Here is a 115,343-nt window from a genome sequence, read left to right as displayed (position 1 = left end):
CTGTTATGGGATTGTTGATACGGATTGTGGGCTCCACAAAATCGTCCACGTAATCCTCACCAATACAACTTAAGAAGGGCAAAGCAAGAATAACACAAAAAGAAGTAAGCTTAAAATCCATAAAGGACATTTTTCAATTATTGAATGAATGCCCTTTATTAGTGAGTGCTATTTTGGAAAGCTTACAAAACTTTTCCAAAAAGATTAATTTATGTTTCGACTACTACTTTTTAAGGAACTTAACCCTCCATATATTTAATCCATGGAAGATGCACGATAAAATACATCTTGCAGTGCTGTCCGAATATTTAGACGATATATTTGGCCATGTTCCCTTGAGGGATAAACCCTGTTCGAAAGAAAAATATAAACCAGCTTGTTTTCTGGATCTGCCCAAACAAAAGTTCCAGTAAATCCAGAGTGACCAAAACTCTCTGGACTTGCCAAGGGAGAAGGATAGGCATCTTCCAAAGCAAGCTCGGAATTGTTAAGTAAGGGTTTGTCGAAACCAAGTCCTCTTCGGTTATCGTTATCAGGATATTGGACCCTGCCAAACTCTTTTACAATTTCCTTGGAGATAATTTGTTTATCCCCTACTGCACCATAGTTTTCATAAAACATCATAATCTTGGCCAAGTCGTCTGCAGTGCCAAACAATCCCGCATTTCCGGATACCCCACCTTTTAACGAAGCGTTTTCGTCATGGACCCAACCTTTTACGAAAGTCTTCCTGAATACACTATCATTTTCGGTGGGTACAATGGCATTGACATAATTCTTTTTACTTGGATTGTAACCCAAAGTATAACAGCCTAGAAGTTGATAGAAGTTCTGGTCCAAATAGGTTTCGTAATCGGTGCCCGTAAGTTGTTCTATTAACCTTGGATAGATGAGAAAGGTAAGTCCTGAATACTTGTATTTTTTTTCATCGGAAACCTTGGACCTGTCGATCATACGGTTCATTTTTGCTTCAAAGCGATCACTGATGAATAGGTTCTCATACACTTGTTGCTGAAATTTTTTACTGGGGGTATCCCTTACAAAGCGACGTTTTACCTTCCCATTCTTTTTCATCACTTTCTCCAAGAAGACAATGTAGGGCACCAATCCGGCCTGGTGACTCAAAATTTCACGTAGGGTCAGATCTTTTTTATCCTTATGTTTTTTCCATGAAGGCCAGTAGTTGCTAAATGGGACATCCAAATCAAGTTTGCCTTCGTCCACCAATTTCATCAAAGCAGGCAATGGCCCCAAGATTTTAGTAACGGATGCCAAATCATAAAGGTCGTTCAGGGCAACGGGCTGCACGCTATCATAGGTGTGGTATCCGTATGCTTTGTGGAAGATTACCGTATCGTTTTTGGCTACCAATACTTGGGCGCCTGGGAAGGCTTGGTTTTTTATGCCAAGCTCCATGATAGAATCCACTTTTTGATCGATGTAGGCTTTATCCAATCCCAATTTTGAGGGAAGAGCATGAATTAGATTTTGTTGGGCAAGAAGGTTGATTGAAACGAAAAGAAAACAGAAACAGAATACAAAGAGGTTTTTCATGAATTAGTTAGTATGGTTGGTTGTACGTATTTTTTGAATCATCCCAAGGTACGGATAAAGTCTTTAGCAAAATAACTGGCAATGATGCTTGCCCCCGCCCGTTTAATGGCGGTCAATTGTTCGAGCATCACGGCATCATGGTCCAGCCACCCTTTTTCCGCGGCAGCTTTGAGCATGGCATATTCCCCGGATACTTGATAAACGGCAATGGGTACATCCACTTCATTTTTAATGTCCCGCACAATGTCCAAATAGGGAAGACCCGGTTTTACCATCACAATATCGGCACCTTCATCAATGTCCATTTGGGTTTCATGGATGGCTTCCAATCTATTGGCAAAATCCATTTGATACGTCTTTTTGTCCTTGGGCACGTTGGCAATATCAACAGGAGCTGAATCCAGGGCATCCCGGAACGGACCGTAATAGGCACTGGCATATTTGGCAGAATAGCTCATGATTCCCGTATTTTGGAACCCTTCATCTTCCAAGGCTTCCCTAATGGTGAGGATGCGTCCATCCATCATATCGCTGGGGGCCACAAAGTCGGCTCCGGCCTGTGCATGGGAGACACTCATTTCGGCCAATACCTCGGCCGTTTCATCATTGAGGATCTGCCCTTCGGACACAATTCCATCATGGCCATAGGATGAAAATGGGTCCAAGGCCACATCGGTCATCACCAACATCTGTGGGCAGGCATTTTTGACGGTCTTTATCGCCCTTTGCATCAATCCATTCGGGTTGATGGCCTCCGTGCCTTTATTGTCCTTCAGCTTTTCATCGACCTTAACAAAAAGCAATACCGAGCAAAGTCCCATTTTCCAAAGTTCTTTTACCTCTTTCTCCAGATTGTCCAAACTCAACCTAAAGTAATTGGGCATGGAAGCAATTTCTTCTTTGATTCCTTTGCCTTCCACCACAAAAAGGGGCACTAGAAAGTCGTCTGGGGTCACAAGGGTTTCCCGAACCAATCTTCGGATGGATTCGGAGGCGCGTAGTCTTCTATTTCTGATCAATGGATACATACTTATACTTAAATTTTAATTTCACCGGATAGGTAGGGAGCTGCTTTGCCGGAAATTTTTACCCGGTCTCCCAAATATTCACAGATTAAGTCCCCTCCTCTTTTGGAGAGTTGTTTGGCGGTCATTTTGCTTTTGCCCAACACTTCGTACCAATACGGGGTTAGCGAAGTATGTGCCGAGCCGGTCACGGGATCTTCGGGAATGCCACATTGCGGGGCGAAGAATCGGGAGATGAAATCCACCTCTTGGCCCGGTGCCGTAACAATGACGCCTCTACAATCCAACTGGTTCAATAGATGCAGGTTGGGGGTAATGGCCTCCACTTCTTGTTGGGAGCTGTAGACCATCATAAAATCCGTTTTTCCCTTAAAGGTTTTGATTGGGGTCAGCCCAATGGCGTTGTCCAATTCCCTATTGTTCCGAATGGCCACTATGGGGTCGGAGGGAAAATCCAAGGTCATCCAACCGTTAGCCGTTTTTTCTACGGTCAATTCCCCGCTTCTGGGAGAATAAAACCGAATGGTTTTTTCATTATGGTCGTAATAGTTGAACAGCACATATGCTGTGGCCAAGGTGGCATGGCCACACAAATCGACCTCAGTTTCTGGAGTGAACCAACGTAGCTCATACCCCTCACCTTTACGAACAGCAAATGCAGTTTCGGCCAGATTGTTTTCTTCCGCGATACTTTGCATAAGAGTGGTATCAAGCCACGCATCCAAAATGCAAACTGCTGCAGGATTACCACCGAAAGGACAATCGGTAAAAGCGTCGACTTGATATATTTTCTGTTTCATGGGTTTGGTTTCAAACAAAGCTACACATTAAACCCAATTTTTTGGATGTTGCAGCACCTCAATTAATTGCTCTTCTGGACTTCCTTTTTCTGGGTGATGGTCATACCTCCATTGCACATGGGGAGGGAGGCTCATCAAAATACTTTCAATACGGCCATTGGTGCGGAGACCGAAGAGCGTACCTTTATCATGAACCAGGTTAAATTCCACATACCTTCCGCGTCTAATTTCCTGCCAATCCCTCTGTTCTTGAGAGTAAGGCAGCTCTTTTCTTTTTATAACGATTGGTACATAAGCATCCAAAAAACTATCCCCAACTTCGGTGACATAGTTGTACCAATCTTCCATATTCATGGTTTCCGTTGCTTTGCAATAGTCAAAAAAGAGACCGCCTACACCCCTAGCTTCATTGCGATGGGCATTCCAGAAATAGTCGTCACATTTCTTTTTATAAGCGGGATAAAACTCTGGGTTGTGGGCGTCACAGGCATTTTTGCAGGTTTGATGAAAATGTTGGGCATCTTCCTCAAACAGATAATAGGGTGTTAGGTCCTGACCGCCACCAAACCATTGGTCAACGATGTCCCCATTTTTATCGTACATCTCAAAATAGCGCCAGTTGGCATGTACGGTGGGTACCATGGGACTCTTGGGATGGATGACCAAACTGAGTCCACAGGCAAAAAAATCTGCATCTTCCACGCCAAAATACTGCTGCATACTTTTGGGAAGTTCACCATATACCTTGGAAATATTCACTCCACCTTTTTCAAATACATTTCCGTTTTCAATGACACGGGTCCTTCCACCACCGCCTTCAGGGCGTTTCCAAATATCCTGTTGAAATTTGGACTTTCCATCCACCTCTTCAAGTTTTGTGGTGATGGTATCTTGTAGTTTTTGGATATAATCGTAGAATTTGTCCTTCATTGATCGAGTATATGTATGAGTTGTGTTTTTAAGCTTTCAAAATCGGTATTGGAATTAATCTTGACCGAAACCAAGGTCATGGATTTCAATAGTTCAATGACTTCACTTTCCGTTTTTTCAGGATTTTCCTGAAATACCAACCTTCCCACGGCATTGTTATGAAAATCCATAGTTTTGGCCAATTCTGTATTTGGAAAAGCGTGTTCATGCCAATCCGTAATTTTTTTGGCCCACTCCAGAACAGAATCCCGGTTGTGACGTATTCGAAAACATCTTTTGGCAATCAAATAATTCCAAAGCGCATGTCTAAACGCATTGGCCGGACCATTTTTATGATGCAATCGGCCGTAGTTTTCTGTGGATATGCGAACGCAATCCTTGGTGGCACGAATCGTAGGTACAATGAAAAGCGGGTGACTCATCCCAATAAATATAACTTTCAGTATATTTTTAAGGTCAACCCGTTTCAGTACCGCTATTGGGTTCACGACTTATATTCTTTTACGGCATCTATGAATGCTTTTGCATTTTCCAATGGTATATTGGGAAGAATGCCATGCCCTAGGTTCACAATATATTTGTCCTTTCCAAATTCTCGGATCATTTGGGTTACCCTCTTTTTGATTTCCGATGGGGGTGAAAGCAATCGTGCAGGATCAAAATTTCCTTGCAGGGTTATATTTCCCCCGGTAAGGTAGCGTGCATTTTGGGCCGAGCATGTCCAATCCACGCCGACGGCAGAAGCTCCCGATTGCGCCATTTCCTTCAATGCGAACCAACACCCTTTGCCAAAAACAATGACCGGGGCCAAATCTTTCAATGCATCAACAATCTGTTGAATGTATGGCCAGGAGAATTCTTGGTAATCAGTAGGAGAAAGCATGCCGCCCCATGAATCAAAAACTTGGACAGCATTCACACCTGCCTCTACTTTGGCCTTAAGGTAGGCAATCGTGGTGTCTGTTATCTTTTGAAGCAGTTGATGGGCCACTTCCGGTTGGGAAAAGCAGAGTCCCCGGGCCTTATCGAAACTTTTGCTTCCTTGACCTTCCACACAATAGCAGAGAATGGTCCAAGGAGAACCGGCAAAACCGATAAGAGGAATTTCATCATTCAACTTTTCCTTGGTCATGGTAATGGCCTCCATCACATAACCCAAGGTGTCTTGAATATTAGGGACGATAACCCTTTCCAAATCTTCTTTGGAGCGAATGGGATTGGGCAAATAGGGACCAAAGTTCGGTTTCATCTCCACTTCAATATCCATAGCTTGTGGAATCACCAAGATATCACTGAAAAGGATGGCCGCGTCCATTCCATATCGCCGGATGGGCTGTACGGTAATTTCAGAAGCCAACTCGGGAGTCTGGCATCTGGTAAAGAAATCGTATTTATGTTTGAGTTCCATAAACTCCGGGAGGTAACGGCCAGCTTGGCGCATCATCCATACGGGTGGTCGCTCAACGGTTTCACCCTTCAAGGCTCTTAGGAACAAATCGTTTTTAATCATGTCTTGTAAAATGGTTTATGGCCTGTACCAACACGTTTTCCACGGTCGGTTTATTGGCTATTACAATATCGTCTGAATGTTTTTTGGCCTCATCGGCCGTAGTAGTACCAATACAGAACAGGGTGCTGCTGCCAACGGAGTTCTCCAAAAGATAACTTCTGATGCCACTTGGGCTAAAGAATAGGATGCCGTCAAAATCCCGTTGAAACGCCTTTGGCGTTAGACGGGTCTTGTAAACCATCACCTCTTTATACCGAATGTTATTTTCAGTAAGTGCCTTTGGTAAGGTGTCCCTTCTTAGGTTTCCGCATAAAAACAGAAAAGTTTCATTGGGATGTTTTTCTACAATGAATTGGGCCAATTCCGAGGCATATTCGGTCATTTTTACCACCCTTAGTCCATTATCCTCCAAAAGGGCTTTGGTTTTTTCACCAACACAAAAGACCTTGAAATGTGAGGTGTCCCGGTTTTCAATTTTTTTAATGAAGGCCTTGACAGAATTTTTACTGGTAAGGATATAGTGGGTAAATTCCAAAGGAATATTTACATCCAAAAATTCAATTTGAAGTGCATCATACTCCACCAATCCCAACCCTGAATTGAGGAACAATTCCTTTTGCGGTGAGCTTAGCTTTTTAGTGGAGAGCACTGTTCTCATTTCTAATTTCCTGCATCAATTTATCCCCATCTTGTTGTAAGACCTCTTTGGCACATTGCTCTCCCAGTCCATTGGCTTGGTTCAAGGGAACACTTTTGTTGACGGTGATTTTTTGTTTTCCATCCAAGGAAAAAAGAACCCCTTCAAAATGTACCGTTTGTTCTTTTATTTGTGCCAAAGCACCGATGGGGGCGGTGCAACCACCTTCCAATGTCCGTAAAAATTGACGTTCAATGGTCGTTGCTATTTCAGATTCCTTATGATTTAACTTGGCGAGCGCTTCTTTTGAAAAGGTGTCCTCATCCTTGGCCACGACCACCATGGCACCTTGTGCCGGGGCAGGAATCATCCAATCCAATTGCAGGGCATCTTTGGGTAACAATTTAATACGTTCCAGTCCAGCCTGGGCGAAAATGGCACCGTTCCAGTCGTTCTCAATCAGTTTCAACAATCGGGTATTTACGTTTCCCCGTAAATCCACCACGGTATGTTTAGGGTATTTGTTCAGCCATTGGGCTTTTCTACGCAAACTGCCGGTAGCAATAGTAGCAGGGGCATCGGATTCCAAAAAGTTCAATCCCTTGTGCACCAAAATATCGTGGGTAATGGCACGCTCCAATACGGCAACTTGTACAATGTCTTTTGGCAATTGGGTGGGAACATCCTTCATAGAGTGGACGGCAATATCTATTTGCCCCTTCAAGAGGGCAATATCCAAAGTCTTGGTAAAAATGCCGGTGATTCCCAGTTCGTACAGGGGTTTGTCCAGTATTTCATCCCCTGTGGACTTTATAGGGACCAATGAGGTGTCGTACCCCAATTCCTCGAGTTTTTGCTGTACAGTAGTGGCTTGCCACAGTGCCAATTCACTGTCGCGGGTCCCAATTCGTATGATCTTGCTCATTTTGAATCGATTTCTAGCTGAAAGACTTTCTGGATAAGCTCCAGGCTGTCCTCGGTATCCACTTCGGAACTTTTCAGATGGTTGGCAAACTGTTTGGTGATTTTTTGGATGATCCTGTCCGATATGATTTCGGCCTGATCTTGATTGAAGTCATCCATTTTTTTGGAATGAAAGTCAATTTCCTCGGCCTTCATGGTTTTTAGCTTTTCCTTGAGCGCATTTATGACCGGGGCAAACTTTCGGGTTTCCAACCACTTTAAAAAGTCTTTTTTGACCTGTTCGATGATTGCTTCCGCCTTGGGGACATATTCCTTCCTTTTGGCTAAAGCATCATCCGTAATTTGGGAAAGTTGGTCTAAATGTACCAAGGAAACATTGTCCAACTCCAAAACGTCATCCGCCACATTTTTGGGTACGGACAGGTCCAGAATCAAAAGTGGTTTCTTGGGGTAGATCAATGCTTTGGAAACGGTGGGCAACTGTGCACCAGTGGCCACCACAAGGATGTCCGCTTTTCGTATTTCGGTCTGGAGATCGCCATAGTCCTTTACGGTCAAATGGAACTTTCCAGCAATATCTTCTGCTTTCGCCCTAGTCCGGTTGATCAAGGTGATATGGTGGTTGTTGGAATGTTTGATAAGGTTCTCACAGGTATTCCTTCCGATTTTTCCCGTTCCAAAAAGAAGAATGTTCTTTTCCGAAATATCGGGAACATTGTCCAGAATATACTTTACCGAAGCAAAAGCAACGGATGTGGCCCCAGAAGAAAGCTCCGTTTCGTTTTTTATACGCTTGCTGGCCTGGATCACGGCATTGCAGAGCCGTTCCAAAAAAGGATTGGCCATATCTTGTTTTTTGGCGCGATAAAAACCTTGTTTGATTTGACTTATGATTTCAAAATCACCCAAAATCTGGCTGTCCAATCCTGTGCCTACCTTGAACATATGGGAAATGGCCTCATGATTTTTGTAGACATAGGCTACTTCTTGAAACTCTTCCACAGTGCCCTGTGTTTGGTCGCAAAGCAATTTTATAAGTTGATAGGGATGTTGGGCAAAACCATATAGCTCGGTCCTATTACAGGTTGAAATAGCCAATAGGCCATCTATACCAAGCTCCTTGGCCTTTGCCAGAATATGGTCTATGGCCGGAACATCCAGACTAAACTTTCCCCGCACCTCAGCATCTGCCTTCTTGTAGCTCAGCCCAATGGCGTAGAAGGAATTATGTTTCGAAATATTGTAATTCCTCATAAAGGATAAAAATCGCAGCACAAAAATAACGGTGCTGTGTTTTAAAAAATAACGCTAGAGGTACTATAAATAACCCGTGAGATATTTTTTATGTCAAAATTTTCAAAAAACCATGAAAAACATTGATTTTATTGACTAATTTGGTGTTTTGAAATGTAATTTAGAGTCATTCTAAATTGATAAAAAGCAAAGACTAAATCCGATTCGGTCATGAAAAATATCGCCAAAGGTTCCTATGATGAAATTCTAGTGGAAGACGGGTTTTATATCCTTAAGATTCAGAATGATACACAAGAATTGCAAACTATGGAACGGGAAATCGACAGCTCGTTTATCCAGTTCCATTTTTGTCTGAAAGGCAAAACCCGTTTCAATTTTAATGAAGGAAATTATCATCTGGAGGTAACGGAAGAAAATTCCCTCTTGCTGTACAACACGCAAAAAGATTTGCCCTTGAATCTCATAGTTTCTCCCCACTCTTGGTTGCTGTCTGTGGTAATGACCATACGAAAGTTCCATTCCCTTTTTTCCAATGAGGCCGAGTACATCCCTTTTTTGAGTGGTGAGAACAAGGAGAAAAAGTACTATTCACAAGAAATGGTGTCTCCGGCCATTGCAGTTGTGCTCAGTCAGTTGATGAATTACAATCTCCACCCCTCCATCAAAAAATTGTATATCAAAGGAAAGGTATATGAGCTGATATCCCTTTATTTTAATAAAACCGAGGATGCCGACTTGGAACAATGTCCCTTTTTGGCCGATGAGGACAATGTGCGGCGTATTAGAATTGCCAAGGAAATCATGATTTCACGAATGGCCGAGCCACCTACCTTGGCCGAACTTTCCCAAGAAATTGGTTTGAGTTTGAAAAAACTGAAAGAAGGGTTCAAGCAGATTTATGGGGATTCGGTTTATGGATTTTTGTTCGACTACAAAATGGAGTATGCCCGAAAAATGCTGGAAACCGGAAAGCACAATGTCAATGAAGTGGGTTTGAAAGTGGGATATAGCACCGCCAGTCACTTTATCGCTTCTTTCAAAAAGAAGTATGGCACCACCCCCAAAAAATACTTAACTTCAAACGCATAAAAATCAAAAAATGAAAACTCTTGTACTGTCCCTTTTTGCCATAGGCTTTGCGTTGCAGATTTCCGCACAAGATGCCCCAAGTTCAGAAGAAGCCCAAAATGTCAAAATGCCCGAACTAGTCTTGGTCTTCACCAAAACCACAGGATATAGGCATGCTTCCATTGAAAAGGGGGTGCAGACCTTGCGCGAGTTGGGTAGAAAGAATGGCTTTGTTGCCCTGCAAACTGATTCAGGGGCAGACTTTAACCCTCAAAATCTGGGGAACTACAAATTGGTGGTCTTTCTGAGCACCACCGAAGAGGTTTTGGATGATACCCAACAGAAGGCTTTTGAAGGGTACATTAAAAATGGAGGCAGTTATTTGGGAATCCATGCCGCAGCGGATACCGAGTACGACTGGCCTTGGTATGGAAAGTTAGTAGGAGGTTATTTTGAGAGTCATCCGGAACAACAGGAAGCCAAAATTGATATAGTTGATACATCCCATCCGTCCACAACCCACCTGAACAATGTTTGGATGCATTTTGATGAATGGTACAATTTTAAGGAATTGAATCCTAGCGTTTCGGTTTTGATGAAACTTGATGAAACCAGTTATGAAGGCGGAAAGAATGGGGCTAACCATCCTATAGCCTGGTGCCACGAATATGATGGGGGTCGTGCTTTTTATACAGGCTTGGGACATACTGATTCCGCTTATGATGACCCCGATTTTAGTCAACACCTTTTGGGTGCTATTGAATGGTGTCTAAAACGAAAGTAAGGTAGGTCTTGCCACAATAATCCCAATATTGCTTTTGATGTTCTTCAGGTAATCCACCAAGGGTTCTTGAGTGATTTCTACCTTTCCATTTTTGCTTGAAGCATGTAGTAAATGTAACCGCCCATCAGGTTGATGTATGGCTATGCCGGTATGGGTAACGTCCAACCCTTTTATTGAAGTTGCCAATGCAATGATGTCCCCGGATTGTATTTGTTGTTCCTTGTTTTCAATCTGGTCTTGGGGCAAGTAGCACAGATTTTCCTTAGCCAATTCTTTTTCCGCTTGTTGTATGATAGCAAAATTGGTGTCATCGCTCAAAAACGGATACAATGACCGGTGGGTTCCCATAAAATTGATGGGTTTATTGAGCTCAATTCCCCCTAAATCCGATGTAATGTCTTTGACCAAACCCTTCTTCTCATTGTTTCGAATCCACTCCGTAAAATAATGTAAACGTGATGGATAACCATTCATTTCCCCATTTCGATACCGAATGGTTTCTAAAGTTTCGGTAAAGTCTTCAAATAAACTTTGTTTGGATTTGAGCATGATTCCAAAGGCGAGTACATTTTCCACAAAAGTGGTGCAGTCCAACCCCTGTAGGTTCACCACCAAGGTTTCGGTTTCACCCACTTCAAGGGTTTTTTCCACGTAAGGCGTGTCCAAAAAAGATTTCCCGACCGCTACAATGGTATCGCCCAAAAAGGAAGCTTGGGTATTCTGCAAGGCTGCGATTTTGTCCTCAAAAAGGGATTTGTCCTTTGGGGAACAAGTAATTTGCTGGGCGGATGCCATCAACCCTAAAAATAGAAAGGGCAAGAGGGTTTTATATTTCATCACCATATAATGTGTTTTATTCAATCCAAACAAATGCCCCATCAAAAGCATTTTCAACAAAAATAAAGCAGAAAAGAATAAAGGTTGGGGATATCGAATGAAATATAGATTGAATTTAGTTATGGGCCATAGAAAAGTAATTGGGTTCTGAAAAGAACAAGTCCGTGCCAAGTTGTATTTTTGGGGACCTAAAACAAAAAGCTGTGCCAAAAGGAGTTTTATTGGTCAATTTGGGTTCGCCGGACAGCCCTACCGCAAAGGATGTTAAACCATATTTGGATGAGTTTCTTATGGACGAGCGTGTCATAGACGTGAATCCCGTTCTGCGAAATATCATTGTACGGGGAATTATCCTCAACACGCGTCCAAAGCGTTCGGCGGAAGCCTATTCCAAGATTTGGTGGGAGGAAGGCTCTCCTTTGATTATCATCTCGGAACGTTTTATGGAAAAGGTGAGCCAACAGACCAGCTTGCCCATTGCCTTGGGTATGCGGTATGGTTCCATGACCATTAAGAACGCTTTACAGGAATTAAAGGATAAAGGAGTGGATGAGGTGTTGCTGGTGCCCCTGTATCCCCATTATGCCATGTCATCATACGAAACGGTAGTGGTGAAGGCCATGGAAGTGCAGCAAGAGTATTTCCCTAGTATGCAGTTGACCACATTGCCTGCCTTTTATAGCAATCCGGATTACATCAAAATATTGTCCAATAGTATTGCAGAAGGTCTAAAGGGTTTTGATTACGACCATGTCCTTTTCTCCTATCATGGGATTCCCGAGAGGCACATTAAAAAATCGGACCCCACAAAGTTCCACTGCCAACTGAATGGAGCTTGTTGCAAGGCCAATTCGGTGGCACACCATACCTGTTACAGGCATCAATGCTACGATACCACCGAGTTGGTGATAGAGCAATTGGGGCTGCCCAGGGATAAAGTGAGTACTTCGTTCCAATCCCGATTGGGAAGCGACCCATGGTTACAGCCCTTCACCGACCATGAGTTTGAGCGTTTGGGCAAGGAGGGTATTGAGCGTTTGGCGGTAATCACCCCTGCGTTTGTAAGTGATTGTCTGGAGACTTTGGAAGAAATCGCTATGGAAGGCAAGGAACAATTTGTTGAAGCAGGGGGTAAAGACTACATCCATGTCCCATGTTTGAACGATAGGGATGATTGGGCAGGCCTTATGGCACAGTGGATCAATACTTGGTCAACAGATCAAACCCTGCCGGAATATAACATCCAATAATTTTTGGAGTACCGAAAAGCAAGTGTATGAGCATTGAAAATTTGGAGCAGAGTCTCAAAGAAGTACGGGAACAACTTAAGAACCATGAGCTTTACGCACAGCTGGATTCTGTTGAGGACATCAGGACCTTTATGGAAAGCCATGTGTATGCCGTTTGGGATTTTATGTCGCTATTAAAGGCCCTTCAACGTGAGCTTACCTGTACCGAACTTCCTTGGAAGCCTGCTTCGGATACCACAGTGGCAAGGTTCATCAATGAGATTGTCTTGGAGGAGGAAAGCGATTTCAATGAGGAAGGAGTGGCCAAAAGTCATTTTGAAATGTACCTAGACGCCATGGGGGAGGTCAATGCCAACACCTCCAAGGTGAAGGAGGTCATTGGAAGCTTTGGGAATCTTGAAGCGATAGCAGGGCAAATCAAAAATGCGGATTTAAACCTGGCCGAAAAGAACTTTTTAAGCTTCACTTTTGAGGTCATCAATACCCAAAAACCACATATCATTGCTGCGGCCTTTACCTTTGGAAGGGAAGAACTGATTCCGGATATGTTCTTGGGCATCATAGAACAATCTGGGGAAAAAGGACCGGAACAGTACACCAAACTTTCCTATTACCTAAAACGGCACATTGAATTGGATGGGGACGAACACGGACCCATGGCCGTAAAAATGATGAAGATGCTCTGTGGTCAGGATGAACAAAAATGGACCGATGTCGCTGAGTATAGCCAAAAGGCTTTGGATTATAGAGTGGCTTTATGGGACAGCATCACCAAAAAACTAAGGGAGAACAAAGGTAATTTAATCGAGGCGTTGTAGATTTGGCTCAGATTTACCACACACAAAGCCTTACACCCAAAGAACAACCATTGGCATGGCCAAAGTAACTTCTGACGCACTCGGGAAAGAACCCATTGGAAAATTATTGATTAAACAGGCCGTACCTGCATCCATAGGCATTCTGGTGATGTCCTTGAACGTGTTGGTCGATTCCATCTTTGTGGGCAATTGGATAGGTTCCATTGCCATTGCCGCCATTAATGTGGTGTTGCCCGTTTCCTTCTTCATTGCAGCTTTGGGAATGGCCATTGGTATTGGCGGTTCCAGTATTGTGTCGCGTGCCTTGGGGGCCAATAACAAGGAAAAGGCCCTTAAGACTTTTGGAAACCAGATTACGCTGACCCTTTTGGTTACGGTAGTCATGGTGGCTCTTGGACTTTATTTTGTGGACACTTTGATACCGGCCTTTGGAGGCAAGGGTTCCATTTTTGCCCCGGCCAAAATTTACTATACCATTATCCTGTACGGGGTCCCATTTTTGGCACTTTGCATGATGGGAAATACCGTGATCAGGGCCGAAGGGAAACCCAAATTTGCCATGGTGGCCATGATCATCCCTTCGGTGGGGAACCTGCTCATGGACTACATTTTTATCTATGTGTTCGATTGGGGCATGCACGGAGCTGCTTGGGCCACTACCGCGGGGTATTTAATGTGTTTTGGGTATATTCTCTACTTTTTTCTATCAAAAAATTCCGAGTTAAAGATTAGTCTTTCCCATTTTGGGTTGGACAGATCCATTCTTCAAGAAATTGGCTCCCTAGGATTTGTGACCTTGGCACGTCAGGCCGTGACCAGTATCACCTATTTGCTCATGAACAACATCCTCTTTAATTTGGGAGGGGAGGCCATGGTGGCGGTCTATGCCATTATCGGCCGGATGCTCATGTTCGCCCTTTTTCCTGTTTTTGGGGTCACCCAAGGGTTTCTGCCCATTGCAGGTTTCAATTTTGGGGCAGCACGGTATGACCGGGTCAAGGAATCCATTTATACGGCCATAAAATATGCCGCTTTGGTGGCAACCTTGGTCTTTGTGGTCCTGATGGTTTTTCCGGCTGAGATTGCATCACTTTTCCTGAGCAACAAGCCCCATTTGCCGGCAGAGGAATTGGCCACCAACGCATTTGTGTTGCAGCATTCCCCTTTGGCCATGCGGTTGGTCTTTGTGGCTACTCCGATTATTGCCTTACAATTGATAGGTGCTGCATATTTTCAAGCGGTGGGCAAGGCCATTCCGGCATTATTGCTCACACTTACCAGACAGGGCTTCTTTTTTATACCGCTTATTTTGTTGTTGCCCCAATTTATGGGGGAGATGGGGGTATGGCTGTCCTTCCCCATTGCTGATGTACTTGCCACTGTAGTAACCGCCTTCTTTCTAAAAAAAGAAATAGATCAAAACCTTCAAGAACAGACCGGTTCCCGTCAAGACTAATTTTCAGCAGGTAGGAGGGTGGCTGCCTTGCTTATGATTTTCCATTGACCCGAAAGTTTTTTTAATAGAAATAAGTCAATGAATGTCATATTTCGTGATTCAATACGTATTTCCGCTTTGGCCGTAGCAATATTGTGGTTTATATCTATAGTTAAAATGGTAGATTCCCTGCCATTGAATTCTCCTTTGGGACGATTTTCAAAAAGTTGAGCATATTCTTTTGGGGTGAGAACCCATAATTCCTGATCTGTTTTGGACAAAAACAAATCGGCATTCTCATAAAAAGCCTGACGAATCATTCCTTGATCGTTATAAGACGACCCTTTCAAGTACATGTCCAAAGTTTTTCGGACGTGCGCCTCTTCAGATTGTGAAAAACAACTGTAGCTTATAATTAGGCATAGCGCAAAATAGATAGATTTCATAATTGTGTGGTTTTATTATGGGATTATTTGAATGATTTTTCCATTTTCTTCATCGGTAAGCAGGTACAAGTTGCCTTTTGGACTTTGGGCTATTTTTCTTGACCGGACCCTGTCATCCAGAAATAGTTCTTCTGCACTTTTGATGGTATCTCCAACAATGTGAAACCGCCAAAGACTACCTCTCGAAAGCCCAGGCACAAAAAGATTGTTTCGCCACTGGGGGAACTCTTTACCTGTATAAAAACAAAGGCCTGTTGGGGCAACCGTATGTTGCCAAAACCAAATTGGAGAAGTAAAGTTGGTCTGTTCCAATTCAGGTGGAGTGTAATTTTTGCTACGCAGCTTACCGGAAGTAACATTGGGCCAACCATAATTGGCACCTTTCTTTAAAATATTGATTTCATCACCTTCAATCGTGCCGTGTTCCGTAAACCATAGCGTGCCCGTCTTGGGCTGTAACGCAATGCCTTGGGTATTGCGAATGCCTGTGGCATAAATGCTAGGAATGGCATCTTGCCCCAATTTTGGATTGTCGTTAGGGATGGTTCCATCCAGATTAAAGCGATGGATTTTTCCTCTCGGGTCTGTTGCATCTTGGGCGATGGGCAGCGAGGGCTCATTGTGTTCCCAAAAAAGACGTTCTCCCACGGTAAGGTACAATTTATGGTCAGCACCTATGGCCATTCCACCACCGTAATGATAGTTGATCTGGGTATACGGTTCGGCTACTAGAATGGTTTTTATATTGGACAAGGAATCTTTGTCCAAGTGGGCCAGAACAAATTTTATGGTTTTACCAATGTTCTCTTTTTTGGCCGCATATGAAAAATATAGCTTTCTGTTTTCCTTAAAATTTGGGTGAAGCAAAACTTCAAAAATACCAGAGTTATCACCAATGTGGACGGCACCAATGCTATCGGTAAGGTCACGTGGAAAACCCTTGATCTGAGTTTTAGTCCGACTTTGGAGATTTACTTTCACCAAATTGCCATTCTTTTCTGTGACCAAGGCTTCGTCTTCATTCAGGAAGGCGATGCTCCAAGGGCGGTTCAATCCCTCAAAAACCACCTTTTTCTTTGGTAGGGTAACAATTTTCTTATTCTCTTGATGATGGTTGTTCTTGCATCCCGCCAAAATCAGGAACATTATAAACGCAAAGTTTCGCATTGGGTGAATTTTTCCCCAAATAAACCCGTATTAGCTACCAATGGCTTTAAAGATCATGATCTTTAAAACGTTTTTAGGTCAGGAAGAGCCGTTTTGTTCTTTGTATTGCGAAGGAGTTTGGTTGGTGAAGGACTTAAAAGCCAAATTAAAAGAGGTCACATTTCCAAAGCCAGAGTCATATGCAATGGAAACTATTTTTTCATCCTTTTCCTTGGGTGAAACCAAAAGCTTTTTGGCTTTCTCTATGCGATGAAAATTCACGAACTCGGAAAAGTTCATTCCCTTATTTTCGTTTATTACTTGGGATAGGATTCTTGGGGAAGTATGCAAAGTTTGGGCAACTTCATTCAAGGTGAGCTTTGGGTTCAAATAAATTTCCTTTGTTTCAAATAAGCCAGTAACGGATTTCATCATATCTCTGGAAGTACTCTTGTCTATTGGTGAGGCGGAGTATTTTTCCAGTGAAAAGGTATGGTTCCGCATCAGCAGAAAAGAAAACATATACACTAAAAGAGTGAAAAAAATTGCCCCTCCAATATAAAAGGGAATCAACCCCGCGATGTTTCCAATATAAAACACCCAAATCAATCCTACACCAATGCCAAGATTGCGATACCATTTAAAGATTTTGGGTTGGACGCTTTGCACATTTTTTACCAATAATCTTGAGGCCACGATCAAATACACCAAAAGATGAGCAAAAACCGTATAATAAATAAAATGCGATATGGCATCCGGGCGATTGGGAATTACCCAACATAGAAGGGAGAACAGTAGGTAGGGCAAAAAATGAAGGTAAAGGGTCCAATGCAGCTCTTTCCTTTTTTTCAGCAATACCTCACCATATAGCCAGAAACTGGGGCCCACCAATAATATTCCTGCAATGCCCATGTTACGTTGCCACGGCTCTAAATCCAGATACACATTTAAAATAGATTTTCCAATGCGAAGAATCAATCCCAAAATAACCAACACCAAGAATCGGTGTGCCAAGCGATTCCCTTTTTTAAGTGTTAATAGGTAAAAACAGAGAAAAGTACCTTGGGCAACGCCCAAGCTACAGAGTATCAGAATTACAATGCCATTTTTCACACATTAAAGATAAAAAGTTGAAGTCATTGTGCTACTTTCACTACCTTAGAAAACTAACAAACCATAAAAAATGACGAAATTAATACCGGTATTATTAGGTGCAATATTGATTGTTGCCTGTAACAAAAAATCAGAAGAGAAAACCACCCACACCCTTTTTGTTGGAACGTATACCAATGGGGATAGTGAGGGGATTTACAAATACACCTTGGATACCGCAACGGGTGCGCTTGGTACCCAAGAATTGGCTGCCAAATTGAAAAATCCTTCGTATTTGAAGATTTCCGAGGACAAAAACAATCTATATGCCATACAGGAGACCGGCGATTTTGATAGTCTTGGGGGCGGTGTTACTGCATTCCGCTTGAATGAAGGTGTTTTGGAAGTCCAGAATAGCAAAGGGACCCACGGAAATGGCCCTTGCCATGTTTCCTTGTCAGGGGACGGTTATTTGGCCGCGGCCAATTATGGTGGGGGCAATGTAGCCCTGTATCAATTGAATGAGGATGGATCGCTTGCCGGAGAACCCCAGGTAATCGACCATAAGATTTTGGATACCACCAAAACCTCCCGTGCACACATGGCAAAGTTTACCAAAGACGGACTTTTTGTAGCGGATTTGGGATTGGATGCCGTAAAGCGTTACAAAAGGGAAGGGGGCCAATACGTAGTTGGTAACCAAGCCTCAATCGATTTGGCCGCTGGAGCTGGCCCCAGACATTTTACCTTTGGTAGAAATGGGGATATCCTATATGTGATCAACGAGCTGAACAGCACGGTTTCCGTTTTTCAAAAAGATAATGATGGGGCTTATCATGAGATCCAAACACAGTCTACGTTGGCTGAAGGTTATACTGAAAAAAGCTATTGTGCGGATATACACCTATCCCCTGATGGTAAGTTTTTGTATGGCTCCAACCGTGGGGAGAACACCATCGTAATCTTTGCCGTAGATCAAGAATCCGGAAAGCTGATCTTGGTGGGCAGGGAGTCGGTTCGTGGTGACTGGCCCCGTAATTTCTCATTGGACCCTACAGGTGAATTTTTATTGGTGGCCAATCAAAGGAGCGATAACATCATCGTTTTCAAAAGAGATGCCGAGAAAGGCACCTTGCAGTTCTTGAGTGAGACCAGTTTGGCCAGTCCTGTTTGTATTGCCTTTTTGGATTAGTTCTTTAGGCTATTCACAACGATACGTTTTGCCTTTTTCATCAAAGGTAGGAGATGTGTTGGGGCGAAGTGAGCCGTGCCAAGAATCCCGGTACCATTGATCAAGATCATCATCACTGCGATAATCCGCTGTAAAAAAGTTGAAGTCATCCGTAAAAGTGATGATGATATCCCCTTTTCCATCAGCATCATGCCATCTACCGGTCATCACGTTATTCTTTAATCGGCCCCAAACCCCACCAAGTGCGTTTTTGTGTATTAGATAGTAGGCTCCGGCGACTTCATCGCTGTCGATAAGGAGATCAAACCGACCTATTTCAGTACAATAGTTTTTGGAAATGATAGTGTCTTTCGCTTTAGTTTGAGCATAGAAGAATTGGCATATCAAACTACAAAAAAGACAGTAAATGGAAGTTCTATTGATCATAGTGGCATCAAATTTTAAGGCGAATTAATCTGTAGTTCTGCAATTGATCGGGTTGGATAATGGTATTGTTTTCCTGATCAAAGTTGTCCAATTGGGAATCTGAAACAAAATACATATACTCATCATGGATGGCAAATGTCGTTGGAATGTCGGATGGATTGAAAAATGACATGATTCTCTTTTCGGACAGGATTTTGGTGCTCTCTGGATTCAGTTCAAATTGAAAGACCCCATTTTGGGACAGGTCTCTTTTCCCATTTACTATGGCGATAAGGGTATTCTTATGGAATTTCATTCCATCGATTCCCTTAAACTGATTGGGTGGGTTCAACAACTTCTTTGAGGCGATGTCCAAAATCCGGATGCCAGAAGTGTAGGTGGCCAAATAAAGGTATTTACCATCATCGGATGCTGCGATGCCATTGGAATGTTTGATCTCTTCATGGGTAAAGAAGACCTCCAAGGCCTTTTTGGCCCCGGTAAGGGCATAGAGGGTATCACTTTCCGAATCGGTGATATAAGCGTCCCCATTGAGCGTTATGGCAATATCATTCAGGTAGATTACCTCCTCCGAGTTTAGGGTATACGACGCGATGAATTCCCCTGAAGTAGGGTTCATCAAAAGAAGAACGGACGAATTGTTGCTTTTGGGCAAGCTGTTCCCCAAGGCGAAGAGGGTGTCTCCTTGAATGGTCATCCCAAAACCGGAGAGGTATCCATATTCCTTGCTTCCAATAAAATCCTCGGCATGGGTGCCATCCAAATCAGAACGCACAATTTTATCCTTCTTCAAGCTGTTGAGGTATACTTTTTTGGAGGAAGGATCAATAGCGATGCCTTCGGGAATCAAATCTTTTTTGAATTTGAGCGGAACGGAATAGGTTTCTTGCGCGCCGGCAAGGGTACAGACCAACAGCAAAAGCCCCACAAGCATTTTCATTGGACGAGGATTTTTAGGGAAAATACTAAAATATAGGCCAGTTTAGGGGTACATTATCAGAACTTTAAGGTTTAGGGTATCTGCTTGATGCCGGATACATGGGAAGCGATTGCCTTCCATTGCCCTTCCCTTTTTATTAAGACATTGCTGGACTGATATATGGTTTTGATGGAGTCATTGAAGATATGCCCAGTACCACAGATCATGGCCGTGCCGTTGGGTAGGATGTCCAAGCGTTTTATTTCATAAAAAAAGGAATCGTGGGTGCTGGCATGTGCCTTGATCCAGGCGAGTTCTCCTTTTTTATCGGACCAGTTTCCTTGGTCGTCGATCATTTGAAAATCGTCCCCCAAGATGGAATCGAGTAAGAGAGTGTCCTGTTCCCGATAGGCTTTGGGCCATTTTACCTCTTTCAATCGGGTCAGAAGTTGGCGGTCTTGCCCTGTGCTATGGTTTTGTCCTGTTTCGGTTTCCGTTTTGGAGGTACAGGACCATAGGATAAAACATCCGATAGCGACACTTAGAAAAGTCTTCATTTGTTGAGTTTTCCCAAATGTAGCAGGAGTGATGCAAAACATATAACAACACTGGGTAAGTTGCGGAAAAATAAGGGTAGGTCGATGCCGTTAAACCTCCACTAGGTTCTTTCGGTAGGTCCTACTGAATTTAATTTTATCTCCATTCTTTAAATGGAGTATCCCATCTCCGCTACTGTTTTTCTGATGGCAATCCATAAAATCCACGTTCACCAAATAGGAACGATGCACCCGTTTAAAGGTTTTTGAACCGAGCATTTTCTCTACTGACCTAAGGCTTTGGTATTTTACAAAAACCCCTCTTTCCGTATGGAGCACAATGCAGTTGTTGCTGGTTTCAATATAGATGATTTCTTCAGGAATCAGTAAAAAATGGGAGCCGTTCCTGGACACTTCAATTTGAATTTTCCTTCCTAAAAAGGGTGCGATTGGAGTGTCAATTTTTAGGCTACGTTCCTTGTTTACAAAGTAAAACAGGAGCGCAAAATAGCAGAATAGGTTAACAGCGATATTGTTGGTAAGCCCGGCATGCAATAGATTGAAATTGGGAGAGGCGCAACGAAATACCACGGTCATCATAAAAACTACCAAAACCTGTCCGATAAGAATGTTCATTGCTGTGGCGGTAATGCCCAACCCTCCTTGAAGGGCCAAGGTTTTTCCGAAAGGTTTTTGCTCCCAGTTTTGGGCCCAAACTTTTATGTATTGGGCAGAGAAAATCCAAAAAACAAAGCTGGTCACGGCCAAAATGGTCAATTCGGAAAAGCAGGTTGCTCCTAAACTTACTTGGAACATACGGCCAATACCCATATTGAGCAGCACAAAAATTGATATCAGTGAAATGGGCTTGGACATATTTAAAGATACGGATTTTGGAATGGTGAAGCCAAGCAAGGAAAATTACTTTGCAAAGTACACCAGCAGAGCAATGATAATCAATCCAAATAGTACTGCTAAAAAGATTTTCCAAGCACTGTACGGCCGGGTACCGGAAATCTGTCCATTTTCACCATTGATAAAGAAATTGTACTCCTTGCCCTTATAGCGATAAGCACTTACATAAACGGGCAACAAAATATGTTTAAAGGTTTCCTCGGACAGCTCCATATCCATGTGGGTCACCCGTTGGGTATCCCCACCAATATCCTGTCGGCACCAGCGCATGGCAATGTCTCGGGCCACATCTTTGGAATGGAGGTGCCCATCTTTCAACGGGATGGTATATTTTTCGGTAACAAACCCAGAGAGAAAGCCACTATTGAATGGTTGCAGTTTTTGGAGGTTCCATTGGGCGATTTTTTGGGGGATCCTTCCCGATTTTTGTTGGGACGCCTTGATGAGGGTGTCGTCCACAAAACCAGAAATCTCCCCAGAAGCAGGATACCATCGGGTTTTGCGAACCTGTTGGGTCACCATTTTTCCGTTGGAGTTTCTGACCCTTCGGGTTTCGTAATAATATTCCCCCCGTTGCCCCGTATAGCTTGCTGCAAGTTGGGCATCAAAAGTCCAATACGGTAAATAGAGCCCTTTGGTAAATTGAGGGTCCAAAGCGGCCTTCTTCAGTTTGTTGGGGGCAAACCACAACCGGTTTACCCAATTTTTGAAAATGATAAAGGATTTCTTTTGATCAATCTGAAAGGGGAGCACCGCGCCAGGTAAGATCCAATCTTCCTTATAGGCATCTTCAATCACCAGAGGCATGCCGCAGTATACACAGTGGAGCGACTTATAGTTTTCTTCCACATGTTGATTGGCGCCACAATTTTTGCAGTGCAACATGGAGATTTCCTCACTGTGTTTCTGTGAGCCCATTTCTTTAAGGTAGGGATACAGCTCCAGTTCCTGAAAACCATTTTCGTTTATAGCAATTGATTCCTCATGACCACAATATTCACAATTTATGCTGGTGGTCCCAGGCTTGTATTTTAGCTCGGCACCACAGTTGGTGCAGGCTTTTTTGAGCTCGGTTTTTTGGATTTTTTGTTCTTCCATAGTTTCATTTCCGTGTAGGCGGAAATCCATATCAAAATTGATAGGCTGTCATTTCGAAGGAGCTAGCGACTGAGAAAGCTCAATGTGTAATTACTTAGATTTCTCAATCGTTGCTTTGCAACTCATTTCGAAATGACAAAAATTATTGTCCTGGTAACGGCGGCGGTGTGTTGCCTCCCAAGAACGATTTCAATTCTTCCACCTCTTTTAAGGAAGCCCATGCGGCCATGCCCTGCTTCCATACCAAACTATCACGATTGATGGCCCGGGATGCAAAAAGAGATTGCATTTGCTCATAGGTCACTGGTCCATGTTGTACCCCGTTGGATGCATAATAATATAAGGTTTGTGTTGGCATAGGAGGTGGAACAGCTCCTCCAACGGGTTGGGCGGCTTGTTGTGGTGATGCTTGCGTATTGCCCATCATACCACCCATTTGTTGGGCCAAAACAAATCCCATACCCATGCCCATTCCAGCTCCGGCGGTTCCCCCTTCGTTTTGGGCAGCGGCCTCAATGGCCTTGGCAGTTTTGAATTTGGTCAATTTGTCCAAATCAAGCTTGTCAATACGACTATACTCGAAGATTTCCTTTTTAAGATCTTCGGGCATGGAGACATTTTCAATGTAGAATTTTTCCAAGGAAATGCCCACACTTTCAAACTCAGGGGACATGACTTCGCGGCAGGTATCTGAAAGTTCGGTGGTATTGGCGGCATACAATTCAATGGGCAAATTGGCTTGGCCCACGGTATTCGTGAATCTTGTTGCAATTAAACTTTTGAGGTGCTCGTTGATCTCAAAATTGGTAAAGTTGCTATCCGTACCAACTATGTCTTTGATGAATTTGCCAGCATCCGAAATTTTAAAGGCATAGGTTCCAAAAGCGCGAATTTCAACCAAACCAAATCGGTCGTCACTTAAAGTGATGGGACTCTTGGTGCCCCATTTCTCGTCAGTGAACAAGTGGGTGTTCACAAAATACACTTCGGCCTTGAATGGGGAATTGAACCCGTATTTCCATCCTTTTAAAGTAGCCAAAATCGGTAGGTTTTGTGTGGTAAGGTCATAAGTGCCCGGTTCAAAGACATCGGCCAATTGACCTTCGTTGATGAAAACGGCGGTTTGCCCTTCGCGAACAATCAGCTTTGCGCCGTTCTTTATTTCATTTTGATAACGCTCAAACCGATAGGCAATGGTGTCGTCGGTATAGTCGAGCCATTCAATAATGTCAATAAACTCGTTGGTGAGTTTTTCCTTGATCTTTCCAAAAATATCCATGGTAGTGTTTTTTAGGTATTATGCTTTTAAAACTATAAAAAAACTATAGAGTTTCTATTAGGTTAGTGTAAAATTCAAGTGGAATGTTACGCAACGCGCGAAGAAAAAAGGATGGAATGAAGTGTTAGTCCATTTTATGAGCCGCTTGGAGCATTTTAAGCACCTCTTTCTTTGGGAGGGTCTCAATGGTATGGCCATTACGACCGGTCATGGTTTCAGCAGTGAAAAGAGAATTAAGGATGGCCTCCTCAGTAGCTTCTATGGTAGCCAAAAAAAGTGGGCTCATGGCCTCATTGCGTAAGGTTGGTACAGTTTGAATGGGATTTTCACTTTCATACGGGATTCTACATTCCTCTGCCGTGGAAACGGCAATCACATAATCCCCACTACCGTTACTCGCAATCCCTCCGGTTTTGCCCAAGCCCAACATGGCCCGTTTGGCCAATCGCTCCAAATTGCGGGCATCCAATGGGGCATCGGTCAGAACCACCATCATACAGGAGCCATCAGCAGAATATTTAAGTGTTTCAGAATAACGGTCGAGCTGCTTGTCCACATCCACACCCGCTATTTGCAAAACACCTCCAAAATTGGTCTGTACCAATACACCTATTGTGTATCCTCCCAGTTTTTTGGGAAGTATACGGGAAGAGGTTCCTATCCCTCCCTTGAATCCAAAACAAATGGTGCCTGTTCCCGCACCAACATTGCCTTCAGGAACTGCTCCAGTTTTTGCTTTTGAAATGGCTTGTAGTACATCCGTTTCGCTTACATGGCGTCCTCGAATGTCGTTTAAATACCCATCATTGGTTTCGCCCACTACGGCATTTACGGAACGGACCGTTTCGTTGCCCTCTTGATGTAAAGTGTATCCTATAACGGCATTTACGGCCGTGGGCACGCTCAACGTATTGGTCAGGATGATAGGGGTTTCCAAATTGCCCAGTTCCTTCACTTGGGTGCTGCCGGCCAGTTTTCCAAAACCGTTGCCCACATGTATGGCGGCCGGAACTTTTTCTTGGAAGAGATTCCCGGAATGGGGAAGAATCGCCGTGACCCCGGTACGGATGCTGTCGCCTTTTATCAAGGTGACATGTCCCAACCGCACCCCAGGCACGTCGGTAATTGCATTGTATTGTCCTGGTCTGAGCACTCCAATCTCAACACCATAATCCCGAATACGCTTCTGCGAAAACGAAAGTAATGGTAGTAGGATCAGCAGGGTCAGTACGGACCTATTCATAATAGGGGAGTTCTAAAAATCCCTATAGTCTCCAGAAAGGTAGGCATTGGCCTTTTCCTCCTTGAACTTTGCCGCTTGTGCGTCCCAGTGGAGGGTCTCCCCGGGGAACCTTCCAGCAATGGTGCCCAACAATATGGTCTCGGTGAGCCTGGCCCCATACTCAAAGGGTGCCGTGGTCTCGGCCTTGCCCAGACAAGCGTCCACGAACTGGTGGTAGTGCTTGGGTCCTTCGGACTCATAATTTCTGATAGGTTCGCCCAGATTGTGCTTCTCGCTCAACTTGGCAATTTCCTTGGAGATGTCCACGTACTTTCCTCGAATAATTTTCTTGGGCAACTGCATGAAGTGGGGGAGCAACAGACGTCCCTTTTCACCTACGAACATGGCTCCCTGTTCTGGCAGCTCGCCCTCTCCGGCCACCTTGGCGTCCAGTGATATTTTGTCCTCTACACTTTCCTCTTTATTTGATTTCTTAGCGGCCATGTTCTTGGCACCAGGTAGAATTAAGTCCTCATGCATATCTGGGGCTCCAGGGCCATCGTACCAAACCCACTTGAAAGTCTTGGAGGTGTACGGTGTGCTCGGGAACTCATAGGTTACCACGTTATTCTCTGGGTATCCAAACCCATTGGAAGGTCGACATTCGGTCTTAATGGTCATGGGAACGTCCAGCTCAAGGGCGTTGTACGGGGTGTCAAAGATGTGCACACCCATGTCACCCAAGGTGCCACAGCCGTAGTCCATCAACTTTCTCCAATTGCCGGGATGGTACATTCCCTCTTTATAAGGTCTTTTGGCAGAAGTTCCCAACCAAAGGTTCCAGTCCAACTGCGCTGGGACTTTGTCCTCTCCTTGCGGAAGGGGGCCGTCGTATCCCCAGTTCTTGGGGGACCAGGCATGCACGGTGTGCACCTTGCCTATGATTCCGGATTGGATTAAAAGTGTGGCGAGTTTATAATCGTAAAAAGAGTGTACCTGGATACCCATCTGGGTCACTAGGCCCTTTTCGGCGGCCATCTTTTTCATGGCGCGGGACTCCGATACATAGTGCGTCAACGGTTTTTGGCAGTAGACGGGTTTGTTCATCTCCATGGCCATCATGGAGGCCGGTGCGTGGGTATGGTCCGGGGTGGACACGATCACGGCATCGATTTGATCGGCCATTTCCTTCAACATGGTACGGTAATCGAAGAACACACGGGCCGTTGGGTGCAGTTTGCGCGCAGCGGAGAGGTTCACGGCATCCACATCGCACAGGGCCACCACGTCCACGGAACCATGGGACGATATGGCGCTAAGATCGGCAGCGCCCATGTTCCCCACACCGATGTGTGCAGTTCGTAATCTTTCCTTGAAAGGGGCTCCTTTCAACAACGAAGGGGCCACCATGATGCCCAGGGCACCTACACTACTCTTTTTAATGAATTCTCTTTTATTCATGGGTTGGTTTTAGCGGATTATAATTTTTTTATTTTAATGTTTCGGAACCAAATTGGGCTGGAGTGGTCTTGAAGTGCAATGAACCCTGTCTTGAATTTTCCGTAGTCAGGACTGTTCTTCCATTTGTCCGAGTTCTTCTTTTCCTGCCAGGCCTCGTCCCAAGGAACAAATGATAGTAGTAATTCGCCATTGAGCCAGTGCTCCACTTTTTCCGGGGTGAAGACAATCTTGGAGCTGTTCCATTCCCCAGCGGGATGCAGGGTCTTGTCGGCCTTCGGAGGATGCATGGCATAATCGGCCCCGGTCTGTTGCAAGGGCTTGAGCTCTTCAGGTTTATCGGTATAGCCCAGACTGGTGTTGTAGGCCGTAAGGTCATGGATGCGGGCATAGTTCTCGTCATCGATGAGCTGATATTCGGGCGATACCACTGGGGGACCGTCGTAACCTTCCTTGACATGGTAGAAAATACCACTGTTGCCCCCTTCGGGGAGCTTCCATTCCATGTAGAGCTCAAAATTCTCGAACTCCTCGGCGCCGTAGATGATGTCCTTTCCGCCCTTGTAGTCCTGCTCCATGCCCAGTTCGGTGTCGAAGGTCAGGGTGCTGTCCTTTATGATCCAGCCAGGGGGAAGGGTCTCCATGTTGTAGCCGCGCCAGCCCTCGGTGCTGGTGCCGTCAAAAAGATAGATCCATTCGGATTCTTTTTGCTCAGTTGTGTCTACGGTTTGTTCTTCTTCTTCTTGGGATTTTGATTGGTTTTTGCAGGCTGCCATCAGAACGATAAGAACGATGAGCCCAAAATAATTTCGCATAGTATGGGTTGAGATTTAATTGAGGGAGTTAAATTACAAAATATTGTGAAACCTTTTTTCTTGCTTTTTCATTACATTTAGACACGACTAATTAACACTTTGAAAATGAATACTTGCTTTTCCAAGATGGCATTACTCTTACTTGCCATTGTATTTTGTATTGTACCTGGGCAATCCCAACGAAAAAAGAAATCCCAAACCACCCCTGAATATCCGCAGGAAATCTATTCCAGTTTGGAATATCGATTGATAGGTCCGTTTCGTGGTGGTCGCTCCGCTGCCGTTACAGGAGTCCCCGGGGAACCCAACCTTTTTTACTTTGGTGCCACTGGTGGTGGAGTTTGGAAGACCACGGATGGTGGTCGATCATGGGAGAATATTTCGGATGGCTATTTTGGAGGAAGTATCGGTGCGGTTGAAGTGGCCAAAAGCGATTCCAATGTAATTTATGTTGGAGGAGGGGAAAAAACGGTACGGGGTAATGTGTCCTCAGGATATGGTGTCTGGAAAACCGAAGATGGTGGAAAAACATGGGTATCCATGGGACTTGAAAACACAAGGCATATCCCTAGATTAAAGGTCCATCCCACAAACCATGATATTGTTTATGCCGCGGTAATGGGCAATATTTATAAACCTACCAAAGAACGTGGAATATATAAGACTACTGATGGCGGTAAAACTTGGAGACAGATTCTTTTTGTGAATGAACATGCTGGTGCTGTAGACTTGACTTTTGACCCCAACAACCCAAGAATATTGTATGCTTCCACATGGAGGGTGCAACGTACTCCATATAGTCTAAGTAGTGGTGGCGAAGGTTCTGCACTTTGGAAAAGCACCGATAGTGGAGAGACTTGGACAGAGATTTCAAAGAATGATGGTTTTCCGCAAGATACCTTGGGGATTATTGGTGTGACCGTATCCCCTAAAAACAGTGAAAGGGTATGGGCCATTGTGGAAAACAAGGAAAAAGGAGGCTTATACCGTTCGGATGATGGAGGAAAAAAATGGACCCGCGTAAACGAGGAGCGCAAATTGCGCCAAAGGGCTTGGTACTATACCCGTGTCTATGCCGATACGGAAGATGAAGATGTGGTATACGTGCTCAATGTCCAATACCATAGAAGTACAGATGGAGGGAAAACCTTCAATACCTTTAATGCACCACATGGAGACCACCACGACCTTTGGATCGCTCCAGAGAACTCAAAACGGATGATCATTGGGGACGATGGTGGCGCACAGATCAGTTACGATGGTGGGGAAACATGGAGTACCTACTACAATCAACCCACTGCCCAGTTTTATAGAGTTACCACGGATAACGCCTTTCCGTACCGCATTTATGTAGCGCAGCAGGACAATTCCACTTTGCGGATCAACCACCGGAGTGATGACAATTCCATAGGAGAGGACGACTGGGAAGAAACTGCCGGAGGCGAATCCGCGCACATTGTAGTAGACCCTACCAATGATGATATTGTGTACGGAGGTAGTTATGGAGGATTCCTGACTCGCGTCAACCACAAAAACAAAACGGTTAGGGGCATCAATGTATGGCCGGATAACCCTATGGGTTACGGTGCTGAGGGAATGAAATACCGTTTCCAATGGAACTTCCCGATCATATTCAGCAAGCATGATCCCAAAAAGCTCTATACCTTTTCCAACCATGTGCACATGAGTACCAATGAAGGGCAAAGTTGGACTTTGTTGAGCGATGATCTTACCCGAAACGATCCCACAAAATTGGTATCCAGTGGCGGTCCAATAACCCAGGACAATACCAGTGTGGAATATTATTGTACCATTTTTGCTGCCAATGAGAGTCCTTTGAAAGAAGGCCTGTTATGGGTAGGAAGTGATGATGGTCTCATCCATGTGACCCAAGATGGTGGAAAAACATGGGAAAATGTAACGCCCAATATCATGCCGGAGTGGAGCATGATCAACAGTATTGAACCCTCCGCTTTTGATGAAGGGACCTGTTACGTGGCTGCCACCCGTTACAAATTGGGGGATTTCACGCCCTATCTCTACAAGACCACGGATTATGGAAAAACATGGACCAAAATCACCAATGGAATCAACAATGAACATTTTACCCGTGTGGTACGTGAAGATCCAAAGAGAAAAGGATTGTTATATGCCGGGACGGAAACCGGGATGTACATTTCCTTCAATGATGGCCAAAATTGGGAGAAATTCCAATTGAACTTACCCATTGTTCCCATTACCGACTTGACCATTAAGGACAACAACCTTATCGTGGCCACCCAGGGGCGAAGCCTTTGGATTATTGATGACCTTACGGTTTTGCATCAATTGGATGCCTCCAAAAAATCGGCTGAGGCCATTTTGTTCCACCCAAAGGACAGTTATCGTACCAAGGGGGGAGTGGTCAAGACCCCGTCCAAAACCGAGGGACAGAACCACCCCAATGGCGTGGTCACCCATTTTTACCTCAAAAATCTTTCGGAAAAAGACAGCGTTGTCCTTACTTATACCAAAATGAACGGGGATACTTTGGCCTCCTATAGCACCTATGCCAAGGACAAGGACAAAAAGCTTACGGCCAAGAAAGGGGGCAATACCCATGTTTGGGATACCCGTGGCAAAGGAGCGGAAAAATTGGAGGGAATGATTCTTTGGTGGGCCAATTTGGATGGTGCAAAGGCGGTTCCGGGAAATTATAAAGTGCACTTGAATGTGAATGGTGCGGATCAGACCCAGGAATTTAAGATTCTTCCCGATCCAAGGGCGGAAGTTTCCGTGGCCGATATGCAAAAGCAGTTCGATTTTATTACCGACATCAATGAAACGGTGGATAGGGCCCATCAATCCATCAAAAAAATCCGGAAAATCAATGAAAAGCTGGATGCTTTTGTAAAACAGTACAAAGACAATGAAGCTACCAAGGCCTTGGTGGAAAAGGCCGAAAAAATGAAGGAAGATTTTGGGGAAATTGAAAAGGCTTTGTACCAGACCCAGAATAGGAGTAACCAAGACCCTCTGAACTTTCCTATTCGATTGACCAATAAATTGGCCCACCTGAACAGTTTGGTATCCATAGACGACTTTCCCCCAACGGAACAGGATATGGCTGTAAAAAATGAACTTTCAGGAAAGATAAAGGAACAATTGACTGCCTTTGACGCTTTGGTGGACAAAGAAATTGATGCGTTCAATAATGAATTTAACCAATTAGGATTGGATTATTTGAGTGTAGAGGAATAGAAAGCATGTTTAGGTTGGAGCGAGATTTAGGTGTCTTGCTTCAATCAATTGCTTTTGGAGGATACAGGAATTGAATACAATAATGCATCGGACTTAAACAAAGAGCCGTAACTTTGATGACTGCCGACAGCCTTTTTCCAGCAAATGACATTGGGGAAGAGGGGTGTTGGCACTTCGGTTGAAATCGTTAAAAGAGCGTACTGTTGATTTACCCTTACATTAAATCTTTGCACCTCATTTTTGTGGTCACTTGGTTCGCGGGACTGTTCTACATTCCCCGTCTGTTCATCTATCATATTGAAGCTTGGCAAAAACCTTCCCCGGAGCGGGAAATCCTGACCGACCAATTGAAGCTGATGACCAAACGCCTATGGTACATCATCACATGGCCTTCGGCCATTCTGTGCACCCTGTTTGCGGTTTGGATGCTTATTTTGATACCCTCATGGCTGCAACAACCTTGGATGCATGTAAAATTGGGATTTGTACTGCTGTTGTTTGGGTATCATTTTAAATGCCATCAAATTTTTAAGCAATTGCAGCGGGATGAGGTAAAATATACATCCAAATTCATGCGCATCTGGAACGAGGGGGCCACCTTGATCCTCTTTGCCATCGTGTTTCTGGTGATTCTAAAAAGTGCGTTCAATTGGATTTATGGGGTTATTGGTATTGTGGTGCTGGGCATTCTTTTGATGTTGGGCATTAAACTTTATAAACGTATCCGGGACAAGAATCCCAATGCTTAAGAAAGTTCAAATATCAAGTTCAAGCTCAGTTAAATTAGTAGGAACCTAATTTTGAGCTTGAACTTGTACTTACTCTTGTGCCTCATTTGGCTTGATAATTGTGTAATTTTACCTCAAATCAAGTAAGCTTGTTCAGTAAACTGTCACTAAGATCCCGGATATTCTTCAGCATGATCATGTTGGTGGTCATTGCCTCCATTTTGATTGCAGGGGTTACCATTTACCAATATAATGAGCAGGGAAGGGACTACCATGAAGACAGGGTGGAACGCAAGGAAGAGCAAGTGCTCCAGAGCATTTCGTACACCATACGGGAGACTACTTACCCTGTGAACACAGATAACCTTGGGTTGATTTTTATGGATGAAATCTATAAGATAGCCGATGTACAAAACGTAAACTTTAATATATACGACCTTGAGGGGAATTTGGTCAAGAGCTCAAGACCGAGCTTTGAAGCCGACTCCATTTCCAATTGTTTGGATGCACAAATACTGAACCGCCTTCGTGACAGCGATGACAAACGGTATGTGCAGGAGCAGCGTGCGGCCGGAGACAATTACCAAGCTACCTATACCTACATCAATGATACAAGGTTTAAGCCTATTGGTATAGTGAACCTTCAGTATTTTGAGGACAATACCTTCAACAATAAAGAGCTTACTGAATTTCTCTTCCGTTTGGGAGGAGTGTACTTGGTGATGTTGCTCTCCGCCATATTTCTGGCCTACTTTATTTCAAAATACATTACCCGCTCGCTCCAGACCATTTCCGATAAGATCAACCGGACCAACCTTACCAGACAGAATGAAAAGATCCATATTGAAAATCCTGGGCAAGAAATAGGGAAGTTGGTGGATTCGTACAACAGAATGATCGATGAATTGGAGGAAAGTGCCGTAAAATTGGCCAAGAGCGAACGCGAACAGGCTTGGCGTGAAATGGCCAAACAGGTAGCCCATGAAATTAAAAACCCGTTGACTCCTCTCCGGCTTACCGTACAGAATTTTGAACGCAAATTTGACCCCAACGACCCGGAGATCCAAACCAAGGTCAAGGAATTTTCAAAAACCTTGGTGCAGCAAATAGATACCATGAGCAATATTGCCACGGCTTTTTCCAGCTTTGCAAACATGCCCGCTCAACAGAACGAAACTTTGAACGTGGTTAAAATCGTAAGGCTTGCCCTTGAAATATTTACCGAAGACTACATCCATTTTATTGCAGATGAGGAAGAGATCATTGCCAAACTGGACCGAACCCAGTTGATCAGGGTCATTACCAATCTGGTGAAAAATGCCATACAGGCCGTTCCCGAAGTAGCATCTCCCCGAATTTTGGTAACCGTTTCCTCGGAAGGGGAACAAGTAAAGATTTCCGTGGCAGACAATGGAGTGGGCATTTCGGATGGGTACAGGCAAAAGGTCTTTGAGCCCAAGTTTACCACCAAATCCAGTGGTACTGGCCTTGGCCTTGGTATGGTAAAGAACATTGTGGAAAACTATGGCGGAACCATTAACTTTACTTCTCAAGTGGGTAAGGGAACCGTGTTTACCGTCAGATTTCCTAAAGAATCCTAGAAATAGTCAGGTCGAGCGCAATCGAGCCTCCATAATAAACAACACATGGACTACGAGAACATCTACATTGAGGAAGAGAACAACATTGGTACGATTACCATCAATCGCCCCAAAAAACTAAATGCCCTTAACAAGCGCACCATTGAGGAACTGCATGTGGCTTTTAAGGAGTTGGACGAGGATGCCGACACCAAGGTCATCATTGTCACGGGTAGCGGGGAAAAGGCATTTGTGGCCGGTGCGGACATTTCTGAATTTGCCCATTTTTCAGTAAAAGAAGGGCGTCAATTAGCCGCTATGGGGCAAAAAAGTTTGTTCGACTTTGTGGAAAACCTTTCCACCCCGGTAATTGCGGCCGTTAACGGGTTTGCACTTGGCGGAGGACTGGAGCTGGCCATGGCCTGTCATTTTAGAGTGGCGAGCACCAATGCCCGAATGGGTCTTCCCGAAGTGTCTCTAGGGGTTATACCGGGCTATGGAGGCACCCAACGCTTACCACAGCTTGTAGGCAAGGGAAGGGCCATGGAAATGATCATGACTGCCGGTATGATCGATGCGGATAAAGCCTTTTCCTTCGGTTTGGTGAACCATGTGGTCTCCCCAGAAGAACTATTGCCATTGTGCATTAAAATAGCAAGCAGGATATCGAATAATTCCGCCGTGGCCGTAAAACAGGCAATAAAAGTGGTAAATGCTGGTTTTAAGTATGATGTTGATGGTTATGCCGCAGAAATAGATGCCTTTGGCCATTGTTTTGGTACCGATGATTTCAGGGAAGGAACATCGGCTTTTTTGGAAAAGCGCAAGGCAGATTTTCCTGGGTCTTGACCGTTGGCACGACCAACCCAAATCACAATGAAAAAACAAATAGCCTTATTAGGTCTTCTTCTGATAGGAATAGTGGGCGTTGCCCAGAAAATGCCCGTTTCCTACAATTTTGGTGAAAAGTACAATGATCGCTACCGCTATTCCAACCTGTTGACCATTGATGACGATGGTACTGGGGGTTACATATTGGTGAGAGCTTACTACCAAGGACTTATCCTAAAACCCAAAGGCTATCTCATAGAGCATTACAATAGCAATTTAGAGCTGGTAACGGAATATAATTACAAGCTCAAGGGACTCGATTTTGTAGATGGGTTCCTTAAAAATGGCCAATTGAACCTTATGTTCCTCAATTATAACCAAGGTAGGGGCGAATATGAGTATTGGGTTCATTCCAGCCCAATTATCACTTTTAATTTTAAGGAGAAGAAGTTACTTTCCATTGCTTCGGAAGAAGTACACGACCCTGTTGGCAAAAACTACTACAATAGAAACTTCTCCAAGGGGTTTACCACCGCCATCCTTTTTGATGAGCAGAAAAGAGGTTTTGTAATCAGTACCCACCATAAAAGGGGCAAGAGCAACAAACACATGATCCATTTGTTTGATACTGCGCTGAACAAAAAGTTTGAGTTCGATTTCTCCCATGAGATCGAAGAAAAGAATTATGCCTTTGAGAACGTGGCCTTCTCACAGGACCTTCAGACCGCATATATTGTAGGCAAAGCCTATTTTAAAAAGAAGCGTTTTCAGGTTGATGAGCGCAAGTTCCAATACGAACTTATAAGGGTTAATAGTAGCGGAAGCAATACACAGTCATTTGTGGACGCAGGGAAGTATCCCGAGGGATTATATCCTGTCCGATTTAAAAACAGACTGGTCTGTATTGGGTTTTATGCTGATAGAAAGGACAATCGCTACAACGGAATTGCCTATTTTGATGTAAATCCGACTTCCCTCGACATCAACTCCAAAAAGTACAACTCATTTTCCCTACAATTTATGGAAGACAAGTTTGGTAGGGAAGAGGACAAGGTGGTCAAGAATTTGGTATTTAAGGGGGTGCATGTAAATTCTCAGGAAGAGATTTTCTTTAATGCCGAAGAGTACTTTGTTACCACTGGCATGGAGGTTACCGGTGCAGGACAACGCATTAAAACAGAACGGTTTCACCATAACGACATCGTAAGCGCCAAATTAAAACCCAATGGCGAAATGGATTGGGTACGCAACATTAACAAGACCGAGGTTACCCAAGGTGATGGCGACTATGCCTCTTATAGCTCCTATTGCAAGGACGGTAACACCTACTTCTTTATTTGCACCGCAGCGGACAATCCACAACTTATTGGCAACGAACGTCTGATCTTTAAGCAAGGGTTTAGCCGTAACCGTAATGTCTTTATGATCTCTTTGGACCAAAACGGGGTAATGGACTATGAAAAGATCATAGACCAACAAGAGGCCCGTTTGCCCTTAATGGTCTCCAAACCCTTAAAGGACCTAAGTGGGGACAATATGCTCTTCTATGCCAAACGCGGCAGCAAAAAGCAGCTGGTCAAGGTAGATTTTAACTGATCTACAACACGTCCCATCCGAAAATTCGTACACGTATTTCACGTCTATCAATTCTAAAGGCCCATCCGTCAATTGGAAAGGGGCATGTATCAACTAGGCCCTAAAATACCCAATGGCCCCACGTACTTTTGGTTTCTAATAACGGTAAAACAAAAAAATTATGAAATCAATGAAAGTACTGGGCATGGCTCTTTTGGGAATGTCCATAATTATGGCCTCTTGTTCTGGGGAAGACGGAAAAAATGGCTTAAATGGCCAGGATGGAATCAATGGTCAAAATGGTCAGGACGGTGCCGATGGGGCTGATGGTCAGGACGGCGCTGACGGCCAAGATGGTAGTGATAAACCCAATATGGAGTTCTATTTTCAAAATGGGTACAATGATTATACAGGAACACAGGATGCCCGAATCAGCCCCCTAGGTGAAGCAGATGGCAATGACGGGACGTTAGCTATTCGTGAAGATTTGGAAAATCCGAATCTTAGGAGATTTTCTCTTCTGAGGTTTGATGATATCTCCGATAAAGTAAATACTGCGTTTGATACCGACAATACCAATTGTGGGGATAGTTATAGGGTAGACCAAGTTATACTATATCTATATGCAGGAAGTTCAACTGCTTCCAGTGCTATTCCAGGGTACATACATCTTGGTTTCTATGAAGATGGAGACCCGTTATTTTCGGAGGCCGATGTTTCATGGACTGTTGCCAATCAAGTTGATACTTGGGGTTTTTTAACAGGAGCTGGAAGTTTATGGGATACAAATCCATTTCCTGGTTCCGATGGTTACACTCATTACATGCCTTTAATCACCACGACTTCTCAAAATATGGGTTGGATTGCGATTCCTTTGCCACGTGATTTTGTAACCAAATGGATTTGTGGCGACCCAGATAACCTTAATAAAGGTATGCGGTTGAGATTAACAACTGAAGCAAACGCAGGATCAGCTTCAATTACGTTCTTTTCTAGCGAACATGACAATGTAGATCTAAGGCCTTTATTGGTAGTGCAAACCACGGAGGCAAATCCTGCGACTACGAAGATGGCCCCAAGCAGCAAGGCCAAAGACTGGGACAACATGTCTTACGAAGAAAAAATGGCACCTTTGTTCCGTTACTTTGCGGCCAAAGAAGCCAATTAGGTTCAATTTTCCATACATACCTAATGAGAGAGTCCCGTCCGGGGCTCTTTCTTTTTTTATGTCATTTCGAACCCTGTCCTGAGCGCAGTCGAAGGAGATGTGAGAAATCTAAAAGTTACCGGTGAAATATGATGAGATTTCTCGTTGCACTCGAAATGACATCAAGACTCCATCTCATTTCTGACCCTGTCCTGAGCCTTGCGTTGAGCGAAGTTGAAAGGGCAGCCGAAGGGTAGTCCAAGGCGTAAGTGGGAAGTCCAAGTATTCAGGACTTCAAGTCATTTCGAACATCCCGATGGTTGTCGGGAGTGAGAAATCTAAAAGTTACTGGTGAACTATGATGAGATTTCTCGTTTCACTCGAAATGACATCAAGACTCCATCCCATTTCTGACCCTGTCCGAAGGAACAGTCGAAGGAGCTGGTGAAAACCCTTCACCTATCCGTTCATCAACATGTCATTCTGAGTGCGACGAAGAATCCTTTTCAGGTACCCATCCTTTTGGAAACAGGTCAATGCGATGCTGAACTAAATTCAGCATGACGGTTTTACGCCTTTTAACCATTAACCATCAACTATCAACCCATCACCTGCCTTGTCTTTCTGAGCGAAGCGAAGAATCTGTTACGGTCAATTCATATGTGCTAACCGTCAATCCAAACAGGTCACAGGTCAACTAGGCTCCAAAATATCAAATTGGCATATGTACATTTAGTAATAATAACATTACAAAAAAAAGCATGAAAGCAACAAAAGTACTGGGCATGGCCCTTTTGGGAATGTCCATAATTATGGCCTCTTGTACAGGAGACCAAGGTGAGAGAGGTCCCAAGGGAGATAGTATTAAAGGAGACTCCGGGGCTCCCGGAAAAGACGGCATTGCCTGCTGGGATACGGATAAAAGTGGAGTAGGAGAGCCTTCGGAGGACATTAACCAAGATGGTGTTTTTGACGCATTGGACTGCCAAGGGGCACCGGGAAATGACGGCCAAGACGGTAGCGACAAACCCAACATGGAGTTTTATTTCCAAGATGGATTTAAAGGGTATGATGGCACCCACGATGCTTATATTTCAGGGCAGGCCACTTTTACAAACTTTGGTGGTAACCATGTGTTTAGGGTATCCCATGATAATAATAATCAAACCATAAAAAGAAATAGTGTGATACGTTTTGCGGGCATTGATGACATTACCACTGATTTGGTCGAAGGATCGGAGACCTGTACAGATGGTTTTTATATCAATAAAGCCACCTTATATGTGTATTTGTCAAGCTATACAAAGACAGGAGTTGGCATATATCAACCGGCAATCCAATTGTATTGTGGTTTTTATAATGGGGGAACAAATGATCCAATGTTCGAACAAATGGAAGCGACTTGGTTTTTGGGAAATGCAGATACAAATTGGTTTGTTGAAGGAGGTCAAAGTTTTTTATTTGACTATGGTCTAAACACGGGGAATGATGACTATATCGTTCCAATCCAGTTCAATGAACTTGCTGAAGGTTCCGGAACCGTTGGATGGGTTGCCATTCCATTGCCTAGAAGTTTGATGAACCAATGGATATGTAATCCAGAAGAGAATAAAGGAATGCGTTTGCGTATTGATGAGACTGAACTTAATAGTGATGAAGTAGTTTTGGAATTCATTTCAAGTGACAATCCCAACAAAATGGACCTAAGACCCCTTTTGGTCATCGAGACCGAGGATGTAGACCCTGCCGCTGGCAAAATGGCCCCAAGCAGCAAGGCCAAAGATTGGGACAGCATGTCCTACGAAGAAAAAATGGCACCTTTGTACCGTTACTTTGCGGCCAAAGAAGCCAATTAGGTTCAATTTTCCATACATACCTAATGAGAGAGTCCCGTCCGGGGCTCTTTCTTTTTTTATGTCATTTCGAACCCTGTCCTGAGCGCAGTCGAAGGAGATGTGAGAAATCTAAAAGTTACCGGTGAAATATGATGAGATTTCTCGTTGCACTCGAAATGACATCAAGACTCCATCTCATTTCTGACCCTGTCCTGAGCCTTGCCTTGAGCTGTTATCCGGAGCACAGTCGAAGGAGAAGTCGAAAGGGTAGTCCAGGGCGTAAGTGGGAAATCCAAATATTCAGGACCTCAAGTCATTTCGAACGAATGTGAGAAATCTAGAGGTTGCCAGTGAAACATGGGATTTCTCGTTACACTCGAAATGACGTCAAGACTCCATCCCATTCCTGACCCTGTCCTGAGCACGGTTTGAATACTTCTTCAATCTAAGCTTTTGTTACCTTTGTCAGTTCGAGCGCAGTCGAGAATCATGCCCTGAACCCTGTCCTGAGCCTTGCCTTGAGCCAAGTCGAAAGTGAGGTCGAAGGGTAGTCCAAGGAGTAAGTGGAAAGTCCAAATATTCAGGACCTCAAGTCATTTCGAACATCCCGATGGTTGTCGGGAGTGAGAAATCTAAAAGTTACTGGTGAACTATGATGAGATTTCTCGTTTCACTCGAAATGACATCAAGACTCCATCCCATTTCTGACCCTGTCCGAAGGAACAGTCGAAGGAGCTGGTGAAAACCCTTCACCTATCCGTTCATCAACATGTCATTCTGAGTGCGACGAAGAATCCTTTTCAGGTACCCATCCTTTTGGAAACAGGTCAATACAATGCTGAACTAAATTCATCATGACAGTTTTATGCCTTTTAACCATTAACCATTAACTATCAACCCATCACCCTTTTCCCATCACCTTTTAACATTCACCCAAAGCCAATCAAAGGAAATAATCCATAAATTTGGAATAAATCCAAAAACATGGAACCCAAAGAATACCAAAAAGGCAGAGGAGCCCAGAAAAATACACCCAATCAGTTTTTGCAGCACGTGTACGAAATGCGTGAGGATTTTCTGGAGTTCTGCCGTTTGGAGGGAGAGGAGGCCGAGAGCAACAAGACCCAATATATACCCATTTTTCCCAAGACCATTGTAAACAAGGTAGATAGCCCAGATGTGGGGATGATGTACTCCATGAACCCTTACCAAGGCTGCGAACATGGTTGTATTTATTGCTATGCACGCAATGCCCATGAGTATTGGGGTTATAGCGCGGGCTTGGATTTTGAACGTAAGATTTTGGTCAAAAAGGCGGCCCCGGAACTGTTGGAGGCCAAGATCAAACACAAAAACTGGAAGGCGTGCACCATTGTGCTTTCGGGCAATACAGATTGCTATCAACCCGCCGAGCAAAAGTTCGAGATTACCCGCAAGTGCTTGGAGGTCTTCCTAAAATACCGCCACCCAGTGGGGATCATTACCAAAAATGCGTTGGTGTTGCGCGACCTGGATATTTTAAAAGAGCTCAATACCCATCAATTGGTGGGGGTCAATGTTTCGGTGACCTCCCTTTCGGAAAAAACCCGAAGAAAACTGGAACCAAGGACGGCGTCCATCCAAAAAAGGTTGAAGACCATTAAGGTCCTATCCGAGAACAACATTCCAGTCAATGCCATGTTGGCGCCCATGATACCGGGCATCAACAGTCATGAGCTCTTGCCTTTGGCCAAAGCCGTGGCCGATCATGGTGCCCGTTCGTTTGCCATTACGGTAGTACTGTTGAATGGGGCCATTGGACAAATCTTTACCGATTGGATCAAAAAAGCCCTACCGGATCGGGCCGAAAAAGTCTTACACCTGATTCAAGACTGTCACGGAGGATCTATAAACGATAGCCGGTTTGGGATTCGAAGCAGGGGAGAAGGAAAAATTGCCCAACAGATTCACGACATGGCCCACTTGGCCCGTCAGAAATATTTTAAGGACAGACAGTTTCCTAGATTGCGGACGGATTTACACGAACCCTACAAAAATGGTCAAATGAAATTATTTTGATAAGGTCTTTTCGAGGTCGTATGCGACGGGGAAATCTATTTTTCAACTATTTTTAAAGAACTGTCCAAATAGGGGTTGCGTTTTCGTCCTTAGGATGAAGACAATGTATAACCAGTCCCGAAAAAGGACACAAAACGAAAAGTCATGAGTAATTTTTTGTATCTATTCAGAGGCGGGGATGAAGCCTTTGACAAATTGTCCCAAGAAGAAAAACAAGCCCACATGGAGGTATGGGGCCAATGGATGGGCGGCTTGAGAGAAAAAGGAAAGCTATTGGACGGACTCCCTTTGGGAAAAGATGGAAAAGTAGTCCACAACAGAGGTGAAGTGGTCACTAATGGCCCCTTTGCGGAAGGAGCAGAAATGGTGGGGGGATATTTGATCGTATCTGCCAAGGACTATGACGAGGCGGTGGAAATTTCCAAAGGCTGCCCCATTTTTGATTATGAGGGAAGCTTTGTGGAGGTTCGCGAGATCCTCTCCATGGAGCACTGATGTACAAATAGTCATTTCGAACGAATGTGAGAAATCTAGCAAATGTGAGAAATCTAACCATAAGAGATTTCTCGTTCCACTCGAAATGACGCAATTAAGAAAATAGTCTTTTAAAAGTAATGCCACAGGACCACCACGCAACCATAGAACACCTTTTTAGACAGGAATATGGGAAAGTGGTGGCCCTATTGACCCATAAGTTTGGTACTTCCCATTTGGAACAGATTGAGGATGCCACCCAAGATACTTTTATCAAAGCCATGCAAGTGTGGGCCTACAAATCCGTTCCAGATAAACCCACCGCATGGTTGTACCGGGTGGCGAGCAATCGGCTGATCGATGTATTGCGGCGGGACAAAAAAATGGACCTTCAAGATACGGAACGATTGCCCCAACTGAGCGGTACGGAGCAAAATGGCGACCCCACTTTGGATGCTACCCTTTCGGACAGTCAATTGAAAATGATATTCGCCTGTTGCCACCCCACGCTTTCGCAAGAACATCAAATAGTGTTGAGTTTAAAACTCATTGGCGGTTTCAGCAATAAGGAATTGGCAGAAGCCTTATTGAAAAAGGAGGAAGCGGTAGCCAAATCCTTTACTCGGGCCAAGAAAAAATTCCGGGAAGAGGTTAAAATGCTCAAGATTCCTTTGGAGATGGGGTTACAGTCTCGCTTGTTTCGCGTATTACAGGTTATTTATCTGTTGTTTTCGGAAGGCTATGCTGCCACTTCGGGCACCTTGATCATTAAAAGGGACATTTGCTACGAGGCTTTGCGTTTGGCCTTGTTGATGCAGCAAAATACCTATTGCCAACACCCTAATTTGGAAGCTTTGATTGCTTTGATGTGCTTTCATGCTTCCCGCTTTGATGCCCGGTTGGATGATAAAGGTGAGTTGGTGACCTTGGAATATCAGGATCGCAGCAAATACAACCAAGAATTGATTACAATAGGCATAAGACATTTAGAAAATGCGGGAACCAAAGATGGGACCCCTTCCAAATACCATTTGGAAGCGGCCCGATCGTACTATCATTCTACGTCCAAAACCTTTGGTGAGACCGATTGGAAGAACATACTTTATCTATATGACCTACAATTAAAACTGGAGCCATCACCCATGGTGGCGTTACATCGTATAGTTGCCTTTACCAAAATCCATGGTGCCGAAAAAGCATTTAGGGAACTGGAGCAATTGGAGCAAAAAAACGATTTTGCCAATCAGGCACTGTTCCATGCCATCAAAGCCGAACTTTGGTCCGATTTAGGTAACCCCGATCAACAAAAAGCTGCTTTGGAAAAGGCCATTTCACTCACCGAAAACGAATTGGTCAAAAACCACTATCAAAAGCAAATAGGAAGCTAACACCCTTAGGGGCGTAGGTTACATTTCTTCTTCCCCAACATGCTTTTTGTAGAATTTCCAAGCCTCATGGGCTACGTCGCGGCCCAGTTCCAATCCGGCAATATTATCCGCTTGGATGTGATACCCACCAAGTACTCTTGAAATTCCCGCCATTTCGGCTGTTTTGGTAAACGTGGGAAACTTAAGGGTTACAGTGTCCCCAAGGTTTTCTGGTTCGGTAAGGGAGCCGGCCACGAGTTCCACTTCAGAGCCGAACTCATCACTACCCGTCCAAAGCTTCAACGCTTCGGCACAACCCCCACTAATGGTGCTGTGGCCCGAGGTGTAACTAGGAAATGGTGGGCACAAGAAGGTATCGGGGGAATAGGGGCGCCATTGGTTGCCATCCATCTCGATCATCCCTTTTCCGACTCCACCCCAAGCTTTGATTTTCTGCTGGTCGTAATATTCGTGTACCAAAGCAAAAGGTCGGGCAAAATCATAGAACATTTTGCTGTCCCATGAGGCAATGAAAGCATCCATGGCCACCACTTGGTTGTAAAAGAACATTTTCACATCTTGATCTAAGGTGTGGTTGTCCCTAATGGATACTTCTTGGGCAAACTTCAACCAGTGTCCTGCTTGTTGTACCGATTGTGGCCCGTCCCGCATGAACTCCACCAAGGCTTTTTGTTCATCGGTTAGGTTGGCCTGCATTTCAATGACTTCCTGCACTTCTTTCTCAAGTTGTTCAGAGCCAATCTGTGGAGGAGGTCCAGGTCGAAACTGATCTCCGGATTTCATTGATATGGGTTTTACCTTGTCCCAAAAAGGGGTAAGGCACCCTGGGGCAAATTTTCCTCCTTTTCCATCCGAAAAATATTTGGGCTGCCAGCGGTTGGGATCCACATTGTTGTCGACGGAATTTATAGGTTCATATCCCACATAATTGAAGTAGGGTATCCCGTTGGAGCCTTCCTCTTCACCATATTGGTTGGCGCCGTCTCCTTTGCGGGCCTCAATGACAGCCTTGGCTGCCAAATTTCCAATGCCTTCGGGGGTATTGGGGTCCAAACTTTCATTGTTGGGGTCCAAGCCAAGCTCTTTCATAAAATCGGTAAAGAGCTCCTTGTCCGAATAATAATATTCGTTCATGGCCCTGTAAGCGGCATAACTAATGGCAATTTCCTTGTTTTTTAAGGTTTGTTCATCTATTGGGCGCCTTTCCACGCCTTCCAGATAAACAGGAATGGCTTTTTCGTCATATCGGGACCAAGCATCAAAGACGGAAACAAATATCAACCCCAAAAACCTAGAGGTTATGGTGGGTCTTGGTTTGAATTTTTCAGTGTCGTTGGCCGTAGCCGTGATGGCCATTTGGCTCCATTGGTATGCAAGGTTTTCAGCTCCCAAGGGTTGGGTCGCTTCCACTGTATTTTGGCTTTCTTTGGCGCTTTGTTTACAGGCAATAACCACTACCAAAGCAAATAGCAATAAAAATGCTTTTTTCATCATATATGTGTTGTTTAGCTAAGTGAAAATCACAGAGATATGGGCTATTTGTTGCCCATATCAACCGTGCAATGTAGTAATTTTGAAAATTATGATAATTCCCAGCCTTTACGATAGTCTCTAGTGACCCATTCGTTGGCTTTGTCGTAATTGGTTATCTTCATGTTCTCACCATCCCAGAAAAGTTTACGTCTTCCTGGATAATCATATGGATCCCAATCACCAACCTTTTTACCTTCTTTCAATACTTTGTATTGATAGGCTTTTACGGCCAAGTTGCCCATAAGTACAGTTTCGGTCAAAGGACCTGCTTTTGAGAAGTCTGAAGAAGTGGATCCGCCGTTGAGGCATACATCCACAAAGTTGGCAATATGACCGCCCATACTACCTGGTACTCTTGGGTATTTTGCTTTAGGTGTTTTGTAAAGATCCATCATATCTGTTGGCAGCAGGCGTGCGTTTTGAGAGTAGGTATCACAAACCAAAATACCACGTTCGCCATACATGATGGTTCCACCATCCCTGTTGCCTACCATTTCGCCATCCTTTAGTTCGTCTGGTAAATCTGGCATTAAACCACCATCATACCAGTTCAAGGCAATATCTCCGTGGTATTCATGGTCGAATTTCAAATGTATTTTGGAAGAAGGAGGGCAAGAAGGGCTATAATCAGCCTCCACAAAATCGCCTACCCAAACCGTAGTACAACTCGCTTCGGCCTCAGTAGGATATCCTAAATCAAGCACGCTGAAAGGGGTTTCCATGATATGGCAGCCCATATCGCCCAAAGCACCTGTTCCAAAATCCCACCAACCACGCCATTTAAATGGCAGGTAAGCTTCATTATAATCCCGCATGGCGGCAGGGCCTAACCATAAATCCCAATCCAGTTCCTTTGGCACCTGTTGTTTTTCCGTTGGTACGGCAACTCCTTGTGGCCACACAGGACGGTTGGTCCAACAATCAATGGTATGGATCTTTCCAATAATTCCTGATTCTACCCACTCGCGAGCAATACGGCTGTCATCACTGGAAGCTCCTTGGTTCCCCATTTGGGTAACAATACCGTTTTCTTTGGCCACTTGGGTCATCAAACGGGCTTCATGGATATTGTGGGTCAAGGGCTTTTCAACATAGGCATGTTTTTTCTCCCGCATAAATGGAAGTGCTATGGCAGCATGGGTATGATCGGGAGTGGCTACCATAACGGCATCAATATCATTCAAATGTTTGTCGAAGACTTTTCTAAAGTCTTTGTATCGTTTTACATCAGGGAAACGCTCATAAGTAGATTTGGCGCGTCTATCATCTACATCGCAGAACGATACAAATTTTACTTTGCCGGTTTCATTTAACCCACCGATTACTCCGCTTCCCCTACCACCGACACCAAAAGCGCCAACATAAAGCGTATCACTTGGAGGAACATGGGTTTTGCCCAGAACATGGCTGGGCACAATGGAAAACGCAGCGGAGGCCGCTGCGGCATTTTGAATGAATTTTCTTCTTTGCATTGTGTTAGGTTTGATTCAGATTACAAGATACAAAAAACTGCTAGAGACAAAAGCCTTATCTATCACCGTTCCATTCACTAAAAAACTGATTTAAATAGGCTTCCATGAACTGGTGTCTCTGCAATGCCAGTTTTTTGCCAGTTTCCGTGTTCATGCGGTCCTTGAGCAGTAGTAGCTTTTCGTAAAAATGGTTAATGGTCGGGGCTTTGGATACCTTATATTCCTCTTTGGTCATGTTGAGGTTGGGAGGAATGTTGGGGTCGTACATCGCCCTATTTTTAAAGCCTCCATAATTAAAGGTTCGGGCAATACCTATAGCGCCAATGGCGTCCAAACGATCGGCGTCTTGGACCACTTCTAGTTCTTTGGAGGTGAAGGTTGCCTTATTTTTCTCCAAGCTGTTTTTAAAGGACATATGCTGGATGATGTTCACAACATGGTCAATAACGGACTTGTCCACTTGTTGGGATTGCAGAAACTTTTTGGCCAATTCCGGGCCTATGAATTCATTCCCTTGATGGAATTTGGGGTCGGCAATGTCGTGCAACAATGCTGCGAGTTCCACAACTAGGATATTTACCTTCTCATATTTGGATAATAATCCAGTTGTGTTGAAGACACGTTGAATATGAAACCAATCATGGCCTCCTTCTGCATTTTCCAATTCTTTTTTTACGAAGGAAATAGTATTTTGTATAAGTTGGTCGTGATTCATTTGTCCGTGGTTATTCCAGAAGCGATGGTGGCTTCAACTTGAGCAATGAGCTCATCAACATTCCCTTTGTTTTCTATAGGCGGATGCACTTTGAATTTGAGATGGGAGCCCAACCCCATGGGAAATTTTCCGTAGCGTAGCAATTTCCAAGAGTTGTTAATACTGATGGGAACTATCAAGGCGGAAGGGGCATTTTTCATCAACACTTTCAGTCCAGTGGTCCTGAACGGTTTGGGAAGACCATTTCTGCTGCGGGTTCCTTCAGGAAAAATCACTGCGCTCCGGTTGTGCTTTTCAATATACTTGCCCAATTTTTGCAACTCGGCAATGGACTGTTTGGGGTCTTTTCTATCAATCAATGCCGAACCACCATGCCTCAAGTTAAACGATACGCTTGGGATACCTTTGCCTAGTTCAATTTTGCTTACAAATTTGGGATGATATTTTCGCATGTACCAAATAATAGGAGGGATGTCGTACATGCTCTGATGGTTGGAAACCACAATCAAAGGTCTATTTGTGGGAATATTGTGGGTGTTTTCAAAGTTATATTGGGTGCCCAATAGGTTGGTGCATCGCATAATGAGCCAATTGAGGATGGAAACACTTGCTTTATGGGCATTGTACCCAAAAATCTTTAGGCAGACCCATTGGATGGGATGAAAAATGACCAAAACCAATCCAAAACAAATGAAGAATAGTGAGGTAAGTAGATAGGAAAACAATTTAACAATGGTCATTTTCGGATGTTCAGTTAGTGGTAGCGTGTAAAAATAAAAAAACCACCCTTTAAGGGTGGTCAGTTTTTAAATGGAAGCATTAATTTAACAAAATTCGTTATAGGCTTCCATCAAATTTTCAGCGATAAGCTCAGCAGGTCTGCCTTCAATGTGGTGTCGCTCGATCATGTGAACCAACTCCCCATCTTTAAACAGGGCCATACTTGGCGATGATGGAGGGAAAGGAACCATGTGGTTTCTTGCGGTATTCACGGCATCGGTGTCCACTCCAGCAAATACGGTCGCCAAATGGTCCGGTCTTTTGGAATTCTGAAGGCTCAATTTGGCCGCTGGTCTCGCATTGGCTGCGGCACAACCACAAACCGAATTGACCACGATCAAAGTGGTGCCCTCTTGCTTAAGGGCGTTCTCAACAGCTTCACTTGTATATAGTTCTTCAAACCCGGCGGTTGCCAAGTCTGCACGCATAGGTTTTACCAATTCTTCAGGATACATAGACTACTTTTTAATTAAAGTTCAAAGATACGGTTTTGTTGGTTTATTTTCATGCTCCTTAACATTGTATAAGGTATAGCTTCTTTTGCAAAGCCCTATATTTGAGCTTTAATTTTTTGTAGGATGATCAAGTGGGTTGCGGCCTTAATTGGATTTTTTATTAGAGGAATCGTTGGGGCGGTCTTGGGATTTTTTGTGGGCAGTATATTGGATGGGCTTGGAGGCTCGTCAAAATCATCAAGAAGTGTTTTTCAGGATTTTACCCGCCAGAGCGTTTCCCCGGCCGATTTTGAACTGAATCTACTCTCTCTGTGCTCCATTATCATTAAAGCCGATGGACAGGTGAGCCAACGTGAGTTGGACTATGTTAGACAATATTTTTTGAGCACCTACGGAAAGGAAAAGGCCAATGCTATTTTCAGAACGTTCAATGAAGTGATCAAGAAGAGGGAAATCTCTGCCCAACGGATTTGTACCTATATGGTCCAACGTACCCGTTACGAAGTGCGGTTACAATTGCTGCACTTTTTGTTCGGGATAGCCCAGGCCGATGGGCAGGTAAGTCAGGCAGAGACTTCCAAATTGCGGGAAATTGCCGGGTACCTTCGGGTGGGGATGCATGATTTTGAAAGTATCATGGCCATGTTCATCAAATCTGCCGACAATGCCTACAAGATTTTGGAGATAGAAAGGAGCGCTACCGATGAGGAGGTAAAAAAGGCCTATCGAACCATGGCCAAAAAGTACCATCCAGATCGCGTAGTAACAGAAGATGAGGCTATAAAGAAGGGAGCTGAGGAGAAGTTCAAAGAAGTACAAAAGGCCTATGAGACCATTCAGAAGGAACGTGGGATTTCTTAGGTTTAGTTAGGAGTTAGGAAGGAAAGCTGACTTAAAATATAAATAGATAAGTATGCAAGAATTTTTGTTTTATATTAAGTTGGGGTTGAATCACGTTCTCGATTTTGGTGCGTATGACCATATTCTATTTCTATCGGCCTTGGCCATTCCCTTTACGTTTAAACATTGGAAACGTGTAGTGATCTTGGCGACTGTATTTACCATTGCCCATTGTGTGTCTTTGGCACTTTCGGTATACGAGGTTTTTACGGTTGATGTAAGCCTTATTGAGTTTCTCATCCCCGTTACCATTTTGCTTACCGCTCTCTTTAATTTTACCTATGTGTTTAGAGAGGCAATGCAAGTGGGACTATATCTGCACCTTTTGGCTACAGCCTTTTTTGGATTGATCCATGGTTTTGGCTTTTCCAATTACTTTAAAATGCTCATGGCAGAAGAGGAAGACAAGATTACCCCATTGTTGGGCTTTGCAACCGGAATAGAACTTTCCCAAGTCACCATAATCTTGGTGATTTTGGCATTGGCTTATATGGCCTTGGACCTGCTTAAGGTGAAAAGGACAGTTTATATTGCCGTAACCTCCATTTTGGTAATAGCCATTACAATACCCTTGCTCATTGCAACGTTTCCCATGTAGGAGCTTCGTTAAATTTAATCGAATAAGGTTGTACGGGTCTTCCAAAGCGGGTATATTTAATTATTCTCGACTTATTTAATGGATTTTATGAAGGAGAGCAAACAAGAAAAGTACGACAAAGCTTACCTGCGAATGGCCTTGGAATGGGGAAAACTTTCCTATTGCAAAAGAAGACAAGTAGGGGCCATTATCGTAAAGAATAGAATGATCATTTCTGATGGGTATAACGGAACACCCACCGGCTTTGAAAATATCTGTGAAGACGACGAAGGGTATACCAAATGGTATGTGCTTCATGCTGAAGCCAATGCCATATTGAAGGTGGCCTCCTCAACCCAATCCTGTGAGGGTGCTACCTTGTACATTACCTTGTCCCCATGTAGGGAGTGTAGCAAATTGGTGCACCAGTCTGGCATAAAACGTGTGGTGTACCAAACTGCATACAAAGATGACTCAGGATTGAAATTTTTGGAACGGGCCGGTGTTGAAATCGTACACATGCCCATTCTGGAGGAAATGGTGTAAGCCTCAACTCTTGCTATTATGAAGAAAATTAATGGATATATATGGCCCACATTGCTTGCTCTTGCCGTAGCCATAGGAATTTTTATAGGAGGGAAACTTCATTTTAATGATACTCCCGAAAAGCTATTCTCAACCAATTCCAAAAAAGACAAACTTAACAGGCTTATAGATTATATAGACTATGAGTATGTTGATGAAATAGATACCGATAGTATTGTTGATGTTACCGTGAACAATATCTTGGGCAAGTTAGATCCACATTCGGTATACATCCCTAAGAGTGAAATGGATGAAGTTTCAGAAAACATGAAAGGAGACTTTGCCGGTATTGGGGTAAGTTTTTATATGTTCAAGGATACCATCACGGTAATACGGACCATAAAAAATGGGCCAAGCCATATCAGCGGCATTAAAGCTGGGGATCGCATTTTAACGGCAAACAACGACACTCTTTTTGGCAGACGCGTACCCAATAGTGAGGTGGTCTCCAAACTGAAGGGTAAGATTGGCACCAAGGTAGATCTTAAAGTTTTCCGAAAAGCTGAAAACAAAACCCTGGATATCACGGTTACCCGCGGCCATGTGCCTATCCGAAGTGTGGATGCGTATTATATGCTCACCAAAGATATGGGGTACATCAAGATCAATCGCTTTGCTGAGTCGACCTTCAAAGAATTTAAGGATGCCCTAAAAAAACTAAAACTGCGAGGAGCGGAAAAATTGGTACTTGATCTTAGGGACAATCCCGGGGGTTATCTGGGTATTGCCGAGAAACTGGCAGATGAGTTTTTGGCAGACGATAAGTTGATTCTCTACACTAAAAACAAGAAGGGAAGAGTGAAAAAGGCCTATGCAACCAGCAAAGGGGATTTTGAGAACAAACCAGTATATGTATTGATCAATGAACGTTCTGCATCGGCAAGTGAGATTATTGCAGGGGCGCTTCAGGATAACGACATAGGAACCATTGTGGGAAGACGTTCCTTTGGTAAGGGATTGGTACAACGTGAAATGGATTTAGGTGATGGTTCCGCCGTGCGCCTGACCGTATCCAGATACTATACCCCAACAGGTAGGTCCATTCAAAAATCCTATAAAAAAGGACATCGGGACTACTATCAAAAATTTATGGAACGGTATAGAAATGGGGAGCTGGTTTCGGCAGACAGTATTAAGGTGGCAGATTCCCTAAAGTTTCGTACGCCAAAAGGAAAAGTGGTCTATGGCGGAGGTGGAATCATACCCGATGTTTTCGTCCCTATCGGAAGTAATGAGGAGGAAGCCATTGAAAGTATGGATGACACCTACCAATTCTTTTCCAGATTTGTTTTTGAACATTTGGAAGAGGATAGAACCCGCTATGCCATTTATGATATGAATCAATTTTTGGAGGAATTCCGTGTGGATGACATCCTTTTTGATGAGTTCATCCAATTTGTACTGGATCGAAAAATCAAATTGGATTTCTATGCCCAAGAAGAGAAAATAAAAGCCTACATAAAGGCCAATATTGCAGAACAATTGTTTTCTCCCAATTTATCTGCGGAAATCAAGGGGGAACATGATTCCATGCTCAATAAAGTCTTGGAATTGGATATGGCCACTTTGGGACAACCCGAAGTAGGGGCCACCATTAAGATGCAAGACTAGTTGTCCTTCAACTTCTTCTCTATCTTCTTTGAAGTCATAAAAATCAAAAGAAGCACCACCGCACACAAAGATGCCACTATGCCGATCAAGGCAATGGTACTGTCTCCTTGAAATGGGTTTTCAAAATCCACTAAAGTTACATTATAGGCAATCAGCCCCAAGGCCAAAACGATAAGGATTATGCTGAATGTTCTGTTCATAAACAAATTTATTGTCCGTGCTCAAAGAGTTGGTTGATGTTTGCTGCAAAAAGCTTTACCGCTATGGCCAATAGGATTACACCAAATACTTTTCGGATAATGCTAAGACCGTTTTTGCCCAACACCCGCTCTATCTTGGCACTGGATTTTAATACCAGATACACAAAGATAATGTTTAGAACTATGGCCACGATAATGTTTTCCACATAGTATTCTGCCCTAAGGGACAAAAGTGAGGTCATGGTACCGGCACCGGCAATAAGTGGAAATGCAATTGGGACAATAGAGGCGCTTTCCGGCACATCGTCTTTGTACAGCGTAATGCCCAAAATCATTTCAATGGCCAGGAAAAAGATGATAAATGAACCAGCCACGGCAAAGGAGTTTACATCTATGCCAATCAGTTTTAGAATGCTTTCCCCTACAAAAAGAAAAGCAACCATGATACAGGCGGCCACAATGGACGCTTTTTCGGATTGAATATGTCCTACCTTGTTCCGCAATCCAATGATTACAGGGATACTACCCACAATATCTATGACCGCAAATAGAATCATGCTGGCTGTAACGATTTCCTTAAAGTTGAAATTCATGGCTGTATTTTTTTCAATCTGCAAATGTACGTGTAAAAATGACTTTTGGATGATATAAAAATGTTTGGAAAATGTCAAATTTTGGGTTTTGGAGTACCTTTGCCAAAAAAACTGGGGATAAGATGTTCCAAATAGGAAAAACCATAGTGTCCGAAGAGATTCTGGAGAACGATTTTGTCTGCAACCTGAATGCCTGTAAAGGGGCTTGTTGTGTGGGCGGGGAGTATGGCGCTCCAGTAGAGGATTCCGAAACCGATATTTTGGTTAACATTTACGAAGAGGTAAAACCTTATTTAAGACCAGAGGGAATCAAGGCTATTGAGGAACAAGGTGCTTTTGTGAAAGGTGAAGACGGGGAATGGGAGACCCCGTTGGTAAATAACAGTGAATGTGCCTACGTAATCTTTTCGGAGGATGGTATTACCAAATGTGGCATAGAAGCGGCCTATGAAGATGGCGCCACGAAATGGAAAAAACCAGTGTCTTGCCATCTTTATCCCGTGCGGACCCGCGAATATTCAGAGTTTACGGCAGTGAACTATCACAAATGGGAAATCTGTGACCCTGCCTGTAGTCTTGGAAAGGAGTTAAAAGTGCCGGTATATAAATTTGTCAAAGAGGCCCTGATTCGAAAATTTGGAGAGGAGTGGTACAATGAGTTGGAAGAAGTGGCGTCTGGTAACCCGGCTTCTAAATCGTAGGGATGTCCAAAATGACTTTGGTGCCGATTGAATTGCCGCTTTCATCAAAAAGATCTACAATATCCACATCGAACTTGTTCTGGTAATCCTTTGAAAAGTTGGCCAAGCGTTCTTTTGTGATTCGGATTCCCACCGATTTTCTTTTGAGCACCCTATTTTCTTTGTTCACTTCGGCGGCGCCCCTGCCCACACCATTGTCCACTATTTCTATGGAGACGTGACTTTGATTTTTTCGTTTAACGTTCACATGGATTCTCTTTTCACCTTCTTTGGGAGAAAGTCCATGCCATAACGAGTTCTCTAAAAAGGGCTGCAAAGCCAAGGAGGGCATTTTTATACTGGAAGGGCACACATTTTCATCCACACTGATCCTAAAATCGATTTCGTTGGAAAACCGGATGTTCTCAATGTTCATGTATAGTTCAACTGTCTCTAGTTCCTCGGCGAGGGTAATTTCTTTCTGGGACGAGGCTTCCAAAATCTTACGGACCAACTTGGAAAATTTATTCAAATAGTGAACGGCGTTTTTTTGCTCGTTGTTGATGATGTAAAGTTTTATGGAATTCAATGAGTTGAACAGAAAATGGGGATTCATCTGGCTCCGAAGCATGTTCTGTTCCAAAGAAAGGACTCTTTTCTCGTTCTTACTTTGATATTGACGGTACAGGATATATAAAATGGAAGAAATAAGCCCAACGATCAGTGCACTTACCAATAAGGTGGTCTGGTTTTTTCGTAACCTTAGGCGAACAATTTCATTCTCCTTTGCAAGAACAGAAATTTGATTGTTCTTTTTGTCTGCCTCATACCTGACAATGACATCGTTCATATACCTCAGGTTGGTGGCGTTCGAAATCTGGTCGTTGTATTCCTCGGCTTTTTTAAAATATTCATAGGCCTTTCGGTAATCGCCCCGCGCTTCTTCAAGCTCCGCGAACTTCTGATACCCATAGAGTATGTTACTGGGGATGTTTCGACTTTTAGCCATTTCCAATCCTTCTTCGAGGAATGCATTGGCCTTGTCATACTGCCCCAATTTGGTATGGGCCCACCCAGTATTTATAAAAACGTAGGAGGTAATGGAAAAGTCCCCAATTTTTTTGGACTCTTGGTGCAATGGTTCCAAAAGAACAATAGCGGCATAGGGCATGCCTTGTTTTAAATAAATTTGCGCCAGACTGTTTTTGCATATGACGCGACCTATATCAGAATTTATTTCTTCATTGTAGGCCAAAGATTTTCTATAGTTTTCCAGAGCGGCCTCTAAATCGCCCTTTTGCTCCAAACAGTCCCCAATGTTTTGGTGGTTGATGGCAAGCCCCAATTTGTTGCCAAGTTCCTCCTCTAGTTTTAGGGCTCTTTTAAATTGTAGTATGGCCAAGTCATACTGCTCCAAAGTTTGATAGAGGTTTCCAATGCTGTTCAGGGAAACATTAATGCTTCTTTTAATATGGTGCGAAGGGTTTTCTACCTGTTCGGCCATCTCCAAGGCCTCTTGGTTGTAGTCCAAGGCCGTTTTAATGGCGTCGGTGCGTCGGTAGACCACCCCCAACATGTTTAAACTGAATACCCTTAATTCAGTATTATTGGCTTTTTCAGACAGCTCCAATGCTTGCTCGTGGAGGTCTACTGATTTTTTAAATTGGGAGATGTTTCTGTATTTCATGCCAAGTTGATTCAAGGCATAGGCCTCGCCCTCTAAGTAGGCTGCCTTTTTAGACTCTTGGGCGAAATAACGTAGTAAGGTTGTGTCCCTTTTTTCAGATTTAAGCTCTGTATCCAAAGCCAAATAAGTTTTTGGCATTAACTGAACCACCCGTTCCACTTTCTCCTTGAACTCTTCGGGGATTTCCTGTGCATGGGAAACACTAAAAAACAAAATGCCTAAAATTAAGAATAGCGTTGCCCTCTGCAGTCGATCTAGATTTTCGATGTGTTTGGACTCTATTTTAAGCACGGGAAAAAGGGGTTACAGCATATCCAGAAAATCGGATTTCTTTTGCCGGGAGACGGGAATTTTGTGGTTGGATTCCAAGACCACATAACCGTCTGTTTTTAGAAACTCTTTTATCTTGTTCAGGTTGATGATATAGGAATTATGAATCCTAAAAAAGCTGGTGTTTGGTAAAAGTGTATTTACCTCCTTCAGTTTTTTGGTGAGCAGAATTTTTTGGCCATCACTCAAAAATATGGTGCTGTAATTACCATCCGATTCAGCATATAGGATATCATCACTGTTTAGGAACAACAATTTACCATCAGTGTTAATTGTAATTTTCTTACTGTGCGATTCCGAGTTGAAGTTCAACAGGATTTTTTCTAATTTATTGACGGTCAAATTCTTAGCGTTGAATTTTTTGATCTTCGCTATGGTCACTTGCAAATCGTCGGTATCAATGGGCTTAAGCAGATAGTCTATTGCCTCGTTCTTTAGGGCTTGCAGGGCATATTGGTTATACGCTGTGGTAATAACAACCGGAAAATCTTTGTTCTTAAGGCTTTTAATAAACTGAAACCCATCCATGGCAGGCATTTCTATATCCAAAAAAAGACAGTCGGGGGTATTGCGCTCCAAATAGGCCAGTGCCTCATGGGCATCGGTAAAGGAAGCAACAATATCCACTTCATCGCTCAGGTTGGTTAATTCCCAACTTAAGCTTTGTAGTGCTTTTATTTCGTCGTCAACAATTACAGCTTCTAACATCCAATGGGGATTAGGTAAATCAAATTTAGGATTATTCTTCCAACACCTCCTTAATTTATGTGCTAATGGATGTATTACACGTATAATCGGTAAAAAATGCAAGATCAAGCGAAAAAGCTGCGCTTTTGGGCCTGTATGTCGTTGATTTCATGAAACCATCAACAACATGAAAACCGATTATACACAAAAGATGACCGTTTATACATCCCATCGACAGGGAGGTTTTTTGTTCGTTATCTTGGCTCTGTCAAAAATTGGAGGAATTAGTTTTACTGCTATGAGAAAATGTGTTGTGTTGTTTGTGATTTTGGTGGCAGCCTTGATTTTTGCTGCTGTTTCCGAAAAGAAAGCACTAAAGATACAGTCCAATTGGGACCAGATGGCGGTGAAGAACAGTCACCTGCCCAAATAAGGAGTTCATACACATATTGCCAATAATTGTACGGCCGAAGCAACCATTCTCTTGATTATAGAAACCGCTTGCAAAATTAAATCTTCGGTCTGCCACGGTGTCATATTGGTTTTAGGTTTCGGGGGAACTACCTAAAATTTCAAGGATTCCATTGGCAAGGCTTGAAGAGGCCGTACTGTTTGGTAATATTCGGTTAAGCCTCTGAGTTTAATCTTCATAAATAGGAAAGACCAAAAAGTATGGTAAAATATACTTTTTGGTCTTTTTGTATTCAGAATGTCCTGCTCCAAAAACTTATCATTTTTTGGCTTTTGGCCCAAACCCAAGGAACATCGCTGGCGACCCTAGATTTCAACAGGTTGTGTTAAAAACTTTGCCCTTGTTTTGACAAATCCAACTTTACAATCTAATAACATTTTTGAATCTTTGTTAGCCCTATTCACATGGAAATTTCCTTCCAGATTATAAACTTTTTAACGAGATACTATGTCGACAGCCATTGAACCCATATTGCAAGAAAACAAGGATAGATTTGTGATTTTTCCCATAAAGCACCATGATCTTTGGGATTGGTACAAGAAATGTGAAGCATGTTTCTGGACGGCGGAGGAAATTGATTTGCACCAAGATTTGACAGATTGGAATTCTAAGCTCAATGATGATGAGAGGTATTTCATCAAACATATTTTGGCCTTTTTTGCGGCTTCGGATGGTATTGTAAATGAAAACTTGGCGGAAAACTTTGTAAATGAAGTGCAATATTCCGAGGCCAAGTTCTTTTATGGTTTCCAAATTATGATGGAGAACATACACTCTGAAACCTATTCCCTTCTTATTGACACTTATGTGAAGGATGAAAAGGAGAAGAACATACTCTTCCAGGCCATAGAAAATTTCCCGGCAATCAAGAAGAAAGCAGATTGGGCCCTAAAGTGGATAGAGTCCCCAAGCTTTGCTGAGCGCTTGATCGCTTTTGCCGCTGTAGAAGGTATTTTCTTTTCCGGTGCGTTCTGTTCTATTTTTTGGTTGAAGAAAAGAGGGTTGATGCCAGGACTCACCTTTTCCAATGAATTGATATCCAGGGATGAAGGAATGCATTGTGATTATGCGGTGCACCTGCACAATAATCATTTGGTGAACAAAGTGCCCAAAGAACGCATTAAGGACATAATTGTGGATGCCCTAAACATAGAAAGAGAGTTCATTACCGAGTCACTTCCAGTGAGCCTTATAGGAATGAACGCAAAACTAATGACCCAATACTTGGAGTTTGTTACAGATAGATTGTTGGTGGAACTGCAATGTGAAAAAGTCTACAATGCCACCAATCCTTTTGATTTCATGGACATGATATCGCTCCAAGGAAAGACCAATTTCTTTGAAAAACGAGTTTCCGAATACCAGAAAGCTGGCGTTTTAAACAAGGAAAAGGACTCAGATTCGCAAAAAATCAGTTTCGACGCGGACTTTTAATTAGCCTATTTTTTGTTGACTTCCAATGCCCCCGGAAGTCTTCAAGACCTTAACCTAAAAATGTTAAAATTTTAACATTGTCAAGTGCAATTGGGCAAAACACACAGATCAATTAAAACACTAGTAGCACCATGTATGTAGTAAAAAGAGACGGAAGAAAAGAGCCGATCATGTTCGACAAGATTACGGCTAGAGTTAGAAAGCTTTGTTATGGACTGAACATCCTTGTAGACCCGGTAAAAGTAGCCATGAGAGTTATAGAGGGCTTGTATGATGGTGTTACTACTTCGGAGCTGGACAATTTGGCGGCAGAGATAGCGGCGACCATGACAACCACGCATCCGGATTATGCCAAACTTGCGGCAAGGATTTCCGTTTCCAACCTGCACAAGAACACCAAAAAGTCCTTCTCGGAAACCATGAAGGACCTTTACGAATATGTGAATCCAAGAACAGGAAAAAAGGCCCCGTTGCTATCGGATGAAGTGTACAAGGTAATCTCTGAAAATGCTGATACTTTGGATTCAACCATAATCTATAACCGTGATTTTGGCTACGATTATTTCGGTTTTAAAACCTTGGAGCGCTCTTACTTACTGAAAATCAACGGTAAAATTGCGGAACGGCCACAGCACATGCTTATGAGGGTAGCCGTGGGAATCCATTTAAATGACATGGAAGCTGCAGTGGAAACCTATGAGTTGATGTCCAAAAAATACTTTACACATGCTACGCCAACCCTATTCAACTCAGGGACACCAAAACCGCAGATGTCATCCTGCTTCCTGTTGGCCATGAAAGATGATAGTATCGATGGGATTTACGACACCCTAAAACAAACCGCAAAGATTTCACAATCAGCGGGGGGTATTGGACTATCCATTCATAACATAAGGGCTACGGGATCCTACATAGCGGGAACCAATGGAACATCCAACGGAATTGTCCCCATGTTACGTGTGTTTAATGATACTGCACGCTACGTGGATCAAGGTGGAGGAAAAAGAAAGGGCAGCTTTGCCGTTTATGTGGAACCATGGCACGCAGATATCTATGATTTCCTGGATCTTAAAAAGAACCACGGTAAAGAAGAAATGAGGGCGCGGGATTTGTTCTATGCCATGTGGATACCAGACTTGTTCATGAAACGGGTGGAAGCCGACGGCGAATGGACCTTGATGTGCCCTAATGAATGCCCAGGTCTATTTAACAGCCACAGCGAAGAGTTTGAAGCACTTTACACCAAATACGAGGCAGAAGGAAAAGGAAGGAAGACCATTAAGGCTAGAGATCTTTGGGAAAAGATATTGGAATCCCAAATAGAAACTGGTACGCCCTACATGTTATATAAGGATGCTGCCAACCGAAAGAGCAACCAAAAAAACTTGGGTACTATCCGTTCTTCCAATCTCTGTACCGAGATCTTGGAGTACACCTCCCCAGATGAGGTAGCGGTATGTAACTTGGCCTCCATTGCGTTGCCCATGTTCATAAAGAACGGTGAATTTGATCATAAGGAACTGTTCAGGGTCACCAAAAGGGTCACCAAAAACCTAAACAGGGTCATAGACCGTAATTTCTACCCCGTTAAAGAGGCAGAAAACTCCAATATGAGGCATAGGCCCATTGGCTTGGGTGTGCAAGGTCTGGCGGACACTTTTATCATGCTAAGATTGCCATTTACCAGTGATGAAGCCAAAAAACTGAACCAAGAGATTTTCGAGACCCTATACTTTGCTGCCGTTACCGCATCCATGGAACAGGCCAAAGAAGAAGGCACCTATTCAACCTACGAAGGTTCGCCCATATCTAAAGGTGAGTTTCAACACAACCTATGGGGTATTAAAGATGAAGAGCTTTCAGGAAGATGGGATTGGGGTAAACTCAGAAAAGATGTCAAAAAGCATGGAGTACGTAACTCCTTGTTGGTGGCGCCAATGCCAACGGCATCCACCTCGCAGATTTTGGGCAACAACGAATGTTTTGAGCCCTATACCTCAAACATCTATACCCGAAGGGTGCTTTCAGGAGAATTTATTGTAGTGAACAAACACCTATTGGAAGATTTGGTGAAGCTGGGCCTATGGAATGAAAACCTTAAACAGGAGCTGATGCGTGCCAACGGTTCTGTTCAGAATATTGATGTTATCCCAGAAGATATCAAAGAGCTATACAAGACCGTTTGGGAGCTTAGCATGAAGGATATCATCGATATGAGTAGACAACGTGGCTATTTTATTGATCAAAGTCAATCTTTGAACCTATTCATGGAAAATGCCAATTATTCCAAGTTGACCTCGATGCATTTTTATGCCTGGAAAAGTGGCTTGAAAACAGGAATGTACTACCTACGAACCAAGGCTGCAGTGGACGCCATTAAGTTTACATTGGATAACACCAAGAAAAAAGAAGCTCCTGTCAGTGTTGTGGCCGAAGTGGAAGCCAAATCGGTATCTGCGGAAACTATCAAGGTAGAGGCCACATCTGTGGATCAGCAGGAAGTAGATATACAGCCCCTTACACCGGAAGAAATGAAAGAAATGATTGCACGCGCCAAAGCAGGTCAGGCAGATGATGACTGTTTAATGTGTGGATCATAGTCTGTACTGTACTCAAACAGTACATGTGATAGTGTTTATTGATTAGATGCCTCGGAAAAGTTCACCCCACCATGAACAACTTCCGAGGTATTTTTTTACTTGAAATAGGTACAGGGATAAAAACAAAAAACCTCCTAAGTAGGAGGTTTTTATCGGTATAAAGAACAAAACTTACAATGACCAGGCCTTGCCTCCCGTCAGTGTATTCAAATCTCCACAGGCAATATATTCACCAGGTATGGGTAAATAAGCCAAAACTTCTTCACCAACAAATTCAGAAGATTTATAGGCCCAAGTAGCCAAGTTTCTTAAATCGTTGGCAAAGGAAAAGCTAGCGATGTCTTCATCCAAGGAGGCTTCTCCACCCTGTTTAATCGCATCCATATAGCTGTTTATGGCTTCAAAGTGGGCTTCCTCTTCCTCATCGGTGCGTTTTTTGAGATAGGTCTGCAAAGCAGGTTCTATATCAGCGGACTCAATATCCAATAGGGATTCTTTTCCTGAATCGGCCAAGACCTTGTCAAAGAAATTGCCCATTTTCAGTTTTACAAAATCCTGCTGCTCCTCAGGTAAAACCTCGTTCAAGTATGCATCAATAAAGACATGTACGTTCATCTCCGTGGCGGAGGGAGTGTCTGTCTTAGGAAGGATGACATCCAAGGTTTGAGCCAAGGCATAACCCTGTTCCTTGCCCAAAAAGGAAGGAACCCATTCTGCATAGGCCGGTTTGTCCTTACAGCTTTGAAGCAGCCCCAAAAGGGTGGGAGTAGCCACGGCATAGCCAAAAGCCATACCCATATTCTTAAGTGCGGATCTTCTTTCCATTATATATTTCCTTTTTTAAGTTCTTGAACAGCATGGTTTGCCGCTCTTGCAGTAAATGCCATATAAGTCAATGATGGGTTTACACAACTAGCTGAGGTCATAAACGCTCCATCAGTAACATAAACATTCTTACAGGCGTGTACTTGGTTGTTTCCATTGACCACGGAAGTTTTTGGATCACGACCCATACGTGCGGTACCCATTTCATGGATGCCCAACCCTATGGCATAAGGATTGTCATAAGGTGTAATGTCCCTTGCCCCTGCTTTTTCAAGCATTTGTACCGCTTGATCCTGCATATCTTTACGCATGTTCAGCTCGTTCTGCTGAATTTCAGCATCAAAAGTAACGGTTGGAAGCCCCCATTGATCTTTCTTGTCATAGTCCAAGGTCATTTTGTTGTCATGATAGGGAAGAATCTCACCAAAGGCCAACATGTTCATCGTCCAACCACCGGGGGTAAGAACAGCATCTTTATAGTCTTTTCCAAATGTAGCTTCGGCTACCAACTCTTCGTAATTTCCCCTTCCAGCTCCACCTTGATAGCCATACCCACGTGTGAAATCTTTCATGTCGGAATCACCTCCAAGATTTCTGAATCGGGGGACATAAATGCCGTTGGGTTTTCTGCCTTTATAATATTTGTCTTCGAACCCATCAAATTTGCCACTGGCCCCTACCAAAAAGTGGTGGTCCATGATGTTGTGTCCCAGTTCACCGGAGTCGTTGCCCAATCCATTTTCGAATCTGTCCGATTTGGATTGCATCAAAATAGATGTAGAAGCAATGGCAGAGGCGCAAAGGAAAATAACTTTGGCCTTGAACTCGAACTCTTCCTTGGTCTCCCTGTCTATGACTTTGACCCCTGTTGCTTTTTTGGTATTGGGGTCATAGATGATTTCATGCACAATGGAATCAGGCCTAAGGGTCATGTTCCCTGTTCTTTCTGCAGCAGGTAACGTAGATGAAACGCTGCTGAAATAAGCGCCAAACGGACACCCGCGAACACAACGGTTTCTAAACTGGCAGCGTACACGGCCATCACCTTCAAATTTTTTGTCACTGTTAATGTGGGCCACCCTACCGGCGGTGATCACACGACCTCCAAAATGTTCTGCCACTTTGCCTCTTACGTGGTCTTCAACACAGTTGAGTTCCATCATGGGCTCAAATTGCCCATCGGGCAATTGTGGCAGCCCTAGGTTTTCACCAGAAACCCCGATATAACTTTCAACTTTATCATACCAAGGGGCAATATCTTTGTAGCGTACGGGCCAATCCACGGCAATGCCTTCATTCTTGTTTGCGGCAAAATCAATGTCACTCCAACGGTAACTATGGCGTCCCCACATAATGGAACGACCTCCTACGTGATACCCCCGCATCCAATCAAAACGCTTGACCTCATTGTATGGGTGTATCAAATCATTGACAAACCAGTGCCTGGATTCTGCTCTAACTGTATAACCGGTTCTGGCCTGTTTCTCTTGTTGTTTTAGCTCTTCTCTTGTGGGTTGCCCAGCGTGGGGAAAATCCCAGGGGTCTTTGTTGGCTGTGGGATAGTCCTCACGGTGTTTTACCATGGGACCACGCTCCAAGACCAAAGTCTTGAGTCCATTTTCACAAAGCTCCTTGGCAGCCCAACCACCACTGATGCCTGTGCCTACAACAATGGCATCATAGGAGTCCTGCTCCTGGTTGTAATAAAATTTACTCATTTATTCGGATTGTTTATTTCCTAAATGTATTAATTATTAAATTAATTTTCTACATTTAAACCCTATGTTTATTGAGAATTCGCTACTATAACGTTGTAGTTTTTGTATTCCATGTGAAATTTTATTAAAGAATCTTATGAAGAGACATTTTTTTGCCAAGAATGGCACTTTGGCCGTAGTAATGCTTGTGATGTTGGGAATGTTTTCCTGCAAACAAAACCAAAAAAAGGAAGAAGCGGATAGCCAGGATGTGGCCGAAGAGGTAACGGCAACAACTGATGAAAGCGTGTTGAAGATTTCCTTGGCCCAATGGTCCATGCACAAAATGATACGTGAAGAAGGAATGGACCCCTATCGCTTTGCTGAAAAGGCCAAAGAATGGGGCTTTGAAGGATTGGAGTATGTGAGTGGGTTATATTATCCAGAACTGGAGAAAGACAACTTCTCTGAAGAAGCCATGAAAAACTTTGTGGAGAAAAGTAAGGCCGAAAGTGAAAAATACGGATTGGAGAACCTGATCATCATGATTGACGGTCAAGGGGATTTGGCCGCTGCCGATGAGAAAGAGCGCAAAGAGGCCGTTGAAAACCACTATAAATGGGTAGATGCCGCCGCCGCTTTGGGCTGTCATTCCATTAGGGTTAACCTTAATGGTCTTATGGAGCCAGATGCATGGACCAAAGCTTCAGTGGATGGGCTTACCCAATTATCTACCTATGCCAAGGACAAGCACATTAACATTATTGTGGAGAACCATGGAGGGCCCTCATCTAACGCAGCCATGCTTGCGGAGGTAATGAAACAGGTGAATATGGACAATTGTGGTACTTTGCCTGACTTTGGCAATTTTTGCATCAAAAGGGAAGCAGGGGATTATTACGAATCCAAATGCCTGGAGGAGTATGACAAATATCAAGGAGTGCGTGAACTTATGCCTTATGCCAAGGCCGTGAGTGCCAAATCCTATAATTTTGATGAAGAGGGGAATGAGACTGCCATAGACTATGCCGAGATGATCAAAATAGTTAAGGAAGCTGGTTACTCAGGCTATGTGGGTGTAGAATATGAAGGCAATGAACTAAGTGAGGAAGCAGGTATTTTGGCAACAAAAGAATTGTTGGACAAACTGCGTTAGACGTTCACTATAAGGTAAAGAGGTATGAAGGGATTCTTGCAACAGCTCTTCGATTACAATTTCTACTGCAATAAAAAGCTGATAGGGCAGCTCCATTCCATGGAACAAGTCCCTGAAAATTGTATTCGCCTTTTTAGCCATATCCTGAATGCGCATCACATCTGGAACCAAAGGATATTGGAAAAGCAACCGGACTTTACGGTTTGGCAGGAACAACCTGTGCAAAACTGGGAAGACATCCATTACGATAATCAAAGGACATCCTTTGAAATCATTACCAATACCGATGATCTTAACAAGAGGGTAGAATATGAAAACAGTGAGGGAAGGACTTTTGCCAATGACGTTAAAGACATCCTTTTCCACGTGGTGAACCATTCTACCCACCATCGAGGCCAGATTATGATGGATTTGCGTGCATCCGGGACAACACCCGAACCTCTGGACTATATTTTTTACAAACGATAAACTAAACTGACTAATATGAGTTTTAAAACCAAATTCCAACTGTCCTTTATGATGTTCCTCGAATTTTTTATTTGGGGCGGATGGTTTGTGACCCTCGGGACCTTTCTGGGGAACAATTTAAATGCAACGGGAGGAGAGATTGCCCAAGCATTTTCAACACAATCGTGGGGAGCCATTATAGCTCCATTCATAATCGGGTTGATTGCGGATAGATATTTCAATGCTGAGCGCATATTGGGAGTGCTGCATTTGGTTGGGGCCTTCCTGATGTACCAAATGTATCAAGCCGATGAGTTTGCGTTATTTTACCCGTACATTCTGGGGTATATGATTTTGTACATGCCCACATTGGCCTTGGTGAATTCCATTTCCTTCAGCCAAATGAAGGATCCAGCCAAGGAATTTTCGCCTATCCGTGTTTTTGGGACTATTGGGTGGATCGTTGCCGGATTGGTCATTAGCTATATTTTCTTTTGGGATTCCCCAGAAAGTATTCAAGCAGGAATGTTGAAGAACACCTTTTTGATGGTGGGAATTGCTTCCGCCGTTTTGGGGCTTTTTAGTTTCACTTTGCCCAAGACCCCTCCAAGCGTTAACAAGGGAGAAAAAGTAACTGTTGCCGATATGTTGGGGTTGGATGCCTTAAAGCTTTTGAAGGATAGAAACTTTTTGGTTTTCTTTATTTCATCCGTTCTAATTTGTATTCCATTGGCATTCTACTATCAAAATGCCAATCCATTTCTGTCCGAAATTGGCGTGGGCAATCCAACAGGGAAAATGACCATTGGGCAAGCCTCTGAAGTTTTGTTTATGTTGCTATTGCCCTATTTCTTCACCAAATTTGGATTCAAGAAAACCATAATCGCAGGGATGCTGGCATGGACCGCTAGGTATTTCCTATTTGCGTATGGAGATTCGGGTAGCTTGGCCTTTATGCTCATCTTGGGGATTGCACTGCACGGCATTTGTTACGATTTCTTCTTTGTTTCGGGACAAATCTATACCGACAGCAAAGCTGGTGAAAAATACAAGAGTGCTGCCCAAGGGTTGATTACCTTGGCCACCTATGGGGTGGGGATGCTCATCGGGTTCTGGATAGCTGGACAGATAACGGACAACTATCTTATTTCAGAAAACAGCCATGATTGGGCAAGTATCTGGCGCTTTCCTGCTATTTTTGCCTTTGCGGTGGCAATTATCTTTGCCTTGTTGTTCAAAAATGAAAAAATAGAATACAAAGAGTAAATTAATCAAAACATGCCAAAAAAAATTAGATTAGGAATACTTGGAGGAGGCGGTGATTCCCTTATTGGGGTATTGCACAGAGTAGCTTCTTTCATCAATGATAACTATGAAATTGTGGGGGCGGTCTTCAACCCCAATTTTGAGGACAGTGTGGATTTTGCCAAGGAAATAGACATTCCTACCAACCGCATCTATAAAGATTTTGATACGTTGGTGGAGGAGGAGTTGAAGCTTCCAGAGGATGAACGTATTCAAGTATGCTCCATCCTTACGCCCAACTTCTTGCATTTTCCCATGGCCAAAAAGTTGTTGGAAAACGGTTTTCACGTCATCTGTGAAAAGCCCATGACCACCACCTATGATGAAGCCATAATCCTTCAGGAAACCTTGGCCAAGGCCGGGACTGTTTTTGCGGTTACGCATACCTATACAGGCTACCCCATGGTACGCCAAATGCGGGAGATGATCAAAGAGGGTGCCTTGGGAAAAATCCACAAAGTGGATGCGCAGTATTACCAAGGCTGGATCAACCCCATCATACACGATAAGGAAAAACGATCTACCGTTTGGCGTTTAGACCCCAAAAAAGCGGGAATCAGTTCTTGTATGGGAGATATTGGGGTCCATGCCTTTAATATGATTGAGTATACCACCGGACTTCAGGTAAAATCCCTGTTGTGTGATTTCAACTATTTGTATGCAGATAATCAAATGGATGTGGACGGAACCGTGTTGGTCCGTATGGGAGAACATGTAAAAGGCCTTGTTCGGGCAAGTCAGGTGGCCACAGGGGAAGAGAACAACCTTACCATTGCCATTTATGGGGAAAAAGGAGGTTTGCGATGGGAGCAGGAAAATCCCAACTATCTCTATAAACTAAACGATCCAGAACCATTACAGGTATTAAAACCTGGGCATGCCTATAATTCAAAACTTTCATTGGATGGCACCAAGTTGCCTCCTGGTCACCCTGAGGGAATTTTTGATGCCATGGCCAATATCTATTTGGGAGTGGCAAGGGCCATACGTGGTGAGGAATACAATAGCGGAGAATTCCCAACCATGACCGATGGTGTTCGTGGACTAAATTTTATAGAAAATACCGTAGCTTCACACAAACAAGGTAACATTTGGGTGGACATGGATTAATATTTCGGCCTAGTAAAATAAGATATAATGGCTGCCTTTTGGTGGCCATTATCTTTTATAGAGCATTTCAAATTGCTCGAATACCACGATCATACTTTCTTTGGGGACTGCACCAAATGCTGCAAGTTCCCGTGAATAATAATCCCAATGCGTCTTTTTCCAATAGTCAAGACTTTTGTCGCCTTCGCCTTCCAGTCTGGCATGCTCTTCACGAATACTGAAATAGGGCAACAACTTCACGGAAGTAGTGCGAATCACACATTTTGCATTGCCTTTCCAATCGGTCACCACATAAAAATCACCGATTTTAGGCAGTTTTTCATTCCGAAGCTGTAGACCTTTTAAAGAATGGGATGTAGCTCTTTTAGTTTCTTTGCATGCCAATTCAGCACAGGTATCGGCATCCTTTTCATTGTCACAAAAGTGGATAACTTTAGGTGCATCCTCAGAAGCAAATTCCAAATGGGCGTCCAAAAAATCGCCCCATAGATTTCGGGCTGAAGCATTTTCCATAAGCAGGTTTTAAGAGAATTTATGTTGTTTAAATTGATTTGCAGCATGATTGGCGGCCCTGGCCGTAAACGCCATGTATGTTAAAGAGGGGTTTACGCAACTCGCTGAGGTCATAAAAGCACCATCGGTAACATAAACATTGGGCACATCGTGTAATTGATTGTTCTTGTTCAATACTGAGGTTTTGGGGTCATGACCCATTCGTGCACCCCCCATTTCATGGATGCCCAGACCGGGACCTGTTTCGTTATCATAGGTAGAGATATCCCTAAAACCTGCCGCTTTCAACATGGCACCGGCCTCTTCAAGTATGGCTTCGCGCATTTTGTATTCGTTGTCCTTGAATTCCACATCAAAATCCAATTGGGGCAATCCCCATTGGTCCTTTTTATCCTTGCTCAAGGTAACCCGATTGTCATGATGGGGCAACATTTCCCCAAAGCCGGTCATCCCAATTTCCCAACCGCCAGGTTTTAGAATGGCTTCCTTAAGTGCCTTGCCATAACCCATTTCCGCGACCATTTCAGACCAGTTGGTCCTATTGGCACCACCTTGGTATCCAAATCCGCGCAAAAAGTCCTTCCGTTGCGTTTTTTCATCCAGATTGACAAACCTTGGGATATAAAAACCATTGGGACGTCTTCCTTTATAATACTTGTCCAAATGGCCATCGACCTTTGCCGACGCACCCAATTGGTAATGATGGTCCATAATGTTGCGTCCCAATTGGTCGTGGTTGTTGCCCATTCCATTGGGGAATGCCTTTGATTTGGATTGCAACAAGATGCCCACGGATGCCATGGAGGATGCACATAGAAACACAATATTTGCTTTGAACTCTATTTTCTCATGGGTTACAGTATCGATGACCCTGACCCCAGTGGCCTTTTTTTGTTGCTCATCATAAATGACTTCATAGACGATGGAGTTGGGTCTTAAAGTCATGTTTCCGGTCCGTTCCGCAGCGGGAAGTGTAGAGGAGTTGCTGCTAAAATAGCCTCCAAAGGGACATCCCCTCCAGCATCGGTTTCTATATTGACAAGGTCCGCGACCTTCAAATTCTGCTGTTTTTTCCGTAATATGGGCCACTCGGCCAGTGGTCAATAATCTGCCATCTTCAAAATTGGTAGCCAAAGCCTGTTGCAGTTCTTTTTCCGCGCAATTCAATTCCATGGGAGGTTGAAATTTCCCATCGGGCAATTGCTTAAGCCCTAATGCTTGGCCACTTACGCCAATATAGGACTCTACCTTATCATACCAAGGTGTTATGTCTTTGTAACGAACAGGCCAATCCACCGCGATACCTTCCTTTTTATTGGCCTCAAAATCAATGTCGCTCCACCGATAACTTTGTCGCCCCCAAATCAGGGAACGGCCACCTACCTGATAGCCCCGTATCCAATCAAAACGTTTGGTTTCTTGGTAGGGATGTTCCAAATCGTTCACAAAGAAATGTTTTACATCATCTCTGGGAGCCCACCCTACCCGTAGCTGTTTGTGGTACTTTTCTTTGTCAGCACGGCTTAGTTCACCCTTAAATGGATAATCCCATGGGTCGTCGTTCATGGTTTTGTAGTCCTCCACGTGTTTTACCATGGGGCCGCGTTCCAACACCAAAGTGTTTAAACCATTTTCGCATAGTTCTTTGGCAGCCCAGCCACCGCTTACCCCTGTTCCTACAACAATGGCATCATAAACTTTGGGATCATTCACTTTTCTTCTGTTTTAATTGTTGGCTAATCCCTATATTTAGGTCTTTGTTCATGGGAAATAAGAATAGCATGATTTTTTTCTTAAATATAGAGGATAAATCCTAAAAATAGAGTGGATTTATTAATTCCAAAAATTCAACCTAAATGAAAACAATTAAAGGACCGGCTGTTTTTTTAGCACAATTTGTGGACAGTCAGCCACCATTCAATTCTTTGGATGGTCTTTGCGAATGGGCTTCCGGACTGGGATACAAGGGAATTCAAATACCTACTTGGGAATCCTTTTTGATTGATTTGGACAAGGCGGCCGAAAGTCAGGACTATTGCGATGAACTTAAAGGAAAGATAAATTCATACGGATTGGAAATTACCGAATTGTCCACCCATTTACAAGGACAATTGGTGGCGGTACATCCTGCATATGACATCATGTTCGACAATTTTGCGCCCGATGCCCTTAAGGGCAAGCCAAAGGAGCGTACCCAGTGGGCCATAGACACCGTTAAAAAGGCGGCAACCGCTAGTCGAAGGTTGGGATTGAAAGCCCATGCCACGTTTTCCGGGGCTTTGCTTTGGCATACAGCCCACCCATGGCCGCAAAGACCAGCAGGGTTGGTGGAAATGGGATTTGAGGAACTTGCCAAACGGTGGATGCCCATATTGAACCATTTCGATGAGGAAGGTGTGGATGTGTGCTATGAGATTCACCCTGGGGAGGATTTGCATGACGGAGATACCTTTGAACGCTTTTTGGAGGCTACGGGCAATCATAAAAGAGTCAATATTCTCTATGATCCAAGTCATTTTGTTTTGCAACAACTGGATTATATCGCCTACATAGACCATTACCATGAATTTATTAAATCATTCCATGTAAAGGATTCCGAGTTTAACCCAACAGGAAAAAAAGGAGCTTTTGGTGGTTACAACGATTGGGGAGATAGAGCAGGGAGATACCGTTCTTTGGGCGATGGACAAATTGATTTTAAGACCATATTTTCCAAACTGACCCAATACGGATGTGATGTTTGGGCCGTCATGGAGTGGGAATGTTGCATAAAAAGCCCTGAGCAAGGGGCTCGTGAAGGGGCCAAGTTCATTCAAGATCATATTATTGAGGCCACGACCAAGACTTTTGATGATTTTGCTGGTTCGGAAATAGATTCAAACAAACTTAAAAAGATACTAGGATTATGAAACGATTAGCTTTATTGGTAGCACTTATAGTGGCATTCTCTTGCAAGGAAAAAACCAAAGAAACTGCAACTGAAGAAGTTGCAGAAGAGAATACAGAGGCAGTGGAAGAACCCACATGGACGGTTTTGTTTGATGGTTCCTCTTTTGACGGTTGGCATGTATACAACGGAGGTGAGGTAGGAGAACCCTGGAAACTGGAAGATGGGGCCATGGTTTATTATCCACCAAAGGAAAGAAAGAAAGGGGAGGTGTACGACATTGTTACGGACAAGGATTACACCAACTTTGTATTATCCTTGGAATGGAAAATCTCTGAAGGAGGAAACAGTGGAATTTTCTATGGAGTATTTGAAGATGGGAAATTTGGAGCGCCCTACGCAACAGGTCCGGAAATTCAAGTGTTGGATGATGAAAGGCATCCCGATGCCAAAAATGGAACCACGCATCAAGCTGGTGCGCTCTACGACATGATCGCCCCATCTGAAAAAGCTGTTAAGCCTGCGGGAGAGTGGAATCAAGTGGAATTGACCATCAATCATGAAACCAATCAAGGACAGGTAGTCTTAAATGGTAAAAAGGTTGTGGAGTTCCCGGTACATGGTCCGGAATGGGATGAAATGGTCTCCAACTCCAAGTTTAATGGATGGGAAGGTTTCGGGGCCTATCAAACAGGAAAGATTGGTTTACAGGATCACGGAAATATAGTGTCGTTTAGAAATATCAAAATAAAGGAACTTTAATGATGATAAACAAGAATACCCTTTTGGCCCTCTGTGTCTTCACGGGAGCTATTGCCTTTGGCCAAGAGAAAGAACCAACCCAACCTGAAGAGACCGAGATTTATGAACCTGTTCCCCCAAAAGTGAAGCCGGGAAAAGATGGTGCACCACCGAGTGATGCCATTGTTCTTTTTGATGGCTCCAGTTTGAACGGATGGATCAGTACTACGGATAGCACAGCGGCCAAATGGACATTGAACAAAGATGGGAGCATGACCGTCAAGGATAAAACAGGGAACATCCAGACCAAACAGAATTTTGGGAGCGTCCAACTGCACATTGAATGGAAATCCCCTGCCCAAGTAAATGGTAAAGGGCAGAGTCGTGCCAATAGCGGAATCTTTTTGTCGGGATTGTATGAAGTACAAGTATTGGACAACAACGACAATACTACCTACGTGAATGGACAAGTTGGGTCTATTTATAAACAACATGTGCCTTTGGCTATGGCCTCTGTTCCGACAGGGGAGTGGAATGTATACGACATCATTTACCATGCCCCCGAGTTTGAAAAAGGGCAAAAAACCAAGTCGGGGACACTTACGGTCATCCACAATGGGGTGTTGGTCCAAGATCATGCAGAAATCAAGGGTACTACACCCTACATTGGCTGGCCCAAGAATCCTCCCCATGGAAAAGGACCGCTTATGTTGCAGGACCACCAAGACAATAGTAGGGTGAGTTACAGAAACATCTGGGTACGGGAGCTGGATTAGGTAGGTCTCACGTTACGGGTCAAATAACATGTTTAAGAGGCCAATATCTATTTTGGTTACCTTTGGCAAAATTTATTGCATTTTATGATTCAATCCATGACCGGCTTTGGAAAGCACGTTGTGCAACTTCCATCAAAAAAAATCACCGTAGAGCTAAAGTCACTTAACAGCAAAAGCTTGGACATCAATGCACGGATTCCTCAAACCTACAGGGAGAAGGAACTCGAGCTAAGAAAAATGATAGCAGATGCTTTAGTGAGGGGAAAGGTGGATTTGGGCCTTTATGTGGAAATTACGGGAGAGGAAACCACTGCAGAGGTGAACCAAGGCGTGGTAAGGAATTATATGGAGCAGTTGGCAAAGATTGCCCCGGGAGATGAAATAAAGCTTTTGGAATTGGCACTAAGAATGCCAGACACCTTAAAAACGGACAAGGACGATATTGATCCTGAAGAGTACGAAGCCATAAAGGAGGCCATAGGCCAAGCCTTATCAAAGATCATAGGATTTAGAAATGAGGAAGGCAAGGTTTTGGAAAAGGATTTTGTGGAGCGTATTGAAAATTTGAAAAGCTTATTGGATAAGGTAAAGTCCATGGATCCTGAACGAATTGCCACAGTGCGCGAACGATTGGAACGAGCCGTATCCGATCTAAAAGTGGAAGTGGATGCCAACCGTTTTGAACAGGAGCTTATCTACTACTTGGAAAAATACGATATCACTGAAGAGAAAGTCCGGTTGGACAATCATTTGAACTATTTTGAAACAACCCTTAATTCGGACGACTCCAATGGGAAAAAATTAGGGTTCATAGCGCAAGAAATAGGCAGGGAGATCAACACCATTGGCTCCAAATCCAATTATGCGCCCATGCAACAAATAGTGGTGCAGATGAAGGATGAACTCGAAAAAATAAAGGAACAAATGCTGAATGTATTATGACGAAAGGAGGGAAACTTATTATTTTTTCGGCGCCATCGGGCAGTGGTAAAACAACCATTGTCAAGTATTTGTTGGAACAGCCCGAATTGAATTTGGCGTTTTCGGTTTCTGCTACTTCCAGACCAAGGCGGGGAAAGGAAAAACATGGGGAGAATTATTACTTCATGTCCATTTCAGAATTCAAAAGACATATAAAAGAAGGTGATTTTTTGGAGTGGGAAGAAGTGTACCGGGATAATTTTTACGGCACCCTGAAAGGTGAGGTGGAGCGCTTATGGGCCGAAGGGAAGAATGTTATTTTTGATATTGATGTGGTCGGTGGACTTCGTATCAAAAAGAAATTCCCGGAACAGACCTTGGCCGTTTTTGTGAAACCACCCAGCGTGGACGAACTTAAGATTAGGTTGAAAAAACGAAGCACGGAGAGTGAGGATAAAATAAATATGCGGGTAGCCAAAGCTTCCGTTGAACTGGCAACAGCCCCGCAATTTGACAAGATCATCAAGAATTACGATTTGGACACCGCACTCAAAGAAGCCCATAAATTGGTGGCAGAATATGTAGGTGCCGCCAAGGTATCCGATGTTAAAGATGAGTAGTTCATGAAGCAGGTAGGGCTCTTCTTTGGCACATTCAATCCTATTCATATAGGTCATTTGATCATTGCAAACCACCTTGTGGAATTTTCAGACTTGGATGAGGTTTGGTTTGTGATCACTCCCCAAAGCCCTTTTAAAACCAAGATGTCCTTATTGGATGACCATCACAGATACCAAATGGTATATGAGGCGGTTGAAAATTATCCAAAGCTAAAACCCAGCAAAATAGAATTTGATTTGCCCCAGCCCAATTATACCATCAATACCCTGGCGCATTTGGGAGAGGAATATGGGAAAGCGTATCAATTTTCACTTATTATGGGAGAAGACAACCTTAAAAGCTTCCACAAGTGGAAAAACTACGAAACCATATTGGAGCATTATTCACTTTATGTGTATCCCAGAATTTCGGAAGGAGAAATTGAACACAAGTTTGAAGGCCACCCCAAGATAAATAGGGTAGATGCACCGATAATGGAAATTTCTTCCACATTTATCCGCAGGGAACATAAAAATGGGAAGAATGTAAGGCCGTTACTTCCAAATGCTGTTTGGAAATATATGGATGAGATGAACTTTTACCGTTAGAAGGTTAGTTGTTTCACTAATTCTTGAAAAGAATATCCGTGCCCAGATACTTGTTGTCTTTGTTCATGTACCACGCACGGGTTTTGGGCATTTTAATGCCGTTAATGTTTTCCAATCCATTCAAAAGGATGTATTCCCCATCATTTTTGCTCTCATCATGATAGAATTGGTACACTTCCATGGCATAAGTCTTTGGGTCGAAGTAAAAATACCAAGTATCGCTGCCTACATTTTCATCGTAGCGTACCTTCAATACAAGATATTCTTTCCCCTTAAACTCCCGGCTTTCCACTTTTTGATCCAAAAGGGTTCCAGGGTCCTTTAGTTTCATGGGAAGTCCATACAGGTAGGTGTAGTAATCCTTCATGGTCTTGCCCCGATCGCAGGACAACCTAAATTTTTTCGCATCAGCTTCGGTAAATTCAGGATTTCCATTGAGAGTGATGGAACAATCTCCCTTGCTCATATTGTAGGTATAGGCATTTCCATCCTGCTCCACAGCCAATACAAAATGTTGGTTCACAAAATCAGCAGTTATGGTACTGGTGCGTTTTGGTGCATTGGGAGTTTCCATAACGACCTTAAAAGAAGTATCAAAATAGCTCCATTTGTTATTTGGATCGTGAAACTTTATGGCTTTTTGAAGTACTTCCGAGGCATTGTGGGAATCTTGGGAATATCCCACCGAAACCATAAACAATACAATCGCTAATGGATATAAAAGTGGTTTGAGCATAGCAAAAGAAAAATTCATCCATACAAGATAACTCATATGGATGAAATGTGTAAGGATTCTTATTTTTCTTGCTCAATCTTTGCAGGAGGAACGGAACTATCATATTCTTGATAATATTGCTCCAAAAGATTCATCATTGCGGTCATTAAATCCCGGGTCTCCAACAACAAGGAGAAATACAGGGTTGTGTTCTTTGGACTGGATTCCTCGGTTCTTGTTCTTGAGACCTGCCGATCTATTTTTTGTAGGACCAAATCGTAAAGTTCCTGTTTGGAGTCTAAAATAGCGTCAATTTGATCAAAAGATTTCTTTTCAAAAGCGATTTGTGTCTTATCGAATATTTCCTCCAGTTTCTGATCAATCTCCTTTAGTTCCTTTATCTGGTTGTATTTTAATTTTTTATGATTGTTGTATACGTGGTTAAAACTCACCTTTCCGATATATTCCAAAGATTGGGACATATCGGTCAAATGGCCCATGGCATTGATATAAAAATTACTGGCTCCTATGTGTGCTTCTTCCAAATTTTTGATGAAATAGAAGGTATGCTCTCTTAAGTCCTCAATTTCCAAGGCAAGCTTGCTGCTTTGTTTTTTGTTCTTTTTCAAAAAGTTCAGATCCTGTTTGGCAAGCCCATTGATAGAGTTGGAATAGATCTTGTTGCTGCGTTTTACTACATTGGCAATATTGGCGGCACTTTCTTCAATTACGCCTTGTATAGATCTGCTTTCTGCTCTTCTCAAACGATCTTCAACCTTTATTTCCTTGGTCTTTTTGTTGTATGAAATGTAATTTCTAACTAAAAGAAGGACGGCAGCGAATAGGAGAATGGCTATGGCAGCTCCTTTACCAAAACTAATAAGGGCCAGAATGGTACCTGAGGCTATAAAAGCAATGACGGCGGTACTGAACCATCCAGCAATGACATTAAGTACTCCAGCAACCCTATATACGGCACTTTCAGCGCCCCATGCACGGTCTGCCAATGAGGTTCCCATGGCCACCATAAAGGTTACATAGGTTGTGGAAAGTGGGAGCTTGTATGATGTTGCTACTGAAATCAAAATTCCAGCGACCATAAGGTTCACAGAAGCCCTAATCATATCAAATGCAGGGAGGTGAAGCACTTTATCCTTGGATAGATTGATAACTGGTTTCTTGAATCTTTTGTCTACCGAATTCCTTATTGATGGTGGTACCGCCGAGGCTACCCAATCTGATACGGCAATGGAATAACGCACAAGACTTCTGGATAAATAGTTCGGTTGAAATCTTTCCTTGGCCTCACCTTCACGTGAAAGATTAATTTCGGTGTCGGCAACGTATCTAGCTTTTTTGGACCACCAAAGTGTGGCAACCATGATCATACCCGAAAGAAACAAAAGAAGGGTAGGGGTTTCCACTTTAGAGGAAAGAACCTCCATACTAAATTCTGATGCAGGAACTCCAGAAACTATCCAAGCCTGATAAGATTGCCAAGCGGCAATAGGAACACCGATAAAGTTAACCAGGTCATTTCCTGCAAAAGCCAAAGCCAAGGCAAACGTACCCACACCAATAATTAATTTATAGATGTTGGTCTTGGCAAACTGAATGAGTACATATGAGATAATTGCCCAAATGGCAAAATTTATCAAGACTACCTCATATACCTTGGTTTCAAGAAAATCCTTAATGGTGATACTTCCAATAAACCCATAAGTTTGATCGGCAAAAGGCGTTCCCTTGATACCCTTTATCAAAATAAAATAGGTAATGGCTGAAAGTGCAATACCACCAAAAATAGCCCCGGTCCATTTTGGTTTTTTCTGAAAGTCATAGGAAAGCAAAAGTCTTGAAATCCATTGTACAAAAGCACCAATGGTAAAGGCTATTACAACAGAGGAAAGAATCCCTACAATAATTTCTACGGCCTTATCAGTATTAATATAGTTGATGACATCGGTAAAACTGCCGTTTTGTGCTCCAATTTTAATCAGAGCCATGGCCACTGCGGCCCCCAAAAGGTTAAATACAATGGATACTGTGGTAGATGTGGGCATTCCCAAGGTGTTGAAAAAATCCAACAGGAGAATGTCCGTGATCATCACCGCCATAAAAATGAACATGATTTCATCAAAATAAAATTCCCCTGGGTTAAAAATTCCCTTACGGGCAACTTCCATAAGACCACTTGAGAAAATAGCCCCACAGGCAATCCCAATACTGGCCACAATCATTATTGTTCTAAAAGAAATCGCCTTTGATCCAATGGCGGAATTTAAAAAGTTAACAGCATCATTGCTGACACCAACGACAAGGTCAGCTATAGCTAAGGCTGCCAACGCAACCATTATTAAAAAGTAAATACTGTCCATAGTGTAATTAAAAGTCCAAAAAATTTTTCAAATATCTAGAGAATGCCCTATGATTAGGTTATGTTAAGGTTATCTTTTACAGGTGTACATCCAACTGTAGCCGGAACATAATTTCATCAGTTCCTTGGTCAACGGTCAAATAACTAAGGTCTGTTTGCAATTTTAGTTTATGGCCAACAATATACTTTGATAGTCCGAGAGTGTATTGTTTCTCAGGACTTTTTCCAGTAATACCCTCATTTAATTTAATGCTGGTATACCTTGCGGATACCTCCCAATCTTTTCTGAAAAGATATCCAGTCTGAAGGTTTAGTCCACGGCCTACTTGGACAATATCCCCAGTTTCCGTACCATCCGAGTTTAGGGCAATGGGCTCGTCCGCATCACGGTTCGCATATTCTCCCATTAAGGAGAATCCGCTGTATTTGAACATAAAATCAACAAAGAAGGTGGAAATGTCAGTTTTGTGGAACCCAGTATCAGTAAACATATATGTGCCCATGTTACTTCGTGTTTTTACAGCATCTTTATTAATGTCATATGTGGCTCCTATCATGAGTTTTGGTGAGACTTCCCTTTCTAGGTCGGCGCCTTTATAATCACCTTTAGACTTGAACTTTCCAAAAGGAAGAAATTCGAGACGCGAAGTATACTGATGCCCTCCTAGGTTACCTTCGGTAACATTTCTTCCCTCTCCCTGGGAAAGAGCAAATTTTTCCTTGATCAATGCTTGCCTGCCAATAGTTATTTGGTGTCTTAGTTGAAAACCCATATCCCTATCAATATTGAACCTGCTGTTCAGAAGAGACCGATCTACTTGTTGAAGATCGCCGGAGGATATAACTCGCTCTATGTTGCCAGGAAGTTTTGTTTGTCCAAACCAGAGTTCAAAATTCTCATAAAAGTTCCATTTTACAACGGCATCAAAAATGTACCTAGGTGTATTGCGAGTGAATTGAGAACCTCCTGAGATGTCCCTGTTGGATAGCCCCAACTCAAATTTATATCTGAGCTTTGGCGTATATACGAACCCATCAAATTTCAATCGAGCTCTTCTTATCAAGAAGTTTTGCTCAGGATTTCCCACTCCTTGGGTTTTATTGTTATCCCAATTTGAAATGGCAAGCATCTGCATTCGTGCCCCTATCTTGGTACTCCATGTACTGTCCTTTCCAACAATATTGAAAAGTCCTTTGCCAAAGGTACCTGGATTATTCTCTTGTGAATGGGAAAAATGGATACATAGGAAGAGAAAGCAAGACCCAAATAGGGCTAACTTTTTGAAATTCATTACAGTACTAGTTTTTGTCGCTGCAAAGAACAGTATGTAATGTTAAATTAACGTTTCCTCTATGTTATATTAAAGATAGGGTATAAACAAAAAGGCTACCTTAATGAAAAGGTAGCCCTAGGATTTCGAAGAATAGTCGACAAAAACTAATATCCGTAACGAAAACCTTAGCTGTAATGCTGTAATCTGACAAAAATGCTCCAATGGAATGTCTTTAGTGTAATGTAAAAATTAAGGAATCATTAAACTTTTGCGTCAATCGGTCTTCTGTATTGACCCAAAGCTTTTCTTGGAGCAAACCAATGGTTCGGCGTATATTGCACCAATAGTTTACTATGAACTGGGAACAACTACTCTCGCTCAAGCGCCACGGTGACACCTCTAAAAGATTACGGAAGGAACAAAATGAGACCCGCCTTGGGTTTGAAGTGGATTACGACCGGATTATTTTTTCCTCGGCTTTCCGAAGCCTACAGGACAAGACCCAAGTAATTCCCATGCCCATAAGTGTGGGATCCAACAATGATTTTGTGCATACTCGACTTACGCATAGTCTTGAGGTTTCCGTTGTAGGAAGGAGTTTGGGACGTATAGCTGGGCAACAAATTTTGTCCAAATATCCATTTTTATCCGAGGTGCATGGATATCATTTCAATGATTTTGGTGCCATAGTGGCTGCGGCTGCACTAGCGCATGATATAGGTAATCCACCTTTTGGGCATAGTGGTGAAAAAGCTATAGGAAATTATTTTGAACAGGGGAACGGAAGAAAGTACAAAGAGCAACTTTCGGATGTAGAGTATCAAGATTTGATTGATTTTGAAGGTAATGCCAATGGGTTTAAACTGTTGAGCGAGTCTAAGGATGGGGTTCCTGGGGGATTGCGACTCAGTTATGCCACCTTGGGCGCATTTATGAAATACCCTAAAGCCTCATTGCCCAAGAAACCATCCAGACATATTGCCGACAAGAAGTTCGGTTTTTTTCAATCTGAAAGGGATTTTTTTAAAGAAGTAGTGGATGAAATTGGCCTTGTCCCCAATCCACATAACCCCAATATGGGATATTTTCGCCATCCCTTGACCTATTTGGTGGAAGCTGCGGACGATATTTGTTACACCATCATAGACTTTGAAGATGGAATTAATTTAGGCTTGATTTCCGAGGAATATGCCTTGGAGTATCTTATAAAATTGGTGAAGGACAACATCAACACCAAAAAGTATGGTGCCATGTCCAGTTCCAGTGACCGGTTAAGTTATTTAAGGGCTTTGGCCATTAATACTTTGATCAAGGATGCAGTGGATGTTTTTGTGAATAACGAAGAAGATATCTTGACAGGAAATTTTAGCTCCGCTTTATTGGATAAGGGTAGGTATAAGGCACAGATAGATGATATCATAAAGTTAAGTGTTGAGAAAATCTATCAATCCAAGCATGTAATCGATAAAGAATTGGCTGGGTACCGAATCATTGCGGACCTATTGGATATGTATACTACCGCCCTTGTTCGTGAGAAGGAGAACAAAGCCAATAATTACGATCTTTTGCTCATTAAGAGTCTGCCCGAAAACTACAGAAAAGCAGATGCCTCCCTGTATAAAATCTTATTGGACACCAGTTGTTTTGTGGCTAGCTTATCGGACAGTGCCGCGGTACACATCCATGATAAGCTAACGGGGAGAAAAATTTAAAAGGCGTATCTAAGTCCTACGCCTAAAATCTGCTTAAACTGTATTCTGGGCACGCCGGGATCGGTAACTGTACCGTCCTCAGCGACCACTTCATCAAATTTTATGTCATCGTCATAGATAACGTGGGTGCCAATATTGGCGTTGACATAATCGTTGACCTTCAGGTTGAAATTCATTTCCCAATCCACATCCACATTTCCAAAACTTCGGACATAGTCCGTATACAGATTGACGCGATGGTTCATCATAACATTTTTTACGATTTCTTTTTCCCATGTATTGGTAATAAGGAAACCAAGTTCCAAAAAGAGATTCTCCCCCTCTTCCACACCAAACGCACCTTGACTTGATAGGGTTTCGTCCAAAACAAAGGTAGATTTCAAGGTTGCTGGAGAAATGTATAGGTTAAATTTTTCATCTTGTGGGATATATGAGGTACCGATACCGAGAAAGAGATAACCCGGCGACATAAACCTCGAAATGGGATTTTCCCTGTCTGGATATTTGAAACCGTTGGAGAACTGAGTGTTAAAATTTGCCTTTACCGAATAATACCAGTTGGTAATGGTATCTTTCCTGAAACCAATGGTGGACGATAGACGTATTTGGTCATCTGTTTTTCTTAGTTTTCTTCCTTCTTGGGCATTGAGGCCGTATCGTAATTTCACCTCATTCTTCCAGTTCAAGTATCGGAATTTATAATTTCGCTCAAAATCGGCACTCGCCAATGCGGATACTGAATTGTCTCCACCCGCGTTCCAGTTCACAAAGGAAACTTCGTTGATATTGAGTCCAAACAGGTTCTTTTTGGCCCAGAAAGAATGAGGTTCAAATCTATTGTACCATTTTCTTAGGGGCCTTACTCTGTTCAATACGGTTCTTGGATCTGTTAATCTTGCACTACGTGTGAGATACTTGAGTTTGACATCCTTTATCCTAACCACCTTAAAGCCGGCTTCAGTACTATCTGGTTCAAAAACTTTTAAACGATTGATTTGGGCGTTCGCAGAAAGGGAAACAATAAGGAAAAAGGTTAAAAAACAGATTATTCGCATTGGTCTAAGGTTGATTGTATAAAAGAAAGAACGGTTTCAAAATCTATGCCAGCCAGTTTATGCGTCTCTGGAATTGTTCCATGAGCAACAAACCTATCCGGAATACCAAAAATTGTAACAGGTTTTGCAAGTTGTTCCGCATTGGCAAATTCCAATACTGCGGAACCAAACCCGCCCATTTCACAACCATCTTCAAGAGTGACGATATGATCGTACTTTTCAAAAATGGTGTGGAGCAACCTTTTGTCCAAAGGCTTTGCAAAACGCATATCATAATGGCCAATAGCATTTGGTTGGGTAAGCTGATTTAAGATTCGAGGTATTTCATTGCCTATATGGCCCAAGGTTAGTACAGCTATCTTTGAACCTTCTTTGAGACAACGGCCTGTTCCCATTGGGATAGCTTCAAACTCGTTCTTCCAGTCAATGGTAATGCCCTGTCCTCTTGGATATCTAATGGCAATGGGACCATCAATGCCCAATTGGGCGGTGTACATAATGTTCCGTAGTTCCATCTCGTTCATCGGGGAAAATAGGGTAAGGTTGGGGATGCACCTTAAATATGCCAAATCAAACACACCGTGATGGGTTGGGCCGTCTTGGCCTACCAATCCTGCCCGGTCCAAACAAAAGATGACTGGGAGATTTTGTAGGGCCACATCGTGAATGACCTGATCATAGGCTCGTTGTAAAAAAGTGGAATAGATGTTACAAAATGGGACGAGTCCCTGTGTGGCCATTCCCGCAGCCAAGGTCACGGCATGTTGTTCTGCGATGCCCACATCAAAAGCACGATCGGGCATTTTCTCCATCATATATTTTAAGGAACTTCCCGTTGGCATGGCAGGGGTGATGCCCACTATCTTATTGTTTTTCTCGGCCAACTCCACAAGCGTATGGCCAAACACATCTTGGTATTTTGGGGGTTGGGCCACTTGGGATTTCTTGAGACGTTCCCCAGTAACTTTATCAAATTTTCCCGGGGCGTGGTAGACCACCTGGTCTTCCTCGGCCTTTTTTAGACCTTTTCCTTTGGTGGTTATTATATGAAGTAGCTTTGGACCCTTCACTTTTTTCAGTCGTTGCAATTCGTTTACCAAACCTTTTACATCGTGTCCATCCACAGGCCCGGTATAGTCTAGGTTCAAACATTCAAAAATATTCTCATCCTTGGCTGTGCCGGCTTTCACATTAGTGAGGTATTTTTTAAGTGCACCTACGCTGGGGTCTATTCCAATGGCGTTGTCATTTAGGATAATGAGGGCATTTACATCGGTGACCCCAAGATGGTTCAATCCCTCAAAGGCCATACCACTGGCTATGGATGCATCCCCCACAACCGCAATGTGCTGTCTGGAATCTTCCCCTAGTAATTTTGATGCCATGGCCATTCCCAAAATGGCCGATATTGCTGTGGAACTGTGTCCAGTGCCAAAATCATCATATGGACTTTCACTACGTTTGGGAAAGCCACTTATACCTCCAAGTTGTCTGTTGGTTTCAAAAATCTCTTTTCTTCCGGTCAGTATTTTATGTCCATAAGCCTGATGACCCACATCCCAGATGAGTTTGTCAACAGGGGTATCAAAAACATAATGTAGGGCAATGGTAAGTTCCACTACGCCCAAGCTGGCCCCTAGATGTCCTTCCTTGGTGGAGACAATGTCAATAATAAATTCCCGAAGCTCTTGGGCGAGTTTGGGCAGCTCATCCAAATGCAGTTTTTTTAGATCTGCCGGGGAATCGATATGTGTTAGATAGGTTTCCAAAGAATAAAAGACAAAAATACCTATAATAGGCATAATTATTTTATGCTTAGCTTAGCCATTTCATGAAATATTTCAAGAAAAATTGTGAAAAATCCGTTTGATGACACCTACTTTATGAAAAAAGCCCTTCAGGAGGCGGAAATTGCTTACGAAAGAGGGGAAGTTCCTGTTGGAGCGGTTATTACAGTTGATAATCGGATTATCGGGCGTGCCCATAACCTTACTGAACGATTAATGGATGTTACCGCCCACGCCGAAATGCAGGCTATTACCGCGGCTTCCAATTTTTTGGGAGGTAAGTACTTGCATGGGTGTACACTTTATGTAACCTTGGAGCCTTGCCAAATGTGTGCTGGAGCGCTGTATTGGAGCCAAATTTCCAAGATTGTTTATGGAGCGGCAGATTTAGAGCGGGGATTTAGTGTGATGGGAGGACATTTACATCCCAAAACCGAAGTGGTTGCCGGAATCATGGAAAACGAAGCTTCGGAACTTTTAAAGCGATTCTTCATCCAAAAGAGAAACCTGAACTAAAGTAAAAGCCCCGGCATTGGCCAGGGCTTCGAAAATTTTCAAAATAAAATATGGTTATCCGATTACCTGCACTTGTGCAGCAACCCTTCCTTTTCTTCCTTCTTCTTCTTGGTATTCTACTTTGTCGCCTTCGTTCAATTCCACCCCGTTCAATGCTGTTACATGAACAAAGATGTCCTTTCCTGTGTCGTCGTTGGTAATGAACCCATAACCTTTGGATCCATTAAAAAATTTTACTGTACCGGTCATTAAAAAAAAATAAATGTTAAAACACGAATGTAGGATATTTTATTGCTAATCAAGTGAAATAACCATTAAATCTTAGGAAAATTATTCTTTACCAGCTTTTTTCTTCTCTTGATCCTGCATTTTTTTAATGTTGTCCTTGGTGAGCATATAATCTTTCATGTTTTTGCCCTTACTTTCCTTATACAGAAAAAGGGGCATTGCCACCAAAAAAAGACCTATAGTGCCCAAACCAATGAATTTTTGGGCGGTTTGGGACTGTTCTTGCTCTAATATAAAACCATATATGATGGAGCTCAATGAGAGTAGGGTAAAAAGTACGGTAATATGTTTTAGTTTTATTTTCATTGGGTATGGTTGATGAGTTTTCTGCGATAGGCAGTCAATAATTTTGATTTTGAAATGAACCCTTCGTATTTGCCATCCTTTATAACGGGCAGGTTCCATGCTCCACTATCCTGAAATTTTTTCATGACCTGTTTCATCGTGTCCTTTCCATAAAAGATATGTTCTGGAGGGGCATGCATCAAGTTTTTAACATAAACCGTATTGTAAAGGTCGGTATCAAACATAAATTGGCGTATGTCATCCAAGACAATGATGCCCATTAGTTTTTTTTCATCGTCCAGAACTGGGAAGATGTTCCTTTTGGATTTTGAGACAGATTCGTGGAGCATTTCACCTAGGGACATTTCTGGATGCACAGGCTTAAAATTTTTCTCAATTACATCGTCCATTTCCAATAATCCCAGCACCATTTGATCTTTGTTGTGTGATAGCAGAGCACCAATTTTTGCCAATTCCTTGGTGTAAATGGTATAGTCCAATGCATTTTTGGTGGTAAGATAAGAGATGGAGGCAGTAATCATCAAAGGAACGAATAGCTCGTAACCTCCGGTGATTTCAGCAATCAAGAAAATAGCGGTCAAAGGCGCGTGGATTACGCCTGCAATCAGGCCTGCCATACCAATAAGTGTAAAGTTGCTTTCCGAAACTGAAAAGCCAAAACCCAGATTATTGATGACCTTGGCCACCACATTTCCCAAGGCACTGCCCATAACCATGGTGGGAATGAAAATTCCACCGGCTCCTCCAGCAGCAAAGGTGGTCGTCATGGCAATGGCCTTAAAAATAGTAATACCGAACAGAAGGGCAATCACTACCCAAATGTTGTCTGTATAAGCATCGAACGGGGTTTTTCCTAAGGCTTTTAAATGGTCGCCATCCAAGAGATTGTTGATGAACCCGAAACCTTCACCGTAGAGCGGAGGGATGGCATAAAGCATGATTCCAATCGCAATACCGCCCACCAAGAGCTTGTACTTTGGACTTTTAAACCGTTTGAAAAAGGTCAGTATAGAAAAGTACATCTTAGTAAAATAGATGGAAGCAAAGGCGGTGCCCACGCCCAATAGCACATAAAATGCTGTATCTTTTAACTCGAACCCTTCTGTAAGGGAAAAACTAAAAAGCACTTCGTTTCCCAAAAAGAAATAGGAGGTGAGCACTCCAGAAATTGATGCCAAAAGTAGGGGGAGCATGGACATCATGGTAAAGTCCAAGGTAAAAACTTCCACTGCAAAGATGATGGCGGCAATGGGAGATTGAAAAATGGATGAAATGGCACCCGCCGATGCACAGGCCACCAATAATGATCGTGTTTTGGCATCGATATGGAACAAACGGCTGAGGTTGGAACTTATGGCCGAACCTGATTTTACTGCCGGCCCCAAAAGCCCTACCGAACCCCCAAATCCAACAGTAAGTGGCGCCGTGATCAGTGGAGTGTAAATATCCTTTGTCGACAGCAGGCCTCCTTTTTTAGAGAGGGAAAAAATGATGGACGATACTGCATGTTGAATGGGCTTTTTGTGGACAAATTTTACGTAGAGATACACAAATGTCAACCCAATGGTGGGCAAAATAAAGTAGAGTTGGTTTTCCGAAAAAACAATCCCCATTTTAAGGAGGGACTCAATAAAATAGGTAAAGTTTTTCAAGGTGACGGCCACTAAACCAGCCAATAAACCCACCACCAGACTCATGAGGTGTACAAAAGTCTTGTTGGAGATATGCTTATATCGCCACTTGACAAACCGGGTCAGTAATTTTTTCCTTTTGCTGGACATGGGGTCAATGAAACTACCTAAAAGTATTAAAAAATCCCGCTTAAGCGGGATTGAGTATTTAAAGATCCAACTTTAGGTGAAGTTCTTTGAGCTGTTCATCATCAATGGTCGCAGGGGCATCGATCATAACATCCCTGCCGCTATTGTTTTTGGGGAAAGCAATAAAGTCCCGAATGGTCTCCTGTCCACCCAAAATAGCCACCAATCGGTCCAAACCAAAAGCAATGCCACCGTGGGGAGGGGCGCCGTATTGGAAGGCGTCCATTAAAAACCCGAACTGGGCCTTGGCCTCTTCCGGAGTAAACCCTAGATGCTTGAACATGGTTGCCTGTACTTGTTTATCATGGATACGGATAGATCCACCGCCAATTTCATTGCCGTTCAACACCAAATCATAGGCATTGGCCTTGACAGCTCCCGGGTCGGTATCCAACAATTCCAATTGACCGGGTTTTGGTGAAGTGAAGGGGTGGTGCATGGCGTGATAGGTTCCAGTTTCCTCATCCAGTTCCAATAAGGGAAAATCCACAACCCATAATGGGGCAAACTCACCCGGTTTTCTTAGACCAAGCCTTTCAGCCAACTCCATTCTAAGGGCGCTGAGCTGTGCACGGGTTTCGTTGGTGTTTCCGGAAAGGACACAAATAAGGTCACCCGATTTTGCACCAGTGACATCGGCCCATTGGGCCAAATCATCTTGGTCATAAAACTTATCCACTGATGATTTGTAGGAACCATCCTCATTGCATTTTACATAGACCATGCCCTTGGCACCCACTTGGGGGCGTTTTACCCAATCGATAAGGGCGTCTATTTCTTTTCGGGTGTATTCCGCTGCTCCGGGGACAGCGATGCCCACAACCAACTCAGCGGAGTTGAAAACGTTAAAATCCTTATGTTGGGCCACGGCGTTCAGCTCTCCAAACTGCATTCCAAAGCGAATATCCGGCTTGTCGTTGCCATACAGGCGCATGGCATCGTCAAAGGTCATTCTTGGAAATTCATCGATTTCCACTCCTTTGATTTCCTTGAGCAAATGCTTGGTAAGACCTTCAAAGGTATTCAGGATGTCCTCCTGTTCCACAAAGGCCATTTCGCAATCGATCTGGGTGAATTCAGGTTGTCTGTCCGCCCGTAGATCTTCGTCCCTAAAGCATTTTACAATCTGAAAATACTTGTCCAATCCACCGACCATCAGCAATTGCTTGAATGTCTGTGGTGACTGTGGCAGGGCGTAGAATTGCCCCTCATTCATCCGGCTTGGAACCAAAAAGTCGCGTGCCCCTTCAGGGGTGGACTTGATCAAATATGGGGTTTCCACGTCAATGAATCCTTGTTCCGAAAGGTATTTTCGGACCTCCATACTCACTTTATGCCTAAAAATAAGCTTGTTCTTTACCGGATTCCTTCGGATATCCAAGTAGCGGTATTTCATACGGATATCCTCTCCACCATCAGTTTCATCCTCAATGGTAAAGGGAGGCAAGAGGGACTTGTTGAGAATGGTAAGTTCCTTGACCAATACCTCGATTTCCCCAGTTGGGATATTTGGGTTTTTTGAGGCCCGTTCAATGACCTCACCCTTAACTTGGATAACGGTTTCGCGACCCAATTCCCTGGCTTGTTCCAAAAGCTCTTTTGGGGTACGGTCTTCATCAAACACCAATTGTGTAATACCATAGCGGTCGCGGAGGTCTACCCAAACTACAAAGCCCTTGTCACGGAGCTTGTGCACCCAACCACTTAAAACTACTTCCGAACCGATATGTGATGCCCTTAATGCACCGCAGGTATTACTTCTGTACATGATGTTTGTTATGAGACGGCAAATTTAATAGGAATGCCAAAATTTATTGCTAGATATATAGATTTTCTCCATCCTGATCGGAATAGGATTTTGATAAAAGAGCTTTTGACCTCGATCCAATCATGGGCCAGCGTAATGGTTTGATTCAAAAAGGAGGCTTTTTTTACCGATAAACGGGATAAAATGCAATTTTACAAAAAAGTTAACTATCTATATTTCAGTTAAATATGAATTTAATGTAAATTTATTGTTATGTAAATCTTTATTTAATGTAAAATTTAAATAAATTTATAGCGTTAGTACAAGTAGTTCAAGATTTTAAATCCCAATGTAGTATGAAGAAAGCAGTATTTTTAATGGCGCTGATGTTTTCGGTTTATATGTATCCGCAAGATACCCAACCGACTTTTGAGAAAGTGGGAAAAATGGTAAAAGCAACATATTTTCACGAAAACGGCGAAATAGCCCAGACCGGCTATTACCTAAACGGAAAATTACACGGTCAATGGTTGATGTACAACACGGAAGGCAAGAAAATGGCCTCAGGTACGTACATCGATGGAGAAAGAGCTGGTAAATGGTTCTTTTGGGAAGGCGATTTGTTACGGGAAGTAGATTTCAGTGACAATAGGATTGCCAGTGTAAAAAACTGGAATCAATCGGAAATTGTATCGATTGACAAGTAATGTAAAACGATTTAATTAAAAAGCCCCTGCCATTGGCAGGGGCTTTTTTTTTGACCTTAGGCGGCCACATCCAACTGTTCCTTTTTCTTTTTCTCTCTTCTTATTTTGTTTTTCTGTATCCTTAACTTGAGTCTATATACCAATGTGAACAGGATGGGAACTACTATCAGTGTCAAGAATGTGGCCACAAAGAGACCATAAATCACGGTCCAGGCCAAGGGTCCCCAAAAAATTACGTTGTCCCCACCAAAATAAATATGTGGGTTAAACTCGCTCATCAGGGTAAAGAAATTGATGTTGAACCCGGTTGCCAAGGGAATCAAGCCCAAAATGGTGGTGATTGCCGTTAGCAGTACAGGGCGTAATCTTGCCTTACCTCCTTTGACCACAGCTTCTTTAAAGTCTTCGGGAGCCAAGAGATCTTCTTCATCCAAATCTAAGGCTACTTTCTTCCTGTCGATCAAGAGTTGGGTGTAATCCAAAAGTACCACACCGTTGTTCACCACAATTCCCGCTAAAGAGATGATACCCATCATGGTCATCATGATCACAAAGGCACTACCTGTGGCCACGATACCTCCAAATACCCCGATCAAGCTCAAGAAAATGGCAAGCATGATGATACCAGGTTTGGAAACCGAGTTGAACTGGAAGATCAAAATGAAGAAAATCAGGCCAAGTCCCGTAAAGAAAGCACCCATCAAAAAGGCCATTTGCTTGTTCTGCTCCTCAATCTGACCAGTGTAATCAACCTTGATATCCGAAGGCAGGCCTTCAAAATCATTCATTTCTTCCTGTATCTTGCCTACGATGGCTCCAGCATCCGTGAAACCAGGGGCCAAGGCAGAATACACGGTAACCACACGTCTGGTGTCCCGGTGTTTGATGGCACTAAAACCCGTACTGTTCACCTGTTTGGCAACCGCTGATACGGGCACCTCTTTTATCTGTCCCGATGAAGGATCTCTAAATGTGATGCGTTGGTTAAAGATGGCACTGGTGTTGTATCTGTTTTCCTCATTGAAACGGACATAAATGTCGTAATCCTCACCATCCTCCTTGTAGATTCCGGCTTTGGCTCCAAAGATGGAGTTACGGAGCTGTTGTCCTACTTGTCCTGTGGCCACACCCAATTCGCCAGCTTTTTTTCTATCCACGGCAACCAACATAGAAGGTTTGGATTTGTTCACATCGATTTTGAGCTCATCAATACCAGGAATGTTCCTTGCATTGATAAAATTTCGCATCTGCTCTGCGGCAACGATCAATTCGGAATAATCATCCCCTTCCAATTCTATGTTGATGGGATATCCTGCCGGCGGACCAACAGCATCTTTCTCCACAGAAATGGCTACTCCCGGATACACATCTTTCAGGGCCTCCTGAACTTTTCTTAAAAGATCATTACTGTCAGCACCTTCCCTAAACTTATATTCCCGCATGGTAGCGGTAATTTTACCGCGGTGGGGCATCTCGGCAGCAGAACCTCCATCGGTTTGAGGGTTTCCTGCACCTTCACCCACTTGGGAAACCCCACTTTCCACCAAAAAATTGTAATCGCCATGAGTGTAGGCGTCTGCATTGACAATATCAAATACCCGTTGCTCAATGTCCTTGGTAATGGTGTTGGTCTTTTTTATATCGGTTCCTTCCGGATACTCAATGTAAACAATGATTTGGTTGGGAGTATTATCCGGGAAGAACTCCACTTTGGTCCTTTGGCTTATAACGGACCCCAAAAATCCTACAATGGCAACTATCAAAAGAACAAAAGTCCCTATTGCAATAAAGATGGGTTTTCTACCTGATAAGGTGTAACGTAAAGTCCGCTCATAGAATCGTTCCCATCTGGGCAAAATCTTATTTTGGAATCCATTGGCCCAATTTCTCAAAAAGAGCCTATAGATCCAAAGCATGATTGCGGTCAGTACCATCAAAGATCCCAAAGCCCTGTAAGTACCTCCAAACAGAATGATCAAAAGCCCGATCACGGATATGATGGATGTGATACGGATAATTTGCTTTAGCGGCATACTCTTGTCCTCCGTGGTCATGTACCGCGACACCAGTACGGAGTTGAAAAAGATGGCTACAAAGAGGGATGATCCCAATACCACGGATAGGGTAACCGGGAAATAGATCATAAACTGCCCCATGACCCCAGGCCAAAGTCCAAGGGGTACAAAGGCTGCCACAGTGGTCAAAGTGGAAATGATGATGGGGAATGCGATTTCTCCAATCCCTTTTTTGGCAGCTTTAATACGAGACATACCTTCTTCGTCCATAAGGCGATATACGTTTTCCACAACCACAATACCGTTATCCACCAGCATACCCAATCCCATGATTAATCCAAAGAGAATCATGGTGTTCATGGTATAGCCCAAGGTGTTCAAGATCATTAGGGACATGAACATGGACATCGGGATGGCAAAACCAACGAACAAAGCATTTTTGAAGCCCAAGAAGAACATCAGAACGGTCACTACCAAGATGATACCGAAGATGATGTTGTTCACCAAATCATCTACCTGACCTATGGTTTTGGAAGATTGATCATTGGCAATGGTCACTTTTAAATCCTGTGGAAATACATTTTTAACGGCGTCGTCCACGATTACTTGGATTTGCTCAGCTGCGGCCACCATGTTTTTCCCAGCACGTTTTTTAACATCCAGCATCACTACCGGGGCACCATACTCACGGGCATAGGTGGTCTTATCCTCTTCCTTAAAGGTGACTTCAGCAATATCCCTTAGGTAAATAGGGTTGCCATTTTCCGATTTTACCACAAAATTTTCCAGTTCATTGGGTCGGTCTATCTCACCCACAATACGGATGGTCCTACGCTGTCCACTGGTAATGAGGTTGCCCGCCGAAGTGGTCATGTTCTCATTACTGATGGTATTGATGATGTCGTTGAAGCTCACTTTGGCGGCCATCATTTTATAGATGTCCACGGCTACTTCCACTTCTTTTTCCTGGGCACCGCGAATATCCACCTGTTTTATTTCAAGCAGACCTTCAATCTCGTCTTCAAGATACTCACCATATTCCTTGAGTTTGTCCACGGGATAATCACCCGAAATATTGATGTTGAGAATTGGGATTTCCTCAGACATGCTCAAATCGAACACATTGGGTTCTACCTTGGCACCGTTGAATGTAGGCCAATCTTCTCCCGCGGTCTTTGAATCCACTTCATCCTTCACTTTCTGAAGGGCACCTTCAACGGAAATGTTCTCATCAAACTCCACAATGATCATGGAATAATCTTCCTGAGAGGTTGAGGTGATTTCCACCACATTACTCACGGTCTTCAACTCATCCTCAATAGGGTCGGTGATGAGTTTTTCAATGTCCTCCGCGGTATTTCCGGGATATAGGGAACTGATATAGATTTTGGTTTCCTTGATCTCCGGAAAGCTTTCCCTAGGCATACTGAAATAGGCCGATGCTCCTAGAAAAAGGATGACGGCTATCAGCACATACATGGTCGTTTTATTGTCGATAGCCCATGAGGACAGCCTAAATTCTTTATCTACGCTTTTCTTTTGTTTGCTCATAACTGGCTGGCTATATGTTGTTCTTAATTTTTACTTTTTGCCCTTCTTTTACACTACGGGCCCCTTCGTCTATGATGCCATCACCACTATTGATGCCCGATAGTACCTCTACATAATCCCCTTGCGTCTTACCCGTTTCAATGACCACTTTTTTGGCAATGGGATCCGAAGAAATGGAATCGGCGTCCACCAAGAACACATATTGCTCCCCATCGGCATTTTCAGAAACAATGCTCTGTGGGATGAGAATGGCATTCTCATTGGTGTAATCGTTGATCATTACTTTGGCGGTCAAGTTGGGCTTTACCTTTCCATCATGGCTTGGTACAGGGATTTCAGCAGTGAAAGACCTATTGCTTGGGTTGATAAAGTTTCCGGTCTGACGGATTTTAGTAACTACGCTATCTCCCAATACAGGAAAATACACCCGAACATCTTTTCCTGGGGTAACGTTGGGTAAGTGGCTTTCGGGCACTTCTACCTTAATGTACATGTTGGAAAGGTTGACGATTCGGAACACCTCTGAGCCTGGTCCGGGGCTTACCACGGTACCTTGATCTTTGATTACATCGTCTATGATGCCTGCAAAAGGAGCACGTATGGTAGACTTGCCCACTTGGCTTTCCAATTGCTTTACGGCACTTTGTTGTGCTTCGTAGGTGGTTTTGGCCTGCAAATATTGGATTTCGGAACCAATATTTTGCTCCCAAAGCCTTTTCTGACGCTCAAAAGTGGTTCTACTGAGTTCGGCTTGTGTCTTTGCCTGTGCCAATTGGCTGGAAAGTCCACCATCATCAATGGAAGCCAACACCTGGCCCTTGGCTACTTTTTGTCCTTCCTTAACGTATACGCGGTAGAGTGTACCGGCCATTTCTGGATAGATAAGGACGTTCTGTTTGGTGGTCACATCACCTTGTAGTTCCAGATAATGGTCAAACTTCTCAGGTTTTACTTCAAAGGTGGTCACCAATGGAAGCTTGGCATTGTCATCCAATTGTGCAATGGCAGAATCCAAGGTCTTCAGCTCCATTTCCAAGGCCTTGTGCTGCTGCGAAATTTCGGTATGCTTGGCTCTAATGGCCTCAAGATTGTTACTTTCTATAACGCTCTCCACCGAGTTTTTGCTGCTACTTCCACAAGACGCCAAAGTTGCTGCTGTAAATGCTATATATATTGCTTTTTTCATGATGGTACGGTTTTCTCTTTTGTTTATTGATTTATGATGGTTTCCAGTTCGGTTTTCTTGTTGATCACGTTCACCATGGACTGCAAGTATTCCTGTTGACTGGTATATAATTGGGTTTGCGCCTGTCTTAGCTCAAAGCTGGTGGCCAAACCTTCTGAATATTTAATTTGGTTTTTGTTTTCAATACGTTCTGCCAATTCCAAGTTTTGTTTGGAGGTGCCATACTCCTCAATGGCAAGGATATAATTGCTTTTGGCATTTTCCAGTTGAAGTCGAATTTGTTCCTCAGCTTCGGTTTGTTGTGTTTTTGCCTTTTCCAACGCAATCTTGGCCCGTTGGGTACTGGCACTTCTTTTCAAAGAACTGAAAATGGGAATGTTGAGGTCCACACCTAAGATGGAAGACTCGAACCAAGGTTGTCCACTGCTCAAAAAGTTGAATCGGTCACTGAAGGAATTTCCACCATAGCTCACAAAGGCGTTTAAGGTGGGAAGAGCTCTACTCTTGGCGAGTTTCAGCTCCAAAAAACGTTGTTCGCTAAGGTTGAGCGCCAATTTATAGTCTACATTGTTCTCTATATTGAACTCAGTATCCAATAAGCCCAAATCTATTTGCTGTTGGGTAAGGTCGTCCAAGCTCTCAGCCAATTCTGTAGGGGTTTCAATAGGCAACCCCAAGACCAGGTTCAACATTTGTAGCGTTATGGTTTCCAACCGCTTGGCATTTTTCAATTGATTGTCGACAGATGAAAGGGTAATCTGCAATTGATCAACGCTTTCCTCATCGCCCAATCCATTCTCAAAAATCCGTTTGGTCTCGTAGAGATTTTTCTCCAGTGTGGCCTTATTGTTTTCCGAAATCAATACACTTTCCTTGGCCAAAAGTACATTGCCATAGGCTTCCACTACGGCTTTTATTACATCCAAATCCGTTTTTTCCTTATTGTTTTGACTGTAATTCAAAAAGGTTTTGGTGGCTTGTACACCCACAATATAGGAGCCATCAAAGATTTGTTGCCGTAATGTGGCCGAAGCCGACATGGATTGTGGCTGGCCAAAAACCACTTCTTGAAAAGTTCCCGGCTCACCGCCAAAAAACTCGGCAGGAATCTGGGATACAGGCTGTATCAATTGGTTTTGATAGCTTACCGCTCCCGAAATTTGGGGTAGTCCGTCTGCTATGGTCTCCCATTTCTGCTTTTGGGCATCGTCCAAATCCCTAGTGGCATTAAGTGCACTGTAGTTATGCTCCAGAGCATATTGAATGGCCCCGTCCAGACTGAAATTTGGGATGGTATCCTGGGCAGACGAAAGCCATGGTGATATAAATAATAAAATGATTAAGGTTGTTCGCATTTATTCTTGGTTTGAATTGATGATTGAGTTTAAGATTTTTCGTCCTTTTGGGGTGACGATGCCCCTTAGATGATATTCCAGATACTGGTCCAAGACGTCAGGTTTTGAAAAAATCTGGGAGGGAAACAGATTTTCATCCTTTAAGCTCATGACCCCGGAAAAATAGATTCTAGATACAAATTCCACATTGAGGTTGCTCCTGTAGATTTCCATTTCCATTCCACGCTTCACATTTTCCAGCACACAACCGTGCATAGACTCGTATTGTTTTTCCTTTAAGGATACATGTATCTTGGGATAATATTTTTGCAATTGGTACAAGGGAGATGATTTCTCGTTCTTTAAATGGACCATGACAAATTTTTTGATCTCATAGAGTTCTTCAATGGGGTTTTTCTGCAAGCAAACAATGTCATCTATCCCGCAAGTAATAAAATCGCACATGGTCATTGTAGTCGCTTCCACCAGCTCGTTTTTATTTCTGAAATGGGAGTAAATGGTTTTTTTGGATATCCCCATCTCGTTGGCCAAATCATCCATGGTCACACTCTTAAATCCCAGATTTATGAAAAGTTCCGTCGCCTTCTGTATAATCTTTTCCCTCATAATGGGGGCAAAAATAGGCATGGAAACTTTAAAAACAAAAAAAGTTTCCAAGGTTTTACATTTTTTTAACGAGTGCTTAATGATTGGTTTTTAATGGGACCAACCTACTATGTGTTGACGAAATAGGGTATCTCTTTTGGACTGAGTTGAGGATTTGGACCTTAAAGTCCAGAAAAAGGATTTGTAATGACGTTTGTAACGTTCTTGGATAAAGTTCTTTTTACTCGGAATCATGATTTTCGTTTTTGATTCGTTCCACATATGCTTTAAAAGCAGTTTCTCCCTCTTCTTTCCAGAACTGGTCATAGTGTTTCCATTCGTCAAAATCGCTTCGGAGCGAACCACATCTTTTTTTGGAGAAGCCATGTTTTTTCTTTCGGTGGGACTTTTTGCCTCCCTTATCGTCACCAAAACCAAAGCCGAAAATAAGTTTGGCGAGGACAAAGATGCCCAGGGCTTGCCAATAGGTTATGGTGGACAGTCCAAAAATTTCAGGCATCAACCAGTTCCATAGCCACATCAACACATAATTGGCCAATAGAAGAAAAAGGATGCCCAAAATGATCATCGCGATTACTTTTAGTACTTTTTTTACATAGTACTCCACTTTCTTTTCCACTCTTTTTTCAATGTCTTGTTTATACTCCATGACTATATGCTTTTAGATTCTTTAATTTTTTCCAGATTGTTCAACAATACGGACATGGCCCGGTGCCTTCTGGACATGAGTGTCCCCGTGGGAATGCCGGTTCTATCCGCTATTTCTTTGTAGGTATACCCTTCAAAGTCAATGGCTATGATGATATCGCGGTAAGAGGGCTTCAACTCCGCTACTGCTTTTTTTAACTCGTCTTCCAATTCAGGAGAATAGGAGTTGTCCGCATCCCCGTAAAAAGCCTCTGCAAAATCCTGCCACTGCCGATCAATTTCCTCGGTGGAATATGTATGTTCTTTTTTACCTCGCATAATATCAATGATTCTATTGCGAATGGCGCTATAAACAAACCCTCCAATATTGTTGATGGGGTTCAGGTCATCTGCCCGGGAATAAATCCGTAAGGCCACATCCTGCACAATATCCTCGGCATCCCGTTCCGAAGTATTTCGGATTTTGGACTGCACATACATTCGCAATGATTGATATTCATCATTGAAAAAAGTATTTAGGTTGTTGCGGTTCTCAGTTTTGCCGGCCATTTAAAAAAACGGATTGCTTGCTTTGTCTGTAAAGACGAAGTATTTCAAATCTATTGCATTTTTTTCGGCATTTTTTTTCATGACCCAAAGAGTTGGCCACACAAACTTTAAAATCAAAGGATTCAAAGGCTGGGCATTTTTTGATTTTTTGCACGTATTTTTGAAACCATGGGAGATTTCAAATTTATGGATCAATACAAGGTCAAGTTCTTAGACCATCTTAAAACAAGAACTGAGTATACGGAACCCAAAAATCTATACGAACCCATTCGATATATCTTGGACTTGGGGGGTAAACGCCTCCGACCAATTCTTACTTTGATGACCGCCGAGCTTTTCGGTGGAGACCCTGATGAGGCAATGGATGCTGCCTTGGCCATAGAAATGTTCCATAATTTTTCCTTGGTCCATGATGATATTATGGACGATGCCCCACTACGCAGGGGGAGAACAACAGTACATGAAAAGTGGGACCTCAATACAGGAATACTTTCTGGGGATGCCATGTTGATTCTGGCCTACCAATTTTTTGAAGGGTATCCGCCCGAGACATTTAAAAAACTCACGGCGCTTTTTAGCAAGACGGCCATAGAAGTTTGCGAAGGACAACAATATGACGTGGACTTTGAGACCCGGGACGATGTCACCATTCTGGAATACCTTAAAATGATTGAGTACAAAACTTCAGTTTTGGTGGCAGCAGCCATGAAGATGGGAGCCATTATTGCCAATGCATCTGATCAAGATGCCGAAATCATTTACGAGTTTGGACGAAACTTAGGTATTGCCTTCCAGTTACAGGACGATTATCTGGATGCTTTTGGCGATCCCAAAACCTTTGGGAAACAGGTTGGTGGGGACATTATGGAAAACAAGAAAACCTTTCTGTACCTGAAAGCATTGCAAATGGCTCCAAAACAGCGAAAGGAGGGCTTAATGCATCTATATTCCATAAAGCCTGAAAATCCTTCCACCAAGGTGGAAGCCGTGAAAGCAATTTTTACGGAAAGCGGAGCAGTGGATTTGACCAAGGAAGAAATCAAGTCCCATACCCAGAAAGCGTTTGATGTTTTAGGGCAATTGACCATTGCAGAGGCCAACAAACAAGTGTTACGGAAGTTTGGGGAAGCTTTGATGGAACGGACTGTCTAGAAAATTTTTCGGAACAGTGCCTTGAGAAATGGCCACGGTTTTGGGGCAGTCACAATTTGCAATTCTTCGCCAAGATGAGTCTCATTGCCCAAAAACTTTAGAATGATGGAAGCTTTTCGCTTGGCAAACAGCGATTCAAAGATGGATTGTCCCAAATGATTTTCCCGATGGAGAATGTCCAAGAGAAGCGAGTCATAGAACTGGAACCGACTCTTTTTGTGGAATGTGCCCAAAGGTTTTTTTTGTTTCAGATGGTTCACCAAAGCCATAATCTGCTTGCTCGTATTGTAAAAGGTAAAACCAGTGCTGGGCTTTGCCCATCCACCGGCAATGCCTATGTGGAAAATGGTATCTGAATTGTGTTGATGAAACGGATAGCACGTCATGGGGATGCTGCCAAATTCCGTTTGGGAAATGGAATAATCCGTTACGCCATACTTTTCACGGAGATATTCTTTGATGGCTTCTTCATATTCGCTTTTCTCCAAAAGATGTTCAGAGAACAAGGTATACTCCACCAAGGCTTCATGGGTTGATGTGGGTAGGACGTACATAAACCGGGTGTTGCCCTTTTGCGGAACGGAAAAATCCATAAATGTGGCTTCTTCCGGGTTGAAAATAGGGTGTCCTGCTTTAATGAACCATCCCAAAAAGTGTTGCTGCAATACTGGAAATTTGTCTTGTTGTGAAATGGAATCCCAATCCACAAGACTGGAAAAAACCATTTTGCCCAAAAAAGTGTCCCCCTTTGTATGTACAATAGCTCCTTCTTTATTTTTCTGAAGATGGGTGACTTCATCCTGTATCCAAGTAATATTGGGGCAGCTTTTTATTTCGGGAACATATTTGGAGTAAAAATCTATTCCCCGGAGCATTTTATAGGTGTAAGGGGCTATTGGGGTTGATAGGGTAAGCTTTTTTCCCGCTACATGAATGGTGTCCCATGTTTTATAGAGGAAATCATCAAAACCTCCTGTACCTGTTTCCCAAAAACACCAAGTACGATTGTTTTCGTTCTTGGCATCCTTATCCAGTACCAATATGGATTTGGAAGCAAAGAATGCATCCTTCCCCATGGTGTGGGCCAACAAGATACCGGCAGCTCCGGCACCCACGATGATGTAGTCATATTGGGACATGGCCCAAAAATACGGAAAGCAAGTCAGTCATTTTTTATGTGTTGGAAAGTTCACGGTCTTTCCTAATGTCCCCAATATGATAGTAGGCCACAATCTCGGAAATCACCCCATCTTTAATATAATACCATTCGCTTACGTCCAACCGAAAATTCCCTTGGATTCCTGTATATCGGACACAAGCGCTGTTTTTATCGTAGATCCCATCGTGGATTTTAAAACTATACCCCAAAAACTTATCCTTGTTCTCTTTGACCAAAGAGAGATATTCTTTTTTTCCATGAATGGTTCCAAAAGGGCTGGTGTGCTTAAAATCATCGGAAATGGGTAGATGGAGGAAATCTCCTTTTTCCCATGCATTGAACCATTCTTTTATCAGTTGCTCCGAATTCATGTAGGGTCATTTCAAAAATGAGTCTATTTCAAAGATACAGAATGAGGTTCAGTTTTGTTCTTTGACTCCGCTGTCCATTAGCTCACATTTCCAAGAAGTACATAAACAGCAAGGGTGGTGAGAACCAAAAACAAGCTGAAGCCCTTGGCATATTTCCATTCGGTCACATCCACAATCCCAATATCTGTTATACTGAAATTATTGGTTCTGGGGAACCATCGGGACACCAAAAGCATTACCCCAACATTCAGGATAAATTCAATTCCCCAGAGATGCACATAATGTAGGTCAACCTGCCCAATAAAATTCGTGGTAATATAGAACAACAAACCAAACAACAACCCCACTTTGGCACCCATGGCAGATACCTTTGGCAAGAAAAACCCGGCCAAGATTACGGTGGCCATCGGTATAAAAAAGATGCCGTTGAGCTGTTGCAGCAGTTGGTAGAGTCCGCGCGGGGCATGGGCAATAAAGGGAGCAATGCCAATAGCGAACAAAGCCAATAGGGCGGAAGTGGTCTTTCCAATACGGACCAATTGTTTTTCCGGCGCATTTTTGTTGATGTATCTTTTGTAGATGCCCAAACTGAAAATGGTAGCGGCACTGTTCAGAGCACTATTGAAGGTACTTAAAATGGCACCCATGAGCACGGCCACAAAAAACCCGGTCATCCAAAATGGGAGTACTTGTTTTACCAAGTTGGGGTATACCAATTCTTTTTTGTCATAAAAAGTGTCATCAAAATAATAGAATGCAATGATTCCGGGGAGAACAATGATCAAAGGCACCAAGATTTTTAACAAACCTGTGTACAAAAGCCCTTTTTGGGCTTCCTTTAAGCTTACGGCACCCAATGCCCTTTGAATAATGGATTGATGCATGGTCCAGAAGTACAGTTGGTTAATGATCAAACCGGTAAACAGTACCCCAAACGGCATAATGGAATCCCGTGCACCGGGACCTACGGAAACCTCATCACTGATTACATTGAATTTTTCAGGTGCTTTTTCAAAAACAAGTCGTAACCCTTCCAAAATATTTCCATTACCAATGCCCCAAAGTGCTAAAACTGGAATCGAGATCCCGGCAACCAAAAGGCCAAAACCATTGATGGTATCAGTATAAGCTACCATCTTCAGTCCTCCGAAAATGGCATAGACTGCCCCAATACAGCCTACGGTCACCACTGTTAGCCATAATCCCGCATTTTGACTGATGCCCAGTAGGCTAGAAATATCAAAAATGCGTTCGATACTGATGGCACCAGAATACAGGACAATAGGTAAAAGTGTGGAGACAAAGGAGACAATCAATAAAAAGGCAATTATGGTACGGGTCAGGCCATCAAACCGTTTTTCCAAGAATTCCGGAATAGTGGTCAGCCCCATCTTTAAGTAGCGAGGTGCAAAATACAGGGCGGCGGCCACCAAAGCCAAGGCCGAGGTTACCTCCCACGCAATGATGATGGCCCCATGTTTGTAGGCATCCCCGTTCATGCCCACCAAATGTTCTGTTGAAATGTTGGTCAACAAGAGCGAACCGGCAATTACAACGCCAGTCAAGCTACGGCCACCCAAAAAATAACCATCTTTTGTGGAAAGATGGTCTTTTCTCAGTTTCCAACTGGAATACGCCGCGACAAAAGCTGTAAAAACAAAAAAGCTTAAGAATTGCACCATCCGCTAAAACCGAAGTGTGTCCGGGAGGTATTTGGCCGCCAAATCTTCATAATAGGGGCGGAGTTCTTTCACATTGGGCTTAACGGGAGCCTTGGTGTACAGATCATATGGATTGAACTTGTCTACCCATTTAAACATGGCATGGTCGTGCTTGTCCATCAAATGGTCATAAGCATGTTCGCGATGCTGGGCATAAAAGCTATGGTATCGAATCATATAAAGACCTTCTTCGGGCAAATGATCTTTCATAACATGATAGAGGTACTCATCATGCCCCCAAGACATATGGACATTACGTAGACCACAATTCTCTTGATAAACACCAAGTTTGGTATTATAGCGTTCGTTCGTATAATCTGGGTTGGCCTTAAAAAAATCGGGGTATACAATTTTGTCCGAAAATTGACAGCCTACAGGGAAAGTATCGCCTACAACAGCCCATTGGGGTTCCCCAAAAAGGCATAACACTTTGCCCAGATCATGGAGGAACCCGGTCAAGACAAACCAATCCGGTTGGCCATCGGCACGGATGGCCTCAGAGGTTTGCAGTAGATGCTGGGTCTGGTCCAACTCAATATCGGGATCCGAATCATCCACTAGGGTGTTCAAATATTCAACTGCATCCCAGAGACTCATTTCCCTACGATTTAAGGAAAGGAACTCTTTCTCCTTTTCCAACACAAAATCATAGGTTTGATAAGTGTGGTTCATTCGATAGAATTCTTTTACCGTATCCCGGGCGGGATTATCGTAATTTCTGAATTCTTCCTTGGATTTATTGGGATTCTCAGGATAACGTTCCAAGACATCATCCTCCCAAAGCTCCATCATGTCATGGGCCTGCTTTTTTTGGTCTGCACTTAATTTCATGGCTTTTTTATTGGCTTTACAGTATTCCAACACTTTTAAAAATAATGTTTTTTTTCGGTTTAAGCATTAAAAAACAAAGGCTTGCGAATGCCCAAGGTCGGATGCTGTTTCAGGTTGCCCTAAAAAACCGTATACCTAATGCCAAAGAAGCCACGAATCCCTTGGTTGGGGGCATACACATAGCTTGGGTCAAAAGTTAGGGCATAGGGGTTGTCCGGAGTGGCGACCGCGTTGCCGTTGGCATCAAAGGTCACATTTTTGTCAAAAGGATCGTTGGTACGGGCAATGATAAAAGGATTGCCTTTGTTCGGGGTCCAGTCCAATAGGTTTTTGATGCCGCCGTACACCTCAAAATTGTTCCATCCCTTATAGGTGAATTGAATGTTCTGGATGCTCCAAGTAGGGGAATACTCCTGTCTGGGGTCCAAATCACCCAAAAGAGGCAATCGCATGGGTCCGTAAAGGTTTCCAGTATAATCCACGCTTAAATCCAGCATTCTAAAAGTGTAGGAAAGGTTCCAGGTACCGGTAATGCTCTCGGTAAGGATCTGTTGTTGGGTAATGCCATTTTCGGTATTGCTGACGTCCTGCCATGTGGCTCCCAATAAAAATTTAATGCCATTGGGAAATACCACATCCAAATTGGCACTGATTCCTTTGGAAACCGATTTTCCATCCAGATTGTCATAAATGATTTGATTGGGGTTGGTGTCATAATCGGGTAGAATGATATTCGAAAAATGGGTGTAAAATGCTGAGGCATCAATACCGACAAAAGTGCCATTGTCACTGTAGATTTTTTTCAAATAGTTAAGGTTGACGTTCACGGAGCGTTCAGGTTTAAGTTCTTCGGCGATGATTACTTCCCGGGCCCCGGTCAGCGCAGCATGATCTTCGGTAAAAAGGTTCACCACTCGAAATCCGGTTCCTGCATTGATCCGAAAAATATCATTGTCCGAAATTTTCCATTTATAGGCAGCACGGGGTGTAAAAATATTGCCGTGCCGTTTGTCATAATCATAGCGCAACCCTGCCAAGAAAGAGTGTCTTGGGGCAAGTTTTATCTCATCTTGGGCAAAAATGCTTGGAATCCAAATATTGTTAGCATTGACGGTCGCGGGAGTGTTGTCGTCGTAATAATTGTATCGGAGGGCACTCCCGAACAAAAGATCATGGCTTCCGACCGATTTGTCCCAAGTTAGCTGTGCAAAACCGATGCGTTGGTCCGCCAAATATTGTGTATCGCCATACACCGAGTTCTGGTTATGGTCGTTGTACGATAGGGAAAACAACATTTTCTCTGGGATGGGCAACTGATATTTGCCCAAAATTTCCCATCGGCGGGTATAGATACTTTCGCCATAAATTTCATCTCCTCCTCTAAATTCAGGTGTCCATTTCATTTCACCACCCCATCGGTCTTCGTAAAAAAATCGACTGGCCACGGAAAAGATTCTTGAATCATCCCGCTCAAAATCCCACTTTTGAAAGATAGAAATCCTATCCTGGAGAGTAACATCGGTAAAGTTGTCCCCGTTGTTGTCTATGGGGACATCATAATTAAAATAGTTGATTCCAAGGAGCATATTGGCTTTTTTGCCCACTTCAATTTTACTGCCCACATCCAGATTGTATTCGCCCCACCCGGTTACAAAGCCATCCGCAAAAAATTCTGGGGCCGTGATGGCGTTTTTGGTGATGATGTTGATCAGTCCACCTACCGCTTCGCTACCATAAAGGGAAGAGGCGGGACCCTTTACAATTTCTATCTGATCGATCAAGGAATTGGGGATGCCGGTGAGGCCATAAACGGTTCCCAAACCACTTACAATAGGCATACCGTCAATCAAAACCAAGGTGTACGGACCTTCCAGTCCATTGATATGGATGTCGCCCGTATTGCACACGTTACAGTTGATCTGTGGACGGACCCCATTGACATTTTGAAGCGCGTCAAAAACACTGGCAGTAGGGTTCTTTTTAAAAAAAGTAGGGGAGTAGACCTCTACGGGAACTGGGCTTTCCAGTCGGCTAACGGGTTTAAGGGTGCCCGTTACCACCGTTTCATCCAAACTTTGTGCTAAAGGTTCCAGTTGAATGTTGATGGTTTTGTCTGCTCCAGCGGTTAAGCTGATTTTGGTTTGATACGTTTGATATCCCAAAGACGTTACTATCAGCACATGGTTTCCAGGGGCAATATGGGTCAATTGAAATAGCCCATCTATATCCGTTGCGGTACCCGTCTCGGTTCCCTTTAACAATATATTCACCAAGGGAAGCGGCTCTCCATTGTCAGTAACCCTTCCTGAAATGGAAGCCTCTTGGGCAAATGCAGTTGTAAAAAGACACGATGCAACAAAAACAAAGAATAATGTAAAATTTATTTTCAATGGACTAAAATTTAAATTTAGACAAATCTAAAAATAGGTTTTGATAAATAAAAATGTATTTTTGAAAAAATTTTTTTGCATGACCCGTTCCGAAGAGAACTATCTCAAGATCATCTTCCATTTGGGAGGTAGCGATTCTATCCCCATCACTACCAACGCCATTGCCGAACAGATGGAGACCAAACCCTCATCGGTCACCGATATGGCCAAGAAATTGGCGGAAAAGGGACTGGTGAACTACAAAAGGTATCAAGGGGTTTCGCTGACGGATCAGGGAACAAAAACGGCACTTTCCATCATCAGGAAGCATCGGTTATGGGAAGTTTTTTTGGTGAAGAAATTGGACTTTTCTTGGGATGAAGTCCATGAGGTGGCCGAGCAGTTGGAGCATATCAAAAGTGAAAAACTCATAGACAAGATTGATGAATTATTGGAGTTTCCAAAGTTTGATCCCCATGGGGATCCCATTCCCAGCAAGGATGGCAAGTTCATGGTGCGGGATAAACAGCTTTTAAGTGAAATGCCCATTGGCGGCAAAGGAGTTTGTGTGGGAGTGAAGGACTCTTCGGCACCTTTTCTAAAGTTTTTGGACAAGAATAAAATCGCTCTGGGCCATACCATCCAAGTTTTGGAAAAAGAGGATTTTGATCAATCATTGCATATAGCCATGGAAGGCAGGGAGCTGCGCATTTCACATCAGATCGCATCCAATCTTTATGTTAAAAAGAACGAATAATGGAACAAGTAATTACCTATTTTGAAAGTATTGACCCTATTTTGGCCGCTTTGTACGCCACTTTGTTTACCTGGGGACTGACCGCCTTGGGAGCTGGTCTGGTCTTCTTCTTTAAAAGTGCCAACCGTGCCGTATTGGATGGGATGTTGGGATTTACGGGGGGAGTTATGGTCGCTGCCAGTTTTTGGAGTTTGTTGGCGCCCGGTATTGAAATGAGCGAGGGTGAAGGCTTTGTAAAAGTGATTCCTGCTGCTGTTGGGTTTTTGCTTGGGGCCGCATTCATTTTTGGTTTGGATAAGATCTTGCCGCACCTCCACATCAATTTTAAGATGAGCGAGGCCGAAGGGGTAAAAACTCCTTGGCACAGAACCACCTTGCTCACCTTGGCCATAACCTTGCACAATATTCCAGAGGGTTTGGCCGTAGGGGTACTTTTTGGTGGAGTGGCCGCAGGTTTTGATGGCGCTACCATTGGAGGCGCGGTGGCCTTGGCTTTGGGAATTGGACTGCAGAATTTTCCTGAAGGTTTTGCGGTGGCCATGCCCTTACGCCGACACGGTCTTAGCCGGAGGAAAAGTTGGATGTACGGTCAAGCGTCTGCCATAGTGGAGCCCATTGCAGGGGTGTTGGGGGCTTGGGCCGTTTTGACCTTTGAGCCTATTTTACCCTATGCGCTTTCCTTTGCTGCTGGAGCGATGATCTTTGTGGTGGTCGAAGAGGTTATCCCGGAGACCCAACAGGACAAATACACCGATATCGCCACAATGGGCTTTATCGGTGGATTTATCATCATGATGACTCTGGATGTTGGGTTGGGTTAAAACTAGTTTCCAAACAGGTCATAGGCCCCTTTCACCAAAAATTGGTCGTTATCGTTGAACTTTTCTTGGGAGGTTATCTCTACATGGCCCGCATAGCTATCGCCAAGGGTAACCCCAACACGTTCAAATTGGAGGTTGTCCCCTTCTTTGGATATCAATTTTAGGAGATAGGAAGAGCCTTCCACGTTAAAAACGGCTTCTTCAGGTAGTCCCCAAGCTTTGGAGGTATCCGTCATGATTTTGGCATCAACGAACATCCCGAGAAGAAAACCACCATCCTCTTTTTCCAGATGGCCATGGACTTTAATCGTGCGTTGGGCATCCTCAATGGAAGTCCCTACCAAATATACTTCGGCCCCAAAGGTTTCCTCGGACGCTTCAGGAATCTTAAATTGGATTTCCTGTCCTTTTTTAATTTTCAAAATGTCCTTTTCAAAGACGGTCAACTCCAAATGTACATGTTCGTTGTCCACAATTTCCATGATTTCCATGGAAGGGGAGACATAACTTCCCGATGATACATGCATTTTGGTGATGCTCCCATCAATGGGGGAATAGATGGTCGCTTCTGGGGTAATGATGCGCTGTTCCACATTTTTAGGGGAAATATTGAGCATCTGCAATTGCTTTTTAAGCCCTTCGTATTTGGCCAAAAAGGTTTCATAATTGCTCTTGGCCTCCAAATAGTTCTTTTGCGAAGCAATCTTTTCCTCAAAAAGCGTCTTGTTCCTGTCGTATTCGGCTTTTAGAAAGTCAAGCTGGTTGAATACCTCAAGGTATTCCTGTTGCATTTTTACAAACTCCTGGCTCTCCAAAGTAATCAAAGGTTGTCCCTTTTTCACCCGGTCACCTACCAACAATGGGGTCTTTTTTACAAAACCACCCATAAGTGCGGTAATTATGGCCTTGTTGCTGGGAGGAACATCGATCATCCCCGAGGTTTCCACCATATTGGGAAATGTTTGTTTCTCCATGTTTCCCAAGGCAAATCCACTACTGTTGAACTGCTCTTGGGTCACCATAACGGTGGAGGTTTCGGTCGATTCTTCGTTGGAAGTCTCAGTGCTTTTTTGATTGCCGCATCCCGCAATCAGCAGGGCTAAAAATGAGGCATAAATGAAGCTTATATTTTTCATGGTCTTATAATGTTATGGTCAAATAATTAATGGCGAGTACGGTTGTATTGTATTGGTTGAGGACATCCAAATGGTCCAGTTGGATCTCGTAGGCATTTTCAAGGCTTTGGATGTACTGGAAAAAATCGATTTCCCCGTTCTGGAAATTTCCCATGGCAGCTTTGATGATCTGTTCCGAAAGTTGTTGCCCTTCATTTTCATAGTACACCAGTTCCTTGGACTGTTGTTCCAATTGATTCAAAAGGCCTTGATAGGTCTGGTTGGCGGCAATGGTAACCTGTTGGTTTTCCAATTCCGTGATCTGTGCATTGATCTTGGAAGATTTCAACCTGCTGCTATGTCCAAAGAAAAGAATGGGGATTTTGATGCCCAATTGGATTCCATAGAGTGATGTTCCCAGCCCATTGTTGGTCCCTTGGAAATACTCTAGGCTAAGATCGGGGAGTAATCGGTTTCCCTCCAATTGTTTTTCCGCGTTGCTTCTATTTTGAAGGGATTCCAGAAAGGTGGTTTCCGTTTCCATTAATCCTACTGGATTGATTACGGTAAGCTTTTCGGGTTTCTCCAACTTGATGTCCAACGTATCATTGCTCTGTACCAAACTGACAATTTCCGTATAGGTGGTTGCCAATTCTTGTTGGATTTTGGAATAGGTGTTGGTAATCTGCCTTAGTTTGGCCTGGGCCGTTACCTTTTCCAAATAATTGGTCTCGCCCAATTCAAAACGTCGGTTGGCCGCGTGCGAAAATTGGGAATAGATGCTGTCCAAGGTTTTGTACAACAGTGCTTTTTGGTGCAAGGTTTGATACTTGTAATACACTGTGCTTAACGATTTGAACAGTTCCTTTTTTCGGATTTCAAGCGCTGATTTCTGAACTTCGTACTGGGCATTTTGTAGCTTGTTTTTGGCTCCGTATACCGTTGGAAACTCAAATTGCTGCTGTACTCCAAATACCTTTAAGGGTTCATTGTTCAGGGCCAGGTTGTTTTCATCATATTGATAATACACCTCGGTCTTGTCAAACTGGAACGCCGTTCCCTTCAGGGCATCTGCCCTGTCTACCTGAAGCGCACTGGCCTGGATGCCTTTATTGTTTTTCAAGGAAAGGGCCATGAGGTCTTCCAAGCTCAATTGCTCTTGTGAAAATCCAAGGAAAGGCAAGGAAAAAGCTATCAGCAATAGGGTGTTTTTGGACATTTTTTTTCGTTTTCGGGTTTTTCCAAAATGAACATTATGTGAATAGGCATAGAGTACGGGGAGTACCACCAAGGTCAACAGGGTCGCAGTGACCAATCCTCCAATGACCACAGTGGCCAAGGGGCGTTGTACCTCGGCCCCGGCATTGGTGGAAACGGCCATGGGCAAGAAGCCCAATGCTGCAGCTGAGGCAGTCAACAAAACAGCCCGCAATCGGTCTTTGGTCCCTTGCTTGATCAGATCTTCCATGGAGTCAAAATCGGAGCCCTTGAGTTCTTTAAAATGTTCAATGAGCACAATCCCGTTGAGCACTGCAATACCAAAAAGTGCGATAAAGCCAACCCCGGCCGAGATACTGAAAGGCATGTCCCTTACCGAAAGGAGCAAAACCCCACCTACGGCGGAAAGAGGAATAGCGGTAAACACCAGTAAGGCTTCCTTTACCGATTTAAAGGCAAAGTAGAGCATGATAAAAATGAGCAAGAGGGCAATAGGTACAGCAATCAACAAACGGGCCTTGGCATTTTGTAGGTTTTCAAATTGCCCCCCATAGGTGATAGTATACCCTACTGGAAGTTTCAGGTGTGCATTCAGCAATTCCTGCACATCGTCTACCACGGATTGGAGGTCGCGATTCCGAACATTGATGCCCACCACGATACGTCTTCGTGTATCATCCCTTGAGATTTTTGCAGCTCCTTTTTGATAGGTGATTTCCGCCAATTCGCTGAGGGGAATCTTTCCTCCCGAAGGGATGTCAACATACAAATTCTTTAAGTTTGAAATGTCTTTCCGGTTTTCAGAACTCAATCGGACTGCAAGGTCAAACTGCCGCTCCCCTTCAAAAACACTCCCCACTACCTTACCGGCAAATCCCATGGAGACCATTTCATTAAGATGGGCAATATTGAGGCCATGGCGGGCCACTTTTGCACGATCATAGGTAACGTTCATTTGCGGAAGGCCTTCCACCTTTTCCACAGTGATGTCCGAGGCTCCCTCCACATTTTCGATGAGCTGCCGTACCTCATTGGCCTTTTCAGCGAGAATCTCGAGGTCTTCCCCAAAAATTTTGATGGCGATGTCTGCCCTGACCCCAGTGATGAGCTCATTGAAACGCATTTCTATAGGTTGGGTGAACTCCACTTCAATGCCGGGTAGAACCGAAAGTGCTTCTTTGAACTTATCGGCCAATTCGTCCTTGGACTCGGCCGAAACCCATTCCGATTTGGGTTTTAGGACAATGATCACATCACTTTCTTCCATGGACATGGGGTCCGTAGGTACTTCGGCGGCCCCAATCCGGCTCACCACTTGTTTTACCTCTGGAAAATTCTCCAAAAGGATTTGTTCCATTTTGGTGGTGGTTTCCACGGTCTTCGCCAATGAAGTTCCGGTCTTGAGTACCGGCTGGATTACAAAGTCGCCTTCGTCCAAGGTGGGGACAAATTCTCCTCCCATGTTGGAAAATAAAATTACGGCACCAATGAGCAAGGCTGTCGCGATGGACAACACCAGTTTTTTACTTTCCATGGCCCAATGGATGATCGGCTCATATTTTTTGTTGATCCAATGTATCAAGCGGGCTGAAATTCCTTTTTCAGAATTTTTATTGGGCTTTAGAAACAGGGCCGATGCAACCGGTACATAGGTAAAACACAAGATAATGGCACCCAGAAGGGCAAAACTGAAGGTCATGGCCATGGGTTTGAACATTTTTCCTTCCACCCCGCTCAAAGACAGTATGGGAATAAAAACAATTAAAATGATAAGCTGCCCAAAAACAGCGGAGTTCATCATTTTGGAGGCACCCTTTAGGGTGATGTCGTCTTTAACGGCCTGACTTTGTTCCTTGTCAAGGGCATTCAGTTCAGAGTGCTTGGCCGTAATTTGAAAGGCGATGTACTCCACGATGATAACGGCCCCGTCTATAATGATTCCAAAATCTATTGCTCCCAAACTCAGCAGGTTGGCATCGACCCCAAAAACATACATCAAAGTGAGGGCAAAGAGCAGACATAAAGGGATTACAGAGGCTACGACCAATCCTGAACGCCAATTGCCCAAGAGGAGTACCACCACAAAAATGACAATCAAACAGCCCAATACCAGATTCTCGGTCACAGTAAAGGTGGTTCGTCCAATGAGTTCGCTACGATCCAAAAAAGGATTGATGTAAACCCCTTCGGGCAGTGATTTTGAAATTTCCGTAACCCTTTCCTTCACCGCGTCAATGACCTTTTTGGAGTTGGCGTCCTTTAGCATCATGATCTGGCCCAGAACTTTTTCCCCTTCCCCGTTGCCTGTAATGGCTCCAAAACGGGGAGCACTTCCATAGCCTACCTGGGCAATGTCCCGAACATAAATGGGAGTGCTGTTTCTCCGGGCCACCACAATATTTTCTATGTCCCGCAAATTTTCAACCAAGCCTTCCCCTCTGATAAAATAGGCTTGGTTTACCTTTTCGATATACCCACCACCGGAAACACTGTTGTTCATTTCCAAAGCGGTAAAGACTTCCTTGGCTGAAATGTTCAGGGCATTGAGCTTTTGGGTTTCAATGGCCACTTCATATTGTTTGAGGTAGCCTCCCCATGTGTTTACTTCCACCACTCCCGGTATTCCAGAAAGTTGCCGTTTAACGACCCAATCCTGAATGGTTCGCAATTGGGTGGGCGTGTATTGGTCCTTGTAAGCGGGTTCCACATCCAAGGTGTATTGGTAGATTTCACCCAAACCTGTGGTAATGGGCCCCATTTCCGGGGTGCCAAAACCCTCCGGGATTCGTTTGGAGGCCGATATGATTTTTTCGGCAATCAATTGTCTGGGGAGATAGGTTCCCATATCATCCTCAAAAACAATGGTAACCACCGAGATACCAAATTTTGAGATGGAACGGATTTCCTTGACCCCGGGAAGGTTGGCCATTTCCAGTTCAATCGGATAGGTTATAAACTGTTCCATATCCTGCGTGGAAAGGCTGGTTGAGGTGGTAATGACCTGAACTTGATTATTGGTGACATCAGGTACGGCACCTATGGGAATCTTGGACAAAGAAAACAGACCAAGACCAATAATAAATAAAGTAAAGAGCAGAACAATGAATTTGTTCTTAATGCTGAAGTTTATGATGTTTGAAAACATGATTCATAGAAATAGATAGCGTTATAGATTTGATAAAGCTTCCGAAAAAGTGTCCAGCGTGGCTGGAGAGACTATGAATTATGCCTGTTTTGGAGGCTGAAAAGGGCCATCTCCCCAAATAGTGGAGTATGACATTTGGTAGTGGAAATTATCCAAATGGGCAACAGGGATTTCCGAGCGGGATTCCAGAATGGGTTTGTGGTCTTCCACAAAAACCAAAAGTTGGGAGCACTGCGTTTGATGTTGAAAAGGAAGTTTTTCATGCTCCTGCTGCTCTTCTTGATGCTGTTGACTGTGTGTGGTCTTCTGCGCCCCGTAATGTTTGGAGATAAAAATCAAAAAGTTGTCACCATATTCATCACTGTGAAACTGGTAGTGTCCCACAAGTTCATCCAACTCCACCAAATCATTGAAGTGGAGGTTGATGCTCTGCATAAAAATGAGCGAAGAGAGTGATATGGCAAACAACCGTAACATAAAGCGCCCTAAAAATACGACTTTTTACAAGGTTGATGTACTGCCCGTTGTTAATTTAGACTTAATCTCATTTTAAGTCCATGCCCTCTCGTTCTAGGGGAATTTGATTATTGATCTCCCATTTTTTTGCAATGCTGCGTTGATTTTTGGCAATTGCTTTTCTACAGTTTCGTTCAGTTTTGCCATATGAACATCCAATTCTTTTGAAAGCTCATCAAAAACTTGGTAAGCCCCATCGGTTGGCCTGGCATCCCCGGTTTCGATGCTTCGCTGCAAGGCATTGAATCGATTATTTAATTTTATGGGGAAATTCAAGGGATCTTGCCCTGAACGGTTCTTTACCTGATATAAATCTTCCTCAATCTCCGTTAAAGCATCCAGAAATGCCTTGGATTGGTTTTGGAAGGATTTACTGGAAACGGTTTTACCCAGACTATCAAGTTGCTTTCTGATGTTTCGGATTTGTATAACCGCTTCATTGGCCATAGTGGCCTTTTGCGTGATTTTGGAAGCCAATTGAAACTGCTCTTGTAAATCCTCTGCTGTGATTCCTTTTAGGTTGGGATCCATGGTGATTTTGAATGAGGCCGTTTGCACCACTTCCTCTCCAATTTTCATTCTAACCGTATAGTCTCCCAGAGGAGCTTTAGGTCCTCTATCCGCAGCGGCACCCCAAATAATGATGCCATCAAAAGTTGTGGGGCCGGGATATCTGAGGTTCCATGTAAAACTGTTCAGACCTTTGGCCGTGGTAGGTTTTGTAGTGGCATTTCTTCCCCACCAAGAAGTACTTTTCTTCTCCTCATATTTGGGTTGGTTTCCTCCAAAGGAATCGATTAAGGCATTATTGCTGTCCAAGATTTCGAAAGTGATCGTATCCACTTCTTCTTGCAGATAATATTGGAACTTGGCATCATAAATTCCCCGAATGGCATCCGTAGGCTTAAAAAGTGCCTGTTTTTTAGCGATTAATTCGTTGGAGTATTCACGGAAAGGTTGAATATCGTCCAAAATCCAGAATCCTCTTCCATGGGATCCCAAAACCACATCGTTGTCCTTGATGACTAAATCCCGGATTGGGGTATCGGGTAAATTCAATTGAAGCGATTGCCATTGTGCCCCATCATTGATTGAAAAATACACCCCATGTTCCGTGGCCAGGAATAACAAGCCCTCCTTTTGATGGTCTTCGCGAATGGCTCTTGCAAAATGCCCGGGGGCAATGCCATTGATGATCTTGGTCCAGGTTTTTCCATAATCATGGGTTTTAAAGATATAAGGTTCACGGTCATCCACTTGATATCGGTTGGCGGCAACATAAAGGGTACCTGGGTTATGGATGGATTCATCAATGATGCTCACTCTCGAATATTTGGGCAATTCAGTAGGTGTGATATCCGTCCAGTTTTTTCCGCCATCGCGGGTAATGTGAATTTTTCCATCATCCGATCCTGCCCAAATGGTATTAATGTCATGGTTGGAAGGTGCCAAGGCAAATACGGTGGCATAAATTTCAGGGCCGTTCATGTCCATGGTAATGACCCCTCCCGTTTTGCCCAAGGTCTCTGGGTCGGCATAAGTAAGGTCTGGGCTGATTTTTTCCCAGGTCTGTCCATCATTGGTGGTTTTCCAAACATGTTGAGAACAGGTGTACATCACATTGGAATCCTTGGGGGCGAACATAATGGGGAATGTCCATTGCCAACGCTCGGGAAGGGCACTGGCAGGTTCCCCGGAAAAGAACCTTGGATACACCTGGATATCCCTCGTTTGTCCATTGCTACGGTCGTATCGGGTGAGCAGGGCACCTTGGCTTCCTGCGTAAAAAACATCTGGATTAGTGGGACTTTGGGTAATCCACCCACTTTCACCACCGCCTACAGCATAGAACCACCCATGGTTTGGCCCCCGTGCTTGTTTGAAATCCCAACCATCACTGGGCATGGCCAAAGTGCTATTGTCCTGTTGTGCGCCCACCACATGATAAGGAACATCGCTAGTGGCCATTACATGATAAAACTGTGAGGTAGGGAAATCTTGTTCTGTCCATGTCTTTCCACCATTGATGCTAACATTGCCACCACCATCGTTGGAACTGATCATACGTTCAGGGTTGTTGGGGTCTATCCATAGATCATGGTTATCGCCATGGGGCACTTCAATTTCAATGTCGAATGTCTTTCCTCCGTCCGTGGATTTAAAAAAATCGACATTCAACCCGTAGACCACATCCTTATCCTTGGGATCGGCGTAGATTCTTGAATAATAAAAAGCCCGTTGCCTCAGCTTACGTTCATTGTTGGTAAACTCCCATGTTTTTCCTGCGTCATCAGACCGAAAAACACCGCCTTCGTTGGCCTCAACAATGGCCCAGACCCTATTGGAATCCACAGGGGAAACGGTTATCCCAATCTTTCCAATGGGACCTTTGGGCATTCCGGGGTTTTTGGTGAGGTCTGTCCAAGTCTCACCCCCGTCCGTGGATTTCCAAAGTTTGCAATCCGGGCCTCCGCCCCACATTTTCCATGCTTTACGATACACTTGCCATGTGCTGGCATATAGTGTATTGGGGTTGTTGCTGTCTATAATCAAGTCGGCCGCTCCTGCCTTATCGCTTACGTATAATACTTTTTTCCAAGTTTCCCCGCCATCGGTGCTTTTGAAAACCCCGCGCTCTTCATTATCTCCATAGGGATGTCCCAGTGCGGCCACATAAACAATGTTCTCGTTGGTAGGGTGGATGCGTATTCTGGAAATGGCTTGGGTTTCGGACAGCCCCAAATGGGACCATGTTTTTCCACCATCCCTGGTTTTGTAGACGCCATCCCCTTGGGTGATGCTTCCCCTTAACTGGGTTTCTCCCATGCCAATATAGACTACATCAGGATTGGTCTCTGCAACGGCCACGGCCCCAACGGAAGAGCTCGTTACTTGACCATCGGTAACACAGGACCAAGTGTTTCCACCATCTATAGTTTTCCATAAACCACCTCCGGTAGCACCAAAATAGTACTCGTTGGGTCGGGTGGGACTTCCGGCGCATCCCAACGATCTACCCCCTCTATCAGGACCAATGTTTCGCCATTTGAACCCACTGTAAAAACTGGTGTCAACGGCCATGTTTTGTGCTTGAATAAAAAATGAGGTGATAAAAAGGGTAAAGAATAGCCCTATACGCAAGGAGGTTGGTTGCATTTTCATAGTATCAGTTAGGGAAATAAACATTAGTCGACTTCCAATTTACTGAAACTTTTTGATTCCCTGAGAATTAACTTTATGGAGCTACAAACCTTCCAAAATCAATCCATAGTCATACTGCAAATCTTCATGGAGGGTGGGTAATTTTTTATTGATGTATTCCAGCTGCCTATTGTACAAGTTGTGTAGGGCTGTATTATGATGTATGGAAGGCGAGAAGGTGTTCAGTTTTTCGCAAAAGTAGAGCAAGAGCTCAACTTCGGTCTCTTTTTTATTGGAATAGCGACTGTATTTTTTGATGGTCCGAAGGATTTTCCGGACACTTTTTTTGATGTAGAAAAAACTTTTTGTGTTGATTTCAGCAAACAATTCATCAACCTCTAGTTTGATAGATTCCACATAACCACTTTCATCATGGGCCTCAAACAAAAGATAGGTGAGCAATTCTTTGTTCTCTTTTTTGAACCGGGCCAATCGGAGACAGAGCTGTAACACTTCGTCCTGTGGTCTGTATTGGAGTTCCTTTTTTAATTGGGCAATGGTGGCGGTCTTCATGAGATCAACTTCTAAGGTAAGAGGCTCCGTTAACGTCTATTATGGTGCCCGATGTGTAAGCTGCGCCCTCCGATGCCAAAAACAAAATGGCATGGGCCACTTCTTTAGGCTGGGCCATTCTTTTGAACGGGGATTCGCGCAGTAAATTTTCCCTTTCTTCAGGGGTAAGGGTCTTGGCGGCCATTTCGGTTTCCGTGAATCCTGGGGCCACTACCCCAACAAAAATATTGTGGGGAGCCAGTTTTTTGGCCAAAGATTGACTCATGGCATTCAAAGCGGCCTTGCTTGCACCATAGGCCGGTTTGGTGGGCTCGCCCCTAAAAGCACCACGAGAGGAAACATTCACGATATGCCCCCCACCCGATTTCATCATGGATTGGGCAGCCCAGTAACAGAGATTGGCCGCAGCAAAAAGATTGGTTTCGAAGGTTTTTTCCCAGGCATGGGTCCAGTGGTCAAAATCCACTTGGTCTATCTCATGAAAAATGGAAATACCGGCATTGTTAACCAACACATCCAATTGGCCATATTTCTCTACAAAATGGTCAATAAGGGCTTTTGCTCCCTCTTTTTTGGAAATATCTTGTTGAAAAAGATGATGCCCATCCCCGGGTAATTCCGCTAAGGTCCGTAAGGCTTCTTCCTTATTGGTCCTAAAATTGATGCCCACATTGGCTCCGTTTTGGGCAAAGGCAAGGGCCGTGGCTTTTCCAATTCCGCGGGAAGCGCCAGTAATCAATACATTTTTTTTCTGAAAATTGCTTGAGTCCATGTCGTTATGAGCCAATAAATTATTAAATTCTTGCGGCAAATGCGTTAACCAAATCAACTGAAAAAATGAGGAAATTTTTTTTATCGATCATCATCTTTTCAATCTCATTTTTATTTGCGCAAAAGGTTCATGGTTTTCAAGATAAAGATAAGGAGTTGGATAGTCTTTATCAGATTCTTGAAAAACATAAGCCCTTGCAAGATACCATTTACTTGAATGCCTTGGTCGAGATGGGCATACGATTACAGCGCATGGATCTTGAAAAATCGACCAGTTATTTTGAAGAAGCCATAGGGCTAGGTAGGGCATTGGGCAACTTAAAAAAGCTGTGCACTTCACTTTTGG

103 protein-coding genes (2 of these 103 running past the window's edge) are annotated in these 115,343 nt (G+C 43.4%); 41 read left to right on the top strand and 62 right to left on the bottom strand.

Features of this window, described 5'->3' with window-relative positions:
* The 10 genes from ACP14V_RS16200 to hemA all read right to left on the bottom strand — a co-directional run.
* On the bottom strand, positions 1-121 hold the 5' portion of the coding sequence (locus tag ACP14V_RS16200; RefSeq protein ID WP_272608983.1) for an Ig-like domain-containing protein. 563 nt of this gene lie to the left of the window's left edge; only the first 121 of its 684 coding nucleotides appear in the window; the start codon lies at positions 119-121; its stop codon lies beyond the left edge, outside the window.
* Positions 122-255: 134 nt separating this feature from the next.
* On the bottom strand, positions 256-1,554 hold the full coding sequence (locus ACP14V_RS16195) for a serine hydrolase domain-containing protein (RefSeq protein ID WP_272608982.1): 1,299 nt from the start codon (positions 1,552-1,554) through the stop codon (positions 256-258).
* A gap of 38 nt (positions 1,555-1,592) precedes the next feature.
* A complete protein-coding gene (hemB, locus tag ACP14V_RS16190) occupies positions 1,593-2,582 on the bottom strand; it encodes a porphobilinogen synthase (RefSeq protein ID WP_272608981.1) in 990 nt (329 codons plus the stop codon).
* 8 nt (positions 2,583-2,590) lie between these two features.
* A complete protein-coding gene (locus tag ACP14V_RS16185; RefSeq protein ID WP_272608980.1) occupies positions 2,591-3,379 on the bottom strand; it encodes a PhzF family phenazine biosynthesis protein in 789 nt (262 codons plus the stop codon).
* Between the two features lie 27 nt (positions 3,380-3,406).
* Positions 3,407-4,309, bottom strand: coding sequence for an oxygen-dependent coproporphyrinogen oxidase (gene hemF, locus ACP14V_RS16180; protein ID WP_272608979.1), 903 nt, complete (start codon positions 4,307-4,309; stop codon positions 3,407-3,409).
* A complete protein-coding gene (locus tag ACP14V_RS16175; RefSeq protein ID WP_424987594.1) occupies positions 4,306-4,731 on the bottom strand; it encodes a DUF6973 domain-containing protein in 426 nt (141 codons plus the stop codon). The genes hemF and ACP14V_RS16175 overlap by 4 nt, the downstream gene beginning before the upstream one ends.
* 62 nt (positions 4,732-4,793) lie before the next feature.
* Positions 4,794-5,819 carry a uroporphyrinogen decarboxylase gene (hemE, locus tag ACP14V_RS16170; RefSeq protein ID WP_272608977.1) on the bottom strand — a complete coding sequence of 342 codons (1,026 nt, stop codon included), beginning with the start codon at positions 5,817-5,819 and terminating at the stop codon, positions 4,794-4,796.
* On the bottom strand, positions 5,812-6,477 hold the full coding sequence (locus ACP14V_RS16165) for a uroporphyrinogen-III synthase (RefSeq protein ID WP_272608976.1): 666 nt from the start codon (positions 6,475-6,477) through the stop codon (positions 5,812-5,814). Before ACP14V_RS16165 ends, hemE begins: the two co-directional genes overlap by 8 nt.
* Positions 6,455-7,381 carry a hydroxymethylbilane synthase gene (gene hemC, locus ACP14V_RS16160; RefSeq protein WP_272608975.1) on the bottom strand — a complete coding sequence of 309 codons (927 nt, stop codon included), beginning with the start codon at positions 7,379-7,381 and terminating at the stop codon, positions 6,455-6,457. Before hemC ends, ACP14V_RS16165 begins: the two co-directional genes overlap by 23 nt.
* On the bottom strand, positions 7,378-8,634 hold the full coding sequence (hemA, locus tag ACP14V_RS16155) for a glutamyl-tRNA reductase (protein WP_272608974.1): 1,257 nt from the start codon (positions 8,632-8,634) through the stop codon (positions 7,378-7,380). The genes hemC and hemA overlap by 4 nt, the downstream gene beginning before the upstream one ends.
* Before the next feature lie 210 nt (positions 8,635-8,844).
* On the opposite strand from hemA, the gene ACP14V_RS16150 reads away from it, so the two are divergent.
* Positions 8,845-9,723, top strand: a complete 879-nt coding sequence (locus ACP14V_RS16150) for a helix-turn-helix domain-containing protein (RefSeq protein ID WP_272608973.1) — start codon at positions 8,845-8,847, stop codon at positions 9,721-9,723.
* Between the two features lie 10 nt (positions 9,724-9,733).
* Entirely contained in the window at positions 9,734-10,486 is a 753-nt protein-coding gene (locus tag ACP14V_RS16145; protein WP_272608972.1) for a ThuA domain-containing protein, read from the top strand.
* Here ACP14V_RS16145 and ACP14V_RS16140 read toward each other — a convergent pair.
* Positions 10,472-11,323 carry an N-acetylmuramoyl-L-alanine amidase-like domain-containing protein gene (locus ACP14V_RS16140; protein ID WP_272608971.1) on the bottom strand — a complete coding sequence of 284 codons (852 nt, stop codon included), beginning with the start codon at positions 11,321-11,323 and terminating at the stop codon, positions 10,472-10,474. The two genes, ACP14V_RS16145 and ACP14V_RS16140, sit on opposite strands and share 15 nt — an antisense overlap.
* A 203-nt stretch (positions 11,324-11,526) precedes the next feature.
* Between ACP14V_RS16140 and hemH the strand changes: the two genes are divergently transcribed.
* From hemH to ACP14V_RS16125, 3 genes are read left to right on the top strand one after another with little or no spacing between them, the layout of a single operon-like run.
* Positions 11,527-12,573, top strand: a complete 1,047-nt coding sequence (gene hemH / locus ACP14V_RS16135; protein ID WP_272608970.1) for a ferrochelatase — start codon at positions 11,527-11,529, stop codon at positions 12,571-12,573.
* A 26-nt stretch (positions 12,574-12,599) separates the two neighbouring features.
* Positions 12,600-13,391 carry a DUF3050 domain-containing protein gene (locus tag ACP14V_RS16130; RefSeq protein ID WP_272608969.1) on the top strand — a complete coding sequence of 264 codons (792 nt, stop codon included), beginning with the start codon at positions 12,600-12,602 and terminating at the stop codon, positions 13,389-13,391.
* A 55-nt stretch (positions 13,392-13,446) separates the two neighbouring features.
* Positions 13,447-14,847 (top strand): MATE family efflux transporter, encoded by a 1,401-nt coding sequence (locus ACP14V_RS16125; protein WP_272608968.1) that lies wholly within the window; start codon positions 13,447-13,449, stop codon positions 14,845-14,847.
* Here the strand turns inward: ACP14V_RS16125 and ACP14V_RS16120 are convergent.
* From ACP14V_RS16120 to ACP14V_RS16110, 3 genes are all read right to left on the bottom strand, one after another.
* On the bottom strand, positions 14,844-15,272 hold the full coding sequence (locus ACP14V_RS16120) for a nuclear transport factor 2 family protein (RefSeq protein WP_272608967.1): 429 nt from the start codon (positions 15,270-15,272) through the stop codon (positions 14,844-14,846). The two genes, ACP14V_RS16125 and ACP14V_RS16120, sit on opposite strands and share 4 nt — an antisense overlap.
* A gap of 15 nt (positions 15,273-15,287) precedes the next feature.
* Positions 15,288-16,439 carry a PQQ-dependent sugar dehydrogenase gene (locus ACP14V_RS16115; protein ID WP_272608966.1) on the bottom strand — a complete coding sequence of 384 codons (1,152 nt, stop codon included), beginning with the start codon at positions 16,437-16,439 and terminating at the stop codon, positions 15,288-15,290.
* Positions 16,440-16,517: 78 nt separating this feature from the next.
* The gene (locus ACP14V_RS16110; protein ID WP_272608965.1) at positions 16,518-17,531 is read right to left on the bottom strand and encodes a helix-turn-helix domain-containing protein; all 1,014 of its coding nucleotides are present in this window, start codon (positions 17,529-17,531) and stop codon (positions 16,518-16,520) included.
* A 70-nt stretch (positions 17,532-17,601) separates the two neighbouring features.
* On the opposite strand from ACP14V_RS16110, the gene ACP14V_RS16105 reads away from it, so the two are divergent.
* The gene (locus tag ACP14V_RS16105) at positions 17,602-18,702 is read left to right on the top strand and encodes a lactonase family protein (protein ID WP_272608964.1); all 1,101 of its coding nucleotides are present in this window, start codon (positions 17,602-17,604) and stop codon (positions 18,700-18,702) included.
* Between the two features lie 9 nt (positions 18,703-18,711).
* On the opposite strand, the gene ACP14V_RS16100 is transcribed toward ACP14V_RS16105, so the two are convergent.
* From ACP14V_RS16100 to ACP14V_RS16060, 9 genes are all read right to left on the bottom strand, one after another.
* On the bottom strand, positions 18,712-19,128 hold the full coding sequence (locus ACP14V_RS16100) for a hypothetical protein (RefSeq protein WP_272608963.1): 417 nt from the start codon (positions 19,126-19,128) through the stop codon (positions 18,712-18,714).
* Positions 19,129-19,135: 7 nt separating this feature from the next.
* Entirely contained in the window at positions 19,136-20,068 is a 933-nt protein-coding gene (locus ACP14V_RS16095; protein WP_272608962.1) for an SMP-30/gluconolactonase/LRE family protein, read from the bottom strand.
* Between the two features lie 71 nt (positions 20,069-20,139).
* The gene (locus tag ACP14V_RS16090) at positions 20,140-20,604 is read right to left on the bottom strand and encodes a nuclear transport factor 2 family protein (protein ID WP_272608961.1); all 465 of its coding nucleotides are present in this window, start codon (positions 20,602-20,604) and stop codon (positions 20,140-20,142) included.
* A gap of 90 nt (positions 20,605-20,694) precedes the next feature.
* Entirely contained in the window at positions 20,695-21,459 is a 765-nt protein-coding gene (locus tag ACP14V_RS16085; protein ID WP_272608960.1) for a LytR/AlgR family response regulator transcription factor, read from the bottom strand.
* Between the two features lie 45 nt (positions 21,460-21,504).
* Positions 21,505-22,596, bottom strand: a complete 1,092-nt coding sequence (locus tag ACP14V_RS16080; protein ID WP_272609320.1) for a DNA helicase PriA — start codon at positions 22,594-22,596, stop codon at positions 21,505-21,507.
* Positions 22,597-22,738: 142 nt separating this feature from the next.
* Positions 22,739-23,875 carry an SPFH domain-containing protein gene (locus ACP14V_RS16075; protein WP_272608959.1) on the bottom strand — a complete coding sequence of 379 codons (1,137 nt, stop codon included), beginning with the start codon at positions 23,873-23,875 and terminating at the stop codon, positions 22,739-22,741.
* A gap of 124 nt (positions 23,876-23,999) precedes the next feature.
* Positions 24,000-25,118: a P1 family peptidase gene (locus tag ACP14V_RS16070; RefSeq protein ID WP_272608958.1), complete on the bottom strand. Its 1,119-nt coding sequence runs from the start codon at positions 25,116-25,118 to the stop codon at positions 24,000-24,002.
* A 12-nt stretch (positions 25,119-25,130) separates the two neighbouring features.
* The gene (locus ACP14V_RS16065) at positions 25,131-26,558 is read right to left on the bottom strand and encodes a Gfo/Idh/MocA family protein (protein ID WP_272608957.1); all 1,428 of its coding nucleotides are present in this window, start codon (positions 26,556-26,558) and stop codon (positions 25,131-25,133) included.
* 17 nt (positions 26,559-26,575) lie between these two features.
* The gene (locus ACP14V_RS16060) at positions 26,576-27,370 is read right to left on the bottom strand and encodes a 3-keto-disaccharide hydrolase (protein ID WP_272608956.1); all 795 of its coding nucleotides are present in this window, start codon (positions 27,368-27,370) and stop codon (positions 26,576-26,578) included.
* 126 nt (positions 27,371-27,496) lie between these two features.
* Here ACP14V_RS16060 and ACP14V_RS16055 point away from each other — a divergent pair, with 126 nt between their 5' ends.
* From ACP14V_RS16055 to ACP14V_RS16010, 10 genes are all read left to right on the top strand, one after another.
* Complete coding sequence (locus tag ACP14V_RS16055; RefSeq protein ID WP_272608955.1) at positions 27,497-30,610, top strand: VPS10 domain-containing protein; 3,114 nt, start codon at positions 27,497-27,499, stop codon at positions 30,608-30,610.
* 203 nt (positions 30,611-30,813) lie between these two features.
* Positions 30,814-31,359, top strand: a complete 546-nt coding sequence (locus tag ACP14V_RS16050; protein WP_272608954.1) for a CopD family protein — start codon at positions 30,814-30,816, stop codon at positions 31,357-31,359.
* A gap of 170 nt (positions 31,360-31,529) precedes the next feature.
* Positions 31,530-32,939, top strand: a complete 1,410-nt coding sequence (locus ACP14V_RS16045; RefSeq protein WP_272609319.1) for a sensor histidine kinase — start codon at positions 31,530-31,532, stop codon at positions 32,937-32,939.
* A gap of 45 nt (positions 32,940-32,984) precedes the next feature.
* Positions 32,985-33,767 carry an enoyl-CoA hydratase/isomerase family protein gene (locus ACP14V_RS16040; RefSeq protein ID WP_272608953.1) on the top strand — a complete coding sequence of 261 codons (783 nt, stop codon included), beginning with the start codon at positions 32,985-32,987 and terminating at the stop codon, positions 33,765-33,767.
* 27 nt (positions 33,768-33,794) lie between these two features.
* Positions 33,795-35,345 (top strand): hypothetical protein, encoded by a 1,551-nt coding sequence (locus ACP14V_RS16035; protein WP_272608952.1) that lies wholly within the window; start codon positions 33,795-33,797, stop codon positions 35,343-35,345.
* A 160-nt stretch (positions 35,346-35,505) separates the two neighbouring features.
* Positions 35,506-36,492 (top strand): hypothetical protein, encoded by a 987-nt coding sequence (locus ACP14V_RS16030; protein WP_272608951.1) that lies wholly within the window; start codon positions 35,506-35,508, stop codon positions 36,490-36,492.
* 740 nt (positions 36,493-37,232) lie between these two features.
* Positions 37,233-38,327, top strand: a complete 1,095-nt coding sequence (locus tag ACP14V_RS16025) for a hypothetical protein (RefSeq protein ID WP_272608950.1) — start codon at positions 37,233-37,235, stop codon at positions 38,325-38,327.
* Positions 38,328-39,290: 963 nt separating this feature from the next.
* On the top strand, positions 39,291-40,364 hold the full coding sequence (locus tag ACP14V_RS16020; protein ID WP_272608949.1) for a PA0069 family radical SAM protein: 1,074 nt from the start codon (positions 39,291-39,293) through the stop codon (positions 40,362-40,364).
* A gap of 144 nt (positions 40,365-40,508) precedes the next feature.
* Entirely contained in the window at positions 40,509-40,859 is a 351-nt protein-coding gene (locus ACP14V_RS16015; RefSeq protein ID WP_272608948.1) for a YciI family protein, read from the top strand.
* A 119-nt stretch (positions 40,860-40,978) separates the two neighbouring features.
* A complete protein-coding gene (locus ACP14V_RS16010; protein ID WP_272608947.1) occupies positions 40,979-42,226 on the top strand; it encodes an RNA polymerase sigma factor in 1,248 nt (415 codons plus the stop codon).
* 18 nt (positions 42,227-42,244) lie between these two features.
* Here ACP14V_RS16010 and ACP14V_RS16005 read toward each other — a convergent pair whose 3' ends face one another.
* The 5 genes from ACP14V_RS16005 to ACP14V_RS15985 all read right to left on the bottom strand — a co-directional run bounded on the left by ACP14V_RS16005 (position 42,245) and on the right by ACP14V_RS15985 (position 47,181).
* Positions 42,245-43,720: a vanadium-dependent haloperoxidase gene (locus tag ACP14V_RS16005; RefSeq protein WP_272608946.1), complete on the bottom strand. Its 1,476-nt coding sequence runs from the start codon at positions 43,718-43,720 to the stop codon at positions 42,245-42,247.
* Positions 43,721-43,806: 86 nt separating this feature from the next.
* Entirely contained in the window at positions 43,807-45,231 is a 1,425-nt protein-coding gene (locus ACP14V_RS16000; protein ID WP_272608945.1) for a Gfo/Idh/MocA family protein, read from the bottom strand.
* A gap of 55 nt (positions 45,232-45,286) precedes the next feature.
* Positions 45,287-45,946 carry an HD domain-containing protein gene (locus tag ACP14V_RS15995; RefSeq protein ID WP_272608944.1) on the bottom strand — a complete coding sequence of 220 codons (660 nt, stop codon included), beginning with the start codon at positions 45,944-45,946 and terminating at the stop codon, positions 45,287-45,289.
* On the bottom strand, positions 45,943-46,680 hold the full coding sequence (locus ACP14V_RS15990) for a lysophospholipid acyltransferase family protein (RefSeq protein WP_272609318.1): 738 nt from the start codon (positions 46,678-46,680) through the stop codon (positions 45,943-45,945). The genes ACP14V_RS15995 and ACP14V_RS15990 overlap by 4 nt, the downstream gene beginning before the upstream one ends.
* 90 nt (positions 46,681-46,770) lie before the next feature.
* Positions 46,771-47,181, bottom strand: coding sequence for a BrxA/BrxB family bacilliredoxin (locus ACP14V_RS15985; protein ID WP_136564888.1), 411 nt, complete (start codon positions 47,179-47,181; stop codon positions 46,771-46,773).
* A gap of 123 nt (positions 47,182-47,304) precedes the next feature.
* Here ACP14V_RS15985 and ACP14V_RS15980 point away from each other — a divergent pair, with 123 nt between their 5' ends.
* The 4 genes from ACP14V_RS15980 (at position 47,305) to ACP14V_RS15965 (ending at position 50,854) form a co-directional block, all read left to right on the top strand.
* Positions 47,305-48,042 (top strand): TerB family tellurite resistance protein, encoded by a 738-nt coding sequence (locus tag ACP14V_RS15980; protein ID WP_272608943.1) that lies wholly within the window; start codon positions 47,305-47,307, stop codon positions 48,040-48,042.
* A 52-nt stretch (positions 48,043-48,094) separates the two neighbouring features.
* Positions 48,095-48,679: a HupE/UreJ family protein gene (locus tag ACP14V_RS15975; RefSeq protein ID WP_272608942.1), complete on the top strand. Its 585-nt coding sequence runs from the start codon at positions 48,095-48,097 to the stop codon at positions 48,677-48,679.
* 87 nt (positions 48,680-48,766) lie between these two features.
* The gene (locus tag ACP14V_RS15970) at positions 48,767-49,204 is read left to right on the top strand and encodes a deoxycytidylate deaminase (protein WP_136564885.1); all 438 of its coding nucleotides are present in this window, start codon (positions 48,767-48,769) and stop codon (positions 49,202-49,204) included.
* Between the two features lie 18 nt (positions 49,205-49,222).
* On the top strand, positions 49,223-50,854 hold the full coding sequence (locus ACP14V_RS15965; RefSeq protein ID WP_272608941.1) for a S41 family peptidase: 1,632 nt from the start codon (positions 49,223-49,225) through the stop codon (positions 50,852-50,854).
* Here the strand turns inward: ACP14V_RS15965 and ACP14V_RS15960 are convergent.
* Positions 50,851-51,054: a hypothetical protein gene (locus ACP14V_RS15960; protein WP_136564883.1), complete on the bottom strand. Its 204-nt coding sequence runs from the start codon at positions 51,052-51,054 to the stop codon at positions 50,851-50,853. The two genes, ACP14V_RS15965 and ACP14V_RS15960, sit on opposite strands and share 4 nt — an antisense overlap.
* Positions 51,055-51,062: 8 nt before the next feature.
* Positions 51,063-51,647: a MarC family protein gene (locus ACP14V_RS15955; protein WP_136564882.1), complete on the bottom strand. Its 585-nt coding sequence runs from the start codon at positions 51,645-51,647 to the stop codon at positions 51,063-51,065.
* Positions 51,648-51,769: 122 nt separating this feature from the next.
* Here ACP14V_RS15955 and ACP14V_RS15950 point away from each other — a divergent pair, with 122 nt between their 5' ends.
* Entirely contained in the window at positions 51,770-52,348 is a 579-nt protein-coding gene (locus tag ACP14V_RS15950) for a DUF3109 family protein (protein ID WP_272609317.1), read from the top strand.
* On the opposite strand, the gene ACP14V_RS15945 is transcribed toward ACP14V_RS15950, so the two are convergent.
* Together ACP14V_RS15945 and ACP14V_RS15940 are read right to left on the bottom strand one after the other, a co-directional pair.
* On the bottom strand, positions 52,338-54,305 hold the full coding sequence (locus tag ACP14V_RS15945) for a tetratricopeptide repeat-containing sensor histidine kinase (RefSeq protein ID WP_272608940.1): 1,968 nt from the start codon (positions 54,303-54,305) through the stop codon (positions 52,338-52,340). The genes ACP14V_RS15950 and ACP14V_RS15945 overlap by 11 nt on opposite strands.
* 12 nt (positions 54,306-54,317) lie before the next feature.
* On the bottom strand, positions 54,318-55,052 hold the full coding sequence (locus ACP14V_RS15940) for a LytR/AlgR family response regulator transcription factor (protein WP_424987593.1): 735 nt from the start codon (positions 55,050-55,052) through the stop codon (positions 54,318-54,320).
* 166 nt (positions 55,053-55,218) lie between these two features.
* Here ACP14V_RS15940 and ACP14V_RS15935 point away from each other — a divergent pair, with 166 nt between their 5' ends.
* From ACP14V_RS15935 to ACP14V_RS15925, 3 genes are all read left to right on the top strand, one after another.
* Positions 55,219-55,464 (top strand): hypothetical protein, encoded by a 246-nt coding sequence (locus ACP14V_RS15935; RefSeq protein WP_272608938.1) that lies wholly within the window; start codon positions 55,219-55,221, stop codon positions 55,462-55,464.
* A 486-nt stretch (positions 55,465-55,950) separates the two neighbouring features.
* Positions 55,951-56,937 carry a ribonucleotide-diphosphate reductase subunit beta gene (locus tag ACP14V_RS15930; protein WP_272608937.1) on the top strand — a complete coding sequence of 329 codons (987 nt, stop codon included), beginning with the start codon at positions 55,951-55,953 and terminating at the stop codon, positions 56,935-56,937.
* A 131-nt stretch (positions 56,938-57,068) separates the two neighbouring features.
* Positions 57,069-59,537, top strand: a complete 2,469-nt coding sequence (locus ACP14V_RS15925) for a ribonucleoside-diphosphate reductase subunit alpha (protein ID WP_272608936.1) — start codon at positions 57,069-57,071, stop codon at positions 59,535-59,537.
* Between the two features lie 171 nt (positions 59,538-59,708).
* On the opposite strand, the gene ACP14V_RS15920 is transcribed toward ACP14V_RS15925, so the two are convergent.
* Positions 59,709-60,362: a gluconate 2-dehydrogenase subunit 3 family protein gene (locus ACP14V_RS15920; protein WP_272608935.1), complete on the bottom strand. Its 654-nt coding sequence runs from the start codon at positions 60,360-60,362 to the stop codon at positions 59,709-59,711.
* Positions 60,362-62,080 carry a GMC oxidoreductase gene (locus tag ACP14V_RS15915; RefSeq protein ID WP_272608934.1) on the bottom strand — a complete coding sequence of 573 codons (1,719 nt, stop codon included), beginning with the start codon at positions 62,078-62,080 and terminating at the stop codon, positions 60,362-60,364. The genes ACP14V_RS15920 and ACP14V_RS15915 overlap by 1 nt, the downstream gene beginning before the upstream one ends.
* 136 nt (positions 62,081-62,216) lie before the next feature.
* Here ACP14V_RS15915 and ACP14V_RS15910 point away from each other — a divergent pair, with 136 nt between their 5' ends.
* The 4 genes from ACP14V_RS15910 to ACP14V_RS15895 are packed head-to-tail and all read left to right on the top strand — an operon-like array spanning position 62,217 to position 66,077.
* Entirely contained in the window at positions 62,217-63,215 is a 999-nt protein-coding gene (locus ACP14V_RS15910) for a sugar phosphate isomerase/epimerase family protein (RefSeq protein WP_272608933.1), read from the top strand.
* Positions 63,216-63,239: 24 nt separating this feature from the next.
* Complete coding sequence (locus ACP14V_RS15905; protein ID WP_272608932.1) at positions 63,240-63,683, top strand: DinB family protein; 444 nt, start codon at positions 63,240-63,242, stop codon at positions 63,681-63,683.
* Between the two features lie 15 nt (positions 63,684-63,698).
* Complete coding sequence (locus ACP14V_RS15900; protein ID WP_272608931.1) at positions 63,699-64,928, top strand: nucleoside permease; 1,230 nt, start codon at positions 63,699-63,701, stop codon at positions 64,926-64,928.
* Positions 64,929-64,940: 12 nt separating this feature from the next.
* Positions 64,941-66,077 carry a Gfo/Idh/MocA family protein gene (locus ACP14V_RS15895; RefSeq protein ID WP_136564870.1) on the top strand — a complete coding sequence of 379 codons (1,137 nt, stop codon included), beginning with the start codon at positions 64,941-64,943 and terminating at the stop codon, positions 66,075-66,077.
* 48 nt (positions 66,078-66,125) lie between these two features.
* On the opposite strand, the gene ACP14V_RS15890 is transcribed toward ACP14V_RS15895, so the two are convergent.
* The gene (locus ACP14V_RS15890) at positions 66,126-66,590 is read right to left on the bottom strand and encodes an ASCH domain-containing protein (protein ID WP_272608930.1); all 465 of its coding nucleotides are present in this window, start codon (positions 66,588-66,590) and stop codon (positions 66,126-66,128) included.
* Between the two features lie 9 nt (positions 66,591-66,599).
* A complete protein-coding gene (locus ACP14V_RS15885) occupies positions 66,600-68,303 on the bottom strand; it encodes a GMC oxidoreductase (protein ID WP_272608929.1) in 1,704 nt (567 codons plus the stop codon).
* 143 nt (positions 68,304-68,446) lie between these two features.
* On the opposite strand from ACP14V_RS15885, the gene ACP14V_RS15880 reads away from it, so the two are divergent.
* From ACP14V_RS15880 to nadD, 6 genes are all read left to right on the top strand, one after another.
* A complete protein-coding gene (locus tag ACP14V_RS15880) occupies positions 68,447-69,499 on the top strand; it encodes a sugar phosphate isomerase/epimerase family protein (RefSeq protein ID WP_272608928.1) in 1,053 nt (350 codons plus the stop codon).
* Entirely contained in the window at positions 69,496-70,239 is a 744-nt protein-coding gene (locus tag ACP14V_RS15875; protein WP_272608927.1) for a 3-keto-disaccharide hydrolase, read from the top strand. Before ACP14V_RS15880 ends, ACP14V_RS15875 begins: the two co-directional genes overlap by 4 nt.
* Before the next feature lie 2 nt (positions 70,240-70,241).
* Positions 70,242-70,994, top strand: a complete 753-nt coding sequence (locus ACP14V_RS15870) for a 3-keto-disaccharide hydrolase (RefSeq protein WP_272609316.1) — start codon at positions 70,242-70,244, stop codon at positions 70,992-70,994.
* A gap of 84 nt (positions 70,995-71,078) precedes the next feature.
* Positions 71,079-71,936, top strand: coding sequence for a YicC/YloC family endoribonuclease (locus tag ACP14V_RS15865; RefSeq protein ID WP_272608926.1), 858 nt, complete (start codon positions 71,079-71,081; stop codon positions 71,934-71,936).
* Complete coding sequence (gene gmk, locus ACP14V_RS15860) at positions 71,933-72,535, top strand: guanylate kinase (RefSeq protein WP_272608925.1); 603 nt, start codon at positions 71,933-71,935, stop codon at positions 72,533-72,535. The genes ACP14V_RS15865 and gmk overlap by 4 nt, the downstream gene beginning before the upstream one ends.
* Before the next feature lie 3 nt (positions 72,536-72,538).
* Positions 72,539-73,123 carry a nicotinate (nicotinamide) nucleotide adenylyltransferase gene (nadD, locus tag ACP14V_RS15855; RefSeq protein WP_272608924.1) on the top strand — a complete coding sequence of 195 codons (585 nt, stop codon included), beginning with the start codon at positions 72,539-72,541 and terminating at the stop codon, positions 73,121-73,123.
* A 16-nt stretch (positions 73,124-73,139) separates the two neighbouring features.
* Here the strand turns inward: nadD and ACP14V_RS15850 are convergent, their stop codons facing one another.
* The 3 genes from ACP14V_RS15850 to ACP14V_RS15840 form a co-directional block, all read right to left on the bottom strand.
* Positions 73,140-73,859 (bottom strand): DUF6503 family protein, encoded by a 720-nt coding sequence (locus tag ACP14V_RS15850; protein ID WP_272608923.1) that lies wholly within the window; start codon positions 73,857-73,859, stop codon positions 73,140-73,142.
* 59 nt (positions 73,860-73,918) lie between these two features.
* Entirely contained in the window at positions 73,919-76,216 is a 2,298-nt protein-coding gene (locus ACP14V_RS15845) for an inorganic phosphate transporter (RefSeq protein ID WP_272608922.1), read from the bottom strand.
* A 76-nt stretch (positions 76,217-76,292) separates the two neighbouring features.
* Positions 76,293-77,507: a porin gene (locus tag ACP14V_RS15840; RefSeq protein ID WP_272608921.1), complete on the bottom strand. Its 1,215-nt coding sequence runs from the start codon at positions 77,505-77,507 to the stop codon at positions 76,293-76,295.
* 335 nt (positions 77,508-77,842) lie between these two features.
* Here ACP14V_RS15840 and dgt point away from each other — a divergent pair, with 335 nt between their 5' ends.
* On the top strand, positions 77,843-79,201 hold the full coding sequence (gene dgt, locus ACP14V_RS15835; RefSeq protein ID WP_272608920.1) for a dGTP triphosphohydrolase: 1,359 nt from the start codon (positions 77,843-77,845) through the stop codon (positions 79,199-79,201).
* Here dgt and ACP14V_RS15830 read toward each other — a convergent pair.
* Positions 79,198-80,256: a DUF3078 domain-containing protein gene (locus ACP14V_RS15830; protein WP_272608919.1), complete on the bottom strand. Its 1,059-nt coding sequence runs from the start codon at positions 80,254-80,256 to the stop codon at positions 79,198-79,200. The genes dgt and ACP14V_RS15830 overlap by 4 nt on opposite strands.
* Positions 80,247-82,058 (bottom strand): 1-deoxy-D-xylulose-5-phosphate synthase, encoded by a 1,812-nt coding sequence (gene dxs / locus ACP14V_RS15825; RefSeq protein WP_272608918.1) that lies wholly within the window; start codon positions 82,056-82,058, stop codon positions 80,247-80,249. The genes ACP14V_RS15830 and dxs overlap by 10 nt, the downstream gene beginning before the upstream one ends.
* Positions 82,059-82,109: 51 nt before the next feature.
* Between dxs and ACP14V_RS15820 the strand changes: the two genes are divergently transcribed.
* Positions 82,110-82,559 carry a nucleoside deaminase gene (locus ACP14V_RS15820; protein WP_272608917.1) on the top strand — a complete coding sequence of 150 codons (450 nt, stop codon included), beginning with the start codon at positions 82,110-82,112 and terminating at the stop codon, positions 82,557-82,559.
* A gap of 54 nt (positions 82,560-82,613) precedes the next feature.
* On the opposite strand, the gene ACP14V_RS15815 is transcribed toward ACP14V_RS15820, so the two are convergent.
* From ACP14V_RS15815 to aspS, 4 genes are all read right to left on the bottom strand, one after another.
* Positions 82,614-82,808 carry a cold-shock protein gene (locus ACP14V_RS15815; protein WP_116216857.1) on the bottom strand — a complete coding sequence of 65 codons (195 nt, stop codon included), beginning with the start codon at positions 82,806-82,808 and terminating at the stop codon, positions 82,614-82,616.
* An 81-nt stretch (positions 82,809-82,889) separates the two neighbouring features.
* Positions 82,890-83,153, bottom strand: coding sequence for a hypothetical protein (locus tag ACP14V_RS15810; RefSeq protein WP_272608916.1), 264 nt, complete (start codon positions 83,151-83,153; stop codon positions 82,890-82,892).
* Complete coding sequence (locus ACP14V_RS15805; protein WP_272608915.1) at positions 83,150-84,934, bottom strand: chloride channel protein; 1,785 nt, start codon at positions 84,932-84,934, stop codon at positions 83,150-83,152. Before ACP14V_RS15805 ends, ACP14V_RS15810 begins: the two co-directional genes overlap by 4 nt.
* 58 nt (positions 84,935-84,992) lie before the next feature.
* Positions 84,993-86,741 (bottom strand): aspartate--tRNA ligase, encoded by a 1,749-nt coding sequence (gene aspS / locus ACP14V_RS15800; RefSeq protein ID WP_272608914.1) that lies wholly within the window; start codon positions 86,739-86,741, stop codon positions 84,993-84,995.
* A 335-nt stretch (positions 86,742-87,076) separates the two neighbouring features.
* Between aspS and ACP14V_RS15795 the strand changes: the two genes are divergently transcribed.
* Entirely contained in the window at positions 87,077-87,427 is a 351-nt protein-coding gene (locus ACP14V_RS15795; protein ID WP_136564852.1) for a toxin-antitoxin system YwqK family antitoxin, read from the top strand.
* 56 nt (positions 87,428-87,483) lie between these two features.
* On the opposite strand, the gene ACP14V_RS15790 is transcribed toward ACP14V_RS15795, so the two are convergent.
* The 6 genes from ACP14V_RS15790 to ACP14V_RS15765 all read right to left on the bottom strand — a co-directional run bounded on the left by ACP14V_RS15790 (position 87,484) and on the right by ACP14V_RS15765 (position 95,337).
* Positions 87,484-90,993, bottom strand: coding sequence for an efflux RND transporter permease subunit (locus tag ACP14V_RS15790; RefSeq protein ID WP_272608913.1), 3,510 nt, complete (start codon positions 90,991-90,993; stop codon positions 87,484-87,486).
* A gap of 10 nt (positions 90,994-91,003) precedes the next feature.
* The gene (locus ACP14V_RS15785) at positions 91,004-92,179 is read right to left on the bottom strand and encodes an efflux RND transporter periplasmic adaptor subunit (protein ID WP_272608912.1); all 1,176 of its coding nucleotides are present in this window, start codon (positions 92,177-92,179) and stop codon (positions 91,004-91,006) included.
* Positions 92,180-92,202: 23 nt separating this feature from the next.
* Positions 92,203-93,534 (bottom strand): TolC family protein, encoded by a 1,332-nt coding sequence (locus ACP14V_RS15780; protein ID WP_272608911.1) that lies wholly within the window; start codon positions 93,532-93,534, stop codon positions 92,203-92,205.
* Positions 93,535-94,140 (bottom strand): TetR/AcrR family transcriptional regulator, encoded by a 606-nt coding sequence (locus tag ACP14V_RS15775; protein ID WP_272609315.1) that lies wholly within the window; start codon positions 94,138-94,140, stop codon positions 93,535-93,537.
* Positions 94,141-94,360: 220 nt separating this feature from the next.
* The gene (locus ACP14V_RS15770) at positions 94,361-94,789 is read right to left on the bottom strand and encodes a hypothetical protein (RefSeq protein WP_272608910.1); all 429 of its coding nucleotides are present in this window, start codon (positions 94,787-94,789) and stop codon (positions 94,361-94,363) included.
* 2 nt (positions 94,790-94,791) lie between these two features.
* On the bottom strand, positions 94,792-95,337 hold the full coding sequence (locus ACP14V_RS15765; RefSeq protein WP_272608909.1) for an RNA polymerase sigma factor: 546 nt from the start codon (positions 95,335-95,337) through the stop codon (positions 94,792-94,794).
* A 168-nt stretch (positions 95,338-95,505) separates the two neighbouring features.
* Here ACP14V_RS15765 and ACP14V_RS15760 point away from each other — a divergent pair, with 168 nt between their 5' ends.
* Positions 95,506-96,489, top strand: a complete 984-nt coding sequence (locus ACP14V_RS15760; RefSeq protein ID WP_272608908.1) for a polyprenyl synthetase family protein — start codon at positions 95,506-95,508, stop codon at positions 96,487-96,489.
* Here the strand turns inward: ACP14V_RS15760 and ACP14V_RS15755 are convergent.
* The 5 genes from ACP14V_RS15755 to ACP14V_RS15735 form a co-directional block, all read right to left on the bottom strand.
* Positions 96,486-97,628 carry a lycopene cyclase family protein gene (locus ACP14V_RS15755; RefSeq protein ID WP_272608907.1) on the bottom strand — a complete coding sequence of 381 codons (1,143 nt, stop codon included), beginning with the start codon at positions 97,626-97,628 and terminating at the stop codon, positions 96,486-96,488. The two genes, ACP14V_RS15760 and ACP14V_RS15755, sit on opposite strands and share 4 nt — an antisense overlap.
* Before the next feature lie 34 nt (positions 97,629-97,662).
* Positions 97,663-98,019, bottom strand: a complete 357-nt coding sequence (locus ACP14V_RS15750) for a nuclear transport factor 2 family protein (RefSeq protein ID WP_272608906.1) — start codon at positions 98,017-98,019, stop codon at positions 97,663-97,665.
* Between the two features lie 77 nt (positions 98,020-98,096).
* On the bottom strand, positions 98,097-99,701 hold the full coding sequence (locus ACP14V_RS15745; RefSeq protein WP_272608905.1) for a solute:sodium symporter family transporter: 1,605 nt from the start codon (positions 99,699-99,701) through the stop codon (positions 98,097-98,099).
* A 3-nt stretch (positions 99,702-99,704) separates the two neighbouring features.
* Positions 99,705-100,571, bottom strand: a complete 867-nt coding sequence (locus ACP14V_RS15740; RefSeq protein WP_272608904.1) for an inositol oxygenase family protein — start codon at positions 100,569-100,571, stop codon at positions 99,705-99,707.
* Positions 100,572-100,690: 119 nt separating this feature from the next.
* Positions 100,691-102,961 (bottom strand): TonB-dependent receptor, encoded by a 2,271-nt coding sequence (locus tag ACP14V_RS15735; RefSeq protein WP_409557919.1) that lies wholly within the window; start codon positions 102,959-102,961, stop codon positions 100,691-100,693.
* A gap of 79 nt (positions 102,962-103,040) precedes the next feature.
* Between ACP14V_RS15735 and ACP14V_RS15730 the strand changes: the two genes are divergently transcribed.
* Both ACP14V_RS15730 and ACP14V_RS15725 read left to right on the top strand, forming a co-directional pair.
* The gene (locus tag ACP14V_RS15730) at positions 103,041-103,697 is read left to right on the top strand and encodes a metal-dependent transcriptional regulator (protein ID WP_272609313.1); all 657 of its coding nucleotides are present in this window, start codon (positions 103,041-103,043) and stop codon (positions 103,695-103,697) included.
* Positions 103,697-104,518 (top strand): ZIP family metal transporter, encoded by an 822-nt coding sequence (locus ACP14V_RS15725; RefSeq protein ID WP_272608903.1) that lies wholly within the window; start codon positions 103,697-103,699, stop codon positions 104,516-104,518. The genes ACP14V_RS15730 and ACP14V_RS15725 overlap by 1 nt, the downstream gene beginning before the upstream one ends.
* Before the next feature lie 2 nt (positions 104,519-104,520).
* Here the strand turns inward: ACP14V_RS15725 and ACP14V_RS15720 are convergent, their stop codons facing one another.
* The 6 genes from ACP14V_RS15720 to ACP14V_RS15695 all read right to left on the bottom strand — a co-directional run bounded on the left by ACP14V_RS15720 (position 104,521) and on the right by ACP14V_RS15695 (position 114,998).
* The gene (locus tag ACP14V_RS15720) at positions 104,521-105,654 is read right to left on the bottom strand and encodes an efflux RND transporter periplasmic adaptor subunit (RefSeq protein ID WP_272608902.1); all 1,134 of its coding nucleotides are present in this window, start codon (positions 105,652-105,654) and stop codon (positions 104,521-104,523) included.
* 4 nt (positions 105,655-105,658) lie between these two features.
* Positions 105,659-109,996 carry a CusA/CzcA family heavy metal efflux RND transporter gene (locus ACP14V_RS15715; RefSeq protein ID WP_272608901.1) on the bottom strand — a complete coding sequence of 1,446 codons (4,338 nt, stop codon included), beginning with the start codon at positions 109,994-109,996 and terminating at the stop codon, positions 105,659-105,661.
* Between the two features lie 78 nt (positions 109,997-110,074).
* Positions 110,075-110,473, bottom strand: coding sequence for a hypothetical protein (locus tag ACP14V_RS15710; RefSeq protein WP_136564838.1), 399 nt, complete (start codon positions 110,471-110,473; stop codon positions 110,075-110,077).
* Between the two features lie 93 nt (positions 110,474-110,566).
* The gene (locus tag ACP14V_RS15705) at positions 110,567-113,674 is read right to left on the bottom strand and encodes a VPS10 domain-containing protein (protein ID WP_272608900.1); all 3,108 of its coding nucleotides are present in this window, start codon (positions 113,672-113,674) and stop codon (positions 110,567-110,569) included.
* A gap of 81 nt (positions 113,675-113,755) precedes the next feature.
* On the bottom strand, positions 113,756-114,226 hold the full coding sequence (locus ACP14V_RS15700; protein ID WP_272608899.1) for a hypothetical protein: 471 nt from the start codon (positions 114,224-114,226) through the stop codon (positions 113,756-113,758).
* A 4-nt stretch (positions 114,227-114,230) separates the two neighbouring features.
* Positions 114,231-114,998 (bottom strand): SDR family NAD(P)-dependent oxidoreductase, encoded by a 768-nt coding sequence (locus ACP14V_RS15695; RefSeq protein WP_272608898.1) that lies wholly within the window; start codon positions 114,996-114,998, stop codon positions 114,231-114,233.
* 65 nt (positions 114,999-115,063) lie between these two features.
* On the opposite strand from ACP14V_RS15695, the gene ACP14V_RS15690 reads away from it, so the two are divergent.
* Positions 115,064-115,343: the beginning of a tetratricopeptide repeat-containing sensor histidine kinase gene (locus tag ACP14V_RS15690; protein ID WP_272608897.1), read on the top strand. 1,724 nt of this gene lie beyond the right edge of the window; 280 of the gene's 2,004 nt are visible here — the first part of the coding sequence; the start codon lies at positions 115,064-115,066; its stop codon lies beyond the right edge, outside the window.

The organism is Flagellimonas alvinocaridis (assembly GCF_965248585.1).
Taxonomy (GTDB): Bacteria; Bacteroidota; Bacteroidia; order Flavobacteriales; family Flavobacteriaceae; genus Flagellimonas; species Flagellimonas alvinocaridis.
Note: the sequence above shows the minus strand (reverse complement) of the source record. Positions and strands in the feature narration are given on the sequence as shown.

Excerpts from the sequence above, each read along its gene's own strand:
- ACP14V_RS16140 (WP_272608971.1), bottom strand. The coding sequence starts at position 11,323 with ATGAAATATAAAACCCTCTTGCCCTTTCTATTTTTAGGGTTGATGGCA.
- ACP14V_RS15770 (WP_272608910.1), bottom strand. The coding sequence starts at position 94,789 with ATGGAGTATAAACAAGACATTGAAAAAAGAGTGGAAAAGAAAGTGGAG.
- ACP14V_RS15785 (WP_272608912.1), bottom strand. The coding sequence starts at position 92,179 with ATGAAAAAAGCAATATATATAGCATTTACAGCAGCAACTTTGGCGTCT.
- ACP14V_RS15905 (WP_272608932.1), top strand. The coding sequence starts at position 63,240 with ATGAAGGGATTCTTGCAACAGCTCTTCGATTACAATTTCTACTGCAAT.
- ACP14V_RS16105 (WP_272608964.1), top strand. The coding sequence starts at position 17,602 with ATGACGAAATTAATACCGGTATTATTAGGTGCAATATTGATTGTTGCC.
- ACP14V_RS15710 (WP_136564838.1), bottom strand. The coding sequence starts at position 110,473 with ATGTTACGGTTGTTTGCCATATCACTCTCTTCGCTCATTTTTATGCAG.
- ACP14V_RS15745 (WP_272608905.1), bottom strand. The coding sequence starts at position 99,701 with ATGGTGCAATTCTTAAGCTTTTTTGTTTTTACAGCTTTTGTCGCGGCG.
- hemC (WP_272608975.1), bottom strand. The coding sequence starts at position 7,381 with ATGAGCAAGATCATACGAATTGGGACCCGCGACAGTGAATTGGCACTG.
- ACP14V_RS15755 (WP_272608907.1), bottom strand. The coding sequence starts at position 97,628 with ATGTCCCAATATGACTACATCATCGTGGGTGCCGGAGCTGCCGGTATC.
- ACP14V_RS16030 (WP_272608951.1), top strand. The coding sequence starts at position 35,506 with ATGAAATCAATGAAAGTACTGGGCATGGCTCTTTTGGGAATGTCCATA.
- ACP14V_RS15840 (WP_272608921.1), bottom strand. The coding sequence starts at position 77,507 with ATGAATTTCAAAAAGTTAGCCCTATTTGGGTCTTGCTTTCTCTTCCTA.
- ACP14V_RS15870 (WP_272609316.1), top strand. The coding sequence starts at position 70,242 with ATGATAAACAAGAATACCCTTTTGGCCCTCTGTGTCTTCACGGGAGCT.
- ACP14V_RS15920 (WP_272608935.1), bottom strand. The coding sequence starts at position 60,362 with ATGGAAAGAAGATCCGCACTTAAGAATATGGGTATGGCTTTTGGCTAT.
- ACP14V_RS16020 (WP_272608949.1), top strand. The coding sequence starts at position 39,291 with ATGGAACCCAAAGAATACCAAAAAGGCAGAGGAGCCCAGAAAAATACA.
- ACP14V_RS15740 (WP_272608904.1), bottom strand. The coding sequence starts at position 100,571 with ATGAAATTAAGTGCAGACCAAAAAAAGCAGGCCCATGACATGATGGAG.
- ACP14V_RS15810 (WP_272608916.1), bottom strand. The coding sequence starts at position 83,153 with ATGAAAATAAAACTAAAACATATTACCGTACTTTTTACCCTACTCTCA.
- ACP14V_RS15705 (WP_272608900.1), bottom strand. The coding sequence starts at position 113,674 with ATGAAAATGCAACCAACCTCCTTGCGTATAGGGCTATTCTTTACCCTT.
- ACP14V_RS15720 (WP_272608902.1), bottom strand. The coding sequence starts at position 105,654 with ATGAAAAATATAAGCTTCATTTATGCCTCATTTTTAGCCCTGCTGATT.
- ACP14V_RS15925 (WP_272608936.1), top strand. The coding sequence starts at position 57,069 with ATGTATGTAGTAAAAAGAGACGGAAGAAAAGAGCCGATCATGTTCGAC.
- ACP14V_RS15765 (WP_272608909.1), bottom strand. The coding sequence starts at position 95,337 with ATGGCCGGCAAAACTGAGAACCGCAACAACCTAAATACTTTTTTCAAT.
- hemA (WP_272608974.1), bottom strand. The coding sequence starts at position 8,634 with ATGAGGAATTACAATATTTCGAAACATAATTCCTTCTACGCCATTGGG.
- ACP14V_RS15965 (WP_272608941.1), top strand. The coding sequence starts at position 49,223 with ATGAAGAAAATTAATGGATATATATGGCCCACATTGCTTGCTCTTGCC.
- hemB (WP_272608981.1), bottom strand. The coding sequence starts at position 2,582 with ATGTATCCATTGATCAGAAATAGAAGACTACGCGCCTCCGAATCCATC.
- ACP14V_RS16040 (WP_272608953.1), top strand. The coding sequence starts at position 32,985 with ATGGACTACGAGAACATCTACATTGAGGAAGAGAACAACATTGGTACG.
- ACP14V_RS16095 (WP_272608962.1), bottom strand. The coding sequence starts at position 20,068 with ATGAAAATGCTTGTGGGGCTTTTGCTGTTGGTCTGTACCCTTGCCGGC.
- ACP14V_RS15790 (WP_272608913.1), bottom strand. The coding sequence starts at position 90,993 with ATGAGCAAACAAAAGAAAAGCGTAGATAAAGAATTTAGGCTGTCCTCA.
- ACP14V_RS16085 (WP_272608960.1), bottom strand. The coding sequence starts at position 21,459 with ATGTCCAAGCCCATTTCACTGATATCAATTTTTGTGCTGCTCAATATG.
- ACP14V_RS16145 (WP_272608972.1), top strand. The coding sequence starts at position 9,734 with ATGAAAACTCTTGTACTGTCCCTTTTTGCCATAGGCTTTGCGTTGCAG.
- ACP14V_RS16065 (WP_272608957.1), bottom strand. The coding sequence starts at position 26,558 with ATGAATAAAAGAGAATTCATTAAAAAGAGTAGTGTAGGTGCCCTGGGC.
- ACP14V_RS15775 (WP_272609315.1), bottom strand. The coding sequence starts at position 94,140 with ATGAGGGAAAAGATTATACAGAAGGCGACGGAACTTTTCATAAATCTG.
- ACP14V_RS15875 (WP_272608927.1), top strand. The coding sequence starts at position 69,496 with ATGAAACGATTAGCTTTATTGGTAGCACTTATAGTGGCATTCTCTTGC.
- ACP14V_RS16150 (WP_272608973.1), top strand. The coding sequence starts at position 8,845 with ATGAAAAATATCGCCAAAGGTTCCTATGATGAAATTCTAGTGGAAGAC.
- ACP14V_RS15715 (WP_272608901.1), bottom strand. The coding sequence starts at position 109,996 with ATGTTTTCAAACATCATAAACTTCAGCATTAAGAACAAATTCATTGTT.
- ACP14V_RS16035 (WP_272608952.1), top strand. The coding sequence starts at position 33,795 with ATGAAAAAACAAATAGCCTTATTAGGTCTTCTTCTGATAGGAATAGTG.
- ACP14V_RS15930 (WP_272608937.1), top strand. The coding sequence starts at position 55,951 with ATGTCGACAGCCATTGAACCCATATTGCAAGAAAACAAGGATAGATTT.
- ACP14V_RS16005 (WP_272608946.1), bottom strand. The coding sequence starts at position 43,720 with ATGATGAAAAAAGCATTTTTATTGCTATTTGCTTTGGTAGTGGTTATT.
- ACP14V_RS15915 (WP_272608934.1), bottom strand. The coding sequence starts at position 62,080 with ATGAGTAAATTTTATTACAACCAGGAGCAGGACTCCTATGATGCCATT.
- ACP14V_RS15805 (WP_272608915.1), bottom strand. The coding sequence starts at position 84,934 with ATGTCCAGCAAAAGGAAAAAATTACTGACCCGGTTTGTCAAGTGGCGA.
- ACP14V_RS16060 (WP_272608956.1), bottom strand. The coding sequence starts at position 27,370 with ATGCGAAATTATTTTGGGCTCATCGTTCTTATCGTTCTGATGGCAGCC.
- ACP14V_RS16070 (WP_272608958.1), bottom strand. The coding sequence starts at position 25,118 with ATGAATAGGTCCGTACTGACCCTGCTGATCCTACTACCATTACTTTCG.
- ACP14V_RS16025 (WP_272608950.1), top strand. The coding sequence starts at position 37,233 with ATGAAAGCAACAAAAGTACTGGGCATGGCCCTTTTGGGAATGTCCATA.
- ACP14V_RS15910 (WP_272608933.1), top strand. The coding sequence starts at position 62,217 with ATGAAGAGACATTTTTTTGCCAAGAATGGCACTTTGGCCGTAGTAATG.
- ACP14V_RS16090 (WP_272608961.1), bottom strand. The coding sequence starts at position 20,604 with ATGAAGACTTTTCTAAGTGTCGCTATCGGATGTTTTATCCTATGGTCC.
- ACP14V_RS16010 (WP_272608947.1), top strand. The coding sequence starts at position 40,979 with ATGCCACAGGACCACCACGCAACCATAGAACACCTTTTTAGACAGGAA.
- ACP14V_RS16130 (WP_272608969.1), top strand. The coding sequence starts at position 12,600 with ATGAGCATTGAAAATTTGGAGCAGAGTCTCAAAGAAGTACGGGAACAA.
- ACP14V_RS15935 (WP_272608938.1), top strand. The coding sequence starts at position 55,219 with ATGAAAACCGATTATACACAAAAGATGACCGTTTATACATCCCATCGA.
- ACP14V_RS15795 (WP_136564852.1), top strand. The coding sequence starts at position 87,077 with ATGAAGAAAGCAGTATTTTTAATGGCGCTGATGTTTTCGGTTTATATG.
- ACP14V_RS16120 (WP_272608967.1), bottom strand. The coding sequence starts at position 15,272 with ATGAAATCTATCTATTTTGCGCTATGCCTAATTATAAGCTACAGTTGT.
- ACP14V_RS15985 (WP_136564888.1), bottom strand. The coding sequence starts at position 47,181 with ATGTATCCTGAAGAATTGGTAAAACCTATGCGTGCAGACTTGGCAACC.
- hemF (WP_272608979.1), bottom strand. The coding sequence starts at position 4,309 with ATGAAGGACAAATTCTACGATTATATCCAAAAACTACAAGATACCATC.
- ACP14V_RS15970 (WP_136564885.1), top strand. The coding sequence starts at position 48,767 with ATGAAGGAGAGCAAACAAGAAAAGTACGACAAAGCTTACCTGCGAATG.
- ACP14V_RS15995 (WP_272608944.1), bottom strand. The coding sequence starts at position 45,946 with ATGAATCACGACCAACTTATACAAAATACTATTTCCTTCGTAAAAAAA.
- ACP14V_RS15975 (WP_272608942.1), top strand. The coding sequence starts at position 48,095 with ATGCAAGAATTTTTGTTTTATATTAAGTTGGGGTTGAATCACGTTCTC.
- ACP14V_RS15815 (WP_116216857.1), bottom strand. The coding sequence starts at position 82,808 with ATGACCGGTACAGTAAAATTTTTTAATGGATCCAAAGGTTATGGGTTC.
- ACP14V_RS15880 (WP_272608928.1), top strand. The coding sequence starts at position 68,447 with ATGAAAACAATTAAAGGACCGGCTGTTTTTTTAGCACAATTTGTGGAC.
- ACP14V_RS15700 (WP_272608899.1), bottom strand. The coding sequence starts at position 114,226 with ATGAAGACCGCCACCATTGCCCAATTAAAAAAGGAACTCCAATACAGA.
- ACP14V_RS16075 (WP_272608959.1), bottom strand. The coding sequence starts at position 23,875 with ATGGATATTTTTGGAAAGATCAAGGAAAAACTCACCAACGAGTTTATT.
- ACP14V_RS15980 (WP_272608943.1), top strand. The coding sequence starts at position 47,305 with ATGATCAAGTGGGTTGCGGCCTTAATTGGATTTTTTATTAGAGGAATC.
- ACP14V_RS15780 (WP_272608911.1), bottom strand. The coding sequence starts at position 93,534 with ATGCGAACAACCTTAATCATTTTATTATTTATATCACCATGGCTTTCG.
- ACP14V_RS16175 (WP_424987594.1), bottom strand. The coding sequence starts at position 4,731 with ATGAGTCACCCGCTTTTCATTGTACCTACGATTCGTGCCACCAAGGAT.
- ACP14V_RS15940 (WP_424987593.1), bottom strand. The coding sequence starts at position 55,052 with ATGTTAGAAGCTGTAATTGTTGACGACGAAATAAAAGCACTACAAAGC.
- ACP14V_RS15750 (WP_272608906.1), bottom strand. The coding sequence starts at position 98,019 with ATGAATTCGGAGCAACTGATAAAAGAATGGTTCAATGCATGGGAAAAA.
- ACP14V_RS15725 (WP_272608903.1), top strand. The coding sequence starts at position 103,697 with ATGGAACAAGTAATTACCTATTTTGAAAGTATTGACCCTATTTTGGCC.
- ACP14V_RS16015 (WP_272608948.1), top strand. The coding sequence starts at position 40,509 with ATGAGTAATTTTTTGTATCTATTCAGAGGCGGGGATGAAGCCTTTGAC.
- ACP14V_RS15955 (WP_136564882.1), bottom strand. The coding sequence starts at position 51,647 with ATGAATTTCAACTTTAAGGAAATCGTTACAGCCAGCATGATTCTATTT.
- ACP14V_RS15730 (WP_272609313.1), top strand. The coding sequence starts at position 103,041 with ATGACCCGTTCCGAAGAGAACTATCTCAAGATCATCTTCCATTTGGGA.
- nadD (WP_272608924.1), top strand. The coding sequence starts at position 72,539 with ATGAAGCAGGTAGGGCTCTTCTTTGGCACATTCAATCCTATTCATATA.
- ACP14V_RS15895 (WP_136564870.1), top strand. The coding sequence starts at position 64,941 with ATGCCAAAAAAAATTAGATTAGGAATACTTGGAGGAGGCGGTGATTCC.
- aspS (WP_272608914.1), bottom strand. The coding sequence starts at position 86,741 with ATGTACAGAAGTAATACCTGCGGTGCATTAAGGGCATCACATATCGGT.
- ACP14V_RS16100 (WP_272608963.1), bottom strand. The coding sequence starts at position 19,128 with ATGATCAATAGAACTTCCATTTACTGTCTTTTTTGTAGTTTGATATGC.
- ACP14V_RS15865 (WP_272608926.1), top strand. The coding sequence starts at position 71,079 with ATGATTCAATCCATGACCGGCTTTGGAAAGCACGTTGTGCAACTTCCA.
- ACP14V_RS16115 (WP_272608966.1), bottom strand. The coding sequence starts at position 16,439 with ATGCGAAACTTTGCGTTTATAATGTTCCTGATTTTGGCGGGATGCAAG.
- hemE (WP_272608977.1), bottom strand. The coding sequence starts at position 5,819 with ATGATTAAAAACGATTTGTTCCTAAGAGCCTTGAAGGGTGAAACCGTT.
- ACP14V_RS16080 (WP_272609320.1), bottom strand. The coding sequence starts at position 22,596 with ATGGAAGAACAAAAAATCCAAAAAACCGAGCTCAAAAAAGCCTGCACC.
- ACP14V_RS16195 (WP_272608982.1), bottom strand. The coding sequence starts at position 1,554 with ATGAAAAACCTCTTTGTATTCTGTTTCTGTTTTCTTTTCGTTTCAATC.
- gmk (WP_272608925.1), top strand. The coding sequence starts at position 71,933 with ATGACGAAAGGAGGGAAACTTATTATTTTTTCGGCGCCATCGGGCAGT.
- ACP14V_RS16165 (WP_272608976.1), bottom strand. The coding sequence starts at position 6,477 with ATGAGAACAGTGCTCTCCACTAAAAAGCTAAGCTCACCGCAAAAGGAA.
- ACP14V_RS15850 (WP_272608923.1), bottom strand. The coding sequence starts at position 73,859 with ATGCTCAAACCACTTTTATATCCATTAGCGATTGTATTGTTTATGGTT.
- ACP14V_RS15760 (WP_272608908.1), top strand. The coding sequence starts at position 95,506 with ATGGGAGATTTCAAATTTATGGATCAATACAAGGTCAAGTTCTTAGAC.
- ACP14V_RS16055 (WP_272608955.1), top strand. The coding sequence starts at position 27,497 with ATGGCATTACTCTTACTTGCCATTGTATTTTGTATTGTACCTGGGCAA.
- ACP14V_RS16000 (WP_272608945.1), bottom strand. The coding sequence starts at position 45,231 with ATGCAAAGAAGAAAATTCATTCAAAATGCCGCAGCGGCCTCCGCTGCG.
- ACP14V_RS16185 (WP_272608980.1), bottom strand. The coding sequence starts at position 3,379 with ATGAAACAGAAAATATATCAAGTCGACGCTTTTACCGATTGTCCTTTC.
- ACP14V_RS15960 (WP_136564883.1), bottom strand. The coding sequence starts at position 51,054 with ATGAACAGAACATTCAGCATAATCCTTATCGTTTTGGCCTTGGGGCTG.
- ACP14V_RS15830 (WP_272608919.1), bottom strand. The coding sequence starts at position 80,256 with ATGCGAATAATCTGTTTTTTAACCTTTTTCCTTATTGTTTCCCTTTCT.
- ACP14V_RS15845 (WP_272608922.1), bottom strand. The coding sequence starts at position 76,216 with ATGGACAGTATTTACTTTTTAATAATGGTTGCGTTGGCAGCCTTAGCT.
- ACP14V_RS15890 (WP_272608930.1), bottom strand. The coding sequence starts at position 66,590 with ATGGAAAATGCTTCAGCCCGAAATCTATGGGGCGATTTTTTGGACGCC.
- ACP14V_RS15950 (WP_272609317.1), top strand. The coding sequence starts at position 51,770 with ATGTTCCAAATAGGAAAAACCATAGTGTCCGAAGAGATTCTGGAGAAC.
- ACP14V_RS16125 (WP_272608968.1), top strand. The coding sequence starts at position 13,447 with ATGGCCAAAGTAACTTCTGACGCACTCGGGAAAGAACCCATTGGAAAA.
- dxs (WP_272608918.1), bottom strand. The coding sequence starts at position 82,058 with ATGCCTATTATAGGTATTTTTGTCTTTTATTCTTTGGAAACCTATCTA.
- ACP14V_RS15695 (WP_272608898.1), bottom strand. The coding sequence starts at position 114,998 with ATGGACTCAAGCAATTTTCAGAAAAAAAATGTATTGATTACTGGCGCT.
- ACP14V_RS15900 (WP_272608931.1), top strand. The coding sequence starts at position 63,699 with ATGAGTTTTAAAACCAAATTCCAACTGTCCTTTATGATGTTCCTCGAA.
- dgt (WP_272608920.1), top strand. The coding sequence starts at position 77,843 with ATGAACTGGGAACAACTACTCTCGCTCAAGCGCCACGGTGACACCTCT.
- ACP14V_RS16045 (WP_272609319.1), top strand. The coding sequence starts at position 31,530 with ATGATCATGTTGGTGGTCATTGCCTCCATTTTGATTGCAGGGGTTACC.